Origin of the sequence: Vibrio sp. M260121 (genome assembly GCF_036533715.1) — a bacterium.
Classification (GTDB): domain Bacteria; phylum Pseudomonadota; class Gammaproteobacteria; order Enterobacterales; family Vibrionaceae; genus Vibrio.
Genome location: NZ_JATABF010000045.1, coordinates 1 through 87,716, shown reverse-complemented (window position 1 = coordinate 87,716; position 87,716 = coordinate 1). Strand labels below are relative to the sequence as shown.

Here is an 87,716-nt window from a genome sequence, read left to right as displayed (position 1 = left end):
TTCAAAATCAACAGCGCGAAAGACGACGCTGCGGGTCTTCAAATCTCGAACCGCTTGAACGTACAAAGCCGTGGCCTGGATGTGGCTGTTCGTAACGCGAACGACGGTATCTCTATTGCACAAACTGCTGAAGGTGCAATGAACGAGACCACTAACATCCTACAACGTATGCGTGACCTATCTCTTCAATCAGCAAACGGTTCTAACTCAAAAGCAGAACGTGTTGCGATTCAAGAAGAAGTAACAGCGCTGAACGACGAACTAAACCGTATCGCTGAAACGACCTCTTTCGGTGGTAACAAGCTTCTAAACGGTACTTACGGTACTCAGTCTTTCCAAATCGGTGCAGATAACGGGGAAGCGGTAATGCTGAACCTAAAAGACATGCGCTCTGACAACAAAATGATGGGCGGCGTGAGCTACCAAGCTGACAACGGTAAAGACAAAAACTGGAACGTTGAAGCTGGCAAAAACGACCTGAAAATCAGCCTGACTGACAGCTTTGGTCAAGAGCAAGAAATCAACATCAGCGCGAAAGCGGGTGATGATATCGAAGAGCTAGCGACGTACATCAACGGTCAAACTGACCTAGTAAAAGCGTCAGTAGACCAAGACGGTAAACTGCAAGTTTTCGCTGGTAACAACAAAGTAGAAGGCGACGTTGAATTCTCTGGCGGCCTATCTGGTGAGCTAGGTCTAAACGACGGCAAGAAAGTAACGGTTGATACTATCGACGTAACATCAGTAGGTGGCGCACAAGAATCTGTGGCTATCATTGATGCGGCATTGAAATACGTAGACAGCCACCGTGCAGAGCTAGGTGCTTTCCAAAACCGTTTCAACCACGCAATCAGCAACTTGGATAACATCAACGAGAACGTGAACGCGTCGAAGAGCCGTATCAAAGATACAGACTTCGCGAAAGAAACGACTCAAATGACCAAGTCACAAATTCTATCGCAAGCGTCAAGCTCAATCCTTGCGCAAGCGAAACAAGCGCCTAACTCAGCGCTAAGCCTACTAGGTTAATCAACCTAATACGACGCGATACAAAAGCCAGGCTCACCCCTGGCTTTTTGCTTATTCAAATCACGCATTAGGTACACCGAATAGGGCAGGTGACAAGGAGTTCGTATCGATTAGATGGTCTCTTTAAATACCAATGTCACTGCGATGATGACGCAGCGACACCTCGGTCACGCAGCTGAGCAAAACATAGAATCGCAGCGCAATCTCACTTCGGGGTATCGGATTAACTCCGCCAGTGATGACGCTGCTGGTCTACAGATCTCCAATACTCTTAATGTTCAAACAAGAGGGCTTGATGTCGCCTTGAGAAACGCGCACGACGCATATTCGGTGGCACAAACCGCAGAAGGCGCTTTGCATGAGAGTAGCGATATATTGCAACGCTTGCGCTCTCTGGGGCTGCAAGCGGCAAACGGCAGTAATGACTCAAGTGATCGGCAAAGTATTCAATACGAGGTCGTAGCGCTGCAAGATGAGCTTGATCGTGTCGCGATCACGACGACATTTGCAGATAAAAACCTATTTGATGGCTCTTACGGTTCACAAAGCTTCCATATTGGCGCGAATGCCAACTCAATCTCTTTGACGCTACGAAACATGCGTAGCCATATTCCAGAGATGGGAGGACAGCATTATGTTGGTGATGCGGTCGGTAAAGATTGGCGAGTCACTAAAGATAATCAAACCCTCAAACTTGAATATCAAGACAGCAAAGGGCAATCTCAAACTGAATCTATTCGGCTCAAACTAGGAGACCGCATCGAGCAAGTTGCCACTTACATCAATGCGCAGCAATCGATAGTGAGTGCCTCAGTAACGGAAAACAATGAGCTGCAATTTTTTGCTTCAACGCTGAATGCGCCAGAGGGTGTGGAACTAAAGGGTAGTTTAGCGGATGAGCTTGATGTCGGTGCGGGTGAGCTCACCACAATGGACGATATCGATATGTCGACTGCTGGTGGTGCACAGCTGTCAATTGGGGTGATTGATGCCGCGATTAAGTACGTTGACTCACATCGAAGTGAAATAGGCGGCTTCCAAAACCGGGTGAGTGGCACCATGGATAACCTTAACACGGTGAACCGAAGTGTGACCGAATCAAAAGGGCGGATACGAGATACGGATTTTGCGCGAGAATCGACGGAGATGGTGCGTTCACAAGTACTGCAAGATGCAACTACCGCATTGTTAGCCCAAGCGAAGCAGAGACCGAGCTCGGCACTTGGCTTACTTAGTTGAATAGGTTGCAGCGATGAACATCGCTCAAGAACAAAAGTTTCAGGTAATAAAAAACGCTGCCATTGGCAGCGTTTTTTTCGTGTTCAGCTAAGTAAAAATTACTTAGTTACACGTAGAACTGGAGTTTCACCAACAGTAACAGAACCAGAAAGCTTGTTTAGCTCTTTGATTTCGTCCATGTTAGAGATAACAACTGGAGTTAGCGTTGATTTCGCTTTCTCTTCTAGAAGAGCTAGGTCGAATTCAATTACAGTGTCGCCAGCTTTAACAGTTTGACCTTCTTCAGCGATACGCTTGAAGCCTTCGCCTTTAAGTTCAACAGTATCGATACCGAAGTGAACGAAAAGCTCAACACCGTCGTCAGACTCGATAGAGAACGCGTGGTTCGTTTCGAAGATCTTACCGATAGTACCGTTTACAGGAGCTACCATTTTGTTACCAGCAGGTTTGATAGCAATACCATCACCAACGATTTTCTCAGCGAAAACAACATCTGGCACATCTTCAATGTTCACGATCTCACCAGAAAGTGGTGCGATGATTTCGATTGCACCTGCGTCAGCGCTGTCGTCAGATACTAGCTTCTTAAGTTTGTCAAACAGACCCATTGTGTCATGCTCCTAACGTTTTATTTAATTCTGTCGAATTATAGTATACCAATCTTTCGAGATAGACGACTTTTTTTAACCGCCTATCTCATTGGAATTAGTTGATTATTGAGTTTTCTCTGCAATGAACTTTTCTACAACTGCTTCGATTTCCGCTGCTGTTGGTAGAGAAAGTGCTTCTTCAGCCATTGCTTTCACTTCTGCGAAGTTAGAGTTACGGATAACTTTCTTCACTTTAGGGATAGAGATACCGCTCATTGAGAACTCGTCTAGACCCATACCTAGAAGTAGAAGTGTTGCACGCTCATCACCTGCTAGCTCACCACACATACCAGTCCACTTACCTTCAGCGTGAGAAGCGTCGATAACTTGCTTGATCACAGTAAGTACAGCTGGTGATAGTGGGTTGTATAGGTGAGAAATCATCTCGTTACCACGGTCAACCGCTAGTGTGTACTGAGTTAGGTCGTTTGTACCGATAGAGAAGAAAGCAACTTCCTTCGCTAGGTGGTGTGCGATAGCTGCTGCAGCTGGAGTCTCAACCATTACACCGATTTCGATGTTTTCGTCGAATGCATGACCTTCAGCGCGTAGTTCTGCTTTGTACTCTTCGATCGCTTTCTTAAGCTCACGGATTTCTTCAACAGAGATGATCATTGGGAACATGATACGTAGTTTACCGTGTGCAGATGCACGTAGGATACCACGTAGTTGGTCACGTAGGATTTCACGACGATCCAAGCTGATACGTACTGCACGCCAGCCTAGGAACGGGTTCATCTCTTTTGGAAGATCCATGTATGGAAGATCTTTGTCGCCGCCGATGTCCATAGTACGGATGATCACAGACTCACCATTCATTGCTTCCGCAACTTCTTTGTAAGCTTGGTATTGCTCTTCTTCAGTTGGAAGTGCATCACGGTCCATGAACAGGAATTCAGTACGGTACAGACCAACACCTTCGCCACCGTTACGGATGATACCGTCACAGTCTTTAACTGTACCGATGTTACCGCAAACTTCTACGCGGTGACCGTCAGTTGTTTCTGCGTGTAGGTCTTTTAGCTTCGCTAGCTCTTCTTTTTCAGCAAGGAATGCAGCTTTAACTGCTTTCGCTTCTTCTAGTTCAGCTTCTGAAGGGTTGATAACGATCTTGTTGTTCATCGCATCAAGAATCAGCATGTCGCCGTTCTTAACTTGCTTAGTGATGTCGTTAGTACCAACGATAGCTGGAAGCTCAAGAGAGCGAGCCATGATTGAAGTGTGAGATGTACGACCGCCGATGTCACAAGCAAAACCAAGAACGTAATCTAGGTTGATTTGTGCAGTTTCAGATGGCGTTAGGTCGTAAGCTACTAGGATAACTTCTTGATCGATATCGCTTAGAGAAACGATGTTGATACCTAGTGCGTTCTTAACAAAACGAGAACCGATATCACGGATGTCAGTTGCACGTTCTTTCAGGTATTCGTCGTCTAGAGACTCAAGAGCACATGCTTGCTCTTCGATCACTGAGTGAATCGCGTGGTCCGCAGACATTTTGTCGTTTTTGATAAGTGCTAGGATTTCCTCTTCTAGCTCTTCGTCTTCAAGAAGCATGATGTGACCTTCAAAGATCGCTTCTTTTTCTTCGCCAAAAGTTTCAAGCGCTTTTTGCTTGATAGTTTCTAGCTGAGCTGCAGATTTGTTACGAGCGTCAAAGAAACGTGCAACTTCTGCTTCTACTTGATCATCAGAAATAGTGTTTGTGTTTAGGACAATTTCATCTTCTTGAAGTAGTAGTGCTTTACCGATTGCAATACCAGGAGATGCTAGGATGCCTGAAATCATAGCCTTACCTTAAGTTGGTCAACTTTATAAAACGGGAGAATAATGGGTGCGCTAACGAATAGTATTAGCTTAGTTTTGAGCCTATTTCCAACGAAGCCATTTTGCTTTCACAAAATGGCTTCTGAAATAGGAGACCGAATTAGTGTAGTTGGTCCATTAGAGCAACTAGGTGGTCAACTGCTTGCTGAGCTTGTGGGCCTTCAGCAGAGATAGTTACTAGAGTACCTTTTACTAGGCCTAGTGTTTGCAGCTTGAATAGGCTCTTAGCGCTAGCGCTTTTACCGTTAGAAGTCACAGTGATGTCCGCGTCGAATGCTTTAGCTTCTTTAACGAACTGTGCAGCTGGACGAGTGTGAAGACCGTTTTCTGCTGTGATTTCTACTTGCTTCTCGTACATGTGATATACCCCAATAAATGTATTTTTTTGTTAGTTTATGACTAAGTTTTAGCTTAACTGCTTTACACCTTGTGCGCTAGCACGGGAGAGTTCAAAGCGTGTCAGAACTGATACTAGTCAAAAGTTTGGTCATTACGCAACTGTTTGCGTGCGTAATCACACTGAAACCTTTTTGGTTTAGATTCTTTATTTTGAACCTAAAAATAAAACACCCTGATATTACCAAAGGTGGGGCAGGGATCAACAAAAAAGCCCCTGAACGGGGCTTTTTTAAACGAAAAATTGATTTGACCACATATTACTGTTGGTTCTCTTTCTCGGTAAAGATACCAGCAAATAGCGCTGTACTTAGGTAACGTTCACCAGAGCTTGGTAGAACGGTTACGATAGTTTTTCCTGCAAATTCAGGTAGTTCTGCAAGACGGTTTGCTGCTACGACTGCTGCACCTGAAGAAATACCCGCTAGGATGCCTTCCTCTTCCATTAGGCGACGAGCCATCTCGATCGCTTCTTCAGAAGTGACTTGCTCAACGCGGTCAAGAAGTTCCAAATCTAGGTTGCCAGGGATGAAACCTGCGCCAATACCTTGGATTTTGTGTGGTGCTGGTTGGATTTCTTCACCCGCTAGCGCTTGTGCAATCACTGGTGATTCAGCTGGCTCTACTGCCACAGAAGTGATGGCTTTGCCTTTTTCGCCTTTGATGTAACGGCTTGTACCTGTGATCGTACCGCCCGTACCGACACCCGCTACGAATACATCGATTTCGCCGTCAGTTGCGTCCCAAATTTCTGGACCAGTCGTCTTTTCGTGAATCTCTGGGTTAGCAGGGTTGTTGAACTGTTGTAGAAGAAGGTATTTGTCTGGGTTGCTTGCAACGATTTCTTCTGCTTTCGCGATCGCGCCTTTCATGCCTTTTGCTGCTTCTGTTAGTTCTAGGTTTGCACCTAGTGCTTTAAGAAGTTTGCGACGTTCAAGACTCATAGACTCAGGCATAGTCAGTGTTAGCTTGTAACCGCGAGCTGCTGCTACGAATGCAAGCGCAACACCTGTGTTACCACTGGTTGGCTCTACTAGCTCAACGCCTGGCTTGAGCGTGCCTGCTTTTTCAGCTTCCCAAATCATGTTTGCACCAATACGGCACTTAACGCTGAAGCTTGGGTTGCGCGCTTCGATTTTCGCTAGAACTTTACCCTTGCTCACTTTGTTTAGGCGAACTAGAGGAGTATTACCAATGGTAAGAGAGTTGTCTTCGTAGATCTTGCTCATAGTGATGTTCCTTCATTACACGTTTTGTGAATATGGATAGAAGAATATGCGGTATAAAAAAAAGGGAAAAGGATTAAAAAGTTATATCTTATGAGGTTGGTCAAGAAATCCACAAAATAACTGAGGAGGCGCATTCGTCCTCCTCAATTGTTTAAAAAGCCACCTATTATTGATGCTTAAATTCGGTTACCCACATCGCGGTTGCGCCACAGACAGCAACAGGCATAACGATAAGATTGAGAATTGGGATAGTCGTGAATACAGAAACCAACACACCAAACCCATATGCCTTACCTTGCTTTTGTTTCAATTTGTAACGCATGTCGTTGAAAGGGACTTTGTGGTTATCAAATGGATAGTCACAATATTGAATCGCTAACATCCATGCGGTGAAAATAAACCACAGAAAAGGTCCAACGGTTTGACCTAATGCTGGGATGAGCAAGAGTAGAAACAAGCCTATCGCTTTTGGTAACACGTAAAGTAGTTTGCGCCATTCACGGGCCATCACGCGAGGTACATCCTTGATGAGTGCTGCAAAGCCGTCGTCATTGACCTTTTGTCCTGTAAGAGACTCTTCTACTTTCTCTGCCAACAACCCATTAAAAGGCGCAGCAATAAAGTTGGCTAATGTACTAAAGAAGTAGGAGAACGTGGCCAGAATGGTCAACACCAATATTGGCCATAAGATGTAGGTAAGCCATGAGAGGAACTCTGGCAGCTTACCAATCCAATTCTCGATCCAAACATCGAGATGGGAAAATAAATAGAAGATAGCGCCCCCAACAAGCAAAATGTTGGCAAGCAGCGGCAAGACGACAAAACGTCGGATCTCTGGGGAGAGAGCTATTTGAATTCCGTATAGGAAGTAACCGAATCCGGTTCTAGGCTGATTATTCGACTTCATATCCATTTTGCTTCGTGTAAGTGAAAACTCATTGTACCTGTGGATGCTTTTCTTTCAATGCCCTAACATTTTGGGTCTTGTAAAGTGGAATCGTGGCAAGAATCACAACAAAAAGCGGAACTTCTTGCATTAAGTTGTTCTAAACCTACATATAGTTTTGGTAAAGTAAAAGCATCATTCGGATTTATTGCACTTGGGTTACTGCTCAAGGATGTGCGAGTAGTAAGAACAAGTAGATTGAGAGTAAATAATGCAGGAATTGCGATTCGTACTCATTGTTGTTGGCGCATTAGCCATCGCCGCATTGCTATTTCATGGTTTGTGGACAAGCAAAAAAGAAGGCAAAGCGAAATTTGGTAACAAGCCGCTTGGTAAGTTGGACGTTGACCAAGAGGATAAAGACTCCCTAGATCAAGAGCGTGAAATCGCTCCTGCTCCAGAAGACGATTTCGAAATCATCCGCAAAGATCGTAAAGAGCCTGACTTTGGGATGGAAAGTTCTTTCGACAACAAATTTGCCTCTGATCCTCTAATCGATGATGTTCTTGATGTTAGAGAAAAAGAACACAAAGAAGAGCGCGAAATCCCTGCTTTTGTCGCAACGAAGAAAACCGAAGACGAACTAGAGCCTGTTCTGCAAGAGCCAGTACAGTCGTCGGTTGTTGAAGAAGAAACTATTGAACCAGTCTTTGAAGCTCCTGACGTACCAGAAGCGCCAGTTATGCCACAAGTCGAGGCGACACCGGTAATGGCTGAAGAAGTGATTGAAGAGCCAAAACCTGAACCTGAAATGCAAGTGATTGTGTTGAACGTTCATTGCGCTGGCGATGAGCCTTTCATCGGCACTAAGCTGTTCGATAGCATGCAGCAAAATGGATTGATTTACGGTGAGATGAATATCTTCCATCGTCATGTTGATTTGTCAGGTAATGGCAAAGTGCTATTTAGCGTGGCCAACATGATGCACCCGGGTACGCTAGAACACGGTGACCCAGCTGAATTCAGTACTAAAGGTATTTCGTTCTTTATGACGCTGCCTTGTTATGGCGAAGCAGACCAAAACTTCAACCTTATGCTGCGTATTGCACAACAAATTGCTGACGATATGGGCGGTAACGTTTTGGATGATCAACGTAACTTGATGACACCAGATCGATTGGCCTCATATCGACGTCAAATAGTTGAGTTTAATGCTGCTAGCGCATAACCTTAACACCAAATAATGATAGGGCTCCGTTAGGAGCCCTTTTTCTTAGATTCCCAACCTCATTGAACAATATACACGGGGCTTTAATATGTCTGAATCAGTACTTCAGCGACTAGAAGAATTAAAAGAGTCGTTGCATTACCACGCTGTTCGTTACTACGTGGAAGATAACCCAGAGATTCCAGACGCAGAATACGACCGTATGATGCGTGAACTATTGGATATTGAAGCCGAGCACCCAGAGTTGGTGACTGTTGACTCTCCAAGCCAACGTGTTGGTGGTCAGCCTCTGTCTGAATTCAGCCAAGTTACTCACGAAGTGCCAATGTTGTCTTTGGACAACGCTTTTGATGATGCTGAATTAGATGGTTTTCACAAACGTGCTCAAGACCGTGTCGTTGGCCACACCATTAAACAATACTGCTGCGAGCCTAAGCTTGATGGCTTAGCTGTGAGCCTGCTGTATGAAAATGGTGTTTTGGTGCAGGCGGCAACGCGTGGTGACGGTACAACTGGTGAGAACATCACTGAAAACGTACGTACTATCAGCGCCATTCCATTAAAATTACAAGGTAAAGACTGGCCGACACGTCTAGAAGTGCGCGGTGAAGTGTTTATGCCAAAAGCAGGTTTTGACAAACTTAACGAGAACGCACGAAAAAAAGGCGAGAAAGTTTTTGTTAACCCACGTAACGCGGCAGCAGGTAGCTTACGCCAATTAGATTCCCGTATCACGGCTTCACGCCCTCTAAGCTTTTATGCATACAGTGTTGGCGTTGTGGAGGGAGCAACTCTTGCTAACAGTCACTACGAACGATTCTTACAAATCAAATCGTGGGGCTTGCCAATGTGTCCAGAAACCAAGCGTGTCGATAGCTTGGAAGAGGTTAAAGCGTACTACCAAGATATTCTTACTCGTCGTGAAGCTTTGGCTTACGAAATTGACGGTGTTGTTATCAAAGTGGATGACATTGCGATTCAAGAGCGTTTAGGTTTTGTCGCTCGTGCTCCTCGTTGGGCGATTGCCTACAAATTCCCGGCTCAGGAAGAAATCACCACACTGAATGAAGTTGAGTTCCAAGTTGGTCGTACTGGCGCGATTACTCCAGTAGCCAAACTTGAACCAGTATTTGTTGGTGGTGTAACAGTCTCTAACGCTACGCTTCATAACGCAGACGAGATTGAGCGTTTACAAGTGATGGTCGGTGACCAAGTCGTGATTCGTCGTGCTGGTGACGTGATTCCACAAGTGGTGTCTGTTATCAAAGAGCGCCGCCCTGAAACGGCTCGTGAAATTCTTTTCCCAGATGCTTGTCCGGTATGTGGCTCTCACGTTGAGCGTATCGAAGGTGAAGCGGTAACACGTTGTACAGGTGGCTTAGTATGTCAGGCGCAACGTAAAGAAGCGTTAAAGCATTTTGTTTCCCGCAAAGCGCTAGACGTAGATGGCCTGGGTGACAAGGTGATTGAGCAGCTAGTGGATCGTGAGATGGTGGAAACACCAGCTGATCTATTTAAGCTTTCAGCGGGTGTCTTAACCGTACTAGAGCGTATGGGGCCGAAATCGGCAACCAACGTTGTCAATGCGCTTGAGAAATCAAAACTCACAACATTGCCACGCTTTTTGTACTCACTCGGCATTCGTGAAGTCGGGGAGGCAACAGCAGCCAACCTAGCACAACACTTCAAGAACTTGGATGCTATTCAGCAAGCGACAGAAGAGCAATTGATTGAAGTTCAAGACATTGGTGTGATCGTGGCAAAACACATCACGACTTTCTTTGGCGAAGAGAAAAACCAAGCTGTTGTTCGTGACTTGCTAGAACAAGGCATCAACTGGCCAGAGATTGCAGCACCACAAGAAGGTGTTGAATTACCATTGGAAGGCAAGACGGTCGTATTAACTGGCACGCTTTCTCAACTAGGTCGCTCAGAAGCGAAAGAAGCATTACAGAACCTAGGTGCGAAAGTAACGGGTAGTGTATCGAAGAAAACAGACATTCTGTTTGCTGGTGAGAACGCTGGTTCTAAGCTTGCAAAAGCGCAAGAGCTCGGTATTGAGATTCAAACTGAGCAAGACTTACTCAACTTGATGAATTAACCCCCATCAAAAAAGATAAAAAATACCTAAAAGCCCCAATTGCCAGTCAGTTGGGGCTTTTTCTTTACAATTAAAAAGTCACTCAATAACCTCCTAATTCCGCTGTTTAGTGATTTCAGTGATCAGGATCGACCCTTCAACGATTCATCTCCTATAGACCAAAGTCTGCGATCAACTTCAAATTGAGCTTTGTTGTTTTTATATAAGTAATTGTATTTTAAGTGCTTAATTGCTTGTTGTGTCTTTGGTGTTAAAAATAAGATCTGGATCAACAACTTATATGGAACTTTGGCGTTGGTCATATTTTTTTAGAAAAAAAATAAGTTCCATTTGGATGTTTTTAGATGCGAAGTTAGTCTTAGAAGCGTGGATACACGGTGTGTATGCAGGAACTAAAAAGAACCAATTTAGAAATATTGAGGTTCACTCAGGAATTTACTTCTCTCCTTCGGCGGCCAACTTAAGGTGAGATAGAAAAATACAGCTATATCCATTTTTAGGAGTTTTTTCCATGGACAAATTTTTTAAAGTATCTGCCCTTTCTGCGGCAATGATGGGTGCAGTAGTTGCTGCTCCAGCAATGGCTGAAGATCCATTAGGTCCAGAGTACGCTGGCGCAGTTTCAGAGTTTTTCTCTGAGTCGACTATCAGCGGTAACCTTAACTTTTGGATGCGTGCTCGTGACCGTGGCAATGTAGATGCAAATGGTAACGACACTAAAAAGGTAACGAACCTAGACCACGGTTCTATCTTTGCAAACCTAGGCTTCAACTCTGGCTATGTTGGCGGTGTTGCTGGTCTTGATGTTGTTATCTACAGCACATTCGACATGTGGCAAAACGGTGGTGCAGACCACGAAATGAACTTCTGGGGTGTAAACAACCCATACGATAAAGAAGCGAAAGACAGCGCATGTTCTAATGTATGGACTGACTGTACAGACAACGGCGTTTCATTTGCTACTGCGGCAGCGAAGTTCAAACTAGGTGATTCTGCTACTGCGAAACTTGGTTACTTCCAACCATCTGTACCTAGCTCTCTAGGTGTTAACTGGTCATTCGCTCCTGGTACTTACCTAGGTGGTGAAGTTGGCGGAAAAATCGGTGGTTTTGACCTAGGTTTGGTTGTTGCGACTGAATACAAAGCACCGTGGTTCAAAGAAACTTACGAATTCAGAACAACTAAGGGTGAAGACGCAGGTACACTTTACTCTGTAGGTGGTCGTTACACTCTAGACAACGGTATCTCTCTAGATGCAGCATACGGTGGTCTATCTGATGGTGACCGTTGGAACGCTCACTTTAAAGTGAAAGGTACAACAGAAGGTGGTCTATACTGGTCTCCTCAACTATACATCGTTGACGATAGCGAACAGTACGACAGCACTGCATACCAGCTAGCACTTTTGACAAGCTTCTCTTCTGGTCAGTACTCATACCGTGCTGAAGCGACATACACTGGCGCAGATTCTGGTGACCCAGCAAACGTTGGTAACATGTCTTACCGTCTAACTAGCCAATACGGTGGTTCAAACGGTGCTTACGAAATCTGGTGGAACAACCGTTCTGACTTTAACCACGATGAAGAGCTAGCGGTATTTGGTTCTGTGTCTCGTGACTTCTCTGATATCGGTGGTAAAGGCTTTAGTGCTGGTCTAAGTGGCGCATACGGCTTCGGTTCATCTGCTCAAGGTTACGATGACCTTAGCGAGTACGCATACAGCGTCTTTGCAAACTACGCAATCCAAGCTGGCGCACTTAAAGATGCTCACATCAGCTTCTACTACACTAACTACTACAATGATACAAACGCTCCGAACTGGACAGGTTACACTAACTTGTTCCAAGATGAGGAAGATTTCAAGCTAGTACTAGCAATTCCGTTCTCAGTTAAATAAGCGAACTGAATACACCATATAGTGTCTAAAAAGCTGAGCATACGCTCAGCTTTTTTTGTCTCAGAGACCAAGGAGCTAACCATGAAGAAAGCACTGATCATTCCATTTGTATTATTCTCCCTTCAAGCTTGTAGCACTGCCCCTAAAACTCCAGCCGAGTATTGGTATGGGCAAGGTGAACGTTTTGGCTCAAATGGCTACCGCTACGACAACGATGTTTTAGCGAACTTAAAAGAGAGTGTTTCTTTTGACGAAGCATCCTACAAGGCGGGCTATGAAGCAGGTAAAGCAGAGTACTGTGATCCTTTCAAAGCGTTTGAAAAAGGTATCCAAGGTACTCGTTATACTGACCAATGTGCAGGTCAGCCTCAAGAAGTAATGATCAAAGCGGAATGGCAAAGAGGGTGGGATGCATTTATCGGTGCTGACTTCTACAAGTTCTAAGTTTTTTCATTTAATGGCCAACGAAGTTTATCCCCATAAAATAGATAAACTTCGTTAAAACCATTGATAATGTTAATTATTTAAATGTACCACCGTACATTGTGCATAATTCGCGTGGTAGGTGTTTTACTGTACCATCACTAAATGTGCAATCTACGCCGGCACCGAATGCATGTCCCGCTGAGTTTTGTGCTAAAGAAATTGGAGATGCAAAAATAGAGCACGCGATAAATAAAGCAGCAATCTTTTTCATGGTGAATCCTCTCACTCATTAAATTTCCAGCTTAGGCTGAACAATTAATTTATCTTTCAATTTAAAGTTAGAATTGTTTTATTTCTTTATCGTACCATTTTGATGTTGGCATAAGACGATTGGCATATAATCGCTAGTCCCGTCTGGTAGATAGCATTGCACGTTAGGCCCTGTAGCACTGTTACCGTTTGAGCCTGAGTAGGCAAACACGCTTGATGAAAACAACACCACAGCGAACAACATCATTGTCTTTTTCATAGTACTTCCTCTTACTTACCTTAAAAAAATATAAGCACTTAATTGACATGCTTATGCGTTAAGTATGTATAGAGACCTAGAAAGATCAAAATTAAATTCAACAGTGTTTTATTTTTTAAAATAAATTTAGATTTCGAAAAAGGAATTATATTTTTCTATGTGTCTGAATTATTTAATTTGAATAATTGAGTAAGAGTAGAAAAAGAGAGTATGCTGATAATATTTATATCACTTAATTTTTGTGGTTAATTTAAATAAGTGAATGAAATAAAAGAAGTAGTTTTAATAGATATGAAATAGGGTGCTTTGCACCCTATTATTTTGACACAAGTCAGCGAGAAACTGGTTTGATCTTAAGAATAATACCCTCAACGGCGATAATTTCGACTCGAGTTCCTGCTGGTAAATCGTGTTCTGATTCAGCAGACCAAGTAGTATCTGCCACTCGTAAGCGGTTCATTCCTACAGTGAAGTCTTCATCTAGCGTCACAATACTACCGACTAATTGCTTCTGCTTTTGGTTAAGATCGCGCGCACTGTCGCTCTTACGATCTTTCGACCATTGCTTTCGCCACCACAGCCACGTTGTCATCAAGCTGAAAGCGGCAAAAGCTAACCATTGCATTTGCCAACTGATGGGCAAGAAGGACAAAATGGTTCCGACGATAAGCGCTGATATGCCAAGCCATAAGAAATAGCCAGCAGTGCCGAGTAGCTCGATCGCTAGCAAAGCAAAACCAAACGCAATCCAATGCCAGAACGTAACGCCTTCCAATAGGCTAAATAAATCCATACGCAGACCTTAGTCTTTACTTTGTTTGAACATCTCTGCGATACCAGCAACGGAGCCCATGAGTCCAGTTGCTTCAATCGGTAACATGATAATCTTACCATTTTCTGCTTGGCCGATACTCTTCAATGCTTCAGTGTAACCCTGAGCAATAAAGTAGTTCACTGCTTTGACGTCGCCTTTAGCAATAGCTTCTGACACCATGTAAGTTGCTTTTGCTTCCGCTTGCGCCGCACGTTCGCGGGCTTCTGCATGTAAGATCGCAGACTGCTTTTCACCTTCCGCTTTTAAGATCTCTGATTGTTTTTGACCTTCAGCGCGTAAGATTTCTGCTTGGCGCACACCTTCAGCTTCTAAGATCTCTGCACGTTTATTACGCTCTGCTTTCATCTGAGCATTCATCGCTGCGGTCAGATCTGCGGGTGGCTGAACGTCTTTAATCTCAATACGTGTCACTTTAACACCCCAAGGGTTAGTCGCTTGGTCAACAATAGAGAGAAGCTTGGTGTTGATCATGTCACGTTGGCTGAGCATTTCGTCCAGTTCCATTGAACCAAGAACGGTACGGATGTTAGTCAACGTAAGGTTACGAATAGCATGCTCTAGGTCGTTTACTTCATAGGCTGCTTTGGCTGCGTCGATAACTTGAACAAAGCCGACTGCGTCGATAACGACATTCGCATTATCTTTAGAGATGACTTCTTGAGCTGGAATGTCGAGAACTCGTTCCATCATATTGATCTTCTGACCGATTCTATCGACAAACGGAATGATTAAGTTCAAACCTGGTTTAAGCGTGTGGGTGTAGCGCCCAAAGCGTTCAACTGTCCAGTTGTTGCCTTGAGGAACGGTTTTAATCGCAGACGCGAGGATGATGATGGCTAGAGCAACGAAAATACCGATGGTGATCAATGAGTCAATTGGCATATGCTATTCCCTTAAGTGCATAGTATTGATTCATTTTTACTCATTTGGGCTTATGAAACAATCGTAGAACTGAGAGGTTTGATAAATTCCAGACAAAACAAAGGCCGGAGTTTTCTGGCCTTTTCTATTTGAGCTGTCCTACTTTAAATCGATTCGCTTAGTACAAAATCGAGTAAAGTTGACGGCGGTACTTACTTGCCAGTGCGTTGCCTTGGCCAAGTGCGCTCAAGATATCCATAAAGACTTTCTTCACTTCACCATCTTGTGCGCCTAGATTAGTCTTAAGAATGTTCCAAAGTAGCTCTAACGCTTCTTCATCGCGACCTACTTGGTTGTACTGAACGGCAAGTTCACACGCCAATTCAATGTTGTCAGGGTTTGCTGCTAGTTCTTGTTCAAGACGCTGAAGCTCTGGGCTTTCTGCTGCTTGAAGATGCAGGTCTAACTTCGCGATCAAACCTTTGTAGTAGTTGTCTTGGTATTCCAGTGGAATCGCGCTTAACAGCGTTTGTGCCAATTCAAACTGTTTGGTTTCCAGCAAGCAATCTGCCATAGCGAGTTTCACGTCGCCTCGGTTTTGAAGCTCTTCCGATAACGTTTGTAGAATCGCTAATGCTTGAGCGTGCTCACCTTGTTGGAGCAATTCACTGGCTTGCTTCAACTGCATCTCATCTTGGCTTGGTAGATGCTTTTGCAGCATTGCGGTAATAGCATCAATAGGCTGAGGACCACCTATACCATCGACGGCTTGGCCGTTCATGAATAATGCGATGGTTGGCAGCACTTGCACGCCAAATTGAGAAGCAAGAGCAGGTTGCTGTTCACAGTTCAATAGAGCAAGGGTAAATGCGCCGTTGTATTGCTGAGTCAGCATTTGTAGATCAGGAATTACTTGTGCGCTTTCTGGTTGAGCGCCCGCCCAAAAGTGAATCAATACAGGCGTGTTCATTGACCCTTCAAGCGTTTCACGGAAATTTTGTTCTGTTAACTCAACGATAAATGGGGATTGCATCAGAGTATCCTTGCTTTTTGTTTCTTGTCGTTGATTGTAGATATGGAGTTGATATTTGGGAAATTCAAGCGATAGAAAGGAAAAACGCTGCCGAAGCAGCGTATTCCTGATAGCAAGCGAAAGTGCTATTAAATTTGGCTAGTCCAGCACGGTTTAGAGAGTCTTGTTAGACGTTATAGTAGTGTGCTGGGTGTGGTATCAAAATAGGATGAACATGGTCAAAACTACACCCACACTAAGCCAGTTAAGCTGATTTAATGTCATTATTGTCTCGCGAAAATACAAAACAGAAAGGGTGGCGATACCAAATCTATAGTGAGTATCCACATCACGTTCAGGCTCGATGGATGAAGATACTGACTTAGAAATTGATTCGAACATTGAGGTTTTCTTAACCTACATGCTCATAATGACATCACATTGTTACGGTAAAATTACATTGTGATAAAAATTTTTTATGCTGCTTGTCGCAAAATCTTATCAAGAATACGAGTTGGTAACAGGCGCTTCAATACCGCAAACACTTTGGTCGGTGTGGTGACTCGGTAGCGAATTTTGGGTTTATCACTGGTGAGTGCGTGAAGCACGGGCTCAATACAAGACTCAGCAGGAAGGACAAATTTGTTGTTCGACTTGTCGTTATCCAAACGCTGCTTTTGCCCTTCGTAAGCTGCTCTGTGGGCACTGTTTTCCACATCAATCCACTGCTCAAACGCTTTTAAGGCATTTTGTCTAAACTGGGTTTCTATCGGGCCGGGTTCGATCAGCGCAACTTTGATGTTGGTGTCCATCAATTCCAAACGTAGCGTGTCTGTCCACCCCTCCAGTGCGAACTTAGAGGCGTTATAGGCACCACGATATTTCATCGCCGCAAACCCTAGCACAGAGCTGTTTTGGATGATTCTTCCTTCACCCTGTTTGCGCATGTGTGGCAACACTTCTCTTACGAGTTGGTGCCAGCCAAAAAAGTTGGTCTGAAATTGTGCTTGAAGTGCTTCTGTCGGCAGATCTTCTAATGCGCCAGGTTGTCCGTAAGCACCATTATTAAACACGGCATAGAGTTGCCCCTCGGCCAGTTCCAGAGCTGTTGAGACTCCAGCCGAAATACTTTGAGGATCATTAAGATCTAACTGAATGCAGGTTAAGCCTTCACTGGTTAAGCGTTGAACGTCTTGCTCGTTGCGACAAGAGGCAATAACGTGAAAGCCCTCTTTTTGTAAAGCATGGGCACATACGTATCCGATGCCTGTGGAGCATCCGGTGATCAGAACTGACTTTTTCATATTAGGGCTCACAAAAGGAGGTAGTGAGCCTTATGATTCAACAACTTCTGTCTTGAAGCAAGTTCTTGAGTGCTGGCTCGACGCGAGAATAGCTGAACTTGAAGCCAAGCTCGGTAAGCTTTTTAGGTTTGGCTCGAACGCTATCAAACAGCAAACAAGACGATTCGCCCATTGCCATATTCATGACCCATTTAGGGGTAAACAGGATATGTGGTCGTTTGAGAGTTTTCGCCAATGTGCCGCTGAAGATTCGGTTGCTGACAGGGTGCGGGGCACACAAGTTGAACTCGCCATGAGCATGCGGTGTTTCGAGTAAATACATGATGGCTCGAACCATATCCAAAATATGAATCCAAGGCATGTACTGTTTGCCGTTTCCTAGTGGGCCGCCTAGGCCGAGCTTATAGGGGAGAAGCATTTTGGCAAGTGCTCCACCATTTTGTCCAAGCACTAAGCCCGTTCGAAGTATACACACTCGAGTTTGCTCGGATTCTGCACGCTTGGCAATTTGCTCCCAACGAGCACAAACATAGTGCGCAAATGCCTCACTATTTACGTGTAAGCATTCGTCAAAAGGGTGGTCTTGTTGATCGCCATAATAGCCAACCGCAGAGCCGCTGATAAATACCGCTGGTGGCTCGGTACTGGCGTGAATCAATTCAACGATTCGCTCGGTCACTTTCCACCGACTGTTACAAATAACCTCTTTCTGCTCCTTGCTCCAGCGTTTATCTGCAATCGGTTCGCCGGCAAGGTTAATCACCGCATCGACGTCATTGAGATCTTCAATTGAATCTAGGGAGTCTAGATATTGAATGTTACCGACATCGGCATGCTGTAATCGCTGTTTTGCCTGCGCAGGGTTGCGCGTCAACAAAATAACTTGGTGCGTAGTCAGGAGCTTGAGGAGCTCTGAACCGATAAAGCCTGTACCGCCAGTCAGTAATATCTTCATGTCATCCCTTTGATTGTAAAACCATTCAAACATTATAGTCGTTAACCGCCTTGCATGATCATTTCAATGACTTGCGATGTCGATTTTATTATTAGTTCCTAATGGTTTAGTAGCGATTTCTTACCAGGCGATGCAAAGCTCACAGTTTGAGTAAATGTAACAGAATGTTATCAAGCATTGAGCGTCGCTCACACTTAGCTTCAAAAAACTGTGTCATGCTGAATTTAGAAAGGATGAAGCGTTGCTAGGAGGGAAGTATGGAAGCATTTGTTGCTCTGTTTCGAGCCTTGCTAAGTAGCGCCCGTGATTTGCTGCCGATTGTCCTTGTTATTACCTTCTTCCAACTGGTGGTGCTTCAAGAGCCACTTCCTAATCTGGTCTCGATTTTATTTGGCCTCTTACTGGTTATTCTGGGTTTAACCTTTTTCATTTTTGGCTTAGAGCTGGGTTTATTCCCGATTGGCGAAAACATGGCGCAAGCTTTTGCCAACAAAGGTAGCGTGTTTTGGCTGCTGATTTTCGCATTCTGTTTAGGCTTCGGGACAACCATTGCTGAACCGGCCTTAACGGCTGTAGCGGAAGAGGCTTCGGAGGTGGCGGCCAAGGGAGGGATGATCGCCAATACTGAGCAATCAATGGAGGAATACGCAGATGGCTTGCGCTTAACGGTTGCTTTGTCGGTGGGCGTCGCGATTGTATTAGGCGTACTTCGGATTCTTAAAGGCTGGCCGATTCAATATATGATCATCGGAGGCTACATCGGCGTTGTGATCCTGACCGGATTTGCGCCGGAATCCATCATCGGTGTGGCTTACGATTCTGGCGGTGTGACGACTTCTACCATAACGGTGCCATTGGTGACTGCGCTTGGGGTTGGACTGGCGTCGGCGATTAAAGGTCGAAACCCGATGATTGATGGCTTTGGTTTGATCGCGTTTGCCTCGTTACTGCCGATGATGTTTGTCATGATCTATGGGATGGTGGTGGCATGATTTCGTTTGCACATTTCATCGATACCTTCGTTTCTACCATTAGCGATGTGGTTCCTATTGCGACGATTATCTTCGGCTTTCAATTGGCGGTTTTACGTCGTCCCATTTCTAATTTACCTAAGGTATTGCTCGGTTTTGCTTACGTCATTCTGGGCTTATCGTTGTTTTTGCTTGGGCTGGAGATGGCGCTGTTTCCACTTGGTGAAACCATGGCGACTCAACTGACCGCTCCTGATTTCCTTCGGGAGTTTAAAGTTTCAATTGGCCAAGCGTTAAGTTGGGTTGATTACTACTGGGTGTACATTTTCGCTTTCTTTATTGGCTTTAGCACTACCATTGCGGAGCCTTCTCTCATTGCGGTCGCCATCAAAGCCAATCAAGTGTCTGGCGGCAGTATTAGTGTGAATGGATTACGTGTTGCCGTGGCATTAGGTGTTGCGGTGGGTATTGCACTTGGAAGCTACCGGATTGTGGTGGGCGACCCGATTCATTACTACATCATCGCGGGTTACATCGTGGTGGTGATTCAAACCTTTTATGCGCCAAAGCTAATTGTGCCTTTGGCCTACGATTCCGGAGGTGTGACGACGTCGACGGTGACTGTTCCCTTGGTGACTGCTCTTGGCCTGGGGTTAGCGTCAACGGTTCCGGGACGAAATCCAATGATTGATGGCTTTGGTTTGATCGCCTTTGCCAGTTTATTCCCAATGATTTCCGTCATGGGCTATGCCCAAATCACCCAGTGGTTGAACAAAGAGACCGCGGAGGAGAAAGAAAATGCGCTTTAAATTGATTCTGGCCTTTGTTGAAGACAGCAAAACCGACAAAGTGCTTGATGCCGCACGTGATGCCGGTGCGACAGGTGCAACCGTGATCAACAATGCTCGGGGGCAAGGTTTAAACCAAAAACGAACCTTCTTTGGTCTGACTCTAGAAGTACAAAAAGACGTGTTGTTGTTTGTGGTGGAAGAGCATTTAGCGAGGCACATTTTGGAGACCATCAGTGAGGTCGGGGAGTTTGATCAAGAGTCTGGTCAAGGCATCGCGGTGCAGATTGATGTGGAAGACGCAGTAGGCGTCGCGCACCAAGTAGAGAAACTGACCAAAGTAGTAGAGGACGAGTTATGAGTCATCATGAGTTGATTCGAGTTAGAGACGTAATGGCTGCGACCTACATCATTGTTGATGGGGTAATTACGGTCCATGAAGGGATAACCTTAGCAAGAAAGAGTGAAGTGAAAGCGCTTGTTGTGAAAAAACGCGATGAGGATGATGAATACGGAATTGTATTAATGAACGATATCGCGAAAAAAGTGTTAGCGAAAAACCGCTCGCCACAACGAACCAATCTTTATGAAATCATGACCAAGCCAGCGCTTTCTGTTGATCCTAATATGAACGTGAAGTATTGCGCGCGTTTGTTTGAGCGCTTTGGTATTAGTCGTGCACCCGTGATTGAAAACGGTGAGGTTATTGGCATGGTGAGTTACAACAATATCGTGATTAATGGTATGGCACGAGAAGAGTTATAGGCGCGTTTGCTGTGAGGCTCACCCATAATTAGGGCAAGAAGGTTTCTCAGGTGAGCGACATTTAGCAAACCCCATTCGAATTGCTTACCTGTGCCATTGCATATCCGCAATCTGAGGCTTATTCTTTGAGAATTAAAGAAATAATTGAGGATGTCATGTCATGCCGCTAGTCGCTTGTCCTGTATGTGAGAAACAAATTTCAAAACGAGCTCATACCTGTCCGGGGTGCGGAGAACCCGACCCATTAAATCACTTAGCCAAATCTAAGTTCCTATCGATGATCTTTTGGGTGGTGGTCTTGGTCGGTGCCGGTTACTTTGCATGGTTCTACTTGGTGCCAATGTTGGTTGAAATGCTTCGTAACCACTAGTTTCTTACTTCGGTTGAGCTTCTACAAGAATGCCGTAGAATACCCTCATTACTTTTGAGGAGATGATGTCGTGAAATTATTTTTTGCCTCAGACTTGCACGGCTCTTTGCCTGCAACCGAAGAAACCATTCAGCTTTATTTGGCCTCTGGCGCCGATCATCTTATCTTGTTGGGTGATACGCTCAACCATGGGCCGAGAAACCCGGTTCCCGAAGGTTACAATCCTCCACAAGTCGCGGAGTTGCTTAACCAGTACAGTGAGCAGATCATTTCTGTGCGCGGTAACTGTGACAGCGAAGTAGACCAAATGCTGCTGAACTTCCCAATGATGACAGATTACGCTTGGCTGCTATTAGAATCAGGAAAGCGAGTGTTCCTCACTCATGGTCACTTGTACAACAGCGCGAAACGTCCACCACTGCGTGAAGGCGATATCATTGCTCATGGCCATACTCATGTCCCAGTGGCAGAGATGCAAGAAGGGGCAGTGATTTTCAATCCTGGTTCTATGACCTTCCCAAGAAACGGATTGCCACGCAGTTATGGTTTGATGGAAGGCAATACGCTGACAGTGCAAACACCAGAAGGTGAAGTGCTAGCTCAGACCACGATTTAATGCTCGAGTTATCGAATAAATCGTGAATTGGATAAAGAAGCAAGGGAGCCAATTGGCTCCCTATTTTGTATCTGAATGCCCTAAATCGCGCTCTGGATCGATGATGTCTCTTACGCGTTGCTTTAGGATTTTGGCTTCAGGGAAGCCTCCGTCTTTTTTACGTTCCCAAATCTGGACACCATTGCAAAAAATCTCAAAACGGCCACCCGTATCAGGATGTAAGCTCTTCACTGAACGTGTGAAGCAATTCTTGTGATAGCCAAGTTGAACGCAACATCCAATTGCACTGACGACAGTAGTGAATGTCTATGATGGCTTTATCCATTTCTTATTTCCTTTCCTTAAATACTAAAGCAGTAGCTTAATTCCCACCGCAAAGGTGAGGATCTCAAACGCGATTTTGATAACTCGATTGCTGTACTTTGTCGCCGCCCATGCACCTAAGCTGCCACCTAAAAATGAACTCACTAATAAAACCGGTAACCAGGCCCAATGAATTGGTGCTCCGGCTTGTACCACTGCGACGCCACCAATACCGTTCCAAAACAGACCGACACAAATCATTGTGTAGGCTACTGCTTGCTTGTAGTCGTAACCAAACCAACGAACAAGGAAGAGGGTAACAAGTAAGCCAGAACCTGCAGTCAACGAGCCATTCACTATACCAATGAACATCAAACCTAATCCGCCGACTATCCAGCCAAAGGTATCACGATGAATTGGTATCTCTGTCTGGCCCAGTTGTTTCTTAAAGCGAGAGTAAATTCCAAGAGCAAGGATCATCGCCCCGAGCATTTTCTCAGCGATGTTATCAGGAATTTGGACAATCAGGTTTGCACCAATCACGACTCCGATGCTGCCCACCAGAATCAGATAAAGCGCGACTTTAGGTTTTATTGTGCCTGCTTTTAGGTGCGTACTCGCAGCACCAAGCCCAAGGGCAACGGAAGCGACTTTGTGTGTCCCTAGTGCGACGGAGAAAGGCAAGCCAAGAAAGATCAATAACGGAAATTGCAGTAACCCAGCGCCACCACCAGAGAGGGAAGCGAGCGTATTTGCGATAAGAGAACCAAAGAAGAGAGTGAGGGTATCTAGCCAGTCCATGTGCAAAATAAAAGGGGGCATCTTGCCCCCTTATCATCGAATCAAAATCAGTTTCTAAACAGTACCGTAGAACCGTGGTTCAGGCTAGTCAGTAGTAACGTTTTTTCGTTCACTACGTCAATGCGACGGCTTTGCTCTGCATCCAACTTAAAGATTTGTGTGATGAGACGAAGTTGTGACTCAGAGAAATCTTTAGATTGAGAAGCTGAAATATCTTTGAATTCAGCTGGTGAGACAAGCAAGTAGTTGTCACTCACTTCCCAACGGCCTTTTTCAGAAATATTGATCGTGGATTCTGTATTAGAACCTTGAGCAAACAGGCGAATGTTTGCCACGCGAATGTAATCACCATTAGGCAAGTACTTCACATTCGATTCCACATTGACTTTACGTAGAGGACCAACTGTATCGTCTGGCAAGTTATCGGTGATCAGTGTCACCATAGTCGATTGCCATTCGTTTGATGTGAGAACCTGTTCTATTTTCAGGTCACTTCCCCAGTATAACCAACCACTAAAAAGGATTGATACGGCCAAAACCGCAGATGCTATTTTAATCTTCATTTCAGCCTCCTTTAATTGCAGATGTCTGTTGGGTCATTACGACCAGCGAAAATACGCAGCGTCACGTTCTCGTAGGAATGCTCGCTGTCGTGAATGTAGTTCAGTATCAGTTGGTTATTTTGACCACCTGTTGCGATCACTTCTACCGGAGAGGACTCTCCTGCGTGGTGCTCCACGTAGCGTTTGATGCACTGCTCAATTGAAGGCATCCAATCATTTAATTGAGGGTGGTTAACTGGTGTCATTACTGGAACGTTGTGGTATTCACCAATTTGACGGAATTGAGATTCCGCAGGGTTAGTCAGCATCAGTACACAAACAGGCAGTAACACGGCAACCACAACTAAAATACGAAACAGCCAGTTTGCGTTCTTTTGTGATGGGGATGTTTTAGGTTTTTCAACCGTCACTTCAGCTTCTGTTGTCTTGTCTACCGGAGTCTCAACCGCAGATTCTGCAAATTGCTCCAGGTCGACAACGGGTGCTTCGTTCTCTTCTTCTTGTTCATCAAGTTCAGAGATTGAATCAGAAGAAAGTGGGCTTAAACGCTCAACAGTACTGATAAGTTGGTAGCCGCGTTTTGGCACGGTTTTTACGAACTCTGGTGATTTTGTTGAGTCCTTCAACATTTTACGCAGCGTTGAGATAGCTTGAGTTAGGCTTGAGTCATCCACCTCAAAGCCTTGCTCACGCCAAACGAACTCGTGCAGCTCGTTACGCGTTATCACTTCGTTAGGTCTCTCTGCCAACATGAGGAGAATACGGCTTTCGTTGCTTCCTAATCGTACAACTTCGTTGCCATTTTGTTGGTCAGCGAGCGAATTACTATTTGGGTCAAAGACAAATCTTTGAGCAAGCAGAAATTTGGTGCCTATGTTAGTCATTTAGTTCTTCTTAGATGGATGATTCTGTAATTATAGTGATTTGCGTCACATAACAAGGCGTGCGCAAAAAGACATGTGCTACGTTTTAGATGCTTTTAGGGACGTAGGATAATTAAAATTTTCTAAAAAAACACCGTTTTTAGCAATATTGACCTTGAATTTACATTTGTCAGCCACATGTTAAATGACATCTTAGTAATGTCGCTTTTATGAGGCGGCGGTTAGGGCTTTGTCATTAAAAGTCTATTTAGTTTAGATGTTATGGAGCAAACATGAGCGAAACCGTATCTCAAAACAAAGAAACTCGTGGCTTTCAATCAGAAGTAAAACAACTACTTCACCTAATGATTCACTCTCTTTATTCCAACAAAGAGATTTTTCTACGTGAGTTGATCTCAAACGCGTCTGACGCATCAGATAAGCTTCGTTTCAAAGCGCTATCTACTCCAGATTTATACGAGGGTAATGCTGACCTTGGCGTTAAGCTAGCGTTTGATGAAAATGCTAACACATTAACCATCTCTGATAATGGTATCGGCATGAGCCGTGATGATGTGATTGAACATTTAGGTACGATCGCAAAATCAGGCACGGCAGAATTTTTCTCAAAGCTGTCGGATGAGCAGAGCAAAGACTCTCAACTTATCGGTCAGTTCGGTGTGGGTTTCTACTCTGCATTCATCGTTGCGGATGCCGTAACGGTTCGCACTCGTGCGGCGGGTCTTCCTGCTGAAGAAGCCGTTCAATGGCATTCAGCTGGCGAAGGTGATTACACCATCGAGACTATCACGAAAGACTCTCGTGGTACTGACATCGTGCTTCACATGCGTGAAGAGGGCAAAGAGTTCCTAAACGAATGGCGTCTACGTGATGTGATCAGCAAATACTCTGACCATATTGGTATCCCTGTTTCTATCCAAACTGCGATTCGCGATGAGGAAGGCAAAGAAACGGGTGAGAAGAAGTGGGAGCAAATCAACAAAGCTCAAGCACTTTGGACACGCAATAAATCCGATATCTCGGATGAAGAGTACCAAGAGTTCTACAAACACGTTTCTCATGATTTCGCTGATCCTCTTACTTGGAGTCACAACCGTGTAGAAGGTAAGAACGATTACACGAGCTTGCTTTACATCCCAGCGAAAGCACCATGGGACATGATGAACCGCGATCATAAATCAGGCTTAAAACTGTATGTACAACGCGTATTCATCATGGATGACGCTGAGCAGTTTATGCCTTCTTACTTGCGCTTTATTCGTGGTTTGATTGATTCAAACGATCTGCCTTTGAACGTATCACGCGAAATTCTGCAAGATAACAAGGTCACTCAGTCACTTCGCAACGCATGTACCAAGCGTGTACTTACTATGCTTGAGCGTATGGCGAAGAATGATGAAGAGAAATACCAATCATTCTGGAAAGAGTTCGGCCTTGTCATGAAGGAAGGTGTTGCAGAAGACATGGCAAATAAAGAGAAAGTTGCTGGTCTATTGCGTTTTGCCTCTACTGAAGTGGACTCTGCTGAACAAACCGTTGGTTTAGCTTCTTACATTGAACGCATGAAAGAAGGCCAAGACAAGATTTACTACCTAACGGCAGACAGCTACGCAGCTGCGAAGAACAGCCCACACTTAGAGCAGTTCAAAGCGAAAGGCATCGAAGTTATCTTGATGTTCGATCGCATTGATGAGTGGTTGATGAACTACCTGACTGAGTTTGATGGTAAGCAGTTCCAATCGATCACTAAAGCAGGCTTAGACCTAAGTAATTTTGAAGACGAAGCGGAAAAAGAAAAGCAGAAAGAAACTGAAGAAGAGTTCAAATCTGTTGTTGAGCGCACCCAGTCTTACCTGGGCGACCGAGTAAAAGAGGTTCGTACGACGTTCAAACTTGCGACTACGCCAGCGGTTGTCGTGACGGATGATTTCGAAATGGGCACGCAGATGGCGAAGCTTCTTGAAGCTGCGGGTCAAGCGGTACCAGAAGTGAAGTACATCTTTGAAATCAACCCAGAGCATGAGCTAGTGAAGCGCATGGCGGACGAAGCGGATGAAGAAGCATTCGGACGTTGGGTTGAAGTGCTACTAGGTCAAGCGATGTTAGCAGAGCGCGGTTCGATGGAAGATCCAACGCAATTTGTTGGTGCTATCAATAAGCTTTTGACTAAGGTTTAATAATCAAACATCAATAAAAAGCTCGCGAAATGCGAGCTTTTTGTTTGTAAACGCATAGATTCACACTTTGAGTGTTGAGTTAGTAATCAATAAAGCTCGAAAGCAGGCATTGCTAACATTCTTTAGTCTTAATCTGCTCATTGCGCAGTGAACCTGTGTTAGAATCGCAACACTTGAATGTGAGTAATAAGGCGTGTATTTTGGCTCGCCTAAACGTTATACCGAAACTTATCGTTGTGAGCACTTCGTAGGGTTAATGACCTGGAAGTCCAGTTATTGTGAGCTTCGGTATAAATCTTAAATATTAAAGAGGATAAATCATGCGCATCATTCTTCTAGGTGCTCCAGGTGCAGGTAAAGGCACACAAGCAAACTTCATCATGGATAAATACGGTATTCCACAAATCTCTACTGGTGATATGCTTCGTGCTGCTATCAAAGCAGGTACAGAACTTGGCAAACAAGCTAAAGCTGTTATCGACGCTGGTCAGCTAGTTTCTGATGAAATCATCCTTGGCCTAATCAAAGAGCGTATCGCTCAAGACGATTGCGAAAAAGGTTTCCTACTAGATGGTTTCCCACGCACTATCCCTCAGGCTGATGGCCTAAAAGAAATGGGCGTTGACGTAGATTACGTTATCGAATTCGACGTAGCTGACGACGTGATCGTTGAGCGTATGGCGGGCCGTCGTGCTCACCTTCCTTCAGGTCGTACTTACCACGTTGTTTACAACCCACCTAAAGTTGAAGGTAAAGATGACGTTACTGGTGAAGACCTTGTTGTTCGTGATGACGACAAAGAAGAAACAGTACGTGCACGTCTAGGTGTTTACCACGAGCAAACTGCTCCGCTTATTAACTACTACGGTAAAGAAGCTGAAGCAGGCAACACTAAGTACCTTAAATTCGACGGTACTAAGCAAGTTGCAGAAGTAAGCGCAGATATTGAGAAAGCGCTAGCATAATTTGCTAACGGCAAAATTTAATATTTTGATATATTTAAAAGCGACCCTCGGGTCGCTTTTTTATTTAGCCTGAAAGTACGCTGAACCATTTGGTTCAATGCGCCGTACAAACCAAGCCGTTTACCATCAATAGGATGTTATGAAAAACAACAATAATAAACAGGGCGTGTTACTGGTTAACTTAGGTACGCCTGATGAGCCAACCGCACCGGCCGTTAAACGCTTTCTAAGTCAGTTTCTTCATGATCACCGTGTCGTTGATATGACGCGTTGGCTTTGGTGTCCAATTCTTCACGGTGTCATTCTACCAATCCGCTCTCCAAAAGTAGCCAAGCTTTATCAATCGGTATGGATGGAAGAGGGCTCACCTTTGATGGTGTATTCAAAACGACAAGCTCAGAAGCTTGCTGCAGTTCTTGATATGCCCGTTGAGTTGGGCATGACTTATGGCAACCCAAGTCTGCAATCAGGCTTTGAAGCGTTGCAAGCTCAAGGCGTAGAAGAAGTGATTGTATTACCGCTTTATCCGCAATACTCAGGCACTACGACCGCAGCGGTTTCTGATGGCATGACGAAAGCATTCAAAAAGATACCAGTAATGCCAGAGTTTAGCTTTATTCGCGACTACCACAATCATCCAAAGTACATTGCCGCACTCGCTCAATCCGTTCGTGAACATTGGACAGAACATGGTCAAGGTGATTACCTACTATGTTCGTACCATGGTATCCCTAAGCGCTACGCAGACAACGGAGATATCTATCCTAAGCATTGTGCAGAGACAACACGCTTGCTTGGAGAAGCGCTAGGTCTGAGTGACGACCAGATCGGCATGACTTATCAGTCTCGCTTTGGCCGAGAAGAGTGGCTACAACCATACACGGACAAGACACTAGAAGTGCTACCAAGTCAGGGTAAGAAGAAGCTCAACGTTCTGACTCCCGCGTTCTCTGCAGATTGTTTAGAAACGTTGGAAGAGATCTCAGAAGAGTGCCGAGAGATTTACCTAGAAGCAGGGGGCGAGAGCTTCAGCTACATTCCATGTCTGAACGATAACGATGACCACATCGAGATGATGGCAGAGTTAGTTCGCTCTAAGCTGTAACCGTTGATTCGAACGCGTCTTCAAGTGGCGCGGATAAAAGACAACAAAAAGGGTCGCGATTGCGACCCTTTGTTTTTATTTGCACTTTATATTAAGCGATTTGAGTTTGTTGCTCTTCAATCTGTTCCGCTGTGCTGTGCGTGTTTTCAGCGCCATGCATCCAACGAACGAGTGTGTTAGAGAACAACAATAGAATCACACCAGAGACAGTCGCTGTTACTGCGATACCGCTGAAGATTGCTAGTGCGCCTAGTTCACCTACGTGAGAGCCAACATAACCAGCAACGTAGTTTGCGATCGCGTTACAACCGAACCATGCACCCATCATTAGTGATGCAAGACGTAGCGGAGCTAGCTTCGTTACTAGAGATAGACCAATAGGAGATAGACACAGTTCACCCAACGTATGGAAGAAGAACGCGCCGACTAGCCATAGCATTGATGTTTTAACCGCAGTATCACCACCTTGCTCCATAACAGCACCAACCATACATAGGAAACCCAGTGCTAGGAAGAACATCGCAAAAGCGAACTTCATTGGTGAGTTAGGTTCACGTTTACCCAGTTTCACCCATAGAACGGCTAATACAGGTGCAAGAGTAATAATGAAGAATGGGTTTAGTGATTGGAACCACGCAGCAGGAACTTCAAAGTCACCGATCATACGATCTGTGTATTGTTGCGTGTAGATGTTCATTAGACCGCCAGCCTGCTCGAAGCCCGCCCAGAAAACGATAGTAAACAGACTCATTACAAGGATAACCTTGATACGGTCGACTTCTTCTTTCGTTAGAGGTTCTTTTTTCGCAGATTTCTTAATGGCTAAATCACGTTTAGCTGCTGGTACACGGCCAATGTCACCTAACCAAGATTGCGCCATGGTCATTTGCATCACAAGACTGATGATCATACCAACACCAGCAGCAATGAAACCCGCTTTCCAACCAAATTCATTGGTTACTGAACCTGAAACGACACCAGCAAGTAGCGCACCTAGGTTAATACCCATATAGAAGATAGTGAACGCGCCATCACGACGGTTATCGCCTTCGTTGTAAAGGTCACCAACCATGGTTGAAATGTTTGGCTTAAATAGGCCGTTACCGCAGATAAGCAGAGCAAGACCTAGGTAGAAAGTGTGTAGAGAGCCAAGACCTAGAGCATCTGCTGGCATTGCTAGTGTGAACTGGCCAATAGCCATTAACGCACCACCAATCAGGATTGAACGGCGTTGACCTAAGTAGTTATCCGCAAGGTAACCACCAATAAGAGGCGTGATGTAGACAAGTCCAGTATAGATGCCGTAAAGGTCTAAGGCATCTTTAGTCGACCAGCCAAGACCACCATTCATTGTTGTGTCAGTTAAATACAGTACTAGAATGGCGCGCATTGCGTAGTAAGAAAAGCGTTCCCATAGTTCTGTACCAAACAGAAGGAACAAGCCACGTGGGTGACCAAAGTATTGATGTTGGTTTGACATAAGCTCTTCTAATAGTAGTTATTACATTTTTTAACGAAATCTACGTATACATGTCATTTTGATGACTTACAAACAATAAAATTTTATGTGACGATTCGTTTGCCTTATTAAATGATGGTTCTACGTTGATTTAGTGGGCTTTTCGTCGGTGAATTGGTCGTGTTACAAACTTACTTTTCATTTTTGTCTATAGACTTATTTTCTTAACCTTATGAAAAGGTGTAAGTTGTATGTGCAATATAAAGTGGCTTATTGATAGGTTACTTGAATGTCCATGACTCATCTTGGCCTTAATGCTAGGATGAAACAAAAACATAATTGGCTAGTAATAAAATGAAACGTTGGTATTTATTGTATTGTAAACGAGGAGAGCAGGTTAGGGCTAAGCAACACCTTGAAAACCAAGGCGTAGAGTGCTTTTACCCAACTTTCGAGGTCGAAAAGATCTTACGAGGTAAGCGACAGAAAGTCGAAGAACCTTTGTTCCCTTGTTATGTTTTTGCCCGATTTGACTACGAACAGGGCCCCAATTTTACTTCAGTTCGCTCTACGCGAGGTGTAGTAGACTTTGTTCGTTTTGGCGCTCAGCCTAAAGAGATACAGGGCGATTTGGTGTATGAGCTCAAACAGCTTGATAAATGCGTAGACGAGCAGGCAAGTGATGAATGCATGCCTCAACCTGGCGATCAGGTTCGTGTTAAGAGCGGGCAGTTTGCGGGTATTGATGCCATCTTCCAAGAACAAGATGGTGAGAAACGTTCAATTATGTTGGTTCAGATGATTACCAAGCGTGTACCTGTCAGCATAGACAACAGCGATTTAGATTTAAAATAGTCTAATTCCATCAAACATAAAAAAGAGGTGCGAAAGCACCTCTTTTTGATCGTATCTATTATGTCTGTCATAAAGGGCTGGTGGAGCCAACCCTTATTGATGTCGCTTAAAACTAGTATGAATCGTTGTGAACGGTCTGTACTGCACGGCCTGATGGGTCAACACAGTTTTGGAACGACTCATCCCATTCAATCGCTTTCGCTGAAGAACACGCAACTGAAGGGCCGCCAGGAACACACTCTGCCGCAGATGGCAGTGGGAACAACTCTTCAAAGATTTCGCGGTATACATAACCTTCTTTTGTTGTTGGTGTGTTGTAAGGGAAACGGTATTGCGCTGTTTCCATTTGCTGGTCAGTCACTTTCTGTTCTGCTACTTCTTTCAACGTATCGATCCAGCTGTAGCCTACGCCATCAGAGAACTGCTCTTTTTGACGCCATGCGATCGATTCTGGCAGGTAGTGCTCGAAACATTCACGAAGAATGTGTTTCTCCATCTTGCCGTTGCCACACATCTTGTCGGCTGGGTTCAAGCGCATTGCTACATCAATGAACTCTTTATCTAGGAAAGGTACACGGCCTTCTACACCCCACGCTGCTAGTGATTTGTTAGCACGTGCGCAGTCAAACATGTTTAGAGCTAGAAGCTTACGTACAGTCTCTTCGTGGAACTCTTGAGCGTTTGGTGCTTTGTGGAAGTACAAGTAACCACCGAAAATCTCATCCGCACCTTCGCCAGACAGTACCATCTTGATGCCCATCGCTTTGATCTTACGGCCCATTAGGAACATCGGAGTAGAAGCTCGAATCGTTGTTACATCATAAGTTTCAATGTGGTAAATCACATCACGAATCGCGTCCAAACCTTCTTGGATGGTGTACGTCATTTCGTGGTGAACCGTACCAATTTGGTCGGCAACTTCACGAGCAGCTTTTAAGTCTGGTGCGCCTTCTAGGCCAACAGCAAAAGAGTGCAGTTGTGGCCACCAAGCTTCAGACTTCTCATCATCTTCAATACGCATCGCTGCAAAGCGTTTTGCAACTGCTGAAGTAATAGAAGAATCTAGACCACCTGAAAGAAGTACACCGTAAGGCACGTCAGTCATCAGTTGGCGCTTGACCGCTGCTTCTAGCGCTTCAGTCAATTCTTCTTTGCTAGTGCTGTTGCCTTGTACTGCTGCGTACTCGTTCCAGTCACGGATGTAGTAGCGTTGAGGCTCCGCATCTGCACTGCCGTAGTGACAACCTGGAGGGAACTCGCTCACGGTCTTACATACTGGTACTAGTGCTTTCATTTCTGAAGCAACGTAGTAGTTGCCGTGCTCATCGTAACCTTGGTAAAGCGGAATGATACCGATGTGGTCACGACCTACTAAGTATTCATCTTTTTCTTCATCGTAAAGTACGAATGCAAAAATACCGTTTAGTTCTTCAAGAAGGTCTGCACCCATGTCTTGGTATAGCGCTAAGATAACTTCACAATCTGAATCGGTTTGGAATTCGTATTTGCCTTCGTAGCGAGCACGAATCTCTTTGTGGTTGTAGATTTCACCGTTTACAGCAAGGATGAGTTTTTTATCAGGGCTGTATAGTGGTTGCGCACCACTATTTAGGCCAACGATCGCTAGGCGTTCATGCGCTAGAATTGCGCGCTCTGATGAGTAAATACCAGACCAGTCTGGACCGCGGTGACGAAGCTTTTTCGACATCTCAAGGGCGATAGGGCGCAATGCTGCTGCATCGCTCTTAATGTCTAAAATGCCAAATACTGAACACATACAACATCCTTTTTAAACTAAACAATTTTTAATCGGTATGCGTTCAATTTGCCATTCTTAGTAAAAAAAGCAACGTTTGATGATTAAAAAAATGATAAAAAGGCTTGATGATTAGATGGTATTTAAAAATAGCTTTGATTTGGTGAATGAGATCAAGGTTTGGTTTAAAAAATACACAAAAAAGCCCTCTTATTAGAAGAGGGCTCAATAAAGATGGTTGCGTTTTATGCTTATTTCATCGGTGTAAATTGAGGTTGAAGTTGCTCGCAAACATGACGTGCGAAACCACTACCAGCTTCGCTGTAGATGTTGAATGCGGCATCGACACCCGTCTCTAATAAACCTTCTAGTTGATCTGGATACTCGGCAATCGCTGCAATCTGCCCTTTGTAGTTTCGGCTTTGAAGCTGTTCAAGTGCCGTTTGGTTACCTTGGTGATGTGGCATTGCCAGAAGCACCATTTTCACGTTAGCCGTATCCAAAATGCGCTCCCAGAAATCCGGGTCAGTTGCATCTCCCGAGATCACGTTACGACCTTCGGAGCGATGTTTATGCGCAGCTTCCTCACGAACCTCGACACCAAGTGAAATCTTACCGTAGCGAGATCGCAGTTCATCGTATGCACCGGTACCAATTCGCCCCATACCGAGGATCAGTACTTGAGCATGACCTGGGTTGATGAGCTGGTCGCGTTGGTTCAGTTTCTCTGCAGCGGTTTCTTGCAGCCATTTACCTGAATGTTGGTAAATCTGATGGCCTAAACGGTTAAGTGGTGCTGAGATGATAAACGAGATAGAAACGGCAACGGCAATCGCTGCCAGCATGTCACTCGGCATCCATCCCATCTTATAAGCCAGGCCACCAACAATCAGACCGAACTCGCTGTAGTTGAAAAGTGATAGCGACGTCAGCAATGAAGTGCGCACACGGAACTTAAAGTAGTTGATGGTTAGGAAGTACAGCAGCCCCTTGATTGGCAATAACAAGATAAATAGCAGAGCTAGGCCAACCCCCGTAAAACTCAAGGATGCAGATAAACCGATATTGAGGAAGAAACAAACTAAGAATAGCTCTTTCATATTGAAGAGCGATTTTGATAGCTCGGACGCTTTGCGGTGGCCAGCTAGAAGCATGCCTAAAATCAGCGCACCTAAATCAGGTTTCATTCCCACCAGTTCAAACAAGCCTGCGCCAACTACTAATGCAAAGAAAATGCCGAACAACACCAGCATTTCCCCGTGGCCTACTTTATCCAACAATTTGTAGAACAGAGGTCGAGCGAGTGGTAGGGCAAATAATCCAATGGCGTACCATTCAGGAATCTTACCTGTGGAAGCGGTAAGGAAGACCACAGCAAAAATATCCTGCATAACCAAGATACCAATGGCTAGTGTGCCGTAGGTGGCGTTCATCTCACCTTTCTCTTGCAGCGTTTTAACTGCAAATACGGTACTAGAGAAAGAGAGAGCGAAAGCGAGCAGTAGGATCTGACTGTGATCCATGGTGGTAAGGGATGAAAGCCCAAGCAGCTTCAGCCCAACGAGAACCAGCGCAAAGAAAAGAGTCGAGAGAATATTGTGCGCTGTAGCACCGCCCCAAATTTCTTTAGAAAGCAGCGTTTTTACATCCAGCTTTAAACCAATGGTGAAAAGCAGCAAGGTCACACCAAGGTCTGCGAGCGTGACAATGACGTCATTACTTTGGTAGCCAAACGCATGAAGGCCAAAACCTGCAAGTAGGAAACCGACCAAAGGGGGGAGGTTACATTTTAGAGCGATGAAGCCGGCGAGGAACGCCGTTGTAATTAGAATAATTTCCATACTGTTGAGCTATATTCCTGATATACAAAAACGGGCTGTGAAACCACAGCCCGAGATTGTAACTCAATTGGTTGTATAAACTTAGTCTTCTAGTAACTTTTGTAACAAAACTCCGTTCAACATAGCGCGTTTGATCATTGCAAATGCGCCCATCGTTGGTTGCTTATCAATGTGAGAGGCAACAATTGGAAGCTCGTTATGGAAAGTTTTCAGAGATTGGTTTTCTACATTGCGCTGAATTGCAGGGAACACAATTTCTTCAGCAGCAGTAATGTCACCAGCAATGACGATCTTTTGAGGGTTGAACAAGTTGATTGTAATCGCGATAGCTTTACCAAGTTGGTTACCTACGCGTACAAGGCTTTGCTTTGCCAGCTCGTCACCGTTCATCGCGTGCGTACAAACGTCATCAATAGTGATGTGCTCAAGTTGAGTCAGGCTTGATTCGTAGCCCTGAGCAATCAGTTTTTTCACACGTTGTACGATGGCAGGGTTTGCTGCAACCGTTTCTAGACAGCCGAAGTTACCACACTGACATTGCTCGCCAAGTGGGTCGATTTGGATATGACCGATTTCACCTACGTTGCGATTGAAACCAAGGAATACCTGACCATTGACGATGATGCCCGCACCAGTACCACGGTGAACACTAACTAGAATCGAATCTTGGCAGTCTTGGCTCGCGCCAAAGTAGTGTTCAGCCAGCGCCATACCACGAACGTCGTTACCAACAAAACACGCGGTGTTGAACTTCTCGCGGATGATTTCGCCCAGCGCTAGGTTATCAATGTCGGTGTTCGGCATGTATTCAACGACACCAGTGGTTGGGTTTACCAAACCAGGCAGCGTGATACCAATAGCGATAAGTTGGTCGATTTTGTCTTGGCAGCGATTCACAAAGTCTTTCAATAAATCAATCAAACCGGCGATTAAGTCAGCTTGGTTGCTGTAGTGAAGTTCGTGCTGGTCTTCTGCTAGTGCTGTGCCGCCTAGGTCATACAAGCAGAATTGCACGTAGTCACGACCTAATCGAACAGCGATAGAGTGGAAAGGTTTTACTTCAGTGGTCAGCGAGATGGCTCGGCGACCACCGGTAGAAGCTTGTTGCGCGACTTCTTTGATTAAGCCGCGCTCTAAAAGTTGGCGGGTTATTTTGGTAACACTCGCTGGGGCGAGCTGACTAACATCCGCTACCTGAATACGGGAGATTGGACCTTGTTGGTCAATCAGCCTGTATACCGCAGCGCTGTTAAGCTGTTTTACTAAATCTACATTACCAATCTGTCCGCCATTCATGCTTAATTTTGCTCGTATTGTCCGTTAACAACCGTCGCTTTTACATTGAAGTCACGATCGAAAATAGTCAGGTTAGCTACCATTCCTTTTCGAACTCGGCCTAGATGTTCCTCAACACCAATTGCGGTTGCTGGGTACAGTGTAGCCATTCGTAGAGCTTCGTCTAAAGCGATGCCTGCGTGCTCAACTGTGTTCTGAACTGCTTCAATCATAGTCAGAGCTGAGCCGCCTAGTGTGCCGTTTTCATCAACACACTTACCATCTCGGTAATATACTTTCTTACCGACAAAAATAAAGTGATCAATGTTAGCACCTGCCGGAGCTGTGGCATCCGTCACCAAAACAAGCTTTTCACCTTTGATTTTATGAGCAATTCGGATGTTTGCGTAGTCTACGTGGAAACCATCAGCAATGATGCCTGCATAAACTTCTGGTGTATCGTAAATCGCACCCACCACACCTGGTTCACGACCAACCATTGGTGTCATCGCGTTGAATAGGTGAGTCGCAAATGAGATACCTGCTTCAAAGCCTTGGCGTGCTTCTGCGTAAGTGGCGTTGGTGTGACCGATAGAAACCACGATGCCAGCTGCTTTCAAACGAGAGATGTGCTCAGGGGCATTTTGTTCTGGTGCAAGTGTAACTTTTGCGATGATGTCAGCGTTCGCGCAGATCAAGTCAATCATACCGTCGTCTGAAGGGCGGATGAAGTCAACGCTGTGAATACCTTTTTTCGCTACGTTAAGGTACGGACCTTCAAGATGCAGACCTAGCGATTGGTTTTGGTATTTGTTGTGGTACTCGCGAGCCGCTGAGATTGCAGCGCGCATGTCTTCGTCTGAAGAAGTGATAAGAGTTGGTAGGAAGCTTGTACAACCGGATTTTAGGTTAGCTTCGTGCATGATCTGCATTGTTTCTGGTGTGATTTCGTCGTTAAGCATCACACCGCCACAGCCGTTTAGCTGTAGGTCGATAAAACCAGGGCTTAGGTTAGCACCGTCCAGATCTTTAACTTCAATACCTTCTGGTAATTGAGTTACTGGCACAACTGATTGAATCTGGTCATTGTCGATGATGACAGCATGATCGGTAAGAACATCACTACCGGTATAGATTTTACAGTTACTTAGCGCGTACATAGTCAGCTAGTCCTTATAGATGAGAATTCATTTTCTGTTCCGTTATCTAACTGGCGACTCTGCGAGTCGGGCTGGTACTTAGTTTGTATCACTGAATTAGATAACGAGTCACATACAGCAAGTCGCGTTTTATCGATGTCATTATCAGAGTAACTAACTGAAAAATAATAAATGAATTAGTTTTTATGATTGTTTTCCAGAACAAAAAGTTACTGCGAATCATCTGTAGAGATACCAAAATAACACTGATTCTGTCTTGCATAAAGTACGAGAATCTTATCTCTAAAACGCCATTTTTTCGTATAATAAAATAAGTTTTATGATCTCGCTAGCAAAAACCTTCTGAATGACCAATTTCTGGTGACTATGATCACAAACAATGAGGTTTTAATTTGCGGAGCAAAATTAATATCATAAACTGGTAGCGACTAAATTGAACGACTGAAATAAGTTATTCAACAAAACATAAAATCCTATAGGGGGAACTTAAGGTGAATATTCTTGGATACGCGCAGAAGTTAGGTAAAGCTCTTATGCTTCCTATCGCAACGCTTCCAGTTGCAGCGCTTTTACTACGTTTGGGTCAGCCTGACCTTTTAGACATTGCGTTTATGGCATCTGCTGGTAACGCAATCTTTAGTCAACTACCACTACTATTCGGTCTAGGTATCGCGATCGGTCTTTCTAAAGACGGTCAAGGTGCTGCGGGTCTAGCTGGTGCAGTTGCTTACTTCGTTCTTACTGCAACAGCAGCAACAATCGATGCAAGCGTTAACATGTCATTCTTCGGCGGTATCATTGCTGGTATCATCGCTGGTCACTCTTACAACGCTTTCCACGCAACTCGTCTTCCTGAGTGGTTGGCATTCTTCTCTGGCAAACGTCTAGTACCAATCATGGCGGGTCTATTCTCGCTAGTTGCTGGTGCAATTGCTGGTGTTGTATGGCCAACAATCCAAGGCGGTCTTGACGCGCTAGCGCACGCAGTTTCTACTTCTGGTGCTATCGGTCAGTTCGTATACGGTACTCTTAACCGTGCACTTATCCCTGTAGGTCTACACCACGTACTAAACTCATACTTCTGGTTCGGTATGGGCACGTGTCAAGAAGTTCTAGTGTCTGGCGCAACTGCTGCTGGTCAAGCGCTTCCTGCTCTACAACAGCTTTGTGTTGACCCAGCTCTAGCTAAGACTCTTGTTGCTGGTCAAACTCACACATTCGAATTCGCTAACTCTGTAACTCCAGAAATCACAGCAACAGTTAAAGAAGTAACTGAAACTCTGAAATCTGGTGACCTACACCGCTTCTTCGGCGGCGATAAGAGCGCTGGTGTATTCATGAACGGTTTCTTCCCTGTAATGATGTTCGGTCTACCAGGTGCGGCACTTGCAATGTACCTAGCAGCACCAGTTGAGAAACGTAGTCAAGTTGGTGGTGCACTATTCTCAGTAGCATTCTGTTCATTCCTAACAGGTATCACTGAGCCTCTAGAGTTCATGTTCGTATTCCTAGCACCTGCTCTATACGCAATCCACGCAGTATTTACAGGTCTGTCTCTAGTACTTGCAAACATGCTTGGCACACTACACGGCTTTGGTTTCTCTGCAGGTCTAATCGACTTCGTACTGAACTACGGTCTAGCAACTAAGCCTCTAGTGCTTCTTGCTCTAGGTCTAAGCTTCGGTGCTCTATACTTCTTCACATTCAGCTTCGCAATCCGCGCTTTCAACCTGAAATCACCAGGTCGTGAAGATGACGACGAAGAAGCGTCTGCAGCTCCAGCTGGTGATGCAGCAAAAGGTGACCTAGCTCGTCAATACCTAAAAGCGCTAGGTGGTCACGATAACCTAACTTCAATCGACGCGTGTATCACTCGTCTACGTCTAACACTTAAAGACCGCTCTGTTGCTGACGAAGCTGTTCTTAAGAAACTAGGCGCGAAAGGTGTGGTTAAGCTTGGCGAAAACAACCTTCAAGTTATCCTTGGTCCTCTTGCAGAAATCGTTGCTGGTGAAATGAAAGCAATCGGTGCAGGTGAAGACCTATCAGATGTAAAACTTCCTTAATTACATCTTACTGACTCTCTATAAAGACCTCCCTCGGGAGGTCTTTTTTTGTTTGTGCGGATCTAATATGCTGCGCTTTCAAGCGAAGAAGAGAAATATTGTCGTTTTAACGACGGTTCTTGTTGTCTAATCGCTAAGAATTGTGGATCATTAGGAACAATGCACTCTGTAAACCGAGTAAGGCTACGGAGTACTGTTTTCTCTGACAATACTAATATTTTTGAGGTGCTATAGATGAGTGAAGCTGATGCTCGTCCATCAAACTTTATTCGCCAGATCATTGATAAAGATCTAGCGGATGGTAAACACACTAGCGTGCATACTCGATTCCCGCCGGAGCCGAATGGCTACCTGCACATCGGTCATGCTAAGTCTATCTGTTTGAACTTCGGTATTGCTCAGGACTACCAGGGTCAATGTAACTTACGTTTCGACGATACAAACCCTGAAAAAGAAGACATCGAATACGTTGAGTCTATCAAGAAAGATGTAAACTGGTTGGGCTTTGAGTGGGATGGTGAAGTATGTTACTCATCAAACTACTTCGACAAGCTTTACGAATATGCAATTGAATTGATTAATAAAGGCTTAGCGTACGTTGATGAGCTAAGTCCTGAGCAGATTCGTGAATACCGCGGTACGCTAACGGCTCCGGGTAAACCAAGCCCATACCGTGACCGTCCAGTAGAAGAAAACCTAGCGCTATTTGAAAAAATGCGCGCAGGTGAATTCGAAGAAGGCAAAGCGTGTCTACGTGCGAAGATCGACATGGCTTCTTCATTCATGGTAATGCGTGACCCAGTTATTTACCGTGTACGTTTCGCGACTCACCACCAGACTGGTGATAAGTGGTGCATTTACCCAATGTACGACTTCACACACTGTATCTCTGATGCGCTAGAGGGCATTACGCACTCTATCTGTACTCTAGAGTTCATGGATAACCGTCGTCTGTACGACTGGGTTCTAGACAACATCACGATTGATTGTCGTCCACACCAGTACGAATTCAGCCGCCTAAACCTTGAATACACAGTGATGTCTAAGCGTAAGCTAAACCAACTAGTGACTGAGAAATTGGTTGATGGCTGGGATGACCCACGTATGCCAACAGTCTCTGGTCTGCGTCGTCGTGGCTTCACATCAGCATCTATTCGTGAATTCTGTAAGCGTATCGGTGTAACGAAGCAAGAGAACATGATTGAGTTCGGTTCACTAGAATCTTGTATTCGTGACGATCTAAACGAAAATGCACCACGTGCGATGGCCGTTCTAGATCCAGTTAAGATCGTTATCGAGAACTTCGAAGAAGGCGCGGTAGAGACACTGACTGTTGCTAACCATCCAAACAAACCTGAGATGGGTGAGCGTGAAGTGCCATTCACTCGTGAAGCTTGGATCGAGCGCGAAGACTTCCGTGAAGAAGCAAACAAGAAATACAAGCGTCTTGTTCTGGGTAAAGAAGTACGCCTACGTGGCGCATACGTGATCAAGGCTGAACGCATCGAGAAAGATGCGGAAGGTAATATCACGACAATCTTCTGTACTTACGATGCTGACACGCTAGGTAAGAACCCAGCAGATGGCCGTAAAGTGAAAGGCGTAATTCACTGGGTTTCAGCAGACAAAGCTCTGCCTGCAGAAATTCGTCTGTACGATCGTTTGTTCACAGTACCAAACCCAGCGGCTGCAGATGACTTTGCTGCGACAATCAACCCAGAATCACTAGTGATTCTAAACGGTTTTGTTGAGCCAAGCCTAGCAGCATCAGAAGCTGAAAAAGGTTACCAGTTTGAGCGTATGGGTTACTTCTGTGCAGATTCAAAAGACTCTTCAGCGGATAACCTAGTATTCAACCGTACGGTTGGTCTACGTGATACTTGGGCGAAAATCGAGAACCAATAATCTCAATACCTCGCTAACAAAAATGCCAGCATCATTGCTGGCATTTTTTATGGTTAGTCTGATTTGTTCAGACAATAAAAAACGTCAGCCGAGGCTGACGTTTAAGTCTTTCTTAACAAAAAGCGTTACTTTTTATTTTGCTGGCTTGTGAGCGTCAGGGTTTGTCTTACATGAACCGTCGCTACATTTACCGTATAGGTACAAGCTGTGGTTAGTAAGCGTAACATTGTACTTAGCCGCAATTTCTTTTTGACGTTCTTCGATCACGTCGTCTGAAAACTCAATCACTTCACCACAATCTAGACACACAAGGTGGTCGTGGTGATGTTGAGTTGACAGTTCAAATACTGATTTACCGCCTTCGAAATGGTGACGAGTAACAATACCAGCATCATCGAATTGGTTTAGTACACGATAAACGGTTGCTAGTCCGATCTCTTCACCTAGATCAATTAGCTTTTTGTACAAATCTTCAGCACTGATGTGCTGGCAGTCTGGCTGCTGAAGTACTTCTAGAATTTTTAGCCTTGGAAGGGTTACTTTTAGACCCGCATCCTTCAGCGCCTGATTATTGTCTGACATATACTTTCCCGTTGGATCATCTGCAGCGATTTAACAGAATATAATATTCCTATCATTATAGGCGAAGCGTACTGAACATTAAACCACGAACTTCAAAGGGTTAATAGATTCTTTTTGTAAATTGGAAACAGGTCGATTATATTACAGATCAGACCAGTTACATATTGATAACATTGGAACGCAACGACTACGGACAGTTATGAATAAGCGACTTGCTAAGATATATAAACCAGGAATTGTGAAGTTTTCGCTGAATATTTGGCCGCCATTCTGGGGGGCTGGTATTAAAATCTTACATATTTCTGAAGACTTTCGAACGGTGAAAGTTCGTTTGAAACTGCGCTGGTGGAATAAAAACGCCAATCGAACTCAGTATGGAGGAAGTATTTTCTCTCTCACTGACCCAATTTACTCTTTGATGTTGATGGGCATTCTTCGCGAGGAATACTACGTCTGGGATAAAGAGGCGAGTATCAACTTCATTAAGCCCGGGCAGAGTGATTTGTTTGCGGAGTTTGAGGTGACAGATGGCATGCTAGATGAAATCTATCAAATGACTCGTAATGGTGAGAAGTGCTTCCCTGAATTCATTACTCACGTAAAAGACAAAGAGGGTAATGTTGTTTCGGAAGTGCAGCGCAAATTGTACGTGAGGAAGAAACCTCAGTACCGAGAAGAAGAAATTGCGACAGAAATCTCTTAGTCCCTGTTTAGATACAAAAAGACCTCCACGAAGGAGGTCTTTTTTATGAATGCTTACTTAGCCTTCAAGCTCAGCTAGGCACATCTCTTCGTAGACTTGCTTAACCCAGTTTTCTACGCGCTCGTCAGTCAGTTCTGGTTGACGGTCTTCGTCGATACACAGACCAACGAATTGGCTGTCGTCACCTTCTACTAGAGCTTTAGATGCTTCGAACTCGTAACTTTCAGTCGAAGTGTGGCCTAGGATAGTACCGCCTTTCGCTTCAACGATGTCACGTACTGTGCCCATTGCGTCACAGAAGTACTCTGCGTAATCTTCTTGGTCACCACAACCGAAAATAGCAACTAGCTTCGTAGAGAAATCGATTTGCTCAAGTTCTGGGAAGAAATCATCCCAATCACATTGTGCTTCACCGTAGTACCAAGTCGGGATACCTAGAAGTAGAAGATCAAAGTTATCAATGTCTTCTTTGCTGCTTTTTGCGATGTCTTGAACGTGAACTAGTTGTTTACCTAGTTGCTTTTGAATCATCTTTGCAACGGCTTCAGTATTACCTGTGTCGCTACCGAAGAAGATACCTACACTTGCCATAGAGTCTATACCTTTACATTGTTTGTTACTGGCGATGGGGGAGCAGAGCTTAACCTAGCCCTGTGCCTTCCCAACTGAGCTGAATCAGACCTTTGGCGATGAAACCAGCACAGCCAAGGAAAAGAACCAACCACACAATACGACGACCAAAAACAGGTACATTGCCTTGCTTTAGTACATCTTTTATCGCCATCCCAATGAAGAAGAAGATAGCAGCAAAAAGAAGATCGAGCCCGATCGACTCGAGCATGTCCATATAGTCGTATAGCATTGTCGTCCTTCATGCCAAAAATTCTTGGGCGCACTATACCACTGTTAAACGGTAAAGTTAATGCACTACGAGAAGGGTTATTTCAATAATCTGGCGTTGTTTTTCGAATTTGTTAACTCGAAATATATTTCCTGATCACACGCATAACTTCTGCCGGTTTCTCGGCATGTAACCAGTGTCCGGTGTTGGCAATAATGTGTGCTTTTGCGTTGTTAAACTGGCGTTTAACCGCAGGTTGATGCTCAGGCATCAGATAGTCGGAATCACCGCCTTTAACAAACAACGTAGGAATGTCGGTTGGTGCAATTTCTTGCCAGCCAATGATGTCGTCGTAGTTGTTGAGCAAACTTGCAACGTTAAAGCGCCAGTCCATTTGGTCACCATTTTTGTACAACGATTTCGACAGGAATTGTCGAACGCCATCGATTTCAATATGTTGAGCAAGAATATCCATCGTTTGCTGGCGATTGGCCGGTTTTTCTTTGATTACCGCTTGCAGGCCGTTAAACACGTTATCGTGACGGTTTGTTTGGTAAGACACTGGCGCCATATCGAGTACGACTAGTCGTTTAACAAACTCTGGCGCAACATCCGCCAATTTCATCGCAACTTTTCCGCCCATTGAGTGACCGATGACAAGTGCTGGCTCGATATTCAAATAACGAAGTAAATCAGCAACATCTTGCGCCATTACTTCATAGTTGTGTGTATCTGAATGGAAAGAAAGGCCATGATTTCGTAGATCAATGCTGATCACACAGTGATCTTGAACGAGGTCGCGAGCCAGTAAACCTAGATTACTGAAACTGCCAAACAATCCATGAATCAAAACAACCGTTTGGCCGTGCCCTTCCTGCTTATAGTTGAGTAATGCTGACATTTTATCTTATTCGTGATGGGTTTAACGTGGAGTATCCGCGAGGATCTCGTTATAATCCCCCAGAGTTTAAACATTGAGAATGTGAAAAGCGAATGAAAACAATTGAGGTTGATGAGGATCTATACCGTTACATTGCGGGTCAAACCAAGCATATCGGTGAAAGTGCCTCGGATATTTTACGACGCCTTTTGAACCTTGATGGCCAGTTGCAGGAAGCAGTTGTTGCACCTGTAGTAGAACAGCCACAAGGGATTGTAGTAAGTAAAGATGCTGGCAAAGCAGAATCAGTAGATACCGTAAAAGAGATGCGCTCTCTACTTATCTCTGACGAGTTTGCTGGTCTTAAGAAAGCGATTGATCGCTTCATGTTGGTACTATCAACCTTACACAAACTGAATCCAGAGAGTTTCTCTCAAGCAACAAAAGTGAAAGGGCGCAAACGCGTTTACTTTGCTGATAACGAAGAGACTCTGCTAGCAAATGGTAACACTACCAAACCTAAAGCAATTCCTGGCACGCCATTTTGGGTAATCACCAACAACAACACCAGTCGTAAGCGACAGATGGTGGAGCAGGTGATGGCTCACATGGAATTCCAGCCTGACTTAATAGAGAAAGTAACAGGTTCAATCTAAGAAACCTGATAGAAGCCTCATAATGTGTAGCGTTTAGCGGATATTATGAGGCTTTTTTGATTTTATTTGTTTTTAAAGAAAGGATGTCAAACATGGCTATGCACCCTCGTGCTGGGCAAAAAGCGCAGCAGGAAGATCTTCACAATATCCCAGCACTCGTTGCTAACTACTTCTTACTTCAACCAGACGCAGCAAACGCAGAACATAAGGTTCAATTTGGTACTTCTGGCCACCGCGGTACTGCAGACAAGCACACTTTTAACGAAAACCACATTTTAGCGATCGCTCAAGCGGTAGCAGAAGTTCGTGCTGAGCAAGGAACAACAGGTCCATTGTTTGTTGGTAAAGACACGCACGCACTATCAGAGCCAGCATTTTCAAGTGTGATTGAAGTATTGATTGCAAATGGCGTGAAAGTGATTGTTCAACAAGACAACGGCTACACACCAACACCGGGTATTTCACACGCGATTCTGACTCACAACATCAAGCATGATGACAAAGCAGACGGTATCGTAATTACCCCATCGCATAACCCACCGCAAGACGGCGGCATCAAATACAACCCGACTCACGGTGGTCCAGCAGAGGCTGAACTGACTCAAGCAATCGAAGATCGTGCAAACGCGCTGATTGCTGAAGGTTTGCAAGGTGTTAAACGCCTACCACTGGCAGAAGCGAAAGCATCGGATCTGTTTGTAGAGATGGATTTGGTGAAGCCATACATCGATGACCTAGTGAATGTTATCGATATGGAAGCAATCCAAAAAGCAAACCTGAAGATTGGTGTAGATCCATTGGGTGGCAGTGGCATTGATTACTGGCGTCAAATTGGTCAGGCATACGACCTAGACCTAACGCTAGTAAGTGAAGCGATTGATCCTTCTTTCCAATTCATGTCTCTAGATAAAGACGGCGTTGTACGTATGGACTGTTCTTCTCCTTACGCAATGGCGGGTCTATTGGCGTTGAAAGATGAATACGACTTAGCTTTTGGTAACGACCCTGACTACGATCGTCACGGTATCGTTACGCCGAAAGGTCTGATGAACCCGAACCACTTCTTAGCAGTTTGTATCGACTACCTATACCGTCACCGTGACGCATGGGGTAAAGACGTAGCTGTTGGTAAAACGCTAGTTTCAAGTGCTTTGATTGACCGTGTTGTAGCGGATCTAGGTCGTGAGCTATGTGAAGTACCAGTCGGCTTTAAATGGTTTGTTGATGGTCTGTACACTGGTAAGTTTGGCTTCGGCGGCGAAGAAAGTGCAGGTGCGTCTTTCCTTCGTAAAGATGGTACGCCTTGGTCAACAGACAAAGACGGCATCTTGCTATGTCTTCTAGCAGCAGAGATCACTGCGGTAACGGGTAAGAACCCTCAAGATTACTATGAAGAGCTAGCAGCGAAGCACGGTGAATCTAAGTACAACCGCATTCAAGCTGTAGCTAATGGCCCACAAAAAGACGTACTGAAGAAGTTGTCACCAGAAATGGTAGCGGCTGAAACTCTAGCTGGTGATGCAATTACTGCTCGCCTAACGCACGCACCAGGTAATGGCGCTGCAATTGGTGGCCTTAAAGTAACGACAGCGAATGGTTGGTTTGCAGCTCGTCCATCAGGCACCGAAGACATCTACAAAATCTACTGTGAAAGCTTCAAAGGTGAAGAGCACCTAAAACAAATCGAAGCTGAAGCACAAGAAATCGTTAATCAAGTGTTTGCAGCCGCTGGTTTGTAATTCTAAAGATTAAGATTTTGAAAGGGTCGACATTGCGTCGGCCCTTTTTGTTTGTAAAGAGGGAACACTGCGCTTGGAGAGTCGGGAGCGCTTCGCTCTAGGAATCGAGAGGTGCTCATTGAGAGTATAGTGACGTTTCCCGTTTCCCGTTTCCCGTTTCCCGTTTCCCGTTTCCCGTTTCCCGTTTTAGTTCGGCCAAGTATCCGGTACAACAAACCAAAATTGACCGCTCTTTGTTTGAGCGTGAACAAACCTATCGGATGGTTTATCGATAGGCTCTAAGAACTGCTCATTGCCTATTGCCCAAAGTGGTTTAGAGAGGGCGTAAAGTGGTTCTTCAATTTGCTCCCATTGGCTTTGATAGCACCAGTAACCGGATATTTGGCTTGGGTCTAGTTCGTAACCTAAACAGCTTGTCGGGATAGGTTCTGCTGAAAAAGGGTTAACGTAAAGGCGTCCCTGCATTAGAAGGTGCTCACTCGGTATATTGTCTAACGGTAACTGTTGGTGGAACTCTTCTCTTTGACTCATTTTTAGCTGGTGGGTGAGCATACGGTCGAGCTTCTTGTGCAGTTGGTCGTGAGCATTCGGTCCATACCAAATGCCCTCATGCAGTAAGTAGAACTTGATGGCTACTTCCCAATGCTCGTGTTGTTTGGTTTCCTGATTCTTGAGGATCAAATCAACGGCGCCAATCGTGCGGCCAGTCGTGTCATTGAGTTGAATCTCTTCAGCAACCAATTCATATCGAGGCGAGCAAGTCAGCAGCTTGGTGCAAAAGTGTTGGTAAAGGAAGCCAAGTCGTGGATTGCCATCGTAGTCTTCGTTGTGAGATAGAGGTGATGCCAGAAGATCTTCAACAGTGGCAAATGGCGTTTGAAGTTTAAAAAGTGGTGGGGTGCAAGCAATCCATTGATAGAAACGTTGTAGAGAATTCATCCATTTTCCTTGTTGTCACGGGCATAGCCCTCCTATTGTATCGAAATTTATTTGAGTTGGGGATGTCGCAACTGGCATCTAGATTGCGGTTCGATATACACTTTGCTCAAGCCACAAGTATTGGAATTAAAAATGAATAACTTACAGCTGGAAAAGATCCTTAACGAGAAACTGTCTCCGCAACTTATCAAAGATTACGCGCCAAATGGTATACAAGTAGAAGGCAAATCAGAAATCAAACGCATTGTGACTGGAGTTACAGCCTCACAGGCATTGATCGACAAAGCCATCGAGTTAAAGGCAGATGCACTGCTTGTTCACCACGGTTACTTTTGGAAAGGAGAGCCTGAGCCAATTCGTGGTATGAAAGGAAAGCGCATCCGTAGCTTGATTAAAAATGATATCAATCTATATGGTTACCACTTACCGTTAGACATTCATCCTGAGCTAGGTAATAACGCAGAACTTGCTCGCTTGCTAGATATTGAAGTGGAAGGCGGCTTGGAAGGGCACCCACAATCGGTAGCGATGTTTGGGCGCTTGAAACAGGCAATGACAGGCGCTGACTTCGCACACAAAATCAATCAAGTCCTAAACCGTGAACCTTTGCATATTGCGCCTGAAAATTCAGACAAAATGATTGAGACTGTTGGCTGGTGTACCGGCGGTGGTCAGGATTTTATTGAGCTTGCTGCTCAGCATGGATTAGATGCATTTATTTCGGGCGAGATCTCAGAACGAACCACTTACACGGCTCGTGAATTAGACATTCATTATTTCTCAGCTGGTCACCATGCAACCGAACGCTACGGCATTAAAGCGCTAGGGGAATGGTTAGCGCAAGAGCATGGTTTAGACGTTACGTTTATTGATATTGACAACCCAGTATAGAAGGGAAGGGTTTTGTCCTTTGCTACGAGAGGTTGTTGTACTTCGGGATCTGAAGGGAAGAACAGATCCCCAACTCGCTCGTCCCTCGCTCTTGAGGATGACGAAGTACTCGGACCCCGCACGAGCGCTATCCCGCATCCATAGGGCTTCAGCTCGTTCCTGAGTTCCTTAAATAAAGAAAGGGTTGACGCTTTCACGTCAACCCTCATATTTATTCGATTCTCGATTCTCGATTCTCGATTCTCGATTCTCGATTCTCGATTCTCGATTCTCGATTCTCGATTCTCGATTCTCGATTCTCGATTCTCGATTCTAACCGTTACTCACGCTCGTGCAATGGAGAAAACTCACGTTGAGTTTCACCAGTGTATAGCTGACGAGGACGACCGATTCGGTTTAGTGGATCGCTGTGCATTTCGTTCCAGTGAGCGATCCAACCGATAGTACGAGAAATCGCGAAGATTACCGTAAACATCGATACAGGAATACCGATCGCTTTTAGGATGATGCCTGAGTAGAAGTCTACGTTCGGGTAAAGCTTCTTAGACACGAAGTATTCGTCAGAAAGAGCAATGCGCTCAAGTTCCATTGCTACGTCTAGTAGTGGATCTTGGATGTTCAGCTCTTTAAGAACTTCGTGACATGTTTCACGCATTACTGTCGCACGTGGATCGTAGTTCTTGTAAACGCGGTGACCGAAGCCCATCAGACGGAATGGGTCATCTTTGTCTTTTGCACGCTCAACATACTCAGGAATGTTGTCTACGCTGCCGATCTCTTCAAGCATCTTCAGACACGCTTCGTTTGCACCACCGTGTGCAGGACCCCATAGAGAAGCAATACCTGCGGCAATACACGCGAATGGGTTCGCGCCAGAAGAACCAGATAGACGAACTGTCGACGTTGAAGCGTTTTGTTCGTGGTCTGCGTGAAGTGTGAAGATTTTATCCATCGCACGCGCAACAACAGGGTTTACTTCGTATTCTTCACATGGGTTTGCATACATCATGTGCAAGAAGTTTTCCGCGTAGTTTAGGTCGTTACGAGGGTAAATAAACGGCTGGCCGATTGAGTACTTGTAACACATCGCTGCCAGCGTTGGCATTTTAGACAGTAGACGATAAGCCGCAATTTCACGGTGCTCGTCGTTGTTGATATCTAGTGAATCGTGGTAGAAGGCCGCAAGTGCACCAACTACGCCACACATTACTGCCATTGGGTGAGCGTCGCGACGGAAGCCATGGAAGAAGCTTGCGATCTGCTCGTGCACCATAGTATGGCGAGTAACAGTTGTTTTAAATTGCTCGTATTGCTCACGGGTAGGGGCTTCGCCATAAAGCAGGATGTAACATACTTCCAAGTAATCTGCGTTATTGGCTAATTGATCAATCGGGTAACCGCGGTGCAAAAGAATACCTTTGCCGCCATCGATGTACGTAATTGATGATTCACAAGATGCAGTGGCAAGAAAACCTGGGTCAAAAGTAAAGTAACCATTGGCTCCCAGTTTACGAACATCAATCACAGGTGTACCTAGCGTACCGTCCATAATTGGCAGTTCGATCGGCGCATGACCTTCAACATGAAGGGTAGCTTTCTTATCCGCCATAACAATCTCCTTTGTTTATTATTTAATCCGTCCAGGATGTTTATGTGCCATTTTTGTACTGTTGTTAAAGCTTAAAGTCAATTTTTCTCCAGTTTTGTGTGCACTTGTTATGATTTTTCTCATGAAAATCGTTAAAAATCTGTTCTATGTAGCATAATTTGTTACATCAATTGTATTAGAATGTTGCTGGCCGTATATTGGCACAGAAAATTTTAGTTAAATCCTTATAAATTCGGGGCTGGAAACAAAAGTGAGGTTTGTTTACGGACTCCGTTTGTTAACAAAGTGTTTACAATTATCTCCGAGCTTATTGCGAGTATTTGTTAATCAAATGTTAACTTTTGTACGTTTGGAAGCTGAAATTGGTTATAACAATAAATGCTCAATGGAGCTGAGTGAGCAAGCCCGTGAAAGAAAGAAAGTCAAGACCTGTTAATTTAGATTTACAGACCATCCGCTTTCCCATCACAGCAATCGCGTCCATCCTACACCGTGTGTCGGGTGTGATTACGTTTGTTGCGGTGGGTATATTACTTTGGTTACTGTCCATTTCTCTGTCATCCCCGATGGGTTTTATGGAAGCCGCTGACATCGTCGATAGCTTCTTCGTGAAATTCATTCTGTGGGGAATTCTAACTGCACTTGCCTACCACATTGCTGGTGGTGTTCGTCACTTGTTGATGGACCTAGGCCACTTTGAAGAACTCGAGTCAGGCGCAATGAGCGCTAAAGTCGCGTTTGGTGCTACTGCAGTGTTATCACTATTGGCGGGGATCTTGGTATGGTAAAACACGTTTCTTCATTTGGTCGTAACGGTGTCCACGATTTCTTACTGATTCGTGCGTCAGCGATCATTATGACTCTATACACGATTTATCTGGTGAGCTTCTGCGCTTTCTCAGATATCTCTTACGCATCTTGGACCCAATTCTTTGGTGGTACATTCACTAAAGTCTTCACCATGTTGGCACTTGTTTCGATTCTGATTCACGCGTGGATCGGTTTGTGGCAAGTATTAACTGATTACATTAAGTGCGCGAAACTTCGTGGCGCACTGCAACTTGGTGTTATTGCCGTGCTATTCGGCTATGTCTTCTCTGGTCTATTTATTCTGTGGGGTGCGTAAGTGTCTATTCCAGTTCGTGAGTTTGATGCCGTAGTAATCGGCGCTGGTGGTGCAGGTATGCGCGCTGCACTGCAAATTTCGGAGCAAGGCCTATCTTGTGCTTTGTTGTCAAAAGTTTTCCCAACTCGTTCTCATACTGTATCTGCGCAAGGCGGTATCACGGTTGCGCTTGGTAACTCGCACAAGGACGATTGGCAGTGGCACATGTACGACACAGTAAAAGGTTCTGATTACATTGGTGACCAGAATGCTATCGAGTACATGTGTAAGAATGGCCCTGAGTCGGTTATCGAGCTAGAAAAAATGGGTCTACCATTCTCTCGTTTCGATAACGGTTCTATCTACCAACGTCCGTTTGGTGGCCAATCGAAAGAATTTGGTGGTGAGCAAGCGGCTCGTACTGCTGCTGCGGCAGACCGTACTGGTCACGCTCTTCTTCATACGCTTTACCAACAAAACGTTAAACACAAAACAACCATCTTCTCTGAGTGGTACGCACTAGACTTGGTGAAAAACCAAGATGGCGCGATCATGGGTTGTACTGCTATCTGTATGGAAACGGGCGAGATTTGTTACTTCAAATCGAAAGCAACTATCCTAGCAACAGGTGGCGCGGGTCGTATTTACGCTTCTACAACGAACGCTCACATCAATACTGGTGACGGTGTTGGTATGGCGCTTCGTGCTGGCGTTCCAATGCAAGACATGGAAATGTGGCAGTTCCACCCAACGGGTATCGCTGGCGCAGGTGTTCTTGTTACTGAAGGTTGTCGTGGTGAAGGTGGTTACCTTCTAAATAAAGACGGCGAGCGCTTCATGGAACGTTACGCACCAAACGCGAAAGACCTTGCTGGCCGTGACGTAGTAGCGCGTTCAATGATGATTGAAATCCGTGAAGGTCGTGGTTGTGACGGCCCTTGGGGTCCGCACATCAAGCTGAAACTGGATCACCTAGGTAAAGACGTTCTTGAATCTCGCCTACCAGGTATCTGTGAGCTTTCACGTACATTTGCGCATGTGGATCCAGTGAAAGAGCCAATTCCAGTAATCCCAACCTGTCACTACATGATGGGCGGTGTTCCAACACAAGTTTCAGGTCAAGCAATCAAGCAGACTGCTGACGGCAATGACGTTGAAGTTCAAGGTCTATACGCATGTGGTGAAATCGCTTCGGTATCAGTACACGGTGCAAACCGTCTGGGTGGTAACTCACTGCTCGACCTTGTGGTATTTGGTCGTGCGACAGGCCTACACCTTGGTGAAACATTGGCTGCACAAGCTGAAGCTCGCCCAGCAACTGAATCTGACATTGAAGCGTCTCTAGCGCGTACTATGCGTTGGGAAAACAGCACTGGCGGTGAAGATCCAGTTCAAATCCGTAAAGATCTGCAATCTTGCATGCAAAACAGCTTCTCGGTATTCCGTGAAGGTGATGCAATGGCAACAGGTCTAGAAGAGCTGAAAGTGATCCGCGAGCGTCTGCAAAACGCACACCTTGCTGATAAGTCTTCTGAATTCAACACGCAACGTATCGAGTGTCTAGAGCTAGACAACTTGATGGAAACTGCATTCTCTACAGCTGTAGCGGCGAACTACCGTACAGAAAGCCGTGGTGCACATGCTCGTTTCGACTTCCCAGAGCGTGATGATGAAAACTGGCTATGCCACTCTATCTACAACCCGGAAACAGAAGCGATGACGAAGCGTGATGTAAACATGACGCCAGTTCATCGTGACGCTTTCCCACCGAAAGTACGTACATACTAAGAGGAGGAAATGACTATGAAATTGAACTTCTCTTTATACCGTTACAACCCGGATGTAGACACAAAACCTTACATGAAGGATTACACCCTTGAGGTGGAAGAAGGCTCAGACATGATGGTTCTGGATGCGCTGATTCTGCTGAAAGAGCAAGATCCGAGCATTGCATTCCGTCGTTCATGTCGTGAAGGGGTATGTGGATCTGATGGTCTGAATATGAATGGTAAAAACGGTCTAGCGTGTATTACTCCGCTATCTGCGCTTCAAGGTGACAAGATTGTCATCCGACCGTTACCTGGCCTACCAGTAGTACGTGATCTTATCGTTGACATGACACAGTTCTACGATAACTATGCGAAAGTTAAGCCTTTCTTGATTGATGACGGTGCTCTACCACCATCGCGAGAGAACTTACAATCGCCAGATGAACGTGCGCATTTAGATGGATTGTATGAATGTATTATGTGTGCATGTTGTACAACTTCTTGTCCATCATTCTGGTGGAACCCAGATAAATTTATTGGCCCTGCTGGTCTCTTAGCGGCTTACCGTTGGCTAATTGATAGCCGAGATACAGCAACTGATGAACGTTTGTCCGATCTTGATGATGCATTTAGCGTTTTTCGTTGCCATGGCATCATGAATTGTGTAAGTGTTTGTCCTAAGGGGCTAAATCCTACGAAAGCCATCGGTCACATCAAGTCGATGCTGGTCAATCGTTCGATTTAATTAACAACAAAAATTGCCGACCCAAATGGGTCGGCTCTTAATAGCTCGGCGCAGACCGAAGCAAACGTGAAAACTACTGGTTAAGGGAAAATATGCACAACGGCGTGATGAAGGCATGGCTCGAGTCTTCACACTTGGCTGGCGCCAATGCAACGTATGTAGAGGACCTCTACGAACTGTATCTAAGTGATCCCGATCTGGTAAGTGAGGAGTGGAAACGCGTATTTGATGAGTTACCTAAAAACTCAGAAGAAGTGGCAGAACAGCCGCATTCGCGTGTCCGTGACTACTTCCGACGACTCGCTCAAGAAACAAAGCATTACAGTGTCCAAGTTAGTGATCCAGATGTCGACGCTAAGCAAGTAAAAGTTCTACAGCTTATCAACGCATACCGCTTCCGCGGTCATGAAGCTGCTGAGCTTGATCCTCTAGGTCTATGGCAACGTCCACCTGTGGCGGAGCTAGACCCTGCATTCCACAATCTCACCGAAGATGACTTCGAAGAAACTTTCAACGTAGGTTCTTTTGCTATTGGGCAAGAAACCATGCAGTTGAAAGACATCTACTCAGCTCTGAAGAAAACGTACTGTGGTTCTATTGGTGCTGAATACATGCACATGACAGACACAGAACAGAAGCGTTGGATTCAGCAACGTTTAGAGTCTGTGGTTGGTCAGCCATCTTTCGATAAAACTGAAAAACGTACATTCCTTGAGGAGCTAACTGCTGCTGAAGGTCTTGAGCGTTACTTGGGTGCTAAGTTCCCAGGCGCTAAACGTTTCTCTCTAGAAGGTGGTGATGCACTAATTCCGATGACAAAAGAGCTGATTCGTCATGCTGGTAAGAGCGGCATGCGTGAAGTGGTTATCGGTATGGCCCACCGTGGACGTTTGAACATGCTAGTCAACGTTCTAGGTAAGAAGCCACAAGATTTGTTTGACGAGTTTGCAGGTAAACATGACGAAACATGGGGTACGGGTGACGTTAAGTACCACCAAGGTTTCTCTGCAGACTTTGCAACGCCAGGTGGCGATGTCCACTTAGCGCTAGCATTTAACCCATCTCACCTTGAGATTGTAAACCCAGTAGTTATTGGTTCAGTTCGTGCTCGTCAAGATCGCTTAGGTGACTTTGATGGAAGCCGCGTACTACCTATCACTATCCACGGTGACTCTGCAATCGCAGGTCAGGGTGTGGTAGCAGAGACGTTCAACATGTCTCTTGCACGTGGTTTCTGCGTTGGCGGTACAGTTCGTATTGTTGTGAACAACCAAGTTGGTTTCACGACTTCGAACCCTCGTGATACTCGCTCGACGATGTACTGTACTGATATTGCGAAGATGGTACAGGCTCCGATTTTCCACGTTAACGCTGACGACCCAGAAGCAGTTGCTTTTGTCACTCGTATTGCTCTGGATTACCGCAACGAGTTTAAGCGTGATGTTGTGATTGATTTGGTTTGTTACCGTCGTCATGGTCACAACGAAGCGGATGAGCCGAATGCGACTCAACCGTTGATGTACCAGAAAATCAAAAAGCACCCAACACCACGTAAGCTATACGCTGATGTATTGATCGATAAAAATGAATCAGACATTGAAGTTGCAACTCAGCTTGTGAATGAGTACCGCGACGCGCTTGATAAAGGTGAAGTTGTGGTGAAAGAGTGGCGTCCAATGGCTCTTCACTCTGTTGACTGGTCTCCGTATCTAGGTCACGACTGGGATGTTGAATGGGACAACAAATTTGATTCAACCCGCTTGAAAGAGCTTGGTCAACGCCTAATTCAATACCCGGATAGCCATAAGCTACAAAGCCGTGTAAACAAGCTTTACAACGATCGTGCTGCAATGATCAGTGGTGAGAAGCCATTAGATTGGGGTATGGCAGAGACACTTGCGTACGCTACCTTAGTTGACGATGGCAAGCGTATTCGTATCTCTGGTCAGGACTCTGGACGTGGTACTTTCTTCCACCGTCACTCAGTTCTGCATAACCAGAACGACGCAAGCACCTACATTCCGTTGGCGAATATTCATGACAAACAAGGTCCATTCCAAGTCTTTGACTCAGTGTTGTCAGAAGAAGCGGTATTGGCGTTTGAATATGGTTACGCGACAGCAGAGCCAAGCGGTTTGACCATTTGGGAAGCACAGTTCGGTGACTTCGCGAACGGTGCACAAGTGGTGATTGACCAGTTTATCTCGTCAGGTGAGCAAAAGTGGGCTCGTCTATGTGGTCTAACTATGTTGTTGCCACACGGTTACGAAGGTCAGGGCCCTGAGCACTCATCTGCGCGTTTAGAGCGTTACCTACAATTATGTGCTGAACAAAACATGCAGGTTGTAGTGCCATCTACACCAGCACAGGTTTACCACATGATCCGTCGTCAGGTGGTGCGTCCTATGCGTCGTCCACTGATTGTTATGTCACCTAAGTCGCTACTGCGTCATCCACTTTGTACATCGTCATTGGAAGAGCTTTCTGAAGGCACATTCCAACCAGCGATTCCAGAGATCGATAATTTGGATCCAAGCAAAGTGAAACGTGTTGTGTTCTGTTCAGGTAAGGTTTATTTCGACCTTCTAGAACAGCGTCGCAATAACGAACAAGATGATGTTGCTATTGTGCGTATCGAGCAGCTTTACCCATTCCCAATGGATGAAGTTCAAGCCGCTATCGCGCAATACACGAATGTTGAAGATTTCGTGTGGTGTCAGGAAGAGCCTCAAAACCAGGGTGCTTGGTACTGTAGCCAACACAACTTCCGTGCTGCTATTCCAGCAGGCGCAGATCTTAAATACGCAGGTCGCCCAGCTTCTGCTTCGCCAGCAGTAGGCTACATGTCGGTGCACTTGAAACAACAAAAAGCGTTGGTTGAAGACGCTCTGAACGTGAACTCAAAAACTTCGAATTAAGAACTAGAAGTTAAAGGAAGAAACAGATATGACAATTGAAATTCTGGTTCCAGATTTACCTGAATCAGTTGCTGACGCAACCGTAGCGACATGGCACAAACAACCAGGCGACGTAGTCGAGCGTGATGAAGTTCTGGTTGATATCGAAACCGATAAAGTTGTGCTTGAAGTACCGGCTCCGGAAGCGGGCGTTTTAGAAGCCATTATTGAAGAAGAAGGTGCAACAGTACTTTCTAAGCAGTTGATCGCGAAGCTTAAGCCAGGCGCAGTAGCAGGCGAACCAACAACAGATTCAACAGAAGACAAAGAAGCGTCTCCTGATAAGCGTCATAAAGCAACGCTAACAGAAGAAAGCAACGATGCGCTAAGCCCAGCTGTTCGTCGTCTTCTTGCTGAACACGGTCTTGAAGCTAGCCAAGTGAAAGGCTCTGGTGTTGGCGGTCGTATTACTCGCGAAGACATTGAAGCACATCTTGCAAACGCAAAAGCGGCACCGAAAGCAGAAGCTCCAGCAGTCGTTGAAGCGCCTGCAGCGGCTCGTAGCCAAAAGCGTGTACCAATGACGCGTCTGCGTAAGACAGTAGCAAACCGTCTTCTAGAAGCGAAGAACAACACGGCAATGCTAACCACGTTTAACGAAGTGAACATGAAGCCAATCATGGACCTTCGTAAGCAATACAAAGACCAGTTCGAAGAGCGTCACGGTACTCGTCTTGGCTTCATGTCTTTCTACGTGAAAGCAGTAACTGAAGCACTAAAACGTTACCCAGAAGTGAATGCATCTATCGATGGTGATGACATCGTTTACCACAACTACTTCGACATCAGCATGGCGGTTTCTACGCCACGTGGTCTAGTGACGCCAGTTCTAAAAGACTGCGACACACTAGGTTTTGCTGACATCGAAAAAGGCATCAAAGAGCTAGCAATCAAAGGCCGTGACGGCAAGCTAACGGTTGATGAGTTGATGGGCGGTAACTTCACAATCACTAATGGTGGTGTATTTGGTTCATTGATGTCTACGCCAATCATCAACCCACCACAATCGGCAATCTTGGGCATGCACAAAATCCAAGAGCGTCCAATGGCGGTTGACGGCAAAGTAGAAATCTTGCCAATGATGTACCTAGCACTATCTTACGACCACCGTTTGATCGATGGCCGTGAGTCAGTGGGTTTCTTAGTAACCATTAAAGAGCTACTAGAAGATCCAGCGCGTCTGCTATTAGACGTTTAATATCGCTAAAACGTCGAGTTGTCTCTGATAGCTCGACGTCTACAGCATCCGAGGCTAGACTGGCTCAGCGTCTGGCCTTCATTTGAACTGCCCCCGATATAAACTTATAAGCAGTTGATTTGAGAAGACCCTACAGACGTACCGCATCGATGCGGCGTTATGGAAATAATAAATCCCTTAAGGGATAAACAAACGGAATATCAAAATGAATTTGCACGAATACCAAGCCAAACAGCTGTTTGCAGAATTCGGTTTGCCTGTACCGGAAGGCTACGCATGTGATACGCCACAAGAAGCTTTCGAAGCAGCAGGTCGCATCACTACTGAAAAGAAAGTTGTAAAATGTCAGGTTCACGCTGGTGGCCGCGGTAAAGCGGGCGGTGTTGAGCTACACGATACAAAAGACGGCGTAAAAGAATTCGCACAAAAATGGCTAGGTAAGAACTTGGTTACTTACCAAACAGACGCAAATGGTCAGCCTGTTACTAAAATCCTTGTAGAAGAAGCGTCTAACATCGCTAACGAACTTTACCTTGGTGCGGTTGTAGACCGCGCGACTCGTAAGATCGTTTTCATGGCTTCTACTGAAGGTGGTGTGGAAATCGAAAAAGTTGCGGAAGAAACGCCGGAGTTAATCCACAAAGCAGCAATCGATCCACTAGTAGGCCCTCAGGCTTACCAAGGTCGCGAGCTAGCATTCAAACTTGGTCTTGAAGGTGACCAAATCAAACAATTCGTTAAGATCTTTATGGGTCTTGGCACTATGTTCTCTCAGTACGACCTAGCGCTACTAGAGATCAACCCGTTGGTTATTACTGGTGAAGGCAACCTGCTATGTCTTGACGGTAAGATCAACATCGACTCAAACGCGCTATACCGTCAGCCTAAGCTTCGTGAAATGCACGATCCTTCACAAGAAGACGAGCGTGAAGCACACGCAGCTCAGTGGGAACTGAACTACGTAGCACTAGACGGCAACGTTGGCTGTATGGTTAACGGTGCGGGCCTAGCGATGGGTACAATGGACATTGTAAATCTACACGGTGGCAAGCCAGCTAACTTCCTAGACGTAGGTGGCGGCGCAACAAAAGAGCGTGTAGCAGAAGCATTCAAGATCATCTTATCTGATGACAACGTAAAAGCTGTTCTAGTAAACATCTTCGGCGGTATCGTTCGTTGTGACATGATCGCTGAAGGCATCATCGGTGCGGTGAAAGAAGTTGGTGTAACGGTACCTGTTGTTGTTCGTCTAGAAGGTACTAACGCTGATTTAGGTCGCGAAGTTCTTGCTAATTCTGATGTTGATATCATTGCTGCTGAGTCGCTAACAGATGCTGCTCAGAAAGTTGTTGCTGCTGCGGAGGCTAAATAATGTCTGTACTAATTAACAAAGACACTAAAGTAATCTGTCAGGGCTTCACTGGTGGTCAAGGTACTTTCCACTCAGAGCAGGCAATTGCTTACGGTACACAAATGGTTGGTGGTGTATCTCCAGGTAAAGGTGGTCAAACTCACCTTGGTCTTCCTGTATTCAACACTGTACGTGAAGCAGTAGAAGTGACTGGCGCAACAGCAACAGTTATCTACGTTCCAGCACCATTCTGTAAAGATGCAATCCTAGAAGCGATCGACGCAGGCATCGAGCTTATCGTAACGATCACTGAAGGCATCCCAACAACAGATATGATCGACGTTAAAGTGAAGCTAGAAGAAACTGGTGTTCGCATGATCGGTCCTAACTGTCCAGGTGTTATCACGCCTGATGAGTGTAAGATCGGTATCATGCCTGGTCACATCCACAAGAAAGGTAAAGTGGGCATCGTGTCTCGTTCAGGTACTCTAACGTACGAAGCGGTTAAGCAAACTACTGATGAAGGCTTTGGCCAGTCAACGTGTGTTGGTATCGGTGGTGACCCAATCCCAGGTTCAAACTTCATCGACATCCTGAAGCTTTTCCAAGAAGACCCTGAAACAGAAGCAATCGTAATGATTGGTGAGATCGGTGGTACTGCGGAAGAAGAAGCAGCAGCTTACATCAAAGAAAACGTAACGAAGCCAGTGGTTTCTTACATCGCGGGTGTTACTGCTCCTCCTGGTAAGCGTATGGGTCACGCAGGTGCAATCATCTCAGGTGGTAAAGGTACTGCAGAAGACAAATTCGCAGCACTAGAAGCGGCTGGCGTTAAGACTGTGAAATCTCTAGCAGAGATTGGCAAAGGTCTACGTGAAGTGACAGGTTGGTAATCAACCAAACCATTACAAAAGCATCAAAAAAGCCTGCGATTTCGCAGGCTTTTCTTTTTCTATCAGTGCATTAGGGTTTACGTCTAATCAATTGGCTAAGCATAAACAGGAATGTTGCACTAATGACAACAGAAGGACCTGCTGGCGTATCGAAGTGCCAAGATAGGCTTAGGCCCATCAGCACCGCGATAGAGCCAATGATCGATGCAAACAAAGCCATCTGCTCTGGTGAAGACGACACTTTACGTGCAGTTGCGGCTGGGATAATCAATAGAGAAGTCATGATCAGCGCGCCCACAAACTTCATCCCTACAGCGATAACGACACCGACCATGAGCATTAGCACTAAACGCACTAAATCGGTATTCACACCCTCTACGGCCGCAAGCTCTTCACTTACAGTGCTTGATAAAAGCGGGCGCCAGAATGCATACAGACAAGCACTGACACCGATCACTCCAGCGTAGATGAATATTAAATCCTGTGGTGAAACCGCAAGCAAATCACCAAATAGGTAGCTCATCAAATCCACGCGAACGTTCTCTAGGAAACTGACCGACACCAAGCCAATCGATAAGGCGCTGTGTGCCAGAATACCTAGCAGCGTGTCGGTAGCGACAAGCTGTTGTTTTTGCAAAGTAACCAGTAGTACAGCAAGTGCTAAGCAGCAAACCAACAATGCAAGGTAAAGGTTTATGTTGAGCAAGAAGCCAAGCGCCAGCCCCATTAAAGACGCGTGCGCGAGTGTGTCACCAAAGTAAGCCATTTTGCGCCACACTACGAATGAGCCAAGTGGACCAGCGATAATCGCGATACCAATGCCGGCCAATATTGAAGGCAGTAAAAACTCAATCATGATGGTGATGTCCGTGAGCATGGTTTGAACAAGAGGTAGCGTCGCCAGTGACTGGTGAGCCCGCTAAATCGTGATGATGGTGTTCGTGGTCATGGTGGTAAAACGCTAAAGACTCACGGGTAGCATTGCCAAACAGAGCAATGTAAGAAGGATGCTGAGTAATAGTGGCCGGCGAACCTGAACAGCACACGTGGTGATGCAAACAAATCACATCATCGGTCTTAGCCATGACTAAATGCAGGTCGTGTGAAACCATAAACACACCACAATCAAAGCGATGGCGGATGCTTTCAATCAGGTCATATAAGTCGATTTGACCTTGAACATCGACACCTTGAGCGGGTTCATCCAAAACGAGAAGTTCTGGGCGTTGAAGGAGCGCTCGTGCTAGAAGTACACGTTGATTTTCGCCACCAGATAGACGGTGCATGTTACTTGCGATCAGGTGCTCAGCACCGACAAGGCGCAACGCATCAAGGCACTCTTGCTTGCTATACTTGCCTGCGAGGTTTAAAAAGCGAATCACGTTCAGCGGAAGAGAGTCGTTGAGCTTCAGTTTCTGAGGGACATAACCAATTTTCAGCTTACGCTGTTTGGTTAATTTACCGCTGGTCGGTTTCTGGAGACCTAGAATGACTTTAACTAACGTCGATTTTCCCGCTCCATTGGGACCAATTAGGGTAGTGATCTTGCCCTTTTCTAATTCCATAGTGACATTGTCGAGAACTCTACGTTCGTCAAACTCGACGCACAGTTGCTCAAGACGGACTAGTGAAGACATGAATGAAACTCATTTGCAAAATAATAATGTTATAATGTAACATTATCTCACTTTCCACGCCATACCCCAAGTAAAACTATGAAAAGAGCTATAATTCTTGCTGCTACAGCAATGTTAACCTTACCTGCTCACGCAGTCACTGTGTTAACCAGTATTAAACCGATTCAAATGATCGCAACCGAGCTAACGGAAGGTGTAACAAAACCAGACGTGCTGCTTCAAAACAACGCTTCGCCTCATGACTATGCTTTGCGTCCATCCGATGTAAAGAAAGTTGCAGCGGCGGATCTTGTCATTTGGTACGGTCATGATCTTGAGCCGTTTCTAGAGAAAGTCGTGACCGACAAAGGTAATACGCTAACGATTAGCCAAATTCCGGATTTGTCATTGCGCGAGTTTGGTAGCGAACATGCTCATGACCATGACGGTCACAACCATGGCACTCACGATCCTCACTTTTGGTTAGGTATTGAAACTGTTCAACAAGTTGCGAATGCTATTGCTCACAAGTTGGCGGAAATTGACCCTGAACACGCTGCAACTTATGCGGAAAACTTAAACAAGTTCGAAGTTCAGTTGAAAGCGACAGACGCAGAAATCAAACAGCAACTTACACCAGTGAAAGACAAAGGTTACTTTGTATTCCACGATGCCTACGGTTATTTTGAAGAGCGCTACGACCTAAATCAAATGGGTCACTTTACCGTTTCTCCTGATCGAAAACCTGGTGCGAAAACGTTGATTCATATTCGTAAAACACTTGGCACTGGTGATGTAGCCTGTGTGTTCTCAGAGCCTCAATTTACACCCGCAGTGATTGAGAGTGTGATGCGCGGTAGTGACGTAAAAACGGGTATTCTTGATCCGTTAGGTAGCGAGATTGACGTAAAGTCAGGCAGTTACTTTGAATTTCTTCAAGGTATGTCGAATAGCTTTAGTCAGTGTTTGAGCGAAAAGTAGCAATTGTGTTGTGCTTCTTGCATCAGATCTGTTTTTAACGTGATCTAGCAGTAAGAATTGCAAACCTTAGGTGCAGTGAGCCTTTCCTATCAAAGGATTTGAGATATCATTATCAATAATTAGCGGCTCGAAATAACCATATAGACACTCAGCTACGGAAAGCATGAGTGAATGATGAGACCGCACGTATTGATACATGTAAGGATTTTATCTTGCTGCGCCAAATAGCCCTATTTTTTGGGGCTTTTATCCTCTCATTTCAAGCAATTGCTTCAAGTGAAGCGAATGCGATCTTTTACCCTTTGCCGAATCAGGTTAAGGGCACTTTCATTGCAGCGAAAAAATTGTTCCCCGGTGAACAAGGTGGGCTCTGGATCCATGATGTTCATGGTCGTGTTCTGTTCTATGACGGCCAAACCACACTGCCAAAATCCGGTAGCTTCCTCAGAAACAAAGTAGAGCAGTTGGCTTACCACAAAGGTTCATTTTGGACATTTATTGAAAACGAGGTGTATCAAACTTATCCGAACCAAGAGCGCCGTTTAGTCTTTAGCCTCAACCCAGGCTCTCAGATCCGGAAGATTGGCTCATCCGGAAACTATATTTGGGTCAGTGATGGTGCGCAGTTCTATACCTATAATGTTGAAACCAGCGAACTGAACTCCTTTTCTCTATTACAGCTCTATCAGCATAGCAACAACAGTTACGTCTATATTAACGACGCTATCTTTGTCGAAACCAAGTGGGCGTTGGCGACGACTTCAGGCGTATACCTATCAGAGGGCAGCAAGTTTAATCATGTTGTCTCATCGGGCAAAAATTACATTGAGAAAGTGTATTACTCCCATACTCGTCGTGAAATCTTAGTCGGCACTTTAAAAGGTGCGTTGATATTTAATATCTATGAGCCAGGCAAGCCTGTTATTCGAATTGGCGCTTCTCATGTCTTAACCTTTGCTGAAACCAATCAAGAATACTGGGTAGGGACAGAGCAAGGTCTTTATTTGTATTCCTTCTTAACTGGCGAAGTAACCCAAGTGACACCAGCAAGTTTTCTGGAACTAGAGCTCGCCAGTACCAAAATTTACTCGTTGCTGAACGATAATATGGGGGGAATGTGGATTGCCACCAACCAAGGCATTCGCTATTACTCTCTGTTTAGTAAAAAGTTTGAGCGAATCACGTTCAGCAGTTATGACCAACAAATGCTCTCTGGTCGTATTCGGCAGACGCTTACCGGACCCGATGGTGCACTTTGGTTTGCGGACGATCATAAGTTGTATCGCTCGAATAATGGCAGCGTTACCGATGTGTTGAATGTGTCGTCACAAATTAACGAATTTGCTTTTCAGGGAGAGAGGCTCTGGGTTGCCACGTCCACGGGTTTGGAAATATATAGCCTGAAAAACTTACAGCAGATGACATTCCCTTACCTCCAAGTTATCGCAGGCAAGACAATCGACCATATTACCGCTGATGGCCCCAATCGCCTTTGGATATCCAGTGGTTATCAGCTATTTAATATTGATGCTGTTAACCAGACTATGAGAAATTTTGGCAGCGAATGGTTAGTGAGTAAGTTCTTACCCGCGAAGATTACGCGTCTGTACGACAAGGAAGAGTTGCTGCTGATAGGGACTGACCACGGCGTTTACGAGTATGACGGAGAGCGAATTCGCTTTAACCATTTTTCAGAAAAGTACGGTGAATCACTCGATATTATTACCGCAAATGATGGCTCGCAGTGGTTTGCTTCCGCCTATGGCGTTTTCAGAACCGTTCCGGGCAGCAATGAAAAACAAGTGATGGAGATGAGTGTCGCAAACTCTCGCCCAGCTTGTTTGCTTAGTGAGTCGGAAGGGGTGTGGCTTGCTTCTTCTGTTGGCTTAAGTTACTACCATTTATCTGGACAGCTCATGAAGCATTACTCTTCTTCATCGGGCCTTATCAATAATGAATTCTTACCAGGCATTTGTAACGTTATCCGTCGTGCTGAAGATAGTGATCGCCAACTTATCTTTGGCTCTCAGTATGGGTTAGTTAAAGCTGACTCGTCTAAATTGCTGGTTTCTAACACGCCAGAATCTAAGCTTATTGTTAGCCAAGTCATGCTGGAAAATGAAGTGGTGCAAGTGGGTAGTGCCGACTTAGAAGAGATGAAGCTGCCTTATGGTTCATCGTTGAGCTTTCTTTTTGGGGTCATGCCGAAACCAGATAACCAAAACCTCTATTATCGCTTGAACGAGAGCGACCAGTGGCAGTCGCTGGAAGGCGGTCAATTAACACTAGAACACCTTAACTCAGGTGACTATCACTTGCAGGTGAGTAATGACTCGCAGCTCGCGTCTGGCCTAATTGGTTTGGAATCAAAATTCACGGTATTAAAACCTTGGTATTTGTCCAAACTGGCGATCACAGGATTTACTTTGGTCACCATCGCCATTGTCGCTCTTTTGATGTATTGGCGCTCACGGTATGTGTTGCAAGCGAACCGTGATTTGGCCGCGCAAGTGACGCTAAAAACCAACCAGCTTCGCCATCAAAGTCGAGTTTTATTGACCAGTAACCAGCAACTAAGAAAGCAGATTCAAGTGAGAAACTTGCTGGTGGACCATGTTGCACAGTCAATTAAGTCGAGCGTTGACTCGATCGCGCATAAGTTACCCGTTGATTTAGATTCAGTGACTCAAGATCATCTATCGAAAACGTACTGGCAGTTAAACGAGCTAAAGAGCTCTCCGGGAGACACAAGTAACGGAAGTCAAAACTATAACCTGAGTCAGATAACGCAGTCTGTTGTTGATGTTTGGCGTGAGGACTTTTCTAAAGCCGGTATCAGTGTTGAGCTGCAAGACAATCACAAAGCAAGCCGTATTTCATTAGAAAGCTTTAACCTTGATGTCATATTCAACAGTATTTTCGCCAATATCATCAAACGCTCTTTCCGAGGACAGTCGGTTAAATTGGTATTGGACGAGGCTAATGACATCGTCTCATTGAGTTTTATTGACTACGGAACGCAATTACCAAGTAAAGCGGCAGTAATGCGCCCAACCAATGCCAGTAATGTAGATTTGAGTATGGATAACTTACCTCAGCTCGTTGCCGCAAGTGGAGGGCATTTATCTATGTTTGCTTCTGATGCTCAAAATAAAATAGAGATTACTTGGCCATGTGCTCAAGAACCGAGCCATGTTGAAGAAGTATTGCCCGAGTTTACGGAAGTTGAACCACAGCAGCAAACTGCCTCACCAGAGCAAGAGTGGTTGATGAAAGTGTACCAACTGGTTGCTGAGCATTATCACGACCCGGAGTTTGGTACGGCGTCTGCAGCGAAGATGCTTTATATGTCTGAGCGAAGCCTACAACGGCGCTTTAAATCGGCTTCGTCAAGAACACTAAAAGACTACGTGACAGAAGTACGATTAGAAACAGCCTGTGAACAGCTGCTTGCAGGAGAGAAAATCAGTGAGGTCGCATTTAACTGTGGTTTTAACGACCCATCGTACTTTAGTCAGAAGTTTAAGTTGCACTTTGGCTTACCTCCTTCTAAGTTTGCCATGACTCAAGATAGCCAGACGAGCCTTTAGCTCTTAATTTGACATTAGCTAGCCCAGCCTTAGTGCTGGGCTTTTTTATGCCTGTGAGACGAGCGGTGTCGTGCTGAACTTCATATAGATATTGGAGAGAAGGGCATGTTCTCCAATCTGGATAAGGGATAAGGGATAAGGCGCACAAACCATCTAATACAGAACATGTGCAGTAAAACGGTTATGAAAGATGGTGACAGATAATAGAGATAATTGGGCTTTGTTTGGGAAGAAGGTTGAGAAATTATAGGGAGCTAATTGAGAAGCGAATAAAGAAAGAGAAGAAAAAAATATCGTGGTATAGCCGGGGGGACTATACCACGGGTGTCAATGACACCTTCGCTTGCTGCCGGAGTGACATGTTGCCATGCCACCTCTGGAATTCTTTTGAGAGGCTGTTGTCTCTCGATGGGTTAACTATACGAGACCTTACTTATTTTTCTTATAAAAATAACGACAGCTTTATGTGAGAAAAGCGACAAGTTGTATTTTTATTTATAACTAACTGTATTTAATGCAATTTTTTCCGTTTGCGAGTTTGGGTGTTACATTTGTGTTAATCTGCATTTGGCTGAAAATATTCGATTTTGACGAAAATGACGTGATATAACTTGACGGAGTTAACGTTAAACTGTCGGTGGTAATAGTGAAATCTTTGATTTCACACAATGATTAAGGTGATGTAGAAGAGTAGAATCGGCGCATTAAATAGTCTTAATAATAATATTTATCATTAGCAATACTCTTAAGGGCCACTATGAAGCTATCAGAAATTAAACCCGGAGAAACGGTGACCATCCGATTATTGGAAGGTCTCACATCGGATGTCAGAAAAAAGCTGATGGTTATGGGGTTACTACCAAACACAGAAGTAAAAGTGATTCGACGTGCGCCAATGGGTGATCCATTGCAAGTTGAAGTCCGTGGTGTTTCTGTTGCTTTGCGAGAAACCATTGCGCAGAACATCGAAGTGGAGCGAGCATAATGCAATACCAAATTCTTACTGTTGGTAACCCTAATAGCGGTAAAACGACACTTTTTAATGGCCTTACTGGTGCAAAACAACAAGTCGGTAACTGGGCTGGTGTAACGGTTGAAAAGAAAACTGGCCAGTTTAAACACGCTGGCGATGAATTTCTGCTGACAGACCTTCCGGGTATCTACTCTCTAGATAGTGGTAATGATAGTAATAGTATCGATGAGTCTATCGCGTCTCGTGCGGTTCTGACGCACCCTGCTGATCTGATCATCAACGTAGTCGATGCAACAAGTCTTGAACGCAGCTTATATATGACGCTACAACTGCGTGAACTTGGTCGTCCTATGATTGTTGTATTAAACAAAATGGACGCACTTAAGCGTGAACGCCAAATCATCAACGTTGCAGAACTAGAAAAAACGTTGGGTTGCCCGGTAGTTAGCCTGTCAGCGACAAACAAAGCACAAGTAGCAGAATTTAAAGAGAAGTTGCACAAGTCTGTGGTTCAAGGTGTCGCGTTAAAAGAAGTCGCTTTGAATTACGGCGAACAAATGGAAGCGGCGATCGGCAAAGTTTCGGCTCTTTTCAATGATCAAACCGTTTCTCACCGAGCATTGGCGATTCGCGCACTAGAAAAAGATGCACTGGTTCTTAACAGCATGTCGGATGCAGACCGCAATAGTGTTGAAAATACGATTGCTGAGCTAGATCTTGATGTTGACCTTCATGTGGCTGACACCAAATACACACATCTTCATGAAGAGTGTAAGAAAGTACGCCGTAGCGAAGGTAAGCTAAGCCGCAGCGTGACTGAAAAGCTAGACCAATTCATTTTGAACAAGTGGGTGGGCATCCCATTCTTCTTTGTTGTGATGTACCTAATGTTCATGTTCTCTATCAACATTGGTAGTGCATTCATCGACTTCTTCGATATCGGTGTTGGTGCTCTGTTGGTTGATGGTGGTCACCACTTGTTAGACGGTCATTTGCCTGTGTGGTTAGTGACGGTTCTTGCTGATGGTATTGGTGGTGGTATCCAGACGGTTGCAACCTTCATTCCGGTTATCGCGTGTTTGTACCTGTTCCTAGCGGTACTTGAGAGCTCAGGTTACATGGCTCGCGCAGCATTCGTACTAGATAAAGTGATGCAGAAGATCGGTCTACCGGGCAAAGCATTTGTACCGTTGGTTCTTGGTTTTGGCTGTAACGTTCCGTCAATCATGGCAACTCGTACTCTAGACCAAGAACGTGAGCGTAAACTGGCTGCATCTATGGCGCCATTTATGTCATGCGGTGCTCGTCTGCCTGTATACGCACTATTCGCTGCGGCATTCTTCCCAGGTTCTGGTCAGAATATTGTATTCGCACTTTACCTACTTGGTATTGTGGCAGCGATCTTCACAGGTCTTTTTCTTAAGCACACGCTTTACCCAGGTAGCAGCGATAGCCTAGTAATGGAAATGCCAGATTACGAGCTTCCGACGCTACAAAACGTGGTGATCAAAACTTGGCAAAAGCTAAAGCGCTTTGTACTTGGTGCAGGTAAAACCATCGTTATCGTTGTTGCTATTCTGAGTTTCTTCAACTCATTGGGTACTGATGGCAGTTTTGGTAACGAAGACAGCGAAAACTCTGTGCTTTCTAAAGCAGCGCAAGTTGTGACTCCAGTATTCTCACCAATCGGTGTTCAAGAAGACAACTGGCCAGCGACGGTAGGTATCATTACTGGTATCTTCGCAAAAGAGGCGGTAGTTGGTACGCTGAACAGTCTATACACGACGCCAAGCGACGGCGAAGACGCAGAATTTGATCTAATGGGCAGCCTAGAAGAGGCAGTAATGAGTATCCCTGAAAACCTAGCCGGTTTGAGCTACTCAGATCCACTAGGCATTGAAGTGGGTGACTTAACTGACTCAAATGCGGTTGCAGAAGAACAGGAAGTCGATGCTTCTATCTTCGGTAACATTAAATCGCAGTTTGCTTCTGGCAATGCCGCATTTGCTTACCTAATCTTTATCCTACTGTACACACCTTGTGTGGCGGCGATGGGCGCTTACGTACGTGAGTTTGGTCATAAGTTTGCACGCTTTATCGCGGTTTGGACAATGGGTTTGGCTTATCTATGTGCGACGTTCTACAACCAATTGACGCATTTCGCAGATAGCCCAGTGACAAGTGGCATTTGGATGGCAGTGATCGTAGCTATCTTCTTTGGCACATACCGTGTGTTCAAACGAGTTGGCAAGAAGCAAAACGGTGCATTAGAGGCGCAAGTAGCATGATTTTAAAAGAGCTTTATCAATACATTGCAGACAAAGGAACCGTCTCCCAGTCAGATCTGGCTAAGCAGTTTGGGATGAGTGAAGATGGTGCCGACGCGATGTTAAGCGTGTGGATTAAGAAGGGTAAAATTAGCCGCTTAGTTGACACTAATAAAGCTCATGACGTGACTCGAGTTCGCTACTCAGTGACTAAACAAGATGGTTTGTCTCTGACAGTCACCATGTAGCGACTATCACAATTAGTCATCTAAAAATTATCACGTAAAAACGACAAAGCCGCATCAGCAATGATGCGGCTTTTTTCAACTTATAAGCTCGGACTTTGCAAAGTTTCCCAGTTACGCTTTTTGGAAAATAGAGCTCAGTGACAGCACGTTTTTAATGCGACCAAGTAATTCGTTTTGCTCTTCTTCTGTACGGAATTCACCTTTGGTGTTACCCCAAACCGGTCCCGGCCATGCTACGTCATCTTTGAAGCGAGCAATATGGTGGATGTGCAGCTGCGGCACCATGTTACCTAGTGCGCCTAAGTTTAACTTGTCTGGACGGAATGTTGCTTCCAGTGCTTGGCTTACTGCCTGAGACTCTAGCAAAAACTGTTGCTGTTCTTTCATTGGCAAGTGGTGAAGCTCTTTTAGGTTTGCACGTTTAGGGACTAAGATAACCCATGGCACGGCATTGTCTTTATGCAGAAGAGCCACACACAGTGGGAAGTGACCGATAACAGTAGTGTCTTTTGCCAATTGAGGGTGCAGTTCAAAACTCATTATATTATCCGATTTGAATTGAATGACATCAGTATACGCCAGATAAAACAAAAGGCTGACGCTTTCACGTCAACCTTTCTAAATCATCTCGATTCTCGAATCGTTTACATACGCTCTAGAGTATCAATACCTAGTAGAGACAGACCTTGCTTGATGGTCTTCGCTGTTAGTGCTGCTAGTTTCAGGCGGCTTTGTTTCACTGCTTCGTCTTCAGCAACTAGGATAGGGCACGCTTCGTAGAAGCTAGAGAACTGACCTGCTAGTTCGAATAGGTAGCTACACATGATGTGTGGTTGACCTTCGCGAGCAACAGATTGAACCGCTTCTTCGAACTGCATAAGTTTTGCGATAAGCGCTTTTTCTTTCTCGTCAGTGATCTTAATTTCACCTTGTAGATCATCCATAGAAACGCCAGCTTTAGCGAATACAGATGCTACTCGAGTGTAAGCGTATTGCATGTACGGTGCAGTGTTACCTTCGAACGCTAGCATGTTGTCCCAATCGAACACGTAGTCTGTGGTGCGGTGCTTAGAAAGGTCTGCGTATTTAACCGCTGCCATTGCAACCGTGTTAGCGATCGCTTTCTTCTCGTCTTCTGCTAGTTCTGGGTTCTTAGATTCGATCAGCTGTGCTGCGCGAACTTCTGCTTCATCAAGAAGATCAGCAAGACGAACCGTACCGCCTGCACGAGTCTTGAATGGCTTACCATCTTTACCTAGCATCATACCAAACGCGTGGTGCTCAAGAGATACTGACTCTGGCACGTAACCCGCTTTACGAACGATAGTCCAAGCTTGCATTAGGTGTTGGTGCTGACGAGAGTCGATGAAGTAAAGTACGCGGTCTGCGCCTAGTTCTTCGTAACGGTATTTCGCACATGCGATGTCCGTTGTTGTGTATAGGAAGCCGCCGTCGCGTTTCTGAACGATAACGCCCATCGCTTCGCCGTCTTTGTTCTTGAATTCTTCAAGGAACACAACTTGCGCACCGTCATCTTCAACCGCAAGACCTTGTGCTTTAAGGTCTGCTACGATCTTAGGTAGCATGTCGTTGTACATGCTCTCGCCCATTACGTCATCACGAGATAGAGATACGTTTAGACGATCGTAGTTGCGTTGGTTTTGGATCATGGTTACGTCAACCAGCTTCTTCCACATTTCTGCGCAGAACTCGTCGCCGCTTTGCAGTTTCACAACGTAGTTACGTGCTTTCACTGCGAACTCTTCGTCTTCGTCGTACAGTTTCTTAGACTCACGGTAGAAGCCTTCAAGGTCAGCCAGCTCCATAGAAACTTCGCCAGACTCTTGTTGTACACGCTCAAGGTTTGCGATAAGCATACCGAACTGAGTACCCCAGTCACCGATGTGGTTCGCACGGATCACTTTGTGACCTAGGAACTCAAGAGTACGTACTACTGCATCACCGATGATGGTTGAACGTAGGTGACCAACGTGCATTTCTTTAGCAACGTTTGGTGCAGAGTAGTCAGCAACGATAGTTTGAGCTTCGTCTGCTGCAACGCCAAGACGTGAATCAGCCAATGCTGCTTCCGCTTGTTTTGCTAGGAACTCTTCGCTTAGGAAAATGTTGATGAAACCAGGACCTGCGATTTCTGTCTTGCTCGCAATACCGTCTAGGTCTAGAACATCCAGTACTTTCTGTGCAAATTCTCGTGGGTTAGTACCCAGTTTTTTAGCAACGCCCATTACGCCGTTTGCTTGGTAGTCACCAAATTGTGGCTTTGCTGATTGGCGTACTGCCGCAGGACTGCCTGCAGGTGCGCCAGCGGCTTCTAGAGCCTGAGATACTTTGTCATTAATAAGTGCTTGGATATTCACACGCGTTTCCTTCAATTCAAGGACGAAGAACTCGGCGAAGTAAGTGCCGAGTTCTGTTGGAGTTCACAAAAATGGGGCTAATGATAACAACTTTATTGCTTTTCATACAGAGAGGAATTGGGGAAATTTATACTTTTTCGATTGAATGGAAATGTGGCTTGGTTTGCGTTTACTATTGCGCTCAGAGTAATGAGATAAATCGCCCCATAAGAGAGCCACAATGACGACTCAACTAGTTGAAAAACGCCTAGCGCCTGAATTGATGATCCAAGATCTGGATGCATTTATGGCGAAGATTGAAGAGCTTGCATCCCTGTTAAAACTGGATCTGAGCTTTGCTCAAGCTGACCATATTGCGCTGCGTATTAATGATACTGAAACAGCGAAAGCCGCACATGAAGCATGGAATCAATACGGTAAGGTGATTTCACAAGCGAAAATCAACGGTCGCCCGATTATTGTTATTGAATTCGACAAAGCGTTAGAAAGCCGTGGCTGGAAGATAGAGTGTCTGGAGTTGCCATACCCTGCGGAAGGCAAAATCTACCCAAGCGAAAGTTGGGAGCATGTGGAGTTCGTGATTCCATCTTATGCCGAAACCGCAGACGAGTTTCTTGCTGATTTGAAACACACTTACCCAACGTTTGGCGCGCGTTTTGACGAGTTGGAAGAGCTGGGTGTGAAGATCAAACTATCGAGCCCGAAAGGGGAAGGCGAGCGCTTGAACAACCCAACGGTGGCGTTTAAGTATCAAGGTATTTGTATCAAGCTGCACCCGCATTCACTCAAGCGTATTGTGGAGTCTGAGCAGGCTGATTAAGTGAGCTCTGAGCAACTATAAAGAAGAAAGGGTTGCCAAATGAGCAACCCTTTCTTTTTTCAAATGCGATGAACTTAAAGAATAACTGTCTTATTGCCGTACACAAAAACGTGGTCATTGATCACTTTGTTCAGAGCCTTGCTCAACACGTTCTTCTCTACATCGCGACCTGCTTGCGCCATATCTTGTGCGCTGAACGTGTGGTCCACTGGAATAACGTCCTGCTTGATGATTGGACCTTCATCCAAGTCATTTGTTACGAAGTGCGCTGTTGCACCGATGATCTTCACACCGCGGTCGTAAGCCTGTTGATATGGCTTTGCACCGATGAAAGCGGGTAAGAAACTGTGGTGGATGTTGATGATCTTGTGACGGTATTTCTCTACGAAAGTCGGAGTGAGAACACGCATGTACTTCGCTAGTACAAGGTAATCGGCATCGTATTGATCAATCACTTCAAGCATTTTCTGCTCGTGCTCTTCACGGCTAAGATCTTCGTGAGTAACGTGATGGTAAGGAATATCAAAACGCTCCGTGAGTGTTTGCAGTTTGTCGTAGTTACCAACAACCGCAGCAATTTCAACATCTAAGCTGCCATCGTAAGTCTTCATCAGAATATCACCCAGACAGTGCGCTTCTTTGGTCACTAGGATAACGATGCGTTTGCGGCGAGAGCTGATAAGTTTGCGTTTTGCACCTTGTGGCAGTGCTTGGTCTAAATCGGCGAGTAGCGTTTGATCGTTGAAGTAACCCTCCAACTCGGTTCTCATGAAAAAGTGCCCACTGGTGTTATCAACAAACTCGTTATTATGAACGATATTCAGCTGATGCTTATAACAGATATTGGTGATTTTTGAGATCAAACCCGGTGCGTCAGAACAATGGGTTAACAGTGTTTTCTTTTCCATAAATCAGATACTTCCATGCATTATTTTTCTAGCGTACGAATAAAAGGGTCACGTCAGAAGCGTGAATCGTACTGCAATCTGACTTCATAAATAATCTATTCTCGGCGCGGTTTCAACAAATTATCCGCGCGATGCTAAAACCTAGTGCTTTTGTTGGCTGATGTTTACGCTCAACTCCTGATATACTCTCGACAATTTTTCCAACCAGATGTCAGGCATGATCGCAAAAACATTCTCCTCTGAGGGCGCGTTAGGCAAAGCCATTCCGGGCTTTCAAGCTCGCCAGCCACAAATCGATATGGCAGAAGCTGTCAGCAGTGCGATCAAAGACCAAACTCAACTGGTGGTTGAAGCCGGAACGGGAACGGGTAAAACCTTCGCTTACCTTGTGCCTGCGTTATTAAGCGGCAAAAAAGTCATCATCAGTACGGGGTCGAAGAACCTGCAAGAGCAGTTGTATCACCGTGACCTGCCGTTGATGGTCAGTGCTTTGGGCTTTTATGGACAAGTCGCGCTATTAAAAGGGCGTTCCAACTACCTATGTTTGGATCGTCTTAGCCGACAAATGGTCGAGAGCCATACTAATGAAGCCGATCCAACATTGTTGACTCAATTGGTTAAACTCCGCACTTGGTCGTCTGAAACCAAAACGGGCGATTTAGGTGATTGTGAGGATCTGCCAGAAGACAGCATGATCATCCCAACCATAACCTCCACCAACGATAACTGTTTGGGTAAAGAGTGTCCGAGCTACACCGATTGTTTCGTCTTAAAAGCACGCAAACGCGCAATGGATTCAGACATTGTTGTCGTTAACCACCACTTGTTCCTTGCAGACCTTGCGATCAAAGAAACCGGTTTCGGTGAATTGATCCCAGAAGGCGACGTATTCATTTTCGATGAAGCCCACCAGCTTCCAGACATTGCCAGCGAATACTTCGGACAATCGATCTCTAGCCGACAGATCCAAGAGCTCGCCAAAGACATTGAGATTGCCTACCGTACAGAAGCAAAAGACATGCGCCAACTGCAAAAAGTCGGCGATAAGCTGATGCAAAGTGCCATGGATATGCGCATCGTACTGGGTGAACCGGGCTTTCGTGGTAATTGGCGTGAAGCGCTGCAATCGGAATCAATCAAACGTGAATTGGTTCGTTTGACTGACAGTTTAGATCTGGCGATTGATGTGTTGAAACTGGCGCTAGGTCGAAGCCAATTGCTGGATACTGCCTTTGAGCGTGCCAACTTGATCAAAGGGCGAATTGACCGCGTCTGTGATGTCGATATTACCGGTTACTCATACTGGTACGATACGTCTCCCCGTCACTTTGCGTTGCACATTACGCCGCTATCGGTGGCGGATAAATTCCATGAGCAAATCGAAATCAAACAAGGCGCGTGGATTTTCACTTCTGCAACCCTAGCGGTATCGGGTGACTTTAAACACTTTACCGATCGTCTTGGATTGAAGCCGAAGCAGCAGTTTTCGTTGCCATCTCCGTTCGATTATGAGAAGCAAGCACGTTTGTGTGTGCCTCGTTATTTACCAGAGCCAAACAGCCCAGGCTTAGCCGACAAACTGGTGCGAATGCTGGCGCCTGTGATTGAAGAAAACGACGGGCGTTGTTTCTTTCTATGTACTTCACACAGCATGATGCGTGAGCTTGGTGAACGCTTCCGTGAAGTATTGGATCTGCCTGTGCTGATGCAAGGTGAGATGAGCAAACAAAAGACCCTTGCCGAGTTTATGGAACTGGGTAACGCGCTGCTGGTGGCGACTGGGGCATTCTGGGAGGGGATCGATGTTAGAGGTGATGCGCTGAGCTGTGTTATCATCGACAAATTACCGTTTACTGCTCCTGATGACCCGCTACTCAAAGCCCGAATCGAAGATTGTCGATTACGTGGCGGTGAGCCGTTTGCAGAAGTGCAAATCCCGGATGCGGTTATCACGTTAAAGCAGGGCGTAGGACGTTTGATTCGAGACCAAAAAGATCATGGTGCCTTAATCATTTGCGACAACCGTTTGGTAACGCGTGATTACGGTGGCATCTTCCTCGGCAGTTTACCGCCCATCCCAAGAACACGGGATTTGGAACGAATCAAAACATTCCTAAAAACAGAACAACCTGCCGCAGACTAATGCGCTGTGGCATCAACAAATTAAAGAAGAATTGTAGAGAGTTACATGAGCGCAAAAATTCTTGCTATCGATACGGCAACTGAGAACTGTTCAGTTGCGCTACTGGTTAATGACCGAGTGATTTCACGCAGTGAAGTGGCTCCTCGCGACCACACTAAGAAAGTACTGCCTATGGTAGACGAAGTACTGAAAGAAGCAGGTCTGACTCTACAAGATCTAGATGCATTGGCGTTTGGTCGTGGTCCGGGCAGCTTTACTGGCGTTCGTATCGGTATTGGTATCGCGCAAGGTCTGGCGTTTGGTGCTGACTTACCAATGATTGGCGTTTCAACGCTGGCTGCGATGGCACAAGCAAGCTACCGCCTGCACGGTGCAACGGATGTCGCGGTTGCGATTGATGCGCGTATGAGTGAAGTTTACTGGGCACGTTACACTCGCCAAGAAAACGGTGAATGGGCAGGTGTGGATGCAGAATGTGTTATTCCACCAGCGCGTCTATCGGAAGAAGCACAAGCAGACGACAAAACGTGGACTAAAGCGGGTACTGGTTGGGATGCTTACCAAGAAGATCTTGGCAAACTGCCATTCAACGTCACCAGTGGCGATGTTCTTTACCCTGATTCACAAGACATTGTGATTCTTGCTGAGCAGGAACTTAAGAAAGGCAACACAGTCCCAGTAGAAGAATCGAGCCCGGTTTATCTGCGTGATAATGTGACGTGGAAGAAACTTCCGGGTCGCGAATAATTCATCACTACTAGAATATACGGGGCGTTTGCCCTGTATTTTTATGGAGCGTTATGGCGTCTATCAATGGTTTACCTCCTGCGTTAATACCGGGTGCAAATCGCACCAATAAAGTCGGTAAAAAAGGGCAGGTAAAGAAAACTCAAGATAAGCAGTCCGTTGGTCAACCTTCTAAGGTGGCGAACGCCGTCGCGCATTCCATCAAACAAGTGGATGAGTCTCAGATTCATCGCGCTCAAGTGCAATATGATTTGCCCGAGGGTCATGCTCGCAAAGCAATGGAACAGTATATGGACGTCATGAATCGAGCAAAGAAAGAGGAACTTGCTCAGTTACTTGGTGTCGATATCTATGTGTAAAACAACGAATTTATAGTGGGGGTTTATGAAACTTTCTGGACGTATTTTTCTGGTTATTATCGCGGCATTCGGGCTTTCTGCCTGTAGTTCTCTTCCTGAAGAGTTGAATGCAAGCACCGAGCAGGTTTTGACGGATTACAAAACCTTTGCCGAAGACCAAGGACAGGCTGCTAACGATGTCCGCCTTGGTGGTGTTATCGCGAAAGTGGATAACTTGAAAGACCAAACGCGTCTGGAGATCGTAAACCTGCCAATCAGCAAATCAGGTAAGCCGGATATTGACCAAGAACCAACGGGTCGCTTCGCAGTGTACTTTGATGGTTACCTAGAGCCGGTTGCGTTTAGCCAAGGCCGACTTATTACCGTTGTTGGTAAAGGCGTGGGCGAAGAAGAAGGCAAAATTGGTGAGCACCAATACATCTTCCCGGCGATCAAAGGCGATGGCTACCGCCTATGGAAGATTGAAGAGCGCGTACGTATGTACGATACGCCAACCTATTACTACCCTTGTTACTCCATTAACTGCCGTATGATGCGTTCGGATTTCCCGCAAGACGGCAAGGTGATCAAGAAGGTTAAATAATCTGTGATGAATGAGCGCCGTTTTGCACTCCCAAATGGGAGCATGGCAGCCTTAGAGATCGGAAACGAAAAAACGACTGCTTGTTCAGTCGTTTTTCTTCATGGGTGGATGGATAACGCGGGCAGCTTCAAAACCTTGATGAACGCCATCCATCAGCGTAACCCTGATCTTCATTTACTGGCAATTGACCTATTTGGTCATGGCTTATCCAGTCATAAATCCTCGGACAATTACTACCTCTTCCACGACTACATTGCTGATTTACACCAATTATTGGATGAATTATCGCCAAACAGACTGGTGTTAGTAGGTCATTCACTAGGCGCTTTAATCGCAAGTTGCTATAGTGCTGCCTTTCCTGAACAGGTCGAAGCGTTAGTGCAAATTGAAGGTGCGGGTCCACTCGCAGAACAGCCTTCCAATAGCGTAAAACGACTGCGTGATGGTGTCCTTAGCCGGCAACGTCAACGCAACAAACCGGAGCGAGCTATCGCTTCTTTCGATCTGGCGTTAAAGCTACGCATGCAAGCGAATCATCTGACCGCCGAGCAGTTGATGCCAATCGTAGAGCGCGGAACTGAATGTCGTGATAACCAATGGTTTTGGCGACACGATGCCAAATTAAAGTGCGATTCTCTTTATCGCATGGCACAGGATCACGCGAACTCGATCACCAGCCAAATACGCTGTCCGCACCTAATCATATTGGGTGACAAAGGATTTCAGCATTTACAGTCTAACCAAGTCGATTGGGGCGAAAATCCACCGAATGTGGTTTCTGTCGCGGGTGGGCATCATTGCCATTTAGAGCAAACACTCGAGGTCGCAAAGCGAATTCTTGGTGTAGTTAACAAAATTTAAACAAGTGTTTGAGAGTTACGTGCTCAAGCACGTTTGCTGTGCTGTAATAGTGCTCAAAATAAAAAGGACGCTATTTTTTAGCCAGTTATAAACGAGGAGTAACATCGTGGATAAACCATGGCTTTCACGTTATCCAAGTGACGTACCTGAAACCATTAATCCAGAGCAATATGAGTCTTTGGTAGAAATGTTCGAGCAGTCTGTTCAAAAATACGCAGACCAACCGGCATTCATGAACATGGGCTCGGTCATGACCTTCCGCAAATTGGAAGAGCGTAGCCGCGCATTCGCCGCATACCTACAAAACGAACTTAAGCTGAAGAAGGGCGACCGCGTTGCTCTTATGATGCCAAACCTGCTTCAATACCCTGTCGCGCTATTTGGTATTTTGCGTGCAGGCTGTATCGCTGTGAACGTGAACCCACTTTACACTCCTCGTGAGCTTGAGCACCAGCTAAACGATGCTGGCGCAACGGCGATCGTTATCGTTTCTAATTTCGCGAACACACTAGAGCAAATCGTAGAAAATACGCCAGTGAAACACGTGGTTCTGACCAGTCTTGGTCAAATGCTGCCACGTGCAAAAGGTACACTTGTCGACTTCGTGGTTAAGTACGTGAAGGGCATGGTGCCTAAGTACGATCTACCGGGTGCAATCTCAATGCGTAAAGCGTTGCACAAAGGTCGTCGTCTTCAGTACGTGAAACCATTTATGTCTGGCGATGATATCGCATTCCTGCAGTACACTGGTGGTACAACGGGCGTAGCGAAAGGCGCAATCCTGACGCATCGCAACATGATCGCTAACGTAATGCAGGCGAAAGGCGCTTATGGTCCAGTTTTGGCACCAGGACGCGAGCTTGTTGTTACGGCACTGCCGCTTTACCACGTATTCGCGCTGACGGTGAACTGTCTACTGTTCGTCGAAATGGGCGGTAACAACCTGCTTATCACTAACCCGCGTGATATTCCGGGCTTTGTGAAAGAGCTGCAAAAATACCAGTTCACTGCGATTACTGGCGTAAACACGCTGTTTAACGCGCTAGTGAATAACGAAGATTTCCATGAGCTAGATTTCAGCAACCTTCGCCTAGCAGTAGGTGGTGGTATGGCAGTGCAACGTGCCGTCGCTGAAAAATGGCAAAAGACCACAGGCTGTTACCTACTAGAAGGTTACGGTCTAACAGAATGTTCTCCATTGGTGGCAGCTTACCCGCACGACCTAGTGGAATACAACGGTTCTATCGGTCTGCCTGTACCATCAACTGAAGTACGTATTGTTGATGAAGAAGGTAACCCACTAGCAAACACAGAGACAGGTGAGCTTCAAGTGCGCGGTCCTCAAGTGATGCAAGGTTACTGGCAGCGCCCAGAAGCGACTAAAGAAGTGATCAACGAAGACGGTTGGCTATCGACAGGTGACATCGTTAAATTTGATGATGAAGGTTTCCTACACATTGTTGACCGCAAGAAAGACATGATTCTTGTGTCTGGCTTCAACGTTTACCCGAACGAAATCGAAGACGTAGTTGCACTGCACGGTAAAGTGCTAGAAGTTGCGGCAATCGGTCAGCCTCACGAAGTGTCTGGTGAGTTAGTGAAGATCTACGTTGTAAAACGCGATCCAAGCCTAACCAAAGACGAAGTGATTGCACACTGTCGCCAACACCTAACGGGCTACAAAGTGCCTAAGTTGGTTGAGTTCCGTGAAGACTTACCTAAGACCAACGTAGGTAAGATCCTTCGTCGCGTACTGCGTGAAGAGAACGACGCAGAGCTAGCGAAGAAGAGCGCATAAGCGGATTTCTTTGTGCAACAATCATTTATTGCCAAATAGTGTTAGAATGCCAGCGTTTTGCTGGCATTTTTTTATAGCGAGAAGCATGTGAACTATCAGATCATTACGAAAAACAAAGACCTAGAAGAAGTCTGCGCTCTAGCAAGAGAAGCCGACGTAGTTATGCTGGATACCGAATTCGTGCGAATCAGGACTTACTATCCGCAACTAGGTTTGATTCAGCTTTTCGATGGCAAACAACTTTCCCTTATCGACCCGACTGAACTGACTGACATGACGTCGTTCGTCGAGTTGCTAAAAGACACCTCAGTACTAAAAGTACTGCACGCGTGTGGTGAAGATTTAGAAGTCTTCCAAAATGCTTTTGGCTGCACACCATTCCCAATGGTGGATACGCAGTTGATGGCAGCTTTCCTAGGTCACGGCCTGTCGACGGGCTTTGCTACGCTGGTGGAAGAATACCTAGGCGTGGAGCTAGACAAGAGCGAATCTCGCACTGATTGGATGGCGCGCCCACTTACTCAAAAGCAGCTTGATTACGCCGCGGCCGACGTACACTACCTAATGCCTCTTTACGAGAAGCTATTAGATAAAGTGAACGAAGCAGGCTGGTGGGAAGCGGTTCAGCAAGAGAGTGACCTGCTTGTATCAAAGCGTATTCGTAACTTAAATGAAGAAACCGTCTACCTAGATATCAAAGGTGCATGGCAACTAAGACCGGCTGAACTAGCGATTCTTAAGCCTTTGGCGACTTGGCGCTACCGCGAAGCGATCAAGCGCGACCTTGCGTTGAACTTCATCTTCAAAGAAGGCGACTTGCTGACGGTGGCTCGCCTTGGGCTGACAAACTTTAAGAAGATGGAAGCGGAAGGCATCGACATTCGTGCGATTAACCGCCACGGCGCACGAATTGCGGCCATCGTGAAAAGTGCAAAGCAAACACCTGCCGATGATTACCCAGCGAAAATTGAACGTTTGATGGATTACCCAGGGTACAAGCAAATCTTCAAGAATATGAAAGATGTGGTGAAGGTAGCATCGCAAAAATCAGGCTTGGCGACCGAGTTCTTGGCGTCTAAAAAGCAGATCAACCAAATCATCAGTTGGGTATGGAAGAAAGACCGCGATCCAGCGCGTCTACCGGATGTGATGCAAGGCTGGCGTCTTGAATTACTCGGCGAGAAGATGAATAAGGTGCTGAAGTAAGTACCAAATAAAAAAGGTTGGCACTATCGCCAACCTTTTTTGTAACACGCATTTGTAATTGGCTTTGAAGCCAAAACCTATTTTCAACAACCCGAGCACGCTAGTCGTAGATTCTGAATCACGCTCGTGCCTCGCTGTTCAGAATGACGAAGGGGTCTTGAGTCATTCCAGCGAAGCTGAGTGAAAGCCAAAAGCTTAAGTGAGACTACGAATCTACTGACAGCTCGCTTTGAATTCAAAGTCTTTTATCCATAACCCGAGCATGCTAGTCATAGGTACTGAATCGCGTTCGTACCTCGTTGACCAGAATGACGAAAAGGAAGACTCTCAATTAAAGCCGAAAAGTAATTACTTCTCGTCTTCTGGCAACTTCACGTTTAGCTCAAGAACCGAAATATCATCGTCCTTATGTTCAAACGTCAAATCCACCATGTTTGGATCAATCGCAACGTATTTGCTGATCACCTTCAAGATGTCCTCTTTCAATTGAGGCAAGTAAGAAGGCGCAGGATCGTTCTGGCTACGACGCTCAGCAACGATGATCTGCAAACGCTCTTTGGCTAGATTCGCAGAAGTTTTCTTTTGTGGGCGGAAAAATTCTAGTAGTGACATGTCTAGCCTCCGAATAGTCGTTTAAAGAGTCCTTTCTTCTCCTCAGTAAGGAAACGAAATTCAACCTGGTTGCCCAGTAGGCGGTCTACCGTATCAGAGTAAGCCATGCCAGCGTCTGTGTTCTCGTCAAAGATCACTGGCACACCTTTGTTTGATGCGTTTAGAACTGCTTGGCTTTCTGGAATCACGCCCAGTAGAGAAATGTGTAGGATCTCTTCTACGTCTTCAACGCTTAGCATCTCACCTTGTGTTACGCGAGATGGGTTGTAACGCGTCAGCAATAGGTGCTGCTTAACTGGCTCAAGACCTTGCTCAGCTCGTAGCGACTTAGAATCCAAAATACCTAGGATACGGTCAGAGTCTCGTACCGAAGACACTTCTGGGTTTGTCGTTACAATCGCTTCATCTGCATAGTACAGCGCCATCAGAGCACCTTGCTCGATACCTGCTGGAGAGTCACAGATGATGAAGTCGAAGCCCATTTCATCCAACTCGGTGAACACACGTTGCACGCCATCTTTGGTTAGTGCATCTTTATCACGTGTTTGAGAAGCTGGAAGAATGAATAGGTTATCTGTGCGCTTGTCTTTGATCATCGCTTGGTTAAGCGTTGCTTCACCGTTGATGACGTTAACAAAGTCATACACCACGCGGCGTTCACAGCCCATGATAAGATCGAGGTTACGCAAGCCGATATCAAAATCGATCACCGCAGTCTTTTTGCCCTTAAGAGCCAGACCCGAGGCGATGGCTGCGCTTGAAGTGGTTTTACCAACGCCACCTTTACCAGACGTTACTACAATAATGCGTGCCATTTTATTTCCTTTTTAGACTAAATCGTGAGTGTTTCTAGATGTAATGATTCTTCGGCTTTACTGATCATTACTTTCTTTTGCCAATACTCACTCTCAATTTGATCGCTCAACCAGTAATCTCCTGCAATGGAAACCAGTTCAGCTTGTAAATCGTGACAAATAATTCGTGCTTCTTGTTGGCCGCTCGCCCCAGCAATGGCACGTCCGCGTAGGGTGCCATGAATGTGGATAGAGCCATCAGCAATCACTTCTGCACCAGCGCTTACGTGTGCCAGTACAACCAAGTCACCGTCTTTGGCGTAAATCTGCTGACCAGAACGCACAGGAGTACGAACGATTTTGGTCGGCGCCATTTTCGCTGGTGCTTGAGTTGGAGATTTGCTCGCAGACATGATGGCGAAGCCCGCTTCTGAGGCAAGGTTTTGAACGCGCTTATCTTTACAGCCAGTCACACCAACCGGAATAAACCCTGCATCGGCGATGCCTTGTTTAAGTGCGGTGAAATCAATATCGCCTTCTACTTTTGCTATATTGATAACCAGAGGTGCGGATGCGAAGAAAGAGGGTGCTTGAGAAACCTTTTCTTGCAAAAATTCGACAGTCTTAGCGATCTCGTTGTCAGAAAGGTGTAAAACTGACAATGTAAAACTGCTACCTTTAAGGTCAGGTGAATGGGTCATCGTGGACTTCTTGCCTTTATTGAAAGAGCGTTGCCTTAAACTAGGTCTGTCATGTTATATTTCATCCTTTAGCGCAGCAAGTTCTCAAGCGGGCAAATAAGTGAATTAATCTCAAATTTGCTATCAAGTTTGCGAGAATTTTACGTTTTCAACAAAATCCGCATTCAAAGCGGGTAAATCAGCACAAAAGGCTCGTCATGCTTTGTTCTATTTATAAAAGTTCCAGAAAAGAAGGCACTTATCTCTATATTCCGAAAAAGGATGATTTCTCACAGGTTCCTGACACGTTAATGCAGATGTTCGGTAAGCCTATGCCGGTGATGACAATCAAACTTGATGGTCGTACTTTGGCACAAGTTGATGTCGAGAAAGTGAAAACGTCACTAATCAATGATGGTTTCTTTCTACAGGTTCCGCCTCCGCCGGAAAACCTACTAGAAAAATACAAAGAACAAAAAGCCCAGCAGAAAGGCGAATAACGTCACCGCTTTTCATCTGGGAATTCTGCTTCGCTCAAGGAGGGCGATATGAAAAAGATACTGGCAGCAATGCTCAGCGTTGGTATGTGCACTTCAGCCTTTGCAAGCAGCGATGGCTTTGATGAATACCTAAACAAATTGCGTGCAGAAGCGCGTGATAAAGGCATTTCCGAACAGGTGATCAGTGCCGCTTTTGCAGATGTGGAATACAAACCACGCGCCGTAAAAGCCGACCGTAACCAACCTGAGAAGAAACTGACGTTAGATGAATACATTCCGCGCGCGGTACCTGAGTGGAAGGTTAAGCAAGCGAAGCAACTGTATAAAGAGCACTACGCTGAACTTAAGCGCATTGGCGATGAGTTTGGCGTGCAGCCGCGCTTTATCGTTGCACTTTGGGGCGTGGAAAGTAACTTCGGTAAGTTCACTGGTAACTTCCGCGTGATCGACGCTTTGTCGACCATGGCGTTTGAAGGTCGTCGTGAAGAGTTCTTCCGTAAAGAAACCATGGCGGCGCTACAAATCCTAGATGAAGGTCATATCGAGCTAGAGAACTTCAAAGGTTCTTGGGCTGGCGCAATGGGCCAATGTCAGTTTATGCCAAGCTCATTCCTACGCTTTGCTGCGGATGGTAACGGCGACGGCAAGAAAGACATCTGGCAATCAGAAGCGGACGTGTTTGCGTCTACTGCGAACTACCTAAGCAAATCTGGCTGGGATGATAAGTTCACTTGGGGTCGCCAGGTTAAAGTACCACACGGCATCGACCACAACCTGCAAGGTCGCGAAGCGGAAAAAGGTAAGTACTTGCAAGAGTGGAGCAAGCTTGGCATCACCAAATACGATGGCAGCCCACTTCCTAAGCTGGACGAAGACATCAAAGCTTGGCTGATCATGCCAGACGATGAGAACGGCCGTACTTACTTGGTGTACAACAACTACAATGTGTTGATGAAGTGGAACCGCTCTTACTACTTCGCACTGGCGGTAAGTCACTTAGCTGACCGCATCACATTCTAGGTTGAATGTATAAACGAATAAAAAGGGGCTCTTCGGAGCCCTTTGTTTTCTCTACTTGAAACGAGGTTTGTGTGTTATCTGAACGTGCTGCACAAATGGTGATCTTCTCAGCGTTGATCAAACACAAGAACTTTACCGCTGCGGCAAAGAGCCTAGGCGTGTCTGTTTCTCACGTTAGTAAACAGCTCAGCCAGTTGGAAGCTTCACTTGGTATCAAGCTTGTGCAACGCACCACGCGCAGCTTCACGCCAACCGAAGCGGGGCAAACCTTCTATCACCATTGTGAACAAGTGGTGCAAGCCGTTAGCAGCGCCACGTTAGAGATGGAAAGCCAACGCGATGAAGTCGCCGGTTTGGTTCGTCTTGGTTTGTCGCAGTCTTTTGGCACGCTGCACATCATTCCTGCCATTCAAGAACTTCGTGAGAAATACCCGCAACTGCAAGTCGAAGTGCATTTGTTCGATTACAAAGTCGATATGCTCGAAGAAGGTTTGGATTTGTGGATCACCAATAATGAACACCTACCAGAAGGCTACATTGCTCAGCGCTTAGCAGATTGCCAATTCGTGGTTGCTGCATCGCCGGATTACTTACTCAAGTTCGATACGCCAAACGAACCGAATGATTTGTCGCAGCATAACTGCCTTATTTACCGCAGTTGGGAGCGTGACTACACCAGTTGGGCGTTCACCAATCGCGAGCAAGAACTCAACGTGAAAGTCTCTGGCAACTACTCAGTCGATTTAGCAGAAGCGGTGCGTGATGCCGCAATCGCAGGGTGGGGGATTGCTTACTTAGCCACTTATTTGCTGGGGGATGAATTCCGCTCAGGTAAGCTGATTCAGCTTCTACCTGATTGGAAAGCCAGCCAATCCATGCCGTTTTATGCGGTGTACCCAAGTCGTCAGCATATGCCGAAAAAGATCTCAGCAGTGATCGAATTTATTAAACAGAAGATTGGATCGCCTTGCCACTGGGATCAGCGATTAGCGCCGTATATTTCGATTCCTAAGTAGGGAATTAATAAGGTGATTTGAATCACAAAATTTTTCCAAATCCAGAAACATCTTTTCCATTTGGAAATAATAACTTTAGGCAAACGTTTATCTTTATTTAATTCAACGAGTTATTTTGCTGGTTAAATAGTGGGCAGGCGAGATTCTCAGCCTGTTAACATCCCCAACTTGCAGCATTTTTTACGCTCTATACAATCCGACGCCTTTCCTGTTCCCCCTTTTGTCGGATTCATTTTATGAACTCAATTCTTGGTATCGTAGCCATCCTATTCGTAGCATGGCTGCTTTCGACTAACCGTAAGAACATTCGTCTACGAACGGTGTCTTTGGCTTTTGCTCTGCAAGTAATCTTCGCGCTATTGGTACTTTACGTACCAGCGGGTAAAGAGGCGCTTAACGCAGTAACCGGCGCGGTTTCTAACCTAATCAACTACGGTCAAGAGGGCATCGCGTTCCTATTCGGCGGTCTTGCGACCAACGGCTTTACCTTCGCGATCAACGTACTTGGTATCATCATCTTCTTCTCGGCACTGATTTCTGGTTTGTACCACATCGGTCTAATGCCAAAAGTGATCAACCTAATCGGTGGTGGCCTACAGCGTTTGCTTGGTACCGGTCGTGCAGAATCGTTATCTGCAACAGCGAACATCTTCGTTGGTATGATTGAAGCGCCGCTAGTAGTAAAGCCATACCTGAAGCACATGAGCGATTCTCAGTTCTTTGCAGTAATGACTGGTGGTTTGGCATCGGTTGCTGGTGGCACGCTAGTGGGTTACGCATCACTGGGTGTGGATCTTAACTTCCTAATCGCGGCAGCATTCATGTCAGCGCCTGCAGGTCTTCTGATGGCAAAAATCATGATGCCAGAGACAGACACCACAACACCAGATATCGACCTAGACCAAGTAGAAATGCCACGTGCAACCAATGTGGTTGAAGCAATGGCAGACGGCGCAATGTCTGGTCTACGCATCGCAGTGGCGGTAGGTGCAACCCTATTGGCGTTCGTAAGTGTTATTGCAATGCTAAACGGTATTCTAGGCTGGTTCGGCGGTCTATTCGGTATGGAACTGAGCTTCGAGCTAGTACTTGGCTACCTATTCGCACCAATCGCATGGTTGCTAGGTATTCCTTGGAACGAAGCTATCGTGGCCGGTTCTCTGATCGGTAACAAGATCGTGGTAAACGAGTTCGTAGCCTTCATCCAACTGATGGAAGTGAAGTCGCAGCTAAGCGCACACTCACAAGCTATCGTAACCTTTGCACTGTGTGGTTTCGCAAACATCTCAACCATGGCGATGCTGATTGGTGGTCTAGGCTCACTCGTACCAGAGAAGCGTTCATTCATCTCGAAGTACGGCTTCCGTGCAATTGCTGCTGGCGTAATGGCGAACTTGATGAGTGCATCAATCGCTGGCGTGATTTTGAGTTTGTAACCTATTAGAGCGCTGCGCTTCTGGAATCGGGAACGCTTCGCTTCGAGAGAGTAGAGGAGGGAGCTTTGGCTCAAGCACTTCTTCTTACTCCCTCAAAAAGCAAAAGGGTTGACGTTTATCGTCAACCCTTTTCATTTCTTCGAATCTGATATGACCCCAATAAAGTAGACACTCAATATTGGAATTTGAGTGCGATGAAAGTAAAAACTGTCCGAAAACATTCAGAAGGTTTCAAGAAACAAGCTGTACAGCAATCTTTAGATTCTCCTGATACCGTAAAATCAGTGGCGAAG

At 45.5% G+C, this 87,716-nt stretch carries 81 protein-coding genes and 1 pseudogene; 47 read left to right on the top strand and 35 right to left on the bottom strand.

What is annotated here, in order from left to right; genetic code table 11:
- The coding region (locus QTO06_RS20690) for a flagellin (protein ID WP_331409615.1) at window positions 1–1,029 on the top strand (1,029 nt) is incomplete at its 5' end.
- A 114-nt stretch (window positions 1,030–1,143) separates the two neighbouring features.
- Window positions 1,144–2,268, top strand: coding sequence for a flagellin (locus tag QTO06_RS20685; protein ID WP_331409612.1), 1,125 nt, complete (start codon window positions 1,144–1,146; stop codon window positions 2,266–2,268).
- Between the two features lie 98 nt (window positions 2,269–2,366).
- On the opposite strand, the gene crr is transcribed toward QTO06_RS20685, so the two are convergent.
- From crr to cysZ, 5 genes are all read right to left on the bottom strand, one after another.
- The gene (gene crr, locus QTO06_RS20680) at window positions 2,367–2,876 is read right to left on the bottom strand and encodes a PTS glucose transporter subunit IIA (RefSeq protein WP_005425608.1); all 510 of its coding nucleotides are present in this window, start codon (window positions 2,874–2,876) and stop codon (window positions 2,367–2,369) included.
- A gap of 105 nt (window positions 2,877–2,981) precedes the next feature.
- Window positions 2,982–4,706 (bottom strand): phosphoenolpyruvate-protein phosphotransferase PtsI, encoded by a 1,725-nt coding sequence (ptsI, locus tag QTO06_RS20675; protein WP_331409610.1) that lies wholly within the window; start codon window positions 4,704–4,706, stop codon window positions 2,982–2,984.
- 139 nt (window positions 4,707–4,845) lie between these two features.
- Complete coding sequence (locus tag QTO06_RS20670; RefSeq protein WP_005436894.1) at window positions 4,846–5,103, bottom strand: HPr family phosphocarrier protein; 258 nt, start codon at window positions 5,101–5,103, stop codon at window positions 4,846–4,848.
- 298 nt (window positions 5,104–5,401) lie between these two features.
- Window positions 5,402–6,370, bottom strand: coding sequence for a cysteine synthase A (gene cysK / locus QTO06_RS20665; RefSeq protein ID WP_331409609.1), 969 nt, complete (start codon window positions 6,368–6,370; stop codon window positions 5,402–5,404).
- A 166-nt stretch (window positions 6,371–6,536) separates the two neighbouring features.
- On the bottom strand, window positions 6,537–7,277 hold the full coding sequence (cysZ, locus tag QTO06_RS20660; protein ID WP_009707253.1) for a sulfate transporter CysZ: 741 nt from the start codon (window positions 7,275–7,277) through the stop codon (window positions 6,537–6,539).
- 250 nt (window positions 7,278–7,527) lie between these two features.
- On the opposite strand from cysZ, the gene zipA reads away from it, so the two are divergent.
- The 4 genes from zipA (at window position 7,528) to QTO06_RS20640 (ending at window position 12,926) form a co-directional block, all read left to right on the top strand.
- Window positions 7,528–8,484 carry a cell division protein ZipA gene (gene zipA, locus QTO06_RS20655; RefSeq protein ID WP_331409607.1) on the top strand — a complete coding sequence of 319 codons (957 nt, stop codon included), beginning with the start codon at window positions 7,528–7,530 and terminating at the stop codon, window positions 8,482–8,484.
- An 88-nt stretch (window positions 8,485–8,572) separates the two neighbouring features.
- The gene (gene ligA / locus QTO06_RS20650) at window positions 8,573–10,585 is read left to right on the top strand and encodes an NAD-dependent DNA ligase LigA (protein WP_020197697.1); all 2,013 of its coding nucleotides are present in this window, start codon (window positions 8,573–8,575) and stop codon (window positions 10,583–10,585) included.
- 511 nt (window positions 10,586–11,096) lie between these two features.
- Entirely contained in the window at window positions 11,097–12,482 is a 1,386-nt protein-coding gene (locus QTO06_RS20645) for a hypothetical protein (protein ID WP_009707249.1), read from the top strand.
- Window positions 12,483–12,563: 81 nt separating this feature from the next.
- Window positions 12,564–12,926 carry a DUF2799 domain-containing protein gene (locus tag QTO06_RS20640; RefSeq protein ID WP_020197695.1) on the top strand — a complete coding sequence of 121 codons (363 nt, stop codon included), beginning with the start codon at window positions 12,564–12,566 and terminating at the stop codon, window positions 12,924–12,926.
- A 76-nt stretch (window positions 12,927–13,002) separates the two neighbouring features.
- On the opposite strand, the gene QTO06_RS20635 is transcribed toward QTO06_RS20640, so the two are convergent.
- The 7 genes from QTO06_RS20635 to QTO06_RS20605 all read right to left on the bottom strand — a co-directional run bounded on the left by QTO06_RS20635 (window position 13,003) and on the right by QTO06_RS20605 (window position 18,404).
- On the bottom strand, window positions 13,003–13,179 hold the full coding sequence (locus tag QTO06_RS20635; RefSeq protein WP_331409604.1) for a hypothetical protein: 177 nt from the start codon (window positions 13,177–13,179) through the stop codon (window positions 13,003–13,005).
- A 78-nt stretch (window positions 13,180–13,257) separates the two neighbouring features.
- Entirely contained in the window at window positions 13,258–13,437 is a 180-nt protein-coding gene (locus QTO06_RS20630; protein WP_009707247.1) for a hypothetical protein, read from the bottom strand.
- A gap of 331 nt (window positions 13,438–13,768) precedes the next feature.
- Window positions 13,769–14,230, bottom strand: coding sequence for an NfeD family protein (locus QTO06_RS20625; RefSeq protein WP_270050508.1), 462 nt, complete (start codon window positions 14,228–14,230; stop codon window positions 13,769–13,771).
- Between the two features lie 9 nt (window positions 14,231–14,239).
- Window positions 14,240–15,154 (bottom strand): SPFH domain-containing protein, encoded by a 915-nt coding sequence (locus QTO06_RS20620; RefSeq protein WP_331409599.1) that lies wholly within the window; start codon window positions 15,152–15,154, stop codon window positions 14,240–14,242.
- 157 nt (window positions 15,155–15,311) lie between these two features.
- Entirely contained in the window at window positions 15,312–16,166 is an 855-nt protein-coding gene (locus QTO06_RS20615; protein WP_331409597.1) for a co-chaperone YbbN, read from the bottom strand.
- A gap of 455 nt (window positions 16,167–16,621) precedes the next feature.
- Window positions 16,622–17,449, bottom strand: coding sequence for an SDR family oxidoreductase (locus tag QTO06_RS20610; protein ID WP_331409594.1), 828 nt, complete (start codon window positions 17,447–17,449; stop codon window positions 16,622–16,624).
- Between the two features lie 37 nt (window positions 17,450–17,486).
- Window positions 17,487–18,404 (bottom strand): TIGR01777 family oxidoreductase, encoded by a 918-nt coding sequence (locus QTO06_RS20605; RefSeq protein ID WP_331409592.1) that lies wholly within the window; start codon window positions 18,402–18,404, stop codon window positions 17,487–17,489.
- Window positions 18,405–18,661: 257 nt separating this feature from the next.
- Between QTO06_RS20605 and QTO06_RS20600 the strand changes: the two genes are divergently transcribed.
- The 6 genes from QTO06_RS20600 to yfcE all read left to right on the top strand — a co-directional run bounded on the left by QTO06_RS20600 (window position 18,662) and on the right by yfcE (window position 21,914).
- Window positions 18,662–19,396, top strand: a complete 735-nt coding sequence (locus tag QTO06_RS20600) for a DUF1538 domain-containing protein (RefSeq protein WP_331409591.1) — start codon at window positions 18,662–18,664, stop codon at window positions 19,394–19,396.
- Window positions 19,393–20,184 (top strand): DUF1538 domain-containing protein, encoded by a 792-nt coding sequence (locus tag QTO06_RS20595; RefSeq protein WP_331409590.1) that lies wholly within the window; start codon window positions 19,393–19,395, stop codon window positions 20,182–20,184. The genes QTO06_RS20600 and QTO06_RS20595 overlap by 4 nt, the downstream gene beginning before the upstream one ends.
- Window positions 20,174–20,524, top strand: a complete 351-nt coding sequence (locus QTO06_RS20590) for a P-II family nitrogen regulator (RefSeq protein ID WP_331409589.1) — start codon at window positions 20,174–20,176, stop codon at window positions 20,522–20,524. The genes QTO06_RS20595 and QTO06_RS20590 overlap by 11 nt, the downstream gene beginning before the upstream one ends.
- Window positions 20,521–20,928, top strand: a complete 408-nt coding sequence (locus QTO06_RS20585; protein WP_331409588.1) for a CBS domain-containing protein — start codon at window positions 20,521–20,523, stop codon at window positions 20,926–20,928. Before QTO06_RS20590 ends, QTO06_RS20585 begins: the two co-directional genes overlap by 4 nt.
- Before the next feature lie 160 nt (window positions 20,929–21,088).
- A complete protein-coding gene (locus QTO06_RS20580; RefSeq protein ID WP_331409587.1) occupies window positions 21,089–21,298 on the top strand; it encodes a hypothetical protein in 210 nt (69 codons plus the stop codon).
- 70 nt (window positions 21,299–21,368) lie between these two features.
- On the top strand, window positions 21,369–21,914 hold the full coding sequence (gene yfcE, locus QTO06_RS20575) for a phosphodiesterase (protein ID WP_005436936.1): 546 nt from the start codon (window positions 21,369–21,371) through the stop codon (window positions 21,912–21,914).
- A gap of 60 nt (window positions 21,915–21,974) precedes the next feature.
- Here the strand turns inward: yfcE and QTO06_RS20570 are convergent.
- From QTO06_RS20570 to QTO06_RS20555, 4 genes and pseudogenes are all read right to left on the bottom strand, one after another.
- A pseudogene (locus QTO06_RS20570) lies at window positions 21,975–22,239 on the bottom strand (SelT/SelW/SelH family protein).
- A 23-nt stretch (window positions 22,240–22,262) separates the two neighbouring features.
- Entirely contained in the window at window positions 22,263–23,018 is a 756-nt protein-coding gene (locus QTO06_RS20565; RefSeq protein ID WP_265988312.1) for a sulfite exporter TauE/SafE family protein, read from the bottom strand.
- A 47-nt stretch (window positions 23,019–23,065) separates the two neighbouring features.
- On the bottom strand, window positions 23,066–23,581 hold the full coding sequence (toxS, locus tag QTO06_RS20560; RefSeq protein ID WP_009707226.1) for a transmembrane regulator ToxS: 516 nt from the start codon (window positions 23,579–23,581) through the stop codon (window positions 23,066–23,068).
- Window positions 23,582–23,592: 11 nt separating this feature from the next.
- Window positions 23,593–24,465, bottom strand: coding sequence for a winged helix-turn-helix domain-containing protein (locus QTO06_RS20555; protein ID WP_331409584.1), 873 nt, complete (start codon window positions 24,463–24,465; stop codon window positions 23,593–23,595).
- A gap of 272 nt (window positions 24,466–24,737) precedes the next feature.
- Here QTO06_RS20555 and htpG point away from each other — a divergent pair, with 272 nt between their 5' ends.
- The 3 genes from htpG (at window position 24,738) to hemH (ending at window position 28,712) form a co-directional block, all read left to right on the top strand.
- Complete coding sequence (htpG, locus tag QTO06_RS20550) at window positions 24,738–26,642, top strand: molecular chaperone HtpG (protein WP_331409583.1); 1,905 nt, start codon at window positions 24,738–24,740, stop codon at window positions 26,640–26,642.
- Between the two features lie 320 nt (window positions 26,643–26,962).
- Complete coding sequence (adk, locus tag QTO06_RS20545) at window positions 26,963–27,607, top strand: adenylate kinase (RefSeq protein WP_005425498.1); 645 nt, start codon at window positions 26,963–26,965, stop codon at window positions 27,605–27,607.
- A 139-nt stretch (window positions 27,608–27,746) separates the two neighbouring features.
- Window positions 27,747–28,712 (top strand): ferrochelatase, encoded by a 966-nt coding sequence (hemH, locus tag QTO06_RS20540; RefSeq protein ID WP_331409582.1) that lies wholly within the window; start codon window positions 27,747–27,749, stop codon window positions 28,710–28,712.
- Between the two features lie 91 nt (window positions 28,713–28,803).
- On the opposite strand, the gene QTO06_RS20535 is transcribed toward hemH, so the two are convergent.
- Window positions 28,804–30,192 carry a peptide MFS transporter gene (locus tag QTO06_RS20535; protein ID WP_331409581.1) on the bottom strand — a complete coding sequence of 463 codons (1,389 nt, stop codon included), beginning with the start codon at window positions 30,190–30,192 and terminating at the stop codon, window positions 28,804–28,806.
- Window positions 30,193–30,525: 333 nt separating this feature from the next.
- Here QTO06_RS20535 and rfaH point away from each other — a divergent pair, with 333 nt between their 5' ends.
- Window positions 30,526–31,026, top strand: a complete 501-nt coding sequence (gene rfaH, locus QTO06_RS20530) for a transcription/translation regulatory transformer protein RfaH (RefSeq protein WP_005436951.1) — start codon at window positions 30,526–30,528, stop codon at window positions 31,024–31,026.
- Window positions 31,027–31,138: 112 nt separating this feature from the next.
- Here the strand turns inward: rfaH and asnB are convergent, their stop codons facing one another.
- The 4 genes from asnB to nagA all read right to left on the bottom strand — a co-directional run bounded on the left by asnB (window position 31,139) and on the right by nagA (window position 37,058).
- Window positions 31,139–32,803, bottom strand: coding sequence for an asparagine synthase B (gene asnB / locus QTO06_RS20525; protein ID WP_009707221.1), 1,665 nt, complete (start codon window positions 32,801–32,803; stop codon window positions 31,139–31,141).
- A gap of 230 nt (window positions 32,804–33,033) precedes the next feature.
- Window positions 33,034–34,623: a cation:proton antiporter family protein gene (locus QTO06_RS20520; RefSeq protein ID WP_331409580.1), complete on the bottom strand. Its 1,590-nt coding sequence runs from the start codon at window positions 34,621–34,623 to the stop codon at window positions 33,034–33,036.
- Between the two features lie 81 nt (window positions 34,624–34,704).
- Complete coding sequence (gene nagC, locus QTO06_RS20515; RefSeq protein ID WP_331409579.1) at window positions 34,705–35,919, bottom strand: DNA-binding transcriptional regulator NagC; 1,215 nt, start codon at window positions 35,917–35,919, stop codon at window positions 34,705–34,707.
- A 2-nt stretch (window positions 35,920–35,921) separates the two neighbouring features.
- The gene (nagA, locus tag QTO06_RS20510; RefSeq protein WP_331409577.1) at window positions 35,922–37,058 is read right to left on the bottom strand and encodes an N-acetylglucosamine-6-phosphate deacetylase; all 1,137 of its coding nucleotides are present in this window, start codon (window positions 37,056–37,058) and stop codon (window positions 35,922–35,924) included.
- Window positions 37,059–37,549: 491 nt separating this feature from the next.
- Between nagA and nagE the strand changes: the two genes are divergently transcribed.
- Window positions 37,550–39,124, top strand: coding sequence for an N-acetylglucosamine-specific PTS transporter subunit IIBC (gene nagE / locus QTO06_RS20505; protein ID WP_009707218.1), 1,575 nt, complete (start codon window positions 37,550–37,552; stop codon window positions 39,122–39,124).
- 234 nt (window positions 39,125–39,358) lie between these two features.
- Window positions 39,359–41,029, top strand: a complete 1,671-nt coding sequence (gene glnS / locus QTO06_RS20500; protein ID WP_331409574.1) for a glutamine--tRNA ligase — start codon at window positions 39,359–39,361, stop codon at window positions 41,027–41,029.
- A 132-nt stretch (window positions 41,030–41,161) separates the two neighbouring features.
- Here glnS and fcrX read toward each other — a convergent pair whose 3' ends face one another.
- A complete protein-coding gene (gene fcrX, locus QTO06_RS20495; RefSeq protein ID WP_010643296.1) occupies window positions 41,162–41,611 on the bottom strand; it encodes a ferric iron uptake transcriptional regulator FcrX in 450 nt (149 codons plus the stop codon).
- A gap of 199 nt (window positions 41,612–41,810) precedes the next feature.
- Between fcrX and QTO06_RS20490 the strand changes: the two genes are divergently transcribed.
- Window positions 41,811–42,314: a DUF4442 domain-containing protein gene (locus tag QTO06_RS20490; protein ID WP_038892119.1), complete on the top strand. Its 504-nt coding sequence runs from the start codon at window positions 41,811–41,813 to the stop codon at window positions 42,312–42,314.
- Between the two features lie 57 nt (window positions 42,315–42,371).
- Here the strand turns inward: QTO06_RS20490 and fldA are convergent, their stop codons facing one another.
- From fldA to QTO06_RS20475, 3 genes are all read right to left on the bottom strand, one after another.
- The gene (gene fldA / locus QTO06_RS20485; protein ID WP_010643291.1) at window positions 42,372–42,905 is read right to left on the bottom strand and encodes a flavodoxin FldA; all 534 of its coding nucleotides are present in this window, start codon (window positions 42,903–42,905) and stop codon (window positions 42,372–42,374) included.
- A gap of 49 nt (window positions 42,906–42,954) precedes the next feature.
- Window positions 42,955–43,176 carry a DUF2788 domain-containing protein gene (locus QTO06_RS20480; RefSeq protein ID WP_005446406.1) on the bottom strand — a complete coding sequence of 74 codons (222 nt, stop codon included), beginning with the start codon at window positions 43,174–43,176 and terminating at the stop codon, window positions 42,955–42,957.
- A 112-nt stretch (window positions 43,177–43,288) separates the two neighbouring features.
- Window positions 43,289–44,056 carry an alpha/beta fold hydrolase gene (locus QTO06_RS20475; RefSeq protein WP_105064923.1) on the bottom strand — a complete coding sequence of 256 codons (768 nt, stop codon included), beginning with the start codon at window positions 44,054–44,056 and terminating at the stop codon, window positions 43,289–43,291.
- A gap of 92 nt (window positions 44,057–44,148) precedes the next feature.
- On the opposite strand from QTO06_RS20475, the gene seqA reads away from it, so the two are divergent.
- Both seqA and pgm read left to right on the top strand, forming a co-directional pair.
- Window positions 44,149–44,691 carry a replication initiation negative regulator SeqA gene (seqA, locus tag QTO06_RS20470; RefSeq protein ID WP_005535181.1) on the top strand — a complete coding sequence of 181 codons (543 nt, stop codon included), beginning with the start codon at window positions 44,149–44,151 and terminating at the stop codon, window positions 44,689–44,691.
- Between the two features lie 92 nt (window positions 44,692–44,783).
- On the top strand, window positions 44,784–46,430 hold the full coding sequence (pgm, locus tag QTO06_RS20465) for a phosphoglucomutase (alpha-D-glucose-1,6-bisphosphate-dependent) (RefSeq protein ID WP_051118109.1): 1,647 nt from the start codon (window positions 44,784–44,786) through the stop codon (window positions 46,428–46,430).
- A gap of 186 nt (window positions 46,431–46,616) precedes the next feature.
- Here pgm and QTO06_RS20460 read toward each other — a convergent pair whose 3' ends face one another.
- Entirely contained in the window at window positions 46,617–47,369 is a 753-nt protein-coding gene (locus tag QTO06_RS20460) for a DUF1853 family protein (protein WP_331409564.1), read from the bottom strand.
- Window positions 47,370–47,501: 132 nt separating this feature from the next.
- Between QTO06_RS20460 and QTO06_RS20455 the strand changes: the two genes are divergently transcribed.
- On the top strand, window positions 47,502–48,260 hold the full coding sequence (locus QTO06_RS20455; RefSeq protein ID WP_331409562.1) for a Nif3-like dinuclear metal center hexameric protein: 759 nt from the start codon (window positions 47,502–47,504) through the stop codon (window positions 48,258–48,260).
- Window positions 48,261–48,579: 319 nt separating this feature from the next.
- Here the strand turns inward: QTO06_RS20455 and QTO06_RS20450 are convergent, their stop codons facing one another.
- Entirely contained in the window at window positions 48,580–49,869 is a 1,290-nt protein-coding gene (locus QTO06_RS20450) for a citrate synthase (RefSeq protein ID WP_005426685.1), read from the bottom strand.
- A 395-nt stretch (window positions 49,870–50,264) separates the two neighbouring features.
- Between QTO06_RS20450 and sdhC the strand changes: the two genes are divergently transcribed.
- The 8 genes from sdhC to sucD all read left to right on the top strand — a co-directional run bounded on the left by sdhC (window position 50,265) and on the right by sucD (window position 59,887).
- The gene (gene sdhC / locus QTO06_RS20445; protein WP_005426687.1) at window positions 50,265–50,657 is read left to right on the top strand and encodes a succinate dehydrogenase cytochrome b556 subunit; all 393 of its coding nucleotides are present in this window, start codon (window positions 50,265–50,267) and stop codon (window positions 50,655–50,657) included.
- Window positions 50,651–50,995, top strand: coding sequence for a succinate dehydrogenase, hydrophobic membrane anchor protein (gene sdhD, locus QTO06_RS20440; RefSeq protein ID WP_005426689.1), 345 nt, complete (start codon window positions 50,651–50,653; stop codon window positions 50,993–50,995). Before sdhC ends, sdhD begins: the two co-directional genes overlap by 7 nt.
- Window positions 50,996–52,762, top strand: coding sequence for a succinate dehydrogenase flavoprotein subunit (sdhA, locus tag QTO06_RS20435; protein ID WP_005426690.1), 1,767 nt, complete (start codon window positions 50,996–50,998; stop codon window positions 52,760–52,762). It abuts the gene before it with no gap.
- A 15-nt stretch (window positions 52,763–52,777) separates the two neighbouring features.
- The gene (locus QTO06_RS20430; protein WP_331409620.1) at window positions 52,778–53,488 is read left to right on the top strand and encodes a succinate dehydrogenase iron-sulfur subunit; all 711 of its coding nucleotides are present in this window, start codon (window positions 52,778–52,780) and stop codon (window positions 53,486–53,488) included.
- A gap of 92 nt (window positions 53,489–53,580) precedes the next feature.
- Complete coding sequence (gene sucA / locus QTO06_RS20425; RefSeq protein WP_331409560.1) at window positions 53,581–56,406, top strand: 2-oxoglutarate dehydrogenase E1 component; 2,826 nt, start codon at window positions 53,581–53,583, stop codon at window positions 56,404–56,406.
- Window positions 56,407–56,434: 28 nt separating this feature from the next.
- Complete coding sequence (gene odhB / locus QTO06_RS20420) at window positions 56,435–57,643, top strand: 2-oxoglutarate dehydrogenase complex dihydrolipoyllysine-residue succinyltransferase (protein WP_331409558.1); 1,209 nt, start codon at window positions 56,435–56,437, stop codon at window positions 57,641–57,643.
- Between the two features lie 205 nt (window positions 57,644–57,848).
- On the top strand, window positions 57,849–59,015 hold the full coding sequence (gene sucC, locus QTO06_RS20415; RefSeq protein WP_005426700.1) for an ADP-forming succinate--CoA ligase subunit beta: 1,167 nt from the start codon (window positions 57,849–57,851) through the stop codon (window positions 59,013–59,015).
- On the top strand, window positions 59,015–59,887 hold the full coding sequence (gene sucD, locus QTO06_RS20410) for a succinate--CoA ligase subunit alpha (RefSeq protein WP_005436989.1): 873 nt from the start codon (window positions 59,015–59,017) through the stop codon (window positions 59,885–59,887). Before sucC ends, sucD begins: the two co-directional genes overlap by 1 nt.
- Before the next feature lie 70 nt (window positions 59,888–59,957).
- Here sucD and znuB read toward each other — a convergent pair whose 3' ends face one another.
- A complete protein-coding gene (gene znuB, locus QTO06_RS20405) occupies window positions 59,958–60,743 on the bottom strand; it encodes a zinc ABC transporter permease subunit ZnuB (protein ID WP_331409556.1) in 786 nt (261 codons plus the stop codon).
- Window positions 60,736–61,524: a zinc ABC transporter ATP-binding protein ZnuC gene (gene znuC, locus QTO06_RS20400; protein WP_038892101.1), complete on the bottom strand. Its 789-nt coding sequence runs from the start codon at window positions 61,522–61,524 to the stop codon at window positions 60,736–60,738. Before znuC ends, znuB begins: the two co-directional genes overlap by 8 nt.
- A 78-nt stretch (window positions 61,525–61,602) precedes the next feature.
- Between znuC and znuA the strand changes: the two genes are divergently transcribed.
- From znuA to QTO06_RS20375, 5 genes are all read left to right on the top strand, one after another.
- Complete coding sequence (znuA, locus tag QTO06_RS20395) at window positions 61,603–62,484, top strand: zinc ABC transporter substrate-binding protein ZnuA (RefSeq protein WP_038892099.1); 882 nt, start codon at window positions 61,603–61,605, stop codon at window positions 62,482–62,484.
- Between the two features lie 212 nt (window positions 62,485–62,696).
- Complete coding sequence (locus QTO06_RS20390; RefSeq protein WP_331409618.1) at window positions 62,697–66,074, top strand: AraC family transcriptional regulator; 3,378 nt, start codon at window positions 62,697–62,699, stop codon at window positions 66,072–66,074.
- 757 nt (window positions 66,075–66,831) lie between these two features.
- A complete protein-coding gene (locus tag QTO06_RS20385) occupies window positions 66,832–67,059 on the top strand; it encodes a FeoA family protein (RefSeq protein WP_005426705.1) in 228 nt (75 codons plus the stop codon).
- Window positions 67,059–69,335: a Fe(2+) transporter permease subunit FeoB gene (feoB, locus tag QTO06_RS20380; protein WP_039841465.1), complete on the top strand. Its 2,277-nt coding sequence runs from the start codon at window positions 67,059–67,061 to the stop codon at window positions 69,333–69,335. Before QTO06_RS20385 ends, feoB begins: the two co-directional genes overlap by 1 nt.
- Entirely contained in the window at window positions 69,332–69,562 is a 231-nt protein-coding gene (locus QTO06_RS20375) for a FeoC-like transcriptional regulator (protein ID WP_005426709.1), read from the top strand. Before feoB ends, QTO06_RS20375 begins: the two co-directional genes overlap by 4 nt.
- Window positions 69,563–69,673: 111 nt before the next feature.
- Here QTO06_RS20375 and QTO06_RS20370 read toward each other — a convergent pair whose 3' ends face one another.
- On the bottom strand, window positions 69,674–70,102 hold the full coding sequence (locus tag QTO06_RS20370; RefSeq protein ID WP_005446436.1) for an HIT family protein: 429 nt from the start codon (window positions 70,100–70,102) through the stop codon (window positions 69,674–69,676).
- Between the two features lie 104 nt (window positions 70,103–70,206).
- Window positions 70,207–71,940, bottom strand: coding sequence for an arginine--tRNA ligase (argS, locus tag QTO06_RS20365; protein WP_005446437.1), 1,734 nt, complete (start codon window positions 71,938–71,940; stop codon window positions 70,207–70,209).
- Between the two features lie 220 nt (window positions 71,941–72,160).
- Here argS and QTO06_RS20360 point away from each other — a divergent pair, with 220 nt between their 5' ends.
- Window positions 72,161–72,760 (top strand): VOC family protein, encoded by a 600-nt coding sequence (locus QTO06_RS20360; RefSeq protein ID WP_331409555.1) that lies wholly within the window; start codon window positions 72,161–72,163, stop codon window positions 72,758–72,760.
- 74 nt (window positions 72,761–72,834) lie between these two features.
- Here QTO06_RS20360 and purU read toward each other — a convergent pair whose 3' ends face one another.
- A complete protein-coding gene (purU, locus tag QTO06_RS20355) occupies window positions 72,835–73,668 on the bottom strand; it encodes a formyltetrahydrofolate deformylase (protein ID WP_005428723.1) in 834 nt (277 codons plus the stop codon).
- Window positions 73,669–73,885: 217 nt separating this feature from the next.
- Between purU and QTO06_RS20350 the strand changes: the two genes are divergently transcribed.
- From QTO06_RS20350 to rnd, 7 genes are all read left to right on the top strand, one after another.
- Window positions 73,886–75,811: an ATP-dependent DNA helicase gene (locus QTO06_RS20350; protein ID WP_331409554.1), complete on the top strand. Its 1,926-nt coding sequence runs from the start codon at window positions 73,886–73,888 to the stop codon at window positions 75,809–75,811.
- A gap of 45 nt (window positions 75,812–75,856) precedes the next feature.
- The gene (gene tsaB / locus QTO06_RS20345; RefSeq protein WP_228904146.1) at window positions 75,857–76,558 is read left to right on the top strand and encodes a tRNA (adenosine(37)-N6)-threonylcarbamoyltransferase complex dimerization subunit type 1 TsaB; all 702 of its coding nucleotides are present in this window, start codon (window positions 75,857–75,859) and stop codon (window positions 76,556–76,558) included.
- Between the two features lie 53 nt (window positions 76,559–76,611).
- Window positions 76,612–76,917 (top strand): hypothetical protein, encoded by a 306-nt coding sequence (locus tag QTO06_RS20340; protein WP_005428720.1) that lies wholly within the window; start codon window positions 76,612–76,614, stop codon window positions 76,915–76,917.
- Between the two features lie 25 nt (window positions 76,918–76,942).
- Window positions 76,943–77,500 (top strand): Slp family lipoprotein, encoded by a 558-nt coding sequence (locus QTO06_RS20335; RefSeq protein ID WP_050910775.1) that lies wholly within the window; start codon window positions 76,943–76,945, stop codon window positions 77,498–77,500.
- A gap of 6 nt (window positions 77,501–77,506) precedes the next feature.
- Complete coding sequence (locus QTO06_RS20330; RefSeq protein ID WP_331409617.1) at window positions 77,507–78,361, top strand: alpha/beta fold hydrolase; 855 nt, start codon at window positions 77,507–77,509, stop codon at window positions 78,359–78,361.
- Between the two features lie 106 nt (window positions 78,362–78,467).
- Complete coding sequence (gene fadD / locus QTO06_RS20325) at window positions 78,468–80,159, top strand: long-chain-fatty-acid--CoA ligase FadD (protein WP_331409553.1); 1,692 nt, start codon at window positions 78,468–78,470, stop codon at window positions 80,157–80,159.
- An 87-nt stretch (window positions 80,160–80,246) separates the two neighbouring features.
- Window positions 80,247–81,365 (top strand): ribonuclease D, encoded by a 1,119-nt coding sequence (gene rnd, locus QTO06_RS20320; protein WP_005437016.1) that lies wholly within the window; start codon window positions 80,247–80,249, stop codon window positions 81,363–81,365.
- Window positions 81,366–81,713: 348 nt separating this feature from the next.
- Here rnd and minE read toward each other — a convergent pair whose 3' ends face one another.
- Genes minE through minC form a run of 3 tightly spaced genes read right to left on the bottom strand, consistent with a single transcriptional unit; the run spans window position 81,714 to window position 83,472 of the window.
- Window positions 81,714–81,977, bottom strand: a complete 264-nt coding sequence (gene minE / locus QTO06_RS20315; RefSeq protein WP_005437690.1) for a cell division topological specificity factor MinE — start codon at window positions 81,975–81,977, stop codon at window positions 81,714–81,716.
- A 2-nt stretch (window positions 81,978–81,979) separates the two neighbouring features.
- Complete coding sequence (gene minD, locus QTO06_RS20310) at window positions 81,980–82,792, bottom strand: septum site-determining protein MinD (RefSeq protein ID WP_005437688.1); 813 nt, start codon at window positions 82,790–82,792, stop codon at window positions 81,980–81,982.
- A gap of 17 nt (window positions 82,793–82,809) precedes the next feature.
- A complete protein-coding gene (gene minC, locus QTO06_RS20305) occupies window positions 82,810–83,472 on the bottom strand; it encodes a septum site-determining protein MinC (protein WP_005437686.1) in 663 nt (220 codons plus the stop codon).
- A 197-nt stretch (window positions 83,473–83,669) separates the two neighbouring features.
- On the opposite strand from minC, the gene QTO06_RS20300 reads away from it, so the two are divergent.
- The 4 genes from QTO06_RS20300 to QTO06_RS20285 all read left to right on the top strand — a co-directional run bounded on the left by QTO06_RS20300 (window position 83,670) and on the right by QTO06_RS20285 (window position 87,423).
- Window positions 83,670–83,951: a YcgL domain-containing protein gene (locus QTO06_RS20300; RefSeq protein WP_005430875.1), complete on the top strand. Its 282-nt coding sequence runs from the start codon at window positions 83,670–83,672 to the stop codon at window positions 83,949–83,951.
- Window positions 83,952–83,999: 48 nt separating this feature from the next.
- A complete protein-coding gene (locus QTO06_RS20295; protein WP_005430863.1) occupies window positions 84,000–84,971 on the top strand; it encodes a lytic murein transglycosylase in 972 nt (323 codons plus the stop codon).
- Between the two features lie 71 nt (window positions 84,972–85,042).
- Entirely contained in the window at window positions 85,043–85,987 is a 945-nt protein-coding gene (locus tag QTO06_RS20290) for a LysR family transcriptional regulator (RefSeq protein ID WP_331409550.1), read from the top strand.
- Window positions 85,988–86,223: 236 nt separating this feature from the next.
- Window positions 86,224–87,423, top strand: a complete 1,200-nt coding sequence (locus QTO06_RS20285) for a NupC/NupG family nucleoside CNT transporter (RefSeq protein ID WP_005446458.1) — start codon at window positions 86,224–86,226, stop codon at window positions 87,421–87,423.
- The last annotated feature ends 293 nt before the right edge of the window (window positions 87,424–87,716 follow it).

Coding starts and splice junctions, on each gene's coding strand:
- QTO06_RS20685 (WP_331409612.1), top strand. CDS start 1,144: ATGGTCTCTTTAAATACCAATGTCACTGCGATGATGACGCAGCGACAC.
- crr (WP_005425608.1), bottom strand. CDS start 2,876: ATGGGTCTGTTTGACAAACTTAAGAAGCTAGTATCTGACGACAGCGCT.
- ptsI (WP_331409610.1), bottom strand. CDS start 4,706: ATGATTTCAGGCATCCTAGCATCTCCTGGTATTGCAATCGGTAAAGCA.
- QTO06_RS20670 (WP_005436894.1), bottom strand. CDS start 5,103: ATGTACGAGAAGCAAGTAGAAATCACAGCAGAAAACGGTCTTCACACT.
- cysK (WP_331409609.1), bottom strand. CDS start 6,370: ATGAGCAAGATCTACGAAGACAACTCTCTTACCATTGGTAATACTCCT.
- cysZ (WP_009707253.1), bottom strand. CDS start 7,277: ATGAAGTCGAATAATCAGCCTAGAACCGGATTCGGTTACTTCCTATAC.
- zipA (WP_331409607.1), top strand. CDS start 7,528: ATGCAGGAATTGCGATTCGTACTCATTGTTGTTGGCGCATTAGCCATC.
- ligA (WP_020197697.1), top strand. CDS start 8,573: ATGTCTGAATCAGTACTTCAGCGACTAGAAGAATTAAAAGAGTCGTTG.
- QTO06_RS20645 (WP_009707249.1), top strand. CDS start 11,097: ATGGACAAATTTTTTAAAGTATCTGCCCTTTCTGCGGCAATGATGGGT.
- QTO06_RS20640 (WP_020197695.1), top strand. CDS start 12,564: ATGAAGAAAGCACTGATCATTCCATTTGTATTATTCTCCCTTCAAGCT.
- QTO06_RS20635 (WP_331409604.1), bottom strand. CDS start 13,179: ATGAAAAAGATTGCTGCTTTATTTATCGCGTGCTCTATTTTTGCATCT.
- QTO06_RS20630 (WP_009707247.1), bottom strand. CDS start 13,437: ATGAAAAAGACAATGATGTTGTTCGCTGTGGTGTTGTTTTCATCAAGC.
- QTO06_RS20625 (WP_270050508.1), bottom strand. CDS start 14,230: ATGGATTTATTTAGCCTATTGGAAGGCGTTACGTTCTGGCATTGGATT.
- QTO06_RS20620 (WP_331409599.1), bottom strand. CDS start 15,154: ATGCCAATTGACTCATTGATCACCATCGGTATTTTCGTTGCTCTAGCC.
- QTO06_RS20615 (WP_331409597.1), bottom strand. CDS start 16,166: ATGCAATCCCCATTTATCGTTGAGTTAACAGAACAAAATTTCCGTGAA.
- QTO06_RS20610 (WP_331409594.1), bottom strand. CDS start 17,449: ATGAAAAAGTCAGTTCTGATCACCGGATGCTCCACAGGCATCGGATAC.
- QTO06_RS20605 (WP_331409592.1), bottom strand. CDS start 18,404: ATGAAGATATTACTGACTGGCGGTACAGGCTTTATCGGTTCAGAGCTC.
- QTO06_RS20600 (WP_331409591.1), top strand. CDS start 18,662: ATGGAAGCATTTGTTGCTCTGTTTCGAGCCTTGCTAAGTAGCGCCCGT.
- QTO06_RS20595 (WP_331409590.1), top strand. CDS start 19,393: ATGATTTCGTTTGCACATTTCATCGATACCTTCGTTTCTACCATTAGC.
- QTO06_RS20590 (WP_331409589.1), top strand. CDS start 20,174: ATGCGCTTTAAATTGATTCTGGCCTTTGTTGAAGACAGCAAAACCGAC.
- QTO06_RS20585 (WP_331409588.1), top strand. CDS start 20,521: ATGAGTCATCATGAGTTGATTCGAGTTAGAGACGTAATGGCTGCGACC.
- QTO06_RS20580 (WP_331409587.1), top strand. CDS start 21,089: ATGCCGCTAGTCGCTTGTCCTGTATGTGAGAAACAAATTTCAAAACGA.
- QTO06_RS20565 (WP_265988312.1), bottom strand. CDS start 23,018: ATGGACTGGCTAGATACCCTCACTCTCTTCTTTGGTTCTCTTATCGCA.
- toxS (WP_009707226.1), bottom strand. CDS start 23,581: ATGAAGATTAAAATAGCATCTGCGGTTTTGGCCGTATCAATCCTTTTT.
- QTO06_RS20555 (WP_331409584.1), bottom strand. CDS start 24,465: ATGACTAACATAGGCACCAAATTTCTGCTTGCTCAAAGATTTGTCTTT.
- htpG (WP_331409583.1), top strand. CDS start 24,738: ATGAGCGAAACCGTATCTCAAAACAAAGAAACTCGTGGCTTTCAATCA.
- adk (WP_005425498.1), top strand. CDS start 26,963: ATGCGCATCATTCTTCTAGGTGCTCCAGGTGCAGGTAAAGGCACACAA.
- hemH (WP_331409582.1), top strand. CDS start 27,747: ATGAAAAACAACAATAATAAACAGGGCGTGTTACTGGTTAACTTAGGT.
- QTO06_RS20535 (WP_331409581.1), bottom strand. CDS start 30,192: ATGTCAAACCAACATCAATACTTTGGTCACCCACGTGGCTTGTTCCTT.
- rfaH (WP_005436951.1), top strand. CDS start 30,526: ATGAAACGTTGGTATTTATTGTATTGTAAACGAGGAGAGCAGGTTAGG.
- asnB (WP_009707221.1), bottom strand. CDS start 32,803: ATGTGTTCAGTATTTGGCATTTTAGACATTAAGAGCGATGCAGCAGCA.
- QTO06_RS20520 (WP_331409580.1), bottom strand. CDS start 34,623: ATGGAAATTATTCTAATTACAACGGCGTTCCTCGCCGGCTTCATCGCT.
- nagC (WP_331409579.1), bottom strand. CDS start 35,919: ATGAATGGCGGACAGATTGGTAATGTAGATTTAGTAAAACAGCTTAAC.
- nagA (WP_331409577.1), bottom strand. CDS start 37,058: ATGTACGCGCTAAGTAACTGTAAAATCTATACCGGTAGTGATGTTCTT.
- glnS (WP_331409574.1), top strand. CDS start 39,359: ATGAGTGAAGCTGATGCTCGTCCATCAAACTTTATTCGCCAGATCATT.
- fcrX (WP_010643296.1), bottom strand. CDS start 41,611: ATGTCAGACAATAATCAGGCGCTGAAGGATGCGGGTCTAAAAGTAACC.
- QTO06_RS20490 (WP_038892119.1), top strand. CDS start 41,811: ATGAATAAGCGACTTGCTAAGATATATAAACCAGGAATTGTGAAGTTT.
- fldA (WP_010643291.1), bottom strand. CDS start 42,905: ATGGCAAGTGTAGGTATCTTCTTCGGTAGCGACACAGGTAATACTGAA.
- QTO06_RS20480 (WP_005446406.1), bottom strand. CDS start 43,176: ATGCTATACGACTATATGGACATGCTCGAGTCGATCGGGCTCGATCTT.
- QTO06_RS20475 (WP_105064923.1), bottom strand. CDS start 44,056: ATGTCAGCATTACTCAACTATAAGCAGGAAGGGCACGGCCAAACGGTT.
- seqA (WP_005535181.1), top strand. CDS start 44,149: ATGAAAACAATTGAGGTTGATGAGGATCTATACCGTTACATTGCGGGT.
- pgm (WP_051118109.1), top strand. CDS start 44,784: ATGGCTATGCACCCTCGTGCTGGGCAAAAAGCGCAGCAGGAAGATCTT.
- QTO06_RS20460 (WP_331409564.1), bottom strand. CDS start 47,369: ATGAATTCTCTACAACGTTTCTATCAATGGATTGCTTGCACCCCACCA.
- QTO06_RS20455 (WP_331409562.1), top strand. CDS start 47,502: ATGAATAACTTACAGCTGGAAAAGATCCTTAACGAGAAACTGTCTCCG.
- QTO06_RS20450 (WP_005426685.1), bottom strand. CDS start 49,869: ATGGCGGATAAGAAAGCTACCCTTCATGTTGAAGGTCATGCGCCGATC.
- sdhD (WP_005426689.1), top strand. CDS start 50,651: ATGGTAAAACACGTTTCTTCATTTGGTCGTAACGGTGTCCACGATTTC.
- QTO06_RS20430 (WP_331409620.1), top strand. CDS start 52,778: ATGAAATTGAACTTCTCTTTATACCGTTACAACCCGGATGTAGACACA.
- sucA (WP_331409560.1), top strand. CDS start 53,581: ATGCACAACGGCGTGATGAAGGCATGGCTCGAGTCTTCACACTTGGCT.
- odhB (WP_331409558.1), top strand. CDS start 56,435: ATGACAATTGAAATTCTGGTTCCAGATTTACCTGAATCAGTTGCTGAC.
- sucC (WP_005426700.1), top strand. CDS start 57,849: ATGAATTTGCACGAATACCAAGCCAAACAGCTGTTTGCAGAATTCGGT.
- sucD (WP_005436989.1), top strand. CDS start 59,015: ATGTCTGTACTAATTAACAAAGACACTAAAGTAATCTGTCAGGGCTTC.
- znuB (WP_331409556.1), bottom strand. CDS start 60,743: ATGATTGAGTTTTTACTGCCTTCAATATTGGCCGGCATTGGTATCGCG.
- znuC (WP_038892101.1), bottom strand. CDS start 61,524: ATGTCTTCACTAGTCCGTCTTGAGCAACTGTGCGTCGAGTTTGACGAA.
- znuA (WP_038892099.1), top strand. CDS start 61,603: ATGAAAAGAGCTATAATTCTTGCTGCTACAGCAATGTTAACCTTACCT.
- QTO06_RS20385 (WP_005426705.1), top strand. CDS start 66,832: ATGAAGCTATCAGAAATTAAACCCGGAGAAACGGTGACCATCCGATTA.
- feoB (WP_039841465.1), top strand. CDS start 67,059: ATGCAATACCAAATTCTTACTGTTGGTAACCCTAATAGCGGTAAAACG.
- QTO06_RS20375 (WP_005426709.1), top strand. CDS start 69,332: ATGATTTTAAAAGAGCTTTATCAATACATTGCAGACAAAGGAACCGTC.
- QTO06_RS20370 (WP_005446436.1), bottom strand. CDS start 70,102: ATGAGTTTTGAACTGCACCCTCAATTGGCAAAAGACACTACTGTTATC.
- QTO06_RS20360 (WP_331409555.1), top strand. CDS start 72,161: ATGACGACTCAACTAGTTGAAAAACGCCTAGCGCCTGAATTGATGATC.
- purU (WP_005428723.1), bottom strand. CDS start 73,668: ATGGAAAAGAAAACACTGTTAACCCATTGTTCTGACGCACCGGGTTTG.
- QTO06_RS20350 (WP_331409554.1), top strand. CDS start 73,886: ATGATCGCAAAAACATTCTCCTCTGAGGGCGCGTTAGGCAAAGCCATT.
- tsaB (WP_228904146.1), top strand. CDS start 75,857: ATGAGCGCAAAAATTCTTGCTATCGATACGGCAACTGAGAACTGTTCA.
- QTO06_RS20340 (WP_005428720.1), top strand. CDS start 76,612: ATGGCGTCTATCAATGGTTTACCTCCTGCGTTAATACCGGGTGCAAAT.
- QTO06_RS20335 (WP_050910775.1), top strand. CDS start 76,943: ATGAAACTTTCTGGACGTATTTTTCTGGTTATTATCGCGGCATTCGGG.
- QTO06_RS20330 (WP_331409617.1), top strand. CDS start 77,507: ATGAATGAGCGCCGTTTTGCACTCCCAAATGGGAGCATGGCAGCCTTA.
- minE (WP_005437690.1), bottom strand. CDS start 81,977: ATGTCACTACTAGAATTTTTCCGCCCACAAAAGAAAACTTCTGCGAAT.
- minD (WP_005437688.1), bottom strand. CDS start 82,792: ATGGCACGCATTATTGTAGTAACGTCTGGTAAAGGTGGCGTTGGTAAA.
- minC (WP_005437686.1), bottom strand. CDS start 83,472: ATGACCCATTCACCTGACCTTAAAGGTAGCAGTTTTACATTGTCAGTT.
- QTO06_RS20300 (WP_005430875.1), top strand. CDS start 83,670: ATGCTTTGTTCTATTTATAAAAGTTCCAGAAAAGAAGGCACTTATCTC.
- QTO06_RS20295 (WP_005430863.1), top strand. CDS start 84,000: ATGAAAAAGATACTGGCAGCAATGCTCAGCGTTGGTATGTGCACTTCA.
- QTO06_RS20285 (WP_005446458.1), top strand. CDS start 86,224: ATGAACTCAATTCTTGGTATCGTAGCCATCCTATTCGTAGCATGGCTG.